Annotated in this window: 87 protein-coding genes, 10 tRNA genes and 1 pseudogene (1 of these 98 running past the window's edge); 57 read left to right on the top strand and 41 right to left on the bottom strand. The window is 41.4% G+C overall.

Features of this window, described 5'->3' with window-relative positions; genetic code table 11:
• The 12 genes from proW to AC2SLT_RS10450 form a co-directional block, all read right to left on the bottom strand.
• Nucleotides 1-533, bottom strand: the 5' end (the start) of a protein-coding gene (gene proW / locus AC2SLT_RS10505; RefSeq protein ID WP_486547603.1) for a glycine betaine/L-proline ABC transporter permease ProW. The gene continues 595 nt to the left of window position 1, outside the view; the window shows 533 of its 1,128 coding nt (coding positions 1-533); its start codon is at nt 531-533; the stop codon falls past the left edge of the window.
• 87 nt (nt 534-620) lie between these two features.
• Nucleotides 621-1,973 (bottom strand): glycine betaine/L-proline ABC transporter ATP-binding protein ProV, encoded by a 1,353-nt coding sequence (proV, locus tag AC2SLT_RS10500; protein WP_486547602.1) that lies wholly within the window; start codon nt 1,971-1,973, stop codon nt 621-623.
• A gap of 346 nt (nt 1,974-2,319) precedes the next feature.
• A complete protein-coding gene (pth, locus tag AC2SLT_RS10495; protein WP_486547601.1) occupies nt 2,320-2,904 on the bottom strand; it encodes an aminoacyl-tRNA hydrolase in 585 nt (194 codons plus the stop codon).
• A gap of 120 nt (nt 2,905-3,024) precedes the next feature.
• Nucleotides 3,025-3,717, bottom strand: a complete 693-nt coding sequence (locus tag AC2SLT_RS10490; protein ID WP_486547600.1) for a 50S ribosomal protein L25/general stress protein Ctc — start codon at nt 3,715-3,717, stop codon at nt 3,025-3,027.
• A gap of 369 nt (nt 3,718-4,086) precedes the next feature.
• A complete protein-coding gene (locus tag AC2SLT_RS10485; protein ID WP_486547599.1) occupies nt 4,087-5,040 on the bottom strand; it encodes a ribose-phosphate pyrophosphokinase in 954 nt (317 codons plus the stop codon).
• Between the two features lie 79 nt (nt 5,041-5,119).
• Nucleotides 5,120-5,195: transfer RNA gene (locus tag AC2SLT_RS10480), tRNA-Gln, on the bottom strand.
• Between the two features lie 232 nt (nt 5,196-5,427).
• Nucleotides 5,428-5,503 (bottom strand) — tRNA-Gln (locus AC2SLT_RS10475).
• A 14-nt stretch (nt 5,504-5,517) separates the two neighbouring features.
• The gene (locus AC2SLT_RS10470) at nt 5,518-5,682 is read right to left on the bottom strand and encodes a hypothetical protein (RefSeq protein ID WP_486547598.1); all 165 of its coding nucleotides are present in this window, start codon (nt 5,680-5,682) and stop codon (nt 5,518-5,520) included.
• Between the two features lie 190 nt (nt 5,683-5,872).
• On the bottom strand, nt 5,873-6,904 hold the full coding sequence (ispE, locus tag AC2SLT_RS10465; RefSeq protein WP_486547597.1) for a 4-(cytidine 5'-diphospho)-2-C-methyl-D-erythritol kinase: 1,032 nt from the start codon (nt 6,902-6,904) through the stop codon (nt 5,873-5,875).
• 45 nt (nt 6,905-6,949) lie between these two features.
• A complete protein-coding gene (gene lolB, locus AC2SLT_RS10460; RefSeq protein WP_486547596.1) occupies nt 6,950-7,618 on the bottom strand; it encodes a lipoprotein insertase outer membrane protein LolB in 669 nt (222 codons plus the stop codon).
• 97 nt (nt 7,619-7,715) lie between these two features.
• Nucleotides 7,716-9,920 (bottom strand): tetratricopeptide repeat protein, encoded by a 2,205-nt coding sequence (locus tag AC2SLT_RS10455; RefSeq protein ID WP_486547595.1) that lies wholly within the window; start codon nt 9,918-9,920, stop codon nt 7,716-7,718.
• A gap of 155 nt (nt 9,921-10,075) precedes the next feature.
• Entirely contained in the window at nt 10,076-11,047 is a 972-nt protein-coding gene (locus AC2SLT_RS10450) for a polyprenyl synthetase family protein (RefSeq protein ID WP_486547594.1), read from the bottom strand.
• A gap of 1,088 nt (nt 11,048-12,135) precedes the next feature.
• On the opposite strand from AC2SLT_RS10450, the gene fadB reads away from it, so the two are divergent.
• The 4 genes from fadB (at nt 12,136) to AC2SLT_RS10430 (ending at nt 17,345) form a co-directional block, all read left to right on the top strand.
• Complete coding sequence (fadB, locus tag AC2SLT_RS10445) at nt 12,136-14,295, top strand: fatty acid oxidation complex subunit alpha FadB (RefSeq protein ID WP_486547593.1); 2,160 nt, start codon at nt 12,136-12,138, stop codon at nt 14,293-14,295.
• A 229-nt stretch (nt 14,296-14,524) separates the two neighbouring features.
• The gene (gene fadA, locus AC2SLT_RS10440; RefSeq protein WP_486547592.1) at nt 14,525-15,697 is read left to right on the top strand and encodes an acetyl-CoA C-acyltransferase FadA; all 1,173 of its coding nucleotides are present in this window, start codon (nt 14,525-14,527) and stop codon (nt 15,695-15,697) included.
• A 401-nt stretch (nt 15,698-16,098) separates the two neighbouring features.
• On the top strand, nt 16,099-16,569 hold the full coding sequence (locus AC2SLT_RS10435; protein WP_486547591.1) for a hypothetical protein: 471 nt from the start codon (nt 16,099-16,101) through the stop codon (nt 16,567-16,569).
• 197 nt (nt 16,570-16,766) lie between these two features.
• Nucleotides 16,767-17,345, top strand: a complete 579-nt coding sequence (locus AC2SLT_RS10430; RefSeq protein WP_486547590.1) for an isochorismatase family protein — start codon at nt 16,767-16,769, stop codon at nt 17,343-17,345.
• Nucleotides 17,346-17,397: 52 nt separating this feature from the next.
• Here AC2SLT_RS10430 and AC2SLT_RS10425 read toward each other — a convergent pair whose 3' ends face one another.
• Nucleotides 17,398-18,765: an MFS transporter gene (locus AC2SLT_RS10425; protein WP_486547589.1), complete on the bottom strand. Its 1,368-nt coding sequence runs from the start codon at nt 18,763-18,765 to the stop codon at nt 17,398-17,400.
• Between the two features lie 150 nt (nt 18,766-18,915).
• Between AC2SLT_RS10425 and AC2SLT_RS10420 the strand changes: the two genes are divergently transcribed.
• Together AC2SLT_RS10420 and AC2SLT_RS10415 are read left to right on the top strand one after the other, a co-directional pair.
• Nucleotides 18,916-19,113 (top strand): hypothetical protein, encoded by a 198-nt coding sequence (locus AC2SLT_RS10420; protein ID WP_486547588.1) that lies wholly within the window; start codon nt 18,916-18,918, stop codon nt 19,111-19,113.
• Between the two features lie 258 nt (nt 19,114-19,371).
• Nucleotides 19,372-19,932, top strand: a complete 561-nt coding sequence (locus AC2SLT_RS10415; RefSeq protein WP_486547641.1) for a DUF1287 domain-containing protein — start codon at nt 19,372-19,374, stop codon at nt 19,930-19,932.
• Between the two features lie 48 nt (nt 19,933-19,980).
• On the opposite strand, the gene AC2SLT_RS10410 is transcribed toward AC2SLT_RS10415, so the two are convergent.
• The 3 genes from AC2SLT_RS10410 to asd all read right to left on the bottom strand — a co-directional run bounded on the left by AC2SLT_RS10410 (nt 19,981) and on the right by asd (nt 21,883).
• Nucleotides 19,981-20,658: a L,D-transpeptidase family protein gene (locus AC2SLT_RS10410; RefSeq protein WP_486547587.1), complete on the bottom strand. Its 678-nt coding sequence runs from the start codon at nt 20,656-20,658 to the stop codon at nt 19,981-19,983.
• Between the two features lie 44 nt (nt 20,659-20,702).
• A complete protein-coding gene (locus AC2SLT_RS10405) occupies nt 20,703-20,849 on the bottom strand; it encodes a hypothetical protein (RefSeq protein ID WP_486547586.1) in 147 nt (48 codons plus the stop codon).
• Between the two features lie 110 nt (nt 20,850-20,959).
• Nucleotides 20,960-21,883, bottom strand: a complete 924-nt coding sequence (asd, locus tag AC2SLT_RS10400) for an archaetidylserine decarboxylase (RefSeq protein ID WP_486547585.1) — start codon at nt 21,881-21,883, stop codon at nt 20,960-20,962.
• Between the two features lie 260 nt (nt 21,884-22,143).
• Here asd and dtd point away from each other — a divergent pair, with 260 nt between their 5' ends.
• The 3 genes from dtd (at nt 22,144) to phoR (ending at nt 25,752) form a co-directional block, all read left to right on the top strand.
• A complete protein-coding gene (dtd, locus tag AC2SLT_RS10395) occupies nt 22,144-22,584 on the top strand; it encodes a D-aminoacyl-tRNA deacylase (RefSeq protein ID WP_486547584.1) in 441 nt (146 codons plus the stop codon).
• 320 nt (nt 22,585-22,904) lie between these two features.
• Entirely contained in the window at nt 22,905-23,606 is a 702-nt protein-coding gene (phoB, locus tag AC2SLT_RS10390) for a phosphate regulon transcriptional regulator PhoB (RefSeq protein WP_486547583.1), read from the top strand.
• A gap of 397 nt (nt 23,607-24,003) precedes the next feature.
• Complete coding sequence (phoR, locus tag AC2SLT_RS10385) at nt 24,004-25,752, top strand: phosphate regulon sensor histidine kinase PhoR (protein WP_486547582.1); 1,749 nt, start codon at nt 24,004-24,006, stop codon at nt 25,750-25,752.
• A 217-nt stretch (nt 25,753-25,969) separates the two neighbouring features.
• Here the strand turns inward: phoR and AC2SLT_RS10380 are convergent, their stop codons facing one another.
• The gene (locus AC2SLT_RS10380) at nt 25,970-26,452 is read right to left on the bottom strand and encodes an FKBP-type peptidyl-prolyl cis-trans isomerase (protein ID WP_486547581.1); all 483 of its coding nucleotides are present in this window, start codon (nt 26,450-26,452) and stop codon (nt 25,970-25,972) included.
• Between the two features lie 524 nt (nt 26,453-26,976).
• Between AC2SLT_RS10380 and AC2SLT_RS10375 the strand changes: the two genes are divergently transcribed.
• Entirely contained in the window at nt 26,977-28,887 is a 1,911-nt protein-coding gene (locus AC2SLT_RS10375) for a M61 family metallopeptidase (protein ID WP_486547580.1), read from the top strand.
• A gap of 103 nt (nt 28,888-28,990) precedes the next feature.
• Here the strand turns inward: AC2SLT_RS10375 and AC2SLT_RS10370 are convergent, their stop codons facing one another.
• Complete coding sequence (locus AC2SLT_RS10370) at nt 28,991-29,590, bottom strand: YdcF family protein (protein WP_486547579.1); 600 nt, start codon at nt 29,588-29,590, stop codon at nt 28,991-28,993.
• 336 nt (nt 29,591-29,926) lie between these two features.
• Here AC2SLT_RS10370 and AC2SLT_RS10365 point away from each other — a divergent pair, with 336 nt between their 5' ends.
• Complete coding sequence (locus AC2SLT_RS10365; RefSeq protein WP_486547578.1) at nt 29,927-30,865, top strand: SH3 domain-containing protein; 939 nt, start codon at nt 29,927-29,929, stop codon at nt 30,863-30,865.
• On the opposite strand, the gene AC2SLT_RS10360 is transcribed toward AC2SLT_RS10365, so the two are convergent.
• The 5 genes from AC2SLT_RS10360 to AC2SLT_RS10340 form a co-directional block, all read right to left on the bottom strand.
• Entirely contained in the window at nt 30,855-31,439 is a 585-nt protein-coding gene (locus AC2SLT_RS10360; protein WP_486547577.1) for a DJ-1/PfpI family protein, read from the bottom strand. The two genes, AC2SLT_RS10365 and AC2SLT_RS10360, sit on opposite strands and share 11 nt — an antisense overlap.
• 103 nt (nt 31,440-31,542) lie before the next feature.
• Nucleotides 31,543-32,154 (bottom strand): pseudouridine synthase, encoded by a 612-nt coding sequence (locus AC2SLT_RS10355; protein WP_486547576.1) that lies wholly within the window; start codon nt 32,152-32,154, stop codon nt 31,543-31,545.
• 50 nt (nt 32,155-32,204) lie between these two features.
• On the bottom strand, nt 32,205-32,732 hold the full coding sequence (locus AC2SLT_RS10350) for an ion channel (protein WP_486547575.1): 528 nt from the start codon (nt 32,730-32,732) through the stop codon (nt 32,205-32,207).
• Nucleotides 32,733-33,024: 292 nt separating this feature from the next.
• The gene (locus AC2SLT_RS10345) at nt 33,025-35,241 is read right to left on the bottom strand and encodes an NADP-dependent isocitrate dehydrogenase (RefSeq protein WP_486547574.1); all 2,217 of its coding nucleotides are present in this window, start codon (nt 35,239-35,241) and stop codon (nt 33,025-33,027) included.
• A gap of 404 nt (nt 35,242-35,645) precedes the next feature.
• On the bottom strand, nt 35,646-37,865 hold the full coding sequence (locus tag AC2SLT_RS10340; RefSeq protein WP_486547573.1) for an NADP-dependent isocitrate dehydrogenase: 2,220 nt from the start codon (nt 37,863-37,865) through the stop codon (nt 35,646-35,648).
• A 1,049-nt stretch (nt 37,866-38,914) separates the two neighbouring features.
• On the opposite strand from AC2SLT_RS10340, the gene AC2SLT_RS10335 reads away from it, so the two are divergent.
• The 3 genes from AC2SLT_RS10335 (at nt 38,915) to glyA (ending at nt 42,212) form a co-directional block, all read left to right on the top strand.
• Nucleotides 38,915-40,180, top strand: coding sequence for a GNAT family N-acetyltransferase (locus AC2SLT_RS10335; protein WP_486547572.1), 1,266 nt, complete (start codon nt 38,915-38,917; stop codon nt 40,178-40,180).
• A gap of 30 nt (nt 40,181-40,210) precedes the next feature.
• Complete coding sequence (locus AC2SLT_RS10330; protein WP_486547571.1) at nt 40,211-40,672, top strand: chorismate--pyruvate lyase family protein; 462 nt, start codon at nt 40,211-40,213, stop codon at nt 40,670-40,672.
• A 283-nt stretch (nt 40,673-40,955) separates the two neighbouring features.
• The gene (gene glyA, locus AC2SLT_RS10325) at nt 40,956-42,212 is read left to right on the top strand and encodes a serine hydroxymethyltransferase (RefSeq protein ID WP_486547570.1); all 1,257 of its coding nucleotides are present in this window, start codon (nt 40,956-40,958) and stop codon (nt 42,210-42,212) included.
• Nucleotides 42,213-42,508: 296 nt separating this feature from the next.
• Here glyA and gltS read toward each other — a convergent pair whose 3' ends face one another.
• The 5 genes from gltS to AC2SLT_RS10300 all read right to left on the bottom strand — a co-directional run bounded on the left by gltS (nt 42,509) and on the right by AC2SLT_RS10300 (nt 49,080).
• A complete protein-coding gene (gene gltS, locus AC2SLT_RS10320; protein WP_486547569.1) occupies nt 42,509-43,783 on the bottom strand; it encodes a sodium/glutamate symporter in 1,275 nt (424 codons plus the stop codon).
• 614 nt (nt 43,784-44,397) lie between these two features.
• Entirely contained in the window at nt 44,398-44,724 is a 327-nt protein-coding gene (locus AC2SLT_RS10315; protein ID WP_486547568.1) for a DUF779 domain-containing protein, read from the bottom strand.
• A 21-nt stretch (nt 44,725-44,745) separates the two neighbouring features.
• Nucleotides 44,746-46,272 carry an acetaldehyde dehydrogenase ExaC gene (exaC, locus tag AC2SLT_RS10310; protein WP_486547567.1) on the bottom strand — a complete coding sequence of 509 codons (1,527 nt, stop codon included), beginning with the start codon at nt 46,270-46,272 and terminating at the stop codon, nt 44,746-44,748.
• A 496-nt stretch (nt 46,273-46,768) separates the two neighbouring features.
• Nucleotides 46,769-47,467 (bottom strand): ZIP family metal transporter, encoded by a 699-nt coding sequence (locus AC2SLT_RS10305; RefSeq protein ID WP_486547566.1) that lies wholly within the window; start codon nt 47,465-47,467, stop codon nt 46,769-46,771.
• 314 nt (nt 47,468-47,781) lie between these two features.
• The gene (locus AC2SLT_RS10300; RefSeq protein WP_486547565.1) at nt 47,782-49,080 is read right to left on the bottom strand and encodes a glutamate-5-semialdehyde dehydrogenase; all 1,299 of its coding nucleotides are present in this window, start codon (nt 49,078-49,080) and stop codon (nt 47,782-47,784) included.
• A gap of 505 nt (nt 49,081-49,585) precedes the next feature.
• Here AC2SLT_RS10300 and AC2SLT_RS10295 point away from each other — a divergent pair.
• The 8 genes from AC2SLT_RS10295 to AC2SLT_RS10260 all read left to right on the top strand — a co-directional run bounded on the left by AC2SLT_RS10295 (nt 49,586) and on the right by AC2SLT_RS10260 (nt 59,300).
• A complete protein-coding gene (locus AC2SLT_RS10295) occupies nt 49,586-49,861 on the top strand; it encodes a hypothetical protein (protein ID WP_486547564.1) in 276 nt (91 codons plus the stop codon).
• 621 nt (nt 49,862-50,482) lie between these two features.
• Nucleotides 50,483-51,289, top strand: a complete 807-nt coding sequence (locus AC2SLT_RS10290; RefSeq protein ID WP_486547563.1) for an ABC transporter ATP-binding protein — start codon at nt 50,483-50,485, stop codon at nt 51,287-51,289.
• 564 nt (nt 51,290-51,853) lie between these two features.
• Nucleotides 51,854-52,687: a transporter substrate-binding domain-containing protein gene (locus AC2SLT_RS10285; protein ID WP_486547562.1), complete on the top strand. Its 834-nt coding sequence runs from the start codon at nt 51,854-51,856 to the stop codon at nt 52,685-52,687.
• Nucleotides 52,688-52,746: 59 nt separating this feature from the next.
• Nucleotides 52,747-53,487: an ABC transporter permease gene (locus tag AC2SLT_RS10280; protein WP_486547561.1), complete on the top strand. Its 741-nt coding sequence runs from the start codon at nt 52,747-52,749 to the stop codon at nt 53,485-53,487.
• 8 nt (nt 53,488-53,495) lie between these two features.
• Nucleotides 53,496-54,221: an ABC transporter permease gene (locus AC2SLT_RS10275; RefSeq protein WP_486547560.1), complete on the top strand. Its 726-nt coding sequence runs from the start codon at nt 53,496-53,498 to the stop codon at nt 54,219-54,221.
• A gap of 169 nt (nt 54,222-54,390) precedes the next feature.
• Nucleotides 54,391-55,047, top strand: coding sequence for a fumarylacetoacetate hydrolase family protein (locus AC2SLT_RS10270; protein WP_486547640.1), 657 nt, complete (start codon nt 54,391-54,393; stop codon nt 55,045-55,047).
• Between the two features lie 596 nt (nt 55,048-55,643).
• On the top strand, nt 55,644-57,554 hold the full coding sequence (locus tag AC2SLT_RS10265) for a PhoX family protein (protein ID WP_486547639.1): 1,911 nt from the start codon (nt 55,644-55,646) through the stop codon (nt 57,552-57,554).
• A 297-nt stretch (nt 57,555-57,851) separates the two neighbouring features.
• A complete protein-coding gene (locus tag AC2SLT_RS10260; protein ID WP_486547559.1) occupies nt 57,852-59,300 on the top strand; it encodes a PGAP1-like alpha/beta domain-containing protein in 1,449 nt (482 codons plus the stop codon).
• Nucleotides 59,301-59,406: 106 nt separating this feature from the next.
• On the opposite strand, the gene hslO is transcribed toward AC2SLT_RS10260, so the two are convergent.
• Nucleotides 59,407-60,336 (bottom strand): Hsp33 family molecular chaperone HslO, encoded by a 930-nt coding sequence (gene hslO / locus AC2SLT_RS10255; protein ID WP_486547558.1) that lies wholly within the window; start codon nt 60,334-60,336, stop codon nt 59,407-59,409.
• An 828-nt stretch (nt 60,337-61,164) separates the two neighbouring features.
• Between hslO and AC2SLT_RS10250 the strand changes: the two genes are divergently transcribed.
• The 7 genes from AC2SLT_RS10250 to AC2SLT_RS10220 all read left to right on the top strand — a co-directional run bounded on the left by AC2SLT_RS10250 (nt 61,165) and on the right by AC2SLT_RS10220 (nt 70,983).
• Nucleotides 61,165-62,865: an AMP-binding protein gene (locus AC2SLT_RS10250; protein WP_486547638.1), complete on the top strand. Its 1,701-nt coding sequence runs from the start codon at nt 61,165-61,167 to the stop codon at nt 62,863-62,865.
• Nucleotides 62,866-63,137: 272 nt separating this feature from the next.
• The gene (locus tag AC2SLT_RS10245) at nt 63,138-64,748 is read left to right on the top strand and encodes a carboxyl transferase domain-containing protein (RefSeq protein ID WP_486547557.1); all 1,611 of its coding nucleotides are present in this window, start codon (nt 63,138-63,140) and stop codon (nt 64,746-64,748) included.
• A gap of 99 nt (nt 64,749-64,847) precedes the next feature.
• A complete protein-coding gene (locus tag AC2SLT_RS10240) occupies nt 64,848-65,672 on the top strand; it encodes an enoyl-CoA hydratase/isomerase family protein (protein WP_486547556.1) in 825 nt (274 codons plus the stop codon).
• Nucleotides 65,673-65,696: 24 nt separating this feature from the next.
• Nucleotides 65,697-66,170 carry a GFA family protein gene (locus AC2SLT_RS10235; protein WP_486547555.1) on the top strand — a complete coding sequence of 158 codons (474 nt, stop codon included), beginning with the start codon at nt 65,697-65,699 and terminating at the stop codon, nt 66,168-66,170.
• Nucleotides 66,171-66,307: 137 nt separating this feature from the next.
• Nucleotides 66,308-68,485, top strand: coding sequence for an acetyl/propionyl/methylcrotonyl-CoA carboxylase subunit alpha (locus AC2SLT_RS10230; protein WP_486547554.1), 2,178 nt, complete (start codon nt 66,308-66,310; stop codon nt 68,483-68,485).
• A gap of 187 nt (nt 68,486-68,672) precedes the next feature.
• On the top strand, nt 68,673-69,584 hold the full coding sequence (locus AC2SLT_RS10225) for a hydroxymethylglutaryl-CoA lyase (RefSeq protein ID WP_486547553.1): 912 nt from the start codon (nt 68,673-68,675) through the stop codon (nt 69,582-69,584).
• 211 nt (nt 69,585-69,795) lie between these two features.
• Nucleotides 69,796-70,983 carry an isovaleryl-CoA dehydrogenase gene (locus AC2SLT_RS10220; RefSeq protein ID WP_486547552.1) on the top strand — a complete coding sequence of 396 codons (1,188 nt, stop codon included), beginning with the start codon at nt 69,796-69,798 and terminating at the stop codon, nt 70,981-70,983.
• A gap of 132 nt (nt 70,984-71,115) precedes the next feature.
• On the opposite strand, the gene AC2SLT_RS10215 is transcribed toward AC2SLT_RS10220, so the two are convergent.
• The 3 genes and pseudogenes from AC2SLT_RS10215 to metX form a co-directional block, all read right to left on the bottom strand.
• Nucleotides 71,116-71,697, bottom strand: coding sequence for a tetratricopeptide repeat protein (locus tag AC2SLT_RS10215; protein WP_486547551.1), 582 nt, complete (start codon nt 71,695-71,697; stop codon nt 71,116-71,118).
• A 517-nt stretch (nt 71,698-72,214) separates the two neighbouring features.
• On the bottom strand, nt 72,215-72,835 hold the full coding sequence (metW, locus tag AC2SLT_RS10210; protein ID WP_486547550.1) for a methionine biosynthesis protein MetW: 621 nt from the start codon (nt 72,833-72,835) through the stop codon (nt 72,215-72,217).
• Nucleotides 72,836-73,005: 170 nt separating this feature from the next.
• Nucleotides 73,006-74,184 (bottom strand): annotated as a pseudogene (gene metX / locus AC2SLT_RS10205) (homoserine O-succinyltransferase MetX); the annotation flags it as partial.
• Between the two features lie 719 nt (nt 74,185-74,903).
• Between metX and hemH the strand changes: the two are divergent.
• Nucleotides 74,904-75,923, top strand: a complete 1,020-nt coding sequence (hemH, locus tag AC2SLT_RS10200) for a ferrochelatase (RefSeq protein ID WP_486547549.1) — start codon at nt 74,904-74,906, stop codon at nt 75,921-75,923.
• 230 nt (nt 75,924-76,153) lie between these two features.
• Here the strand turns inward: hemH and AC2SLT_RS10195 are convergent, their stop codons facing one another.
• From AC2SLT_RS10195 to AC2SLT_RS10175, 5 genes are all read right to left on the bottom strand, one after another.
• On the bottom strand, nt 76,154-76,366 hold the full coding sequence (locus AC2SLT_RS10195) for a hypothetical protein (RefSeq protein ID WP_486547548.1): 213 nt from the start codon (nt 76,364-76,366) through the stop codon (nt 76,154-76,156).
• 84 nt (nt 76,367-76,450) lie between these two features.
• Complete coding sequence (locus AC2SLT_RS10190; RefSeq protein ID WP_486547547.1) at nt 76,451-76,996, bottom strand: ferritin; 546 nt, start codon at nt 76,994-76,996, stop codon at nt 76,451-76,453.
• A 576-nt stretch (nt 76,997-77,572) separates the two neighbouring features.
• Nucleotides 77,573-78,373 (bottom strand): SDR family NAD(P)-dependent oxidoreductase, encoded by an 801-nt coding sequence (locus tag AC2SLT_RS10185; protein ID WP_486547546.1) that lies wholly within the window; start codon nt 78,371-78,373, stop codon nt 77,573-77,575.
• A gap of 383 nt (nt 78,374-78,756) precedes the next feature.
• The gene (locus AC2SLT_RS10180; protein ID WP_486547545.1) at nt 78,757-79,200 is read right to left on the bottom strand and encodes a hypothetical protein; all 444 of its coding nucleotides are present in this window, start codon (nt 79,198-79,200) and stop codon (nt 78,757-78,759) included.
• A 669-nt stretch (nt 79,201-79,869) separates the two neighbouring features.
• Entirely contained in the window at nt 79,870-81,024 is a 1,155-nt protein-coding gene (locus tag AC2SLT_RS10175; RefSeq protein WP_486547544.1) for a catalase family protein, read from the bottom strand.
• 827 nt (nt 81,025-81,851) lie between these two features.
• Here AC2SLT_RS10175 and AC2SLT_RS10170 point away from each other — a divergent pair.
• The 3 genes from AC2SLT_RS10170 (at nt 81,852) to nadS (ending at nt 83,179) form a co-directional block, all read left to right on the top strand.
• A complete protein-coding gene (locus AC2SLT_RS10170) occupies nt 81,852-82,382 on the top strand; it encodes a redoxin family protein (protein ID WP_486547543.1) in 531 nt (176 codons plus the stop codon).
• 190 nt (nt 82,383-82,572) lie between these two features.
• The gene (locus AC2SLT_RS10165) at nt 82,573-82,908 is read left to right on the top strand and encodes a type II toxin-antitoxin system RelE/ParE family toxin (RefSeq protein WP_486547542.1); all 336 of its coding nucleotides are present in this window, start codon (nt 82,573-82,575) and stop codon (nt 82,906-82,908) included.
• On the top strand, nt 82,898-83,179 hold the full coding sequence (gene nadS / locus AC2SLT_RS10160) for a NadS family protein (protein ID WP_486547541.1): 282 nt from the start codon (nt 82,898-82,900) through the stop codon (nt 83,177-83,179). The genes AC2SLT_RS10165 and nadS overlap by 11 nt, the downstream gene beginning before the upstream one ends.
• A gap of 73 nt (nt 83,180-83,252) precedes the next feature.
• Here nadS and AC2SLT_RS10155 read toward each other — a convergent pair whose 3' ends face one another.
• The 3 genes from AC2SLT_RS10155 to AC2SLT_RS10145 all read right to left on the bottom strand — a co-directional run bounded on the left by AC2SLT_RS10155 (nt 83,253) and on the right by AC2SLT_RS10145 (nt 88,487).
• A complete protein-coding gene (locus tag AC2SLT_RS10155; protein WP_486547540.1) occupies nt 83,253-84,233 on the bottom strand; it encodes an RES domain-containing protein in 981 nt (326 codons plus the stop codon).
• A gap of 390 nt (nt 84,234-84,623) precedes the next feature.
• On the bottom strand, nt 84,624-87,587 hold the full coding sequence (gene polA / locus AC2SLT_RS10150; RefSeq protein ID WP_486547637.1) for a DNA polymerase I: 2,964 nt from the start codon (nt 87,585-87,587) through the stop codon (nt 84,624-84,626).
• A gap of 489 nt (nt 87,588-88,076) precedes the next feature.
• Complete coding sequence (locus AC2SLT_RS10145; RefSeq protein ID WP_486547539.1) at nt 88,077-88,487, bottom strand: Ohr family peroxiredoxin; 411 nt, start codon at nt 88,485-88,487, stop codon at nt 88,077-88,079.
• A 609-nt stretch (nt 88,488-89,096) separates the two neighbouring features.
• On the opposite strand from AC2SLT_RS10145, the gene AC2SLT_RS10140 reads away from it, so the two are divergent.
• From AC2SLT_RS10140 to AC2SLT_RS10050, 19 genes are all read left to right on the top strand, one after another.
• The gene (locus AC2SLT_RS10140; RefSeq protein WP_486547538.1) at nt 89,097-89,255 is read left to right on the top strand and encodes a hypothetical protein; all 159 of its coding nucleotides are present in this window, start codon (nt 89,097-89,099) and stop codon (nt 89,253-89,255) included.
• Between the two features lie 172 nt (nt 89,256-89,427).
• Nucleotides 89,428-91,023 carry a peptide chain release factor 3 gene (locus tag AC2SLT_RS10135; protein ID WP_486547537.1) on the top strand — a complete coding sequence of 532 codons (1,596 nt, stop codon included), beginning with the start codon at nt 89,428-89,430 and terminating at the stop codon, nt 91,021-91,023.
• Nucleotides 91,024-91,488: 465 nt separating this feature from the next.
• A complete protein-coding gene (locus tag AC2SLT_RS10130; protein WP_486547536.1) occupies nt 91,489-92,436 on the top strand; it encodes an FHA domain-containing protein in 948 nt (315 codons plus the stop codon).
• A 102-nt stretch (nt 92,437-92,538) separates the two neighbouring features.
• A tRNA-Thr gene (locus tag AC2SLT_RS10125) sits at nt 92,539-92,614 on the top strand.
• Between the two features lie 96 nt (nt 92,615-92,710).
• Nucleotides 92,711-92,794, top strand: a tRNA-Tyr gene (locus AC2SLT_RS10120).
• 117 nt (nt 92,795-92,911) lie between these two features.
• A tRNA-Gly gene (locus tag AC2SLT_RS10115) sits at nt 92,912-92,985 on the top strand.
• Nucleotides 92,986-93,017: 32 nt separating this feature from the next.
• Nucleotides 93,018-93,092, top strand: a tRNA-Thr gene (locus tag AC2SLT_RS10110).
• Nucleotides 93,093-93,527: 435 nt separating this feature from the next.
• On the top strand, nt 93,528-94,718 hold the full coding sequence (tuf, locus tag AC2SLT_RS10105; protein ID WP_486546896.1) for an elongation factor Tu: 1,191 nt from the start codon (nt 93,528-93,530) through the stop codon (nt 94,716-94,718).
• 296 nt (nt 94,719-95,014) lie between these two features.
• A tRNA-Trp gene (locus AC2SLT_RS10100) sits at nt 95,015-95,090 on the top strand.
• A 97-nt stretch (nt 95,091-95,187) separates the two neighbouring features.
• Nucleotides 95,188-95,667 carry a preprotein translocase subunit SecE gene (secE, locus tag AC2SLT_RS10095; protein ID WP_486547535.1) on the top strand — a complete coding sequence of 160 codons (480 nt, stop codon included), beginning with the start codon at nt 95,188-95,190 and terminating at the stop codon, nt 95,665-95,667.
• A gap of 121 nt (nt 95,668-95,788) precedes the next feature.
• Complete coding sequence (nusG, locus tag AC2SLT_RS10090) at nt 95,789-96,319, top strand: transcription termination/antitermination protein NusG (RefSeq protein ID WP_486547534.1); 531 nt, start codon at nt 95,789-95,791, stop codon at nt 96,317-96,319.
• 135 nt (nt 96,320-96,454) lie between these two features.
• A complete protein-coding gene (rplK, locus tag AC2SLT_RS10085) occupies nt 96,455-96,886 on the top strand; it encodes a 50S ribosomal protein L11 (RefSeq protein WP_486547533.1) in 432 nt (143 codons plus the stop codon).
• Nucleotides 96,887-97,588 carry a 50S ribosomal protein L1 gene (gene rplA / locus AC2SLT_RS10080; RefSeq protein ID WP_486547532.1) on the top strand — a complete coding sequence of 234 codons (702 nt, stop codon included), beginning with the start codon at nt 96,887-96,889 and terminating at the stop codon, nt 97,586-97,588.
• Nucleotides 97,589-98,050: 462 nt separating this feature from the next.
• Nucleotides 98,051-98,578: a 50S ribosomal protein L10 gene (gene rplJ, locus AC2SLT_RS10075; protein ID WP_486547531.1), complete on the top strand. Its 528-nt coding sequence runs from the start codon at nt 98,051-98,053 to the stop codon at nt 98,576-98,578.
• Nucleotides 98,579-98,691: 113 nt separating this feature from the next.
• Nucleotides 98,692-99,069: a 50S ribosomal protein L7/L12 gene (gene rplL / locus AC2SLT_RS10070; protein WP_486547530.1), complete on the top strand. Its 378-nt coding sequence runs from the start codon at nt 98,692-98,694 to the stop codon at nt 99,067-99,069.
• Nucleotides 99,070-99,723: 654 nt separating this feature from the next.
• Complete coding sequence (gene rpoB / locus AC2SLT_RS10065; protein ID WP_486547529.1) at nt 99,724-103,842, top strand: DNA-directed RNA polymerase subunit beta; 4,119 nt, start codon at nt 99,724-99,726, stop codon at nt 103,840-103,842.
• A gap of 225 nt (nt 103,843-104,067) precedes the next feature.
• Nucleotides 104,068-108,297 (top strand): DNA-directed RNA polymerase subunit beta', encoded by a 4,230-nt coding sequence (gene rpoC, locus AC2SLT_RS10060; RefSeq protein WP_486547528.1) that lies wholly within the window; start codon nt 104,068-104,070, stop codon nt 108,295-108,297.
• A 468-nt stretch (nt 108,298-108,765) separates the two neighbouring features.
• Complete coding sequence (locus AC2SLT_RS10055) at nt 108,766-109,632, top strand: hypothetical protein (RefSeq protein WP_486547527.1); 867 nt, start codon at nt 108,766-108,768, stop codon at nt 109,630-109,632.
• Between the two features lie 77 nt (nt 109,633-109,709).
• A complete protein-coding gene (locus tag AC2SLT_RS10050) occupies nt 109,710-110,219 on the top strand; it encodes a DUF6586 family protein (RefSeq protein WP_486547526.1) in 510 nt (169 codons plus the stop codon).
• Nucleotides 110,220-110,273: 54 nt separating this feature from the next.
• On the opposite strand, the gene AC2SLT_RS10045 is transcribed toward AC2SLT_RS10050, so the two are convergent.
• A complete protein-coding gene (locus tag AC2SLT_RS10045) occupies nt 110,274-110,957 on the bottom strand; it encodes a DUF4442 domain-containing protein (protein WP_486547525.1) in 684 nt (227 codons plus the stop codon).
• Nucleotides 110,958-111,250: 293 nt separating this feature from the next.
• Here AC2SLT_RS10045 and AC2SLT_RS10040 point away from each other — a divergent pair, with 293 nt between their 5' ends.
• From AC2SLT_RS10040 to AC2SLT_RS10020, 5 genes are all read left to right on the top strand, one after another.
• Entirely contained in the window at nt 111,251-112,702 is a 1,452-nt protein-coding gene (locus tag AC2SLT_RS10040; protein ID WP_486547524.1) for an McrB family protein, read from the top strand.
• Nucleotides 112,703-112,986: 284 nt separating this feature from the next.
• Nucleotides 112,987-114,663 (top strand): 5-methylcytosine restriction system specificity protein McrC, encoded by a 1,677-nt coding sequence (locus AC2SLT_RS10035; RefSeq protein ID WP_486547523.1) that lies wholly within the window; start codon nt 112,987-112,989, stop codon nt 114,661-114,663.
• A gap of 229 nt (nt 114,664-114,892) precedes the next feature.
• A tRNA-Pro gene (locus AC2SLT_RS10030) sits at nt 114,893-114,969 on the top strand.
• A gap of 94 nt (nt 114,970-115,063) precedes the next feature.
• Nucleotides 115,064-115,140: transfer RNA gene (locus AC2SLT_RS10025), tRNA-Arg, on the top strand.
• 75 nt (nt 115,141-115,215) lie between these two features.
• Nucleotides 115,216-115,291 (top strand) — tRNA-His (locus tag AC2SLT_RS10020).
• Nucleotides 115,292-115,343 lie beyond the last annotated feature (52 nt).

Raw genomic sequence — 115,343 nt, 5'->3', positions numbered from 1 at the left:
AATAGTACAGCCGTTAGCACCAAGGACAAGGTGGTAATGGACTCTTCCCATATGCCTATCAAGCCTAGTATTAGCATGCCAATGAGGGTTCCCAATGCCATACGTTTACCAGCCATTTGCCAAGCTATCAAACTAAATATAACGATAAACAACAGCGCTGGAATACTGGATAAGCCTGCTTCTATAGCATTTAAGGTCCAATCAATCGGGGTCTTTATCGCAATAAAGAAAGGACGAAACTGGGTGACTATCCAGCCAATAGCACTATCTACCCAAGTATCTAAGGGGATCCATGTTTGCGCAAAAGGGTCTAACCACGAGAAGTCTGGCTGTACCATATCTCCAGCGGATAGGCTGCTAGTCGTATCAGCTGCACTTAAGCCACTTTCAACACCAGTCGCAGCATCACTCGTTGCAGGACTTGGATTGTCCCAAGCACTTGCTGTACTGGCAGCAGCATCAATTTCATTGCTATCTGTTACTATAGAGGGATCTTCGTTAGCTGAAGTTGCCCAAGGGTTGGTGTCTGTCATAAGTTTTCAAATTTTTTATAAGGTGAGTTAATGCTAAGGCGCGCTTAGTAGCGATAGACCCTAAACAAACAAAACCAGAACTCCTCGTTAATCTCTACTAAGGGTTTCTAGTAAATTCACATAGCTAACACTACCAATGTATTTCCCAGCCTCATCGACAATAGGTAGTGGACAGGGTGAACGCGCGATATCCGTATATATATCGCCAATATTGGTATCAGCAGGGACGGCCTTAATGTCATTTAATATGGCATTACGGAGCGTTAAGGCGTCACTATTGTCTTTTTGTTTTTTAAGGACATCTTCGAGTGTTCGTGAGGATACGACCCCTAAAAACTCTTTTTGTGAGGATAAAACATACCCATACTCTCGGTCATTTTCACTCATACGCTTTAAAGCGGAGCGAATACCTTGAGTAGGTGAGGTATCGTTTTTCATGATGAAGGTTAACTGATTTTTATGCGCAATATCTTTGACTGTAAATACTTGACTGACATCCACTTCTTTAAAGAATGAACTGACGTAATCATTTGCAGGGTTGCTTAATATTTCATCGGGTGAGCCAACTTGGACGACGATGCCATCTTGCATAATGGCAATTCGATCACCGATACGCATCGCCTCATCAAGATCATGGGAGATAAACACAATAGTACGTCTATCGTTTTGTTGCAGCTTTAATAGCTCATCCTGCATCTCGGCTCGTATTAAAGGGTCAAGTGCTGAGAAGGCCTCATCCATCAATAGAATATCAGGATCATTTGCCAGTGCGCGAGCGAGTCCTACACGTTGCTGCATACCTCCAGAAAGCTCATCGGGATAGCTTTCTGAATTGGCTTCAAGTCCAACCTGTTGCAACGCAATCATCGCTCGATTGTTACGTTCCTCTTCTGGCATACCTGCCAACTCAAGACCAAAGGCTGCATTTTGTATGGTATTTAAATGCGGCATCAAAGCGAATGACTGAAAGACCATACTAAGTTTTTCACGACGGGTTTGACGCAGGGTTTTTTCGTCCATTTGTACCACGTCTTCGCCATCAATATAGACATGGCCTGTTGTGGGCTCAATCAGACGATTTAATAAGCGAATAAGGGTGGATTTGCCGGAGCCAGATAACCCCATTACCACAAAAATCTCACCTTCATAAATTGAAAGACTGACATCTTTGACGGCAATAGTGTTGCCAGTTTTAGCGAAAATCTCATCTTTACTGAGATTTTGTTTGACAAGCTCTAACGCTTTTTTTGGATGATCGCCAAAAATTTTATATAAATTTTTGACTTCAAGCTTTGGTTGTTTGACATCAAGCGTTGATTGAGAGGTACTGGTTTGCGTAGGGGGACTATTAGCTTTGACAACTGTCGTCTCAGCTTGCGTCATTGTATTACTAGAATTGGGATGTTGAGCAGTTCCATTCCTTGGGCTTTCTATTGGCATAACTTAACCGTAAATAAGATAATGGTCTATCACTGTAACATAATGTTAAGGAGATACCAAATTGAAAACTGACGGTATCTCTATATTTTATCTTTAAAATGGTTTAGAGAATATTGACAATTTACCATTAACAGTAATGCGAATATGTCTTAAAAAGATGACTATAGGATAATGTGAGTTCGCAGCAGGTCATGAAGCGCAGAGGATGAGGAAGCACAGAGGATGAGGAAGCACAGAGGATGAGGAGGGAGAGAGTAGACAATCAGAAGAGGCGTAAACTTTGAAGCTAGAATACATTCAAAGATACGATAAGCTTGCGAGGTTAAATAGCGCTCAAACGAATGAACTATTGGGGAAGCTTAAAACCATTAATATGGTTGCGAGCCTTTTCGATATCACCGGAGACCATTAACTCCAATGATGCAATGGCCGCATCAATGGTCGCTTCAATGGCTATTTGCTCATCTTGCGAAGGTTTTGATAACACATGTCCGCTGACTTGTGACTTATGGCCAGGATGTCCAATACCGATACGTAAACGGTGAAAGTCATTACCCAAGTGAGGCGTGATATCACGTAGACCATTATGACCGCCATGACCGCCGCCTGTTTTTAACTTAATGCAACCCGCCGGTATATCAAGTTCATCATGAGCAATAAGCATCTCATCAGGTTTGATACCATAATAGTTTACCATCGGCACTACAGATTGGCCCGACTTATTCATAAAGGTCGTAGGCAATAGAAGACGAACATCAGTATCATAGATACGTCCACGGCCTGTTAATCCGTGAAACTTTTTGTCGGCAACAAAGTCAATATTAAACTTATCAGCAATCTGGGCCACAAACCAAAAGCCAGCATTATGTCTGGTTTCGACATACTGCTGACCTGGGTTGCCAAGCCCAACAATGAGCTTAAGTTGGGACATAGCGTTCTCTCTATGTATACAGCTGTAAAAATGAGTTTCACGGTTAAGTCCAACAACTTATTGAGCTTATTTTATTAAACCTAACTTATTGAGCTCAACCGTGGGTGGCAAGTAATAAAACTACTCGTCGCCTTCGCCTTGTTCAGTATCGCCTTCGTCACCTTGTTCAGTAGCAGGGACATCAGCAGCATCAACATCGTCTTCAGTCTCTTCATCGACTTCTTCAACAGTTGGTGGCTGCATGTTAACGATAGTACGGTCAGTGCCATCTTCAAGCTCAAGCTCATGGATAACAACACCTTCTGGCAATTTGATATCAGATAGATGTAAAGAATCACCGATTTCCATACCTGATACGTCAACATCTAGGTATTCTGGAAGATTCATTGGTAAACAGATGATTTCGATATCTGAAACAAGCGTAGATAATACACCACCAGACTTAGTACCTGGCGCTTCTTCACGACCTGTGAAGTGAACAGGTACATTCATATGGATCTTCTGACCTTTAACAATACGCTGGAAGTCAGCATGCATTGCAAAGCCTTTGGCTGGGTGACGTTGAAGATCTTTAATAACGGCTAAGTGCTCTTCGCCTTCAAGATTGATAGTCAAAATATTTGAGAAGAAAGCTTCGTTTTCAAGAAGTTTCCATAGCTCATTTTTTTTGATAGCGATCGCAGTAGGCTCCTCACCACCACCATAGATAATGGCAGGTACTAAGTTTTGCTTACGCAGGCGGCGGCTCGCACCTTTGCCCTGCTGATCTTCGGTACGGGTAATACCGTTTACCGTATATAGTACATTACTCATAAGAGTATCCTTTATTAAATAATTTGGTTTTGTGATGCGTTCTAGCGGCGTTTGCGACCAACGCAGCCAAACATACATCGAAAGTCCATACCTATTATCCTGTCCTAACCATAAGCCAGTTTATAAACGGTTATCGATCAGATTAAACTGTCAACAATGCTATCAGCCGTCAATGTAACGCCTTATAGGCTGTATGACCGCATATATTTATATAACAAGATCGTTTTTGTAATAGGGGATATATAGATACAGAGGGCGTATTATACGGATTAATAACCAATAAATCCAGTACAAAAAAACCGCCATCGGAGGGATGGCGGTTATAATGTTGACATTTGGATAATTCTAATAGAAACGTTAAGGTATTTATTAGTCAACAGACTCAAACATTGCACTAATAGATTCTTCGTTGTTAATACGACGTAAACTTTCAGCCAATAAAGGTGCAATAGTAACCTGACGTATCTTGGTACAAGCTTTGGCTTCATCGCTGAGTGGAATCGTGTCAGTGACAACCAACTCATCAAGCACAGAATTACTGATATTCTCAATAGCGTTACCTGATAATACAGGATGGGTAATATAGCCTAACACATTGCGAGCGCCATTGTCTTTAAGGGCTTGAGCAGCTTTGCACAGTGTACCAGCCGTATCAACCATGTCATCGACAATGACACAATCGCGGTCGTGGACATCACCGATAATGTGCATGACTTGTGATTCATTAGCACGTGCACGACGTTTATCAATAATGGCAAGCTCGGTATCACCAAGCTCTTTTGCCATGGCACGGGCACGAACCACACCACCGACGTCAGGTGACACCACCATAAGATCTTCGTAGCCTTGCTTTTGCAGGTCTTTTAGCAAAACAGGAGTACCGTAGATATTGTCTACTGGAATGTCAAAGAACCCCTGAATTTGGTCAGAATGTAGGTCAACTGTCATGACCCGATCTATGCTAACAATATTGAGCATATCAGCAACTACCTTGGCTGAAATAGGCACACGAGCGGAGCGAGGGCGACGGTCTTGACGCGCATAACCAAAGTAGGGCATCACAGCCGTAATACGACCCGCACTAGAACGACGCAGTGCATCAGCCATAACCATGATTTCCATCAGGTTATCGTTAGTTGGGGCACAGGTAGGTTGTAGGATGAAGACGTCTTTACCACGTACGTGCTCTTTGATCTCAACGGCGATTTCGCCATCAGAGAAGCGCGTAACATCAGCACGTCCTAGAGGAATATGTAAATGATTAGCAACTGTTTTTGCCAGCTCAGGGTGGGCATTACCCGTAAAAATCGCCAGATATGGCATGGTTCAAGTCCTATTTATTTGACTTAAAAGAGGAGCAGTAGACACTGCACAAATAAAGGAAATATTGAACGTTAGAAAATGGCAGGGGTAGCTGGACTCGAACCAACGGATGTCAGGATCAAAACCTGATGCCTTACCAACTTGGCTATACCCCTGTAACAGACAAACTGTATCAAGATGTCTAATACCGTTAACTTAGCATATCACTTGATAACTTACTATTAAAATATTAATAATTTGAGCGTTAACATTGTAATAGTATTTTGTGTTGTTTTCTTGGTTTCGTTCGAGGCGAACTATACCGAAAACTGACTAGATATGTCAATAAACTCAGCGGTTTAATTTAAATAATAGCAGCTTAAATAAGCGCTGAGTCTATGACGAATATGGCAGGGGTAGCTGGACTCGAACCAACGGATGTCAGGATCAAAACCTGATGCCTTACCAACTTGGCTATACCCCTTTATGGGCGAGTTATTATACACAAGAAAAAGCTGATTGCAACTGTTTTTTATTGATAGCCAAACACACTGTTTCATATACAGAATGTGTAGCATGCGGTATAGCAAGGCGAAACTCTCGGCTTAAGCGTTGGTTATATATCATAAAAGTACCCCAATCAGTAGCGACTGACGTGGTCATAAAGAGCGGTTTAGCCCCGATTGTAGCGGATATCCTGCCGGGCTAGGTGGGTTGCTGTGGTAAGCTGAGTGGTGTCAACGCGAAGCAAGGGACACCACTTAGCTTAACCACTGCCACACCTAGCGGGGCAGATAGTAGCGAAAGCGGGATTGGCTCCTATTAATCTTCTAATAACCTTCTATTAACTAAGCTAAGCTTGAGGAGGATCTAGTAGTGGCTTGGATTGAGTCAATATGGCAGGGCAAGGGGGAGATTCTATATGCGTGATATGGTGTTGTATAAGCTCAATATGCTGCGGTGCTATCGGTAGAAAAACACTACTACCAGTCCCTGTCATACGCGCGGTTGTATTTGTTATCTTTTGTAACCCCGTTAAATAGGTTAAGGCTTGAGCAACTTCAGGAACAACTTGAGTCACCACTGGTTCAAACACATTCGTAAAAGGCGGTAGTAAAGTATCAAGGTAATAATCTTTGTCCTGCATAATTTGGCTCAAACTTAGTGCCTGAGTATCACGCTTTAAATCAGAGTGCTGGAATAACGCTTGGGTGGCAGCGTGCGCATTAGGCGTCAGTAGTAAGTAATGTTGGTGAGGCAGCTCAATAGGGGTCAACTGCTCTCCGATACCTTCTGCAATCGCATCTTGGCCTAGGATAAATATAGGCACATCGGCACCGACTGTTGCGCCTATAGCGATCAATATTTGTGGGTCAAGGTCAACCCCCCAAAGTTGGTTTAGAGCAAGCAGTGTGGTTGCGGCATTCGAGGAACCACCACCGAGACCGGCACCGGTCGGCAATACCTTGTTTAGAGCAATATCAATGATGGGTAGACGCTCAGGTAGGCTACTACCTATTGAGCCACTTCTATGATCTATCGCTTTGAGCAGGGCAATAGCAGCTTTGGTAATCAGGTTGTCTGCTAGAGTGTCTGTGACAGATATAGTGCTATTTAAGGTGATGGGTAGCGCCAAATCATGAGAGCTATCAGAGTCATCAGTGTCATCAAAGCACTGAATCTCTGAGCGGGTTGCTAAATGCTCTATTAGCAGATGGGGATTGAAGGTATGGGTGCTGGGGCGGAAGTCTAATGTGTCGCCCCAGTCTAAGAGCCGAAAAACGGTTTGCAAATTATGATAGCCGTCCTCGCGCTTCCCTGTAATATGCAAAAATAGGTTAATTTTGGCAGGGGAGAATAGGGTGAGGGCAGAGGTCACGGTCATAGTGGCTATCGTATCCAATAAGCAGTTAAGTATGAAACAGTGTGGTTAAGAATTTTGACTATGATTGATGGTCATAATGACGCGGTGTCCATCATCACGAACCACTTTAATCTTACTTGGGGTTTGGATTTGCGCAGAGTCATCTTTATAGCTAAAGGTTGCTATCCAGCCGGCATTTTCACTCGATATAAGGCGTCCTTGTGCATCAAGTTGACTGTTATCATCCGATGGAGCAGGACGACCAGAGATCCAGTAACGTAGCTGAGAGATGGGCGCTTGCCAGCCTGTTGCCTGTTGTAATAGCTCTTCTGGTGAGTTTGCGCTAAGCTCACCGACACTCTGATTGACCAAGGTGGCGGTAGCGCCATTATATTCAATGACCGTATGACCAATACCCATGGCACCGGTGAGGTCTATGGCAAAGCGGTCGTCTTCTTGTGCCCAGACATAAAAAGCACTGCCTGATTGGGCGTTGCTGGTCTCAGTCTGAGGCGTGGTAATGCCAATTTTTCCACGTATATTAAAGCTTTTTAGAAGCTCTGGATACTGAGGTTGACCGTTTGTCACCACACCCGAAGTAGGTGATGGTGTAACTTGCGGCGTGGTTTGGCAGGCTGTCATGGCAAGCGTACACCCCCCCACAAGTAAACTAAGTAGTACATTCTTCATTTGGGTAGGGTGTGATACGACAACTTTAGAGGTTGATTCAATCATAAATGTCCTTAGTTTATATCTTTATTTCAGTAAGTATAGTTATATGTTTTTAAGCAGTGTTAGTCATAGTAAATAGTAATCAGTCATTGTCATTGGTCTAGTAGGACTGAAGTCGACTACTGATATCATATTCATTAACAGAAAACCGATTTTGGATGTCATCAAACAGACGAACTACCTTGTCGTCTTGATTTAATCCTTGATAGGCACGCAATAAAAGAATGCCACTATCCAAAGTGGGGGATATGTCATAGGGACCTGCAAGGTAATTAATGACATCCTGATAACGCTCTTCAGACAACGCATCAGCGGCCAGTATATTCAGCGCTGATAAATAGTTGTGTTGACTAAATAAAGGCGAATCAAAAGGAATGTCTAAAATGGAATTAGCCAGCGAGAGTGCTTGATCAATATCTTTGCTATGGGTCGATTCAAACAATAAAAGCGCAAGCGCCAGAGTGTAGTCAGGGTTTTCCGGATTAATCAAAACCAATCGATCAAGAAGCTGCCTTTTTAAAACTGTATCTTCTTGGTTGTCTAACAGCTGCGCCCGTGCAAATAACAATTTGGTATCATCGGGAAAGCGGCGGTTGGCTTCTGACAGGATGTAGCGCGCTTCCACCATCTTATTTTGTTGTCGTAGTATATCGGCTTGCATAATAGCGCTTTCTGGGGCATAGACCTCAAACTGCTCACTAAATTTAGCCAACGTTGCCAAAGCATCATCGGGTTTATTTTGTAGTAGCTGTATAGACACTAACTTTTGACGGGCTTTTAAAACCAAGCTTTCTTGCATTACCTTTGATAAAAAACGCTCAGCTCTATCATAATTATGCTGGCGTTCTGCACTAATACCTAAGTAGTAATAGGCTTGGTCGATGTAAGCTGGCGAAGATGCCAATCCTGATAACAGCTCATCCGCCGTCGTATAGGCCTCTATATCTATACTGACTAAGGCAGCAAGCAAGGTAACCTCTTCATCATGAAACAGGTCATGAGCTTCTAATAACAACTGCCACGCTTCCTGAGTTTGTCCAAGCTCTAAGCGTAAACGTATTTCATATAAGTATAAGGCTTTACTGTTCTTTAATCTTTTGCGCTCACCACTGATATATTTTAGGACCTCCCTATCGGGCTTAAGCTGCTTTAATATATCACTCTTAAGCACAATAAAGGCCGCTTTATCAGGCTGTTTTCTAAGCGCTCTATTGACACTGACTAAGCCGATATCTGGCTGACCTAATTGGGACATCAGCCCCGCTTGCATGACCAACAAAGACGGGTTGTTATGTTTGGGTAATGCCAATAACGTCTCTAATAATAACCGTTGGTCTTGCTGAGTCGTGGGATAAATACCGATTAAGATTTCACTTAAATCGGCTTGGGGGTCATAATCCAAAATTTGAGTTAAAGCATTACCCGCTAGGTCATATTCATTTGCTTTAAGGGCTAAATGAGCGACATAGAACAACGCGGGAATATGTTCAGGATTCTGTTGCTGCCAAGTAACGGCAAAATTTAATGACTCAACAGGGGTCTCATACAGTAATGACAGCTCTAAGGCGCGTTCAAAGACACTGGTCGACTCTTGTTTAAAGGACTCTTGCTTATACAGCTTAAGCGCCTGAGCAATATCACCTCGGTCAATTAAAAACTCTGCCTGCATGACATTTAATAAGCTTGGGCGGTCCTCGGTCAGTGATAATCGACCATTGCCAATCTCGACAGGATGACCCTTTATGGAGGGATCCAGACTTCCTTGCTCTGACATTGACGCATCAGGAGTTGCCTGATCATCTGCATCCTCCGCTTCTGTTGAATTAGTCTCCGTTTTAGTATCAGTATCACCCAAAAAAGGAGAGATGACTCGGCGTATTGGGTCTAATATTGCGGCATGACTGGTAATAGAGTGCGTCGCGACACTGGCGATACTGATGATAAAAAACAGGCGTAAAATCCGTTGACGGTTTGCGCTCAACGTTTTTTTTGCAGGCTTTCGCTGAAGAGATTTTTTTTGAAAGCTATTATTCAGAAGATTTATGGCGCTTTTTCTATTGAATCCCTTGCGAGTAGAAGGTTTATTTGATTTTAGTAGAAGACGAAACGATTCTTTTAAAATGAGTTTTTGTTCTTCTAAATTGTCTTTTTGGGTAGTTCGGGCTATTGTCGCTTTTTGGGCTTTTCCAGTTTTTAGGCGTTTAGGCTTTCGCTGCACAAGCATAAGCCTTTGAGCAAAAGGCAAACGAGGCTCAATTTTTTTTGCTAATGCTTTAGGCTGATTAAGAGAACGCAAAAAAAGCATAAGTTTCCAATTACTATGATAAATTGATGATGAGTTTAAAATCGACTATCGCTTTTGAACTCAAATCAGTCAGTGATGTCTTGCTAAAAATTAACTCTTTACAGACCCTAGTATTTACAGTCAATATAAATTACTTAACGGCTATTTAACAGATGCTATTTTTTTCTGTCCCACAACCAGTCGGCAATAGTATGGATGGTGGTGGAGTTAGAAAAGCTCTTAGTAATGGTGTCGGTTGCGTCAGTGAACAATGACTTGGCATACTCAGTTGCTGCCTCAACACCCATTAATTTAACATAGGTGGATTTATTAAGTCCCTCATCACTGCCTGTCGGTTTGCCTAATGTGTCGGTGTTTGATACCACATCCAAGATATCATCTTGTACTTGGAAAGCAAGACCTATGCGACTGGCAAACTGAGATAAGGCCGCAAGCTGCATATCAGATGCGCCCGCGCATACCCCGCCCATTAACACCGCAGCTTCGATAAGGGCGCCTGTTTTATCCCTATGTATAGATTCAAGCTCAGTTTGAGATACTTGTTTATTTTCAGCATTTAAGTCTAGCATTTGACCTGCCACCATGCGTCTTGCTCTGGGTGCAAAAATCTTGCTGAGCTGGGTTGATTGTTCAACTGAAATAGGGGCAAAACCCTCAATATCTGCATTGATAATCTCAAATGCTAACGTTTGTAATACGTCACCAGCCAGTAAGGCAGTGGCTTCGCCAAACTTAATATGACAGGTTGGACGGCCGCGCCGCAACTCATCATCATCCATACTAGGTAGGTCATCATGAATGAGCGAATAGGTGTGCAAAAACTCGACCGCTAACATAGCTCGTCGACAGTTATCATCAAACCATAATGGCTCAGAATTTGTCTGGTCATTATCATGTTTAGAGTGTTTATGATCATTTAAGCTTTGCATTACCGTTTGATAAGCACTCACCACTAATAAAGGACGCACACGTTTGCCAGCACCCATCATGGCATAGGTACAGGCATCACTTAAAGGGGCTGGGAGGGTAGCAAAGTCTAATAGGCGCTCTATATCGGTCTGCAATGTGCTCATGACTTGTTGGCTTAAAGCATCAAAGCTGGGGGGTATAGTGATGATAGTAGTCATATAGATGCGGCTCAATATAGATAAGTATGAATATAGATCGTCGTGATATAAGGGTATAAGAAATGCTCATTTATCCTTCAAATTATAAAGACATTCGCAGCTTAAAGGAATTAAATTTCATTACAGGCTTTTGTAGCGTATTGCAGGTAAAGTTATCAATAACTATAAGTAGCAAAAGTCAAGAATGCGCTTAGTTTACTCTACTATTTAGTTTACTCTATTATCACGAGGACTGTATTTAATGAATGGGTTATCAATTTGAAACCTTATGTAGTGCAATATATAGTGCAATCTTCTGACAGACTAGAGATCAGGCATTCAATCATTTACTGAATAAAGCTTTAGACGTTTAAATTAGCACCTCGTTCTCAACTTATTAAAACGCATTGTAGGCTGGAGCTTTTAGCCAAGCAAATCAAAACCTTTAATCAAAAATGCTGGGCTAAAGCCACAGCCTACGTTAAGAGTTGAGAATGGGGTAATAGCATAATTTTGTATGACCTAAGAGTCAGGTAATGTACTGTGACAGTAAGGGGTCAAATCCCCTACACTATCGGGCACTATCCGGCGTTGATTAGCTAACCTGCGTCATTTGTATGGGGTAATGCTTAAGCTGCTTGAAAGTAAGTACAGAGCTTTGATAGAAATAGGGCCTAAAGATAAGCATAGTCATGCAGGTAATAATACTGTAACTGGTATAAAAACTGAAATCGATACTTACAGAGTCAAAGCAGAGTAAAAGGTTTGTAGGTTATATAATACTGGCGTCACATGCTTGCTGTACTTTGTTTACTGTGCTTTGTTTAATAAATTATTATAAATTTGAATGACTTTATTTGACTTAAGGAGCCAGTGAAAGGTAATGCGTATCGTTATGTTTCCTGCTAACCTGTTGTACGTCATGCTAGCAGAATATAATAAAATCATAGGTTAGTGTCGGTAAGGCGTGTCCTATTATTCAACAAAAAACATTAAGCAAAGTTCTTGTTTTTTGGCATTTGCAAAAACACCTTTCGTTTGACAACTGATGTGATGTTGCACTCAGCATGATCAAACAAAGCTTATTTAACAATAACTAGGAGAAATACATGATTTATCAAGGTAACCGCATTACGGTGTCGACGTTAGAAGACGGCATCGTCAATATGCAATTTAATGCAGAAAATGAAAGCGTTAATAAGTTTGATGCTGATACCAATAAACAATTTGATGAAGCAGTCACTGCGTTAGAACAAGCAAAAGATATCAAAGGTTTGATTGTCACCTCAACCAAAGGCGTGTTTATCGCGGGTGCAGATATTACTGAATTCGTCGGTCACTTCAACAAAGAAGCGGCTGACATTGAAAAGTGGATTGTTGAAATTAACGGGGTGTTTAACCGCTTTGAAGACCTTCCTTTCCCGAAAGTTGCGGCGATTAATGGCGCGGCATTAGGTGGCGGCTGTGAGATGACGCTAGTCTGTGAATACCGTGTGATGGGCGAAAAAGCTCAAATTGGTCTACCAGAAACTCAATTAGGTATTTTCCCAGGCTTTGGCGGTAGTGTGCGAACCCCACGGGTTATTGGTATTGATAATGCGTTAGAAATGATCGCTACCGGTAAAGCGAAAAAGCCAGAGGAAGCTTTAAAACTAGGCTTAGTTGATGCGGTTGTGGCTCAAGATGACTTACAAGCTGCTGCTGTCGATTTGGTCAAGAAATGTATCGCAGGTGAGCTTGATTGGCAAGCGAAGCGTGAAGAGAAACTAAAACCTGTCAAATTAAATCAGCTTGAGCAAGCTATGGCATTTAACAGTGCCAAAGGGGCTATCTTTGCCAAGGCTAATCCAAAGCAGTATCCAGCCGTTGCTATCGCTGTTGAAACCATCGAAAAACACGTTAACCTACCTCGTGATGAAGCGCTTAAGATTGAAGCCTCTGGTTTTGCTAAAGCGGCAAAAACCCCGCAAGCGGAAAGCTTAGTTGGTCTGTTCTTAAATGATCAAGCGGTTAAGAAATTAGCCAAGAAACACAGTAAGCAATCACATGATATTAATGAAGCGGCTGTACTGGGTGCGGGCATCATGGGCGGCGGTATTGCCTATCAAGCGGCGTCAAAAGGTCTGCCTATTATCATGAAAGACATTAAGTCTGAGCAATTAGATTTAGGTATGGGTGAGGCGAGCAAGCTACTGGGCAAAATGGTTGAGCGCAAGAAAATGACCCCAGCACAAATGGGTGAAACGCTAAGCCGTATTCGCCCAACGCTAAACTATGGCGACTTTGGTGAAACAGATATCGTTATTGAAGCGGTTGTTGAAAATCCAAAAGTGAAACATGCCGTATTAAAAGAAGTCGAAGGCCTTGTTAAAGAAAACGCTATCTTAGCTTCAAATACGTCGACGATTTCTATTACTTATCTAGCAACTGTGCTTGAGCGCCCAGAGAACTTCGTCGGTATGCACTTCTTTAATCCGGTGCACCGTATGCCATTAGTCGAAGTCATTCGTGGCGAGAAGTCATCTGAAGAAGCCATTGCTACTACGGTTGCCTTAGCTCAGCGTATGGGTAAAGTACCTGTTGTGGTCAATGACTGCCCAGGCTTCTTAGTGAACCGTGTATTGTTCCCATACTTCGGTGCCTTCGACTTGCTATTGAAGCAAGGGGCAGACTTCGTCCATGTAGATAAAGTTATGGAGAAATTCGGTTGGCCAATGGGTCCTGCTTATCTAATTGACGTGGTTGGTTTAGATACTGGCGTACATGGCGCGGAAGTGATGGCTGAAGGCTTCCCAGATCGTATGAAGCCTGACTATAAAGGCGCTATTAAACACTTATTTGAAAACCAACGTCTTGGTCAGAAAAACGGTGTTGGCTTCTACAAATACGAAAAAGACAAACGCGGTAAGCCTAAGAAAACAGCAGATGACGCCACTTATGAGCTGTTAAAAGATACCACAGATAGCCAAGCTCAAGAGTTTTACGATCAAACCATCATTGATCGTATGATGCTAGCCTTCTGTAACGAGACGGTTCGCTGCCTAGAAGACAATATTGTCGCAACCCCTGCTGAGGCTGATATGGCGATGATTATGGGTGTTGGCTTCCCACCATTCCGCGGTGGTCCATGCCGCTATATCGATCAAGTCGGTCTTGATAACTATTTAGCACTGTGTGAGAAGTATGCTCACTTAGGTAAAGCTTATGAAGCGCCGCAGAAGATCCGTGATATGGCAGCAGCTGGCGAGACTTTTTACCCAAAAGCATAACGATTGTTGGCTCAATATGACTCGTTGATTAGTAACGAGTCAATTAAAACCCAACGGTTAATAAGTATTTAAACCATAAATAATTCAGTGATCTGCTTAACCCGTTTTGATAATAACGTTAAAACTATGAATCTTTAATACGTGTCCATTTAATAGTGATTTAAATGTTTTTTAAATAATAGCGTATGACTGGCTTAAGCAGATACTTAAAAAATTCAAGGAGTATTAAATGACGACTTTAAGTCCTAAAGACGTGGTCATCGTAGATGGCGTACGTTCTGCAATGGGTAAATCGAAAAATGGTATGTTCCGCCATGTGCGGGCAGATGATCTGTCAGCTGAGCTTATGCGAGCCTTAGTTAAGCGTAATGACTTTGATCCAAATGATATCGAAGATGTGATTTGGGGCTGTGTACAGCAGACACTAGAGCAGGCGTATAACATCGGTCGCAACAGTGCCTTAATGGCAGATATCCCAAAAACAACGGGTGGTCAAACGGTTAACCGTCTGTGTGGCTCTTCTATGCAAGCACTTCATACTGCTGCGGCGCAAATCATGACCAACCAAGGTGATATCTTCATCGTTGGTGGTGTCGAGCATATGGGTCACGTTGGCATGATGCACGGGGTGGATATTAACCCTGCTGCGTCTAAGCACTTTGCCAAAGCGTCATTCATGATGGGCCTAACGGCAGAAATGCTAGGTCGTATGAATAATGTCTCACGTGAAGAGCAAGATGCCTTCGCTCTTGAGTCACATCGCCGTGCTTGGGAAGCGACTACCGAAGGTCGTTTTGACAATGAAATCGTGGGTATCGAAGGCCATGATGCAGAAGGACGTTTGCAGCTGTGTACCGTTGACGAAGTCATCCGTCCAGATACGACGATGGAGTCACTAGCGAAGTTACGCCCTGTGTTTGATCCTGCCCATGGTACAGTGACTGCTGCCACGTCTTCTGCATTGTCAGATGGCGCTTCTGCCATGCTGGTTATGAGTGCTCAAAAAGCGAAAGACCTAGGCTTGAAGCCACGTGCTCGTATCCGCAGTATGGCAATTGCTGGTTGTGATGCTGCTATTATGGGTTATGGTCCAGTACCCGCAACTCAAAAAGCACTTAAACGTGCTGGCATGAGTCTTGATGATATGCAAACCATTGAGCTGAACGAAGCCTTTGCTGCTCAAAGCTTGTCTGTGTTAAAAGCGCTGAACTTGACGGATAAACAAGACATCATTAACGTTAATGGTGGCGCGATTGCTCTAGGTCACCCATTGGGCTGTTCTGGTGCTCGTATCGTTGTTACCTTGCTCAATGCTATGGAACAAAAAGACACTGAAATCGGTCTGGCTACGATGTGTATCGGTCTTGGTCAAGGTATCTCAACGGTTATTGAACGTATTTAACGACAACTTGGAGATCAGGTTTAGCGTTTAACTAATATACTGTCTAAGCCTTAACCCAATTCACTTTTTGTTTAGTATATCCAGCACCTTTAACATCTTGTTAGAGGTGCTTTTTTAATGTCAAGTCTATCCCGGTATTGCTATAGCAATCATAGCTAAACCATTTTGCTTTAAGAGTTTATAAAAGAGTACTTAATAGGGTTTATAATAGAATTGATTAAAGAGTTCATTAAAGTACAGAGCTAAGGTAAGATAGTGATATCACTTCTAAAAAATAACCTATCTTTGTTAGGCTCACTGAACCTACAATTTGTAACGTTCGACTTTTAGCGTTTGAGCCTTCCTCAATAGGTTGATTTCTAGATTTGGTATAAAACATTGATTGCTTAAAGAGAATAAAAATGGACACTAAAACGCAACCCTCCCAATCTCCTAAACATACCCAGTCCTCTAACTCGACTCTAAACAATAGTGCTATACGTAAAGGTAGACTAGCGAAGTTAATCGTGTTGTCAGTAATTGGAGTAGGTATTAGCTTAGCCAGCAACAGTAAAAGTTTGGCTGAATTTATTGCGAATAAAAGTGGTCAAGACAGTCTAGCGCCAATAGAGTTAGTCGGCAGTGTCAACAAAACCTTAGAGCAGTTTAGTTTCACTAGTGATCAAGGCGTGAGTTATCATGTGAACGATCCCAATAAATTGTTAGATGAGTTGGCAAAGAAGCGAGGTATTCATAGTAATTTGTATCAGATGAATAGAGTGCGTCTGCAAGCAATAGTGAGTAAAGCGGGTAATTATGGTCATATGGGCTTCTATGAACGTCAAATTACCATTGTTTCTACAGAGCCAAAACCGGTTGACCCTCATCATTAAATATGACTTAATTAGAGTCTACTAAGCCTTTATCACAGACGTTAATGGTGCGGATGTGAGGTTAATTTCTCAAAATTTTAAGTTGAGTGGCTCTAGAAAGGCGGCTACCAAAACGGCTAACAGAATTAGGTTTTATAATATTAAATCCAAATAAATAAAGAGATGAAGCAAAAATTAACCGACACAAGGAGTGTGTTATGTCATCGACAATTACCACAGATAAAACCTATCGAATCATGCGCGATAACTGTCAGGCGTTACTCATTGACGTCCAGCAAAAACTAACTCCTCATATTTATCGCAATCAAAAAATCACCAGTAAAATTGTAACCCTTCTCAAAGGGCTACAAGTGCTTGAGGTACCGATATTAGTCAATGAGCAGTACAAAAAAGGATTGGGTGAGACCTTACCCGAGATAGTGGAAGCGCTTGAGGGTGCTGACTATAAGACTATTGAAAAGGTCACTTTCAGTGCTTGCGATAATGATGAGACTTGGAATTATCTGGCGCAGCAAAACCGCATATCGGTCTTGGTGTTTGGGGTAGAAACCCATGTGTGCGTGATGCAAACGGTATTGGATTTATTAGATAATGGCATGCAGCCTGTTGTTATCGCTGATGCTACCGGCTCACGGTATGCTTATGATCGGCGTCAAGCCATTCGCAGGATGCGCCGAGCGGGTGCAGTCATTACCACGGTAGAGGCAATCTTATTTGAATTGTGTCGCTCCAGCAAAGATCCTGCGTTTAAGGCAATTAGCGAGTTGGTTAAATAAATGCGCCAAATAAGCTTGATAAACGGCTCATTAAATTTGTCCTTTCAAGAGCTTAGTTAAGGGTATCCGTTGTCACCACAGGTTTATCGCGTATTTGGATGACAATCATACTTGCTAATACAGTAGCGATAATAAGCACCCAACCTGTGGGAGTCCAACTACCTGTAAGTCCTTTAACACCTTGCATTAACAACACCATAACGACACCTCCTAAATTGCCCATCATCATCAACATAGCCACTGCTTTAGCGGATTGAGAGGGATGAACACTGTCTTCCGCGGCTGCAATTAGAAGCGGGTAACCTGCTAATAAAAAGAAGCCTAGAAAGAAACTAACTGCTAGAGCCATAGTACCCGTCGTAGAATATAACAAAGGGTAGGTAGCCCCTGCACCAACAAGGGTGGCTAATATCAAAAATACCCGTCGTTTGTTTAAATAATCCGATAATAAGGGAATACTTAACGCACCTAATATGCCCCCAATAATGAGCATGGCGGTTAAAATACCTGCCGTGACTTCAGGAATTCCTCTTGGTGCAAGAATGGGCGCAATCCAATTGCTTAAGCCATTAAAATAGCCCATGGCAATAAATACCGATAGCGAAATAAGCCACAAGCGTTTATTTTTAATTAGAGACCCGATTTCATGCAGGGAGATGGCGACCTCATGCTGTCTGGGCTTCTCTTTTACCACCACTAAAAACACCAAGACGGCAGCCGCGGTTATCACTACATTAAACAGGAGCATGCCTGAAAAACCGTAGGCTTCAATCAATGGTGCAGGAGCAAAGGCACCCAATGCGGTCGCTAAGAACATGCCACCCATAATCACACCGGTTACCGTGGCTATTTGTGACTTATCAAACCAGTCTGTGGTGACCTGATTGATCGCATTGGTAATATAAGGTTGAGCGATGGCAATGAGCAATTGCCCGCCAAACGCGATCCAATAGCTGTCTACCCCTAACCAACGTATAATTGCCCCTATTAACATTAACACAGAGGCATAACTGACGACCTTCTTATAGCCCACATTATCTAATATCTTACCGGAATGAATGGCTAAAACCACGAATACAATGGGGAACATCAAAGTTAATAGGTTCGCTAAGAATTCACTGACCCCAAAGTGAGATTGGGTACTGATGATAATAGTAGCAAAGGTTAACCATAAAAACTGATTGACGCCTAGTAGAAGAGAAAATCCAGCGATAATGAGCCATTTATTATGCGGTTTTTTATTAGCATTAATATTGCTAGGATCAGGCTTATTAGAATTATTAGAATTATTAGGTTGTAGGGGATCAGACGGTTTGTTTTGAGTAGAGTGGGGTGTGGTATCGGTATTTAGACTGATAGTATTATTTATACTGGTGCTGGTGCTGTTATTGATACTAGTAGTACCGTTAGGCGGTTGCATGAACGCTCCTTGTCTAAAACAATAACGATATCGATATCGATAAATTTATTATGACCCTTAAATGTATAATTAACAACGACAATCTATTTTATGACATCGCTAAGATTAGACCCTAAATAGTGTTATAGACGAATAAAGAGATAATTAAAAATGGCGATTCATAGTACAACGGCTAACCATACCTTCATAGATATCGATAAAGTGACACAGTTTTTGTTAGAGTTGGAAGCGCTTAAAAGGGTTAATCGGCGCAGTTATGTGACCCATACGACCCGTCTTGAGTTTGCGACAGAGCAGGGATGGTTGATTGATGATAACCAGAAGCATAGCCAAATGAATAAACAGTAGAATAAATAAAGTATCTCATTGCTGAGATCTGCAAATGGGTTCAGCAAGTTTTTAGGTGTTTTGACTTATTAAAATTCAAAATATTCACTATTTTTCCATGTAAAACTGCTTCATTTTGTTTATAGTTATTAAACATTAAACATTAAACATTAAACATTAAACATTAAACATTAAACATTAAACATTAAACAGGGAAGATAATGAGTGATAAAACATAATGAACGTAGCCGTAGCCTAAAGTCCATCGCATTCACCAGTCTGCTGCTGGCGACAATAGGGTTCGCTCAGATCGCGGTTGCCCAAACGACCAGCCATGGTGAAAAACTGGCGAGGGATGCCAAAAAGCAAATCGGGGTGACAGTCAGCTATGACCCAACCTATCGTAGCTTAGACTTTCCACGGGGTGATGTCGATCCGTCGACCGGGGTGTGTACCGATGTGGTAATACGTGCGTATCGTTTGCAAAATATAGATTTGCAGCAGTTGGTCAATGTAGACATGCGGCGTCATTTTTCAGCCTATCCCAATAATTGGGGATTAAAGTCAACGGATAAAAATATTGACCATCGCCGAGTGCCTAATCTAGAGACATTTTTTGCGCGTCATGGTCAATCTTTATCAACCACTGATAAGGCTAGCTTTAAGGCGGGAGATATTGTGAGTTGGCGTCTACCCGGTAATAACTTACCCCATATTGGTATCGTCTCCGATAAGGTGGCCACAGACGGTACACCACTGATTATTCATAACATTGGGCAAGGAACCAGAGAGGAGAATGTACTGTTTCGCTTCCCTATCAAAGGCCATTATCGCTATTAGGTGTACGTTTGAGCCAAACTAAGCTATTAAATAGTGTTTAGTTAACGGCTACCACACGATTTCTATCGGAGTGCCCACTTTTACGGCGCTCATAATTTCATCCATCTCCTGATTAGTGACCGCAATGCAGCCATCAGTCCAGTTACGCTGCTGATTGAGCGTGGTAAATTGTTCATAGCCATTCATTTGTCCATGTATCATGATAGCGCCACCAGGACTGACGCCCCGCGCTTTGGCATTGGCAATATCTGTCTCATTGGGATAGCTGATATGAATCGAGCGGTAGGCAATAGAGTTTTCATTTTTCCAATCAAGGGTGTAAAGTCCTTCTGGTGTCCGTTCATCCCCTTCCTTTTGTTTATGTCCTTTGGGGGCATCACCCAGCGCAATGTGGTAGCTTTTCACAGCCTTGTCATCTTGCAATAGATACATTTTTTGTGATGATTTGTCCACATACACCTTATTTATCGTCGCCTCTGACAAGCTATATGGCGAGGGATCAAAGTGTCTGTCATGGTGAGTCGGTGACTGTGTCGCTTTTATTGAATTTTGTTCAGGTGTCTCTATCGGCGCCAACTCATCTTCTGTGTTTGCAGACAGATTAATAACACCAAAGCCAGTTAGCAAGGTATAAGCTGCCAATAACAACACCGCCATCAATAGGATACCTTTTATATAAAATGACCTAACTTTGTCAGGCTTATTGAGCTTACTGTTTGCAGTCACCTTCTTGCTCCTAAATAGGTTGATTTATAGATTTGGGATGATGTTTATGGATTGAGGCGATTTTTTTTGCGTTGTTTAGCTGTAGTGACAGCGTCATTAGGATGGGTATTTGTTGATGTGGTTAAGGGTTTTAGGGGCGGTTTAGATGAGGGTCTAGAAGGCGGTTTAGAAGGCGTTTTAGAGAGCGGCATGGGTTAACTCCTATAAAAAAGCGGCTAAAAAAGCAAACGACTTTTTATTATGGTGATAACCCATGAAAGTTATCGGGACAATGAATGGATTTTAGATGAAAAAACAGCGCCTAGTGCTGAGCCACACCTAACAGTTGCCCCATAGCAACCGCTGAACCATGTTCTATATCTTGCTTCCAGCTAACGCCAGCTGATTTTGGCAGTAACACAATGGCCGTGGATCCTAGATAAAAACGGCCTAATTCGTCGCCTTTTTTTAGCGATATATTATGCGTCAGTGTTTGGATGTCTTTACTGCGATCTATCTTACCTGTTGCCACCGTCTCGATACCAGCGACTATCATCGCACCGACCAATACCACAACCGCATGACCATACTCAGTCTCAAACACACACACCAAACGCTCATTACGGGCGAATAAGTCTGGCACATTCTCTGCGGTGACGTTATTGACAGAAAATAGCGTACCAGGCACATAACGGGTCTCGATCAAGGTGCCATCAAAAGGCATATGTACGCGGTGATAATTGCTGGGTGCTAGATAGACGGTGGCAAAGCAGCCTCCATCGTAATAATGTTTGTCCTGATTTTCCAAATCAGCAAGTAGATGACCGACATCATAATGACGCCCTTTGGCTTGCAGCAATTGGTTTTGTTCAATATATCCAATTTGGGATACCATGCCATCTGCTGGTGAGACAATACCATTTACGGTACTATCAATCGGACGTGCCTGCTCGTCTAACTCACGGGTAAAAAAGTCATTGAAGCTTTTGAAGTCAGCCAGATTCTTTCGTGCATAATCATCCAAAGTAATACCGTAGGCCTTGGCAAAAGTATGAACAAAAACCTTTTTAACGATAGGGTTTTGACTGGCCGCAAGTCGCCCCGCCGTTTCGCTGAGTTTTTGCTGAGGCACTACCTGCTGTAGGGTAGTAAATAGTCCATCGCGCGTCAGAAGATGCTGAGTTTGTTTTTTTAAAGAGGATTTAGCAATATTTTTTATAGTAGTAATAGTTTTCAAAGTTTTCATAGTTGTCCTATGGTTTTAGTCTGTTCAATTCAGTTAAAAGGTTAAGTTAGTTTAGCTTTTTATACCACCATGAACAGAATATCAAAATTAATCAATGGCACTGTCTATAGCGTTCAGGCCATTTGGGATGACACGTTAGCATGCGCTTAGTTTATCATGTTTGTTTCGATTATTTGGCACCTTAGTCAGGCGGTGTTTTATGTCTATAACCTATTTACAAGAATCAGCTTACAAGAATCAGCTTAAAGTGGAGAATAATAATGAAAGCATTAATACAGCGTGTTTTAAAGGCCAGTGTTACTGTTGACGGTATGGTCGTTGGAGACATAGAGCAAGGGGTATTGGCCTATATTGGTATTGGTCATGAAGATACGCCAGAGACTGCCCAAAAAATGGTGGATAAGATCCTGACATACCGTATTTTTGAAAATGATGCTGGCAAGCTTGATAAAAACGTCCAGCAAGTTGCGGGCGGTGTTTTATTGGTGTCGCAGTTTACGTTAATGGCAAAAACTGACAAGGGTCGTCGACCTGATTTTGGTGGAGCAATGCCTCCCGATAGGGCCAAGCAACTGTTTGAGACATTCGTAGAGTATGCCAGATCTCAGTATGCGCCTATTGCATCTGGAGAGTTTGGGGCAAATATGCTGGTTCAAGCGGACAATGATGGGCCACTCAATTTCATATTAGAAGTCAATTAATCTCATAAATTGGCATAACTGTCTTTTGATAACTTATCATTAAGGGTTGATTTATTTATATTAATAAATCATTAAAGGAGAATAACTCCATTTTCAACATCGATTGTCATCTATTTGTCATAATTGTCAGGTGTAATATAACGGTCATATTTAGACTGTCATTTTTTTGAAATACGGTTATTAAGATAAATGATTTTTGTTTATTTTGGAAATACGTAAGTCCAAATATTACGAGGCGTAAGCTTTGAAGATATAGGCCGAAAACCAAAGCTTGTTTGATAAATATACAATTAGTAGGTCAATTATAGGAAATTACTGACATGAACTCCGAAAAGATATTAGTAGTAGAAGACGAACCGGCCATACGTGAGATGATAGTCACTACTCTGGAAATGGCAGGTTTTGAGTGCATGCAAGCCGAAGATGTGAATGAGGCTCATAATAAGGTGGTAGATCATAGACCTGCTTTAATTTTGTTAGACTGGATGTTACCCGGCAATCAATCGGGCATTGATTTGTGTCGCCGCTTAAAAAAAGATGACCTTTTGTCTGAAACACCCATTATTATGTTAACGGCTAGAGGCGAGGAAGATAACAAGGTTCAGGGACTTGATGCCGGCGCAGATGATTATATTACCAAGCCCTTCTCAACGCGTGAATTGATATCAAGAATTAAAGCAGTACTGCGTCGCAGCAGTGCCTTATCTGGCGATAAGCCCATCGAAGCCGAAGGCTTAAGTTTAGATCCCGTCAGCCAACGTCTGTCTGCCGATGGTATGCCTATCGAGATTGGTCCGACAGAATATCGTCTGCTCGCCTTCTTTATGAGTCACCCAGAACGGGCTTATACGCGCACGCAGCTGTTAGACCAAGTATGGGGCGGTAATGTCTATGTTGAAGATCGAACCATTGATGTGCATATTCGCCGTTTGCGCAAAGTGCTTGAGCCTTATAACTACGCTGGGTTTATTCAGACGGTACGCGGAACGGGTTATCGTTTCTCAACGCAAGTGAATGGTTAGTTGACCTTAGGCGTGAAATCATAGCGTAAATGGGGTCACGCCCTATATAGAGTGGCTTAAGGTGTCACTCATATCTAACTTAGCGTGGCTGTGCTACGTGCTATTTGAGCCATCACTTTCAGGTTATATTAGCCTTTCTAAAAATAATCTATCCTAACCTTGTTAGATTCGTTCAGGCTCACTGAATCGACTATTTGTAACGTTTGACCTATCCTTCTTTGAGAGGTCGATTTTTAGATTTGCTATAATGTGAATTGACCAACTATATTTTATGAATCATAATTTTTAGTGTCCAATTTTGCTTAATGGCACAATTTTACCTAGTGCCACACCTCCTCAGCATAACCTGATCCCTCTATACTAGATAGGATATCGCTCGCCCAACATTGAGAAAGTCATGAGTCAATCGCCAGAACATAAACCAAATGCAAAAACGAGCGTTGAGCAAGACACTAAGATCAAGCAAGCCTCTAATTTGAAAGTTCGAAACAAAGATAATAGGGATATGCACGAAAAACCCTTTGCTTCTGTCTTATTATCTAATGACGATACAGAGGATATGGCAGACGGCTTAACGACTAAATCGCCCAATAAGTCTACCAATAAGACGACCAATAACTCGCCTAATAAGCTGTCCAATACTGTACCTAATAAAACCGTGCAAGACAGCGTTAATGACTCTGCTAAGGGTAGCACTCAAAATCCTAAAAAAACAACAAGTACCACGTCGAAGTTTACCAACAAGTTCACCTTGCCAAACCATATTGGTCAAGCCCCAAGCCTACTTCCCAGCCAGTTAACCCCTCAAACTCAAGCGCAACGTGCTGAAACTGAAAAGCATGGATCGGTCATATTTTGGTCAGACTTTAAATGGTTGATCGTTATGATTATCGCTGGCGCTGGTCTTGGGTGGTATATTGACTCGGTCGCTTGGGGGATTATTATCGGGCTGTTGGTTTATTATATTTGGCGATTGTATGCGATACAGCAGTTTTATAATTGGATGAATCAGTCCTTGACGCTACCCCCTCCTGACTTTTCAGGAAGTATGACGTTTATGGCAAGCCAGCTATATGAAAGTAAAAAGCAGGAGCAACTGACCAATCAGAAAATGATGGGGCTCATAAAAAAGATTCGTAGCTCATTGCTGGCGCTGCAAGATGCCGTTATTTTACTTGATGGTAATGACAGCTTGGAGTGGTGGAACCAAGCGGCTGAAAACCTGTTGGCATTACGATCTGAAGATCAAGGCAGAAGTATCTTAGATCTCATCGATGTACCCGAATTTGAACAGTATTACACCACAGCGACGTCTCCAAATGAAGGTCTACGTCTTCGATCATGGCGAGATTATGAGCGGTTTTTACAATGTGAAGTGACTCACTTTGGTAATGAAAAGCTACTGATCATCTATGATGTCACGCGTTTACAGCACTTAGAGCAGATGCGTAAAGACTTCGTTGGTAATGTCTCACATGAGCTACGTACGCCGCTAACCGTACTGATGGGATATATTGAGACCTTCTCTGATCAACCTGATTTAGACCCAAAATGGCAACGCGGTTTTAATTTGATGACTCAGCAGACTGAGCGTATGAATCGTATCATTAATGACTTGCTGTTGCTGTCACGATTAGAGAATGAAGAGTCCATTCAGTTTGGTCGTGTTGATATGCCAAAGCTATTAACCAGCATTTTTGATGATGCACAAATATATAATAAACAATATGGTCACTTTATAGATCTGCATATCGATTCACAAAAAAACGTCTATGGCTCTGAAGTGTATTTAAATAGTGCTTTGTTAAATCTGGTGACCAATGCCATTAAATATACCCCTCATGGTGGAGAGATTGGCATAACTTGGCAAGAAGTGAAGGGCGGGTGTTTATTTTCTGTGACTGATAATGGACTGGGTATAGCCAGTGAGCATATTGACCGATTAACTGAGCGTTTTTATCGAGTGGATAGTGGACGTAGCCGTGCGACGGGGGGTACTGGACTAGGCTTGGCAATTGTAAAACACGTGGCTTATCAACATGACGCGAAGCTGACTATTGAGTCCATTGAGGGTAAAGGGTCTACCTTTAATATTTTCTTTCCTGAGAAGAGAATCTACCGAGAAGACGATGTAGAATCGCTATAAATAACTCATTGTTAACAGTTAAGGTAGGCTATGGCTTTAGCCCAGCACTTTGATTAAAGGTCTTGACTTGCTGGGCTAAAAGCACCGTCTAACAGGCAATTTTAATAAGTTGAGAACGGGTATCAATAGTAAATAAATAAAAAAGAGTCGTTCAATAAAGAACGACTCTTTTATGTGTCTTAACGAGTAGACTTAAGCTAAAACGTAAGCTCAGCGATTAGTGCTGAACGCCGCCTGCGCCATGGACATGGCCATGGTTCAATTCGTCTTCAGTCGCCGCGCGTACTTCAACGATTTCAACATCGAAGCTTAATTTCTTACCCGCTAATGGATGGTTAGCATCAACCGTCACTGTGTCATCATTAACATCAGTTACGGTCACTAGCATCACTTGACCTTCCGCCTCTGACTGAAACTGCATACCAGGCTGGATATCCTCAACACCTTGGAAGTTAGCACGGGGTACTTTTTGAACCGCTTGTTCTTGGTATTCGCCATACGCATCAGCAGGTTCAATAACGGCAGTTAGTGAATCGCCTGCAGACTTGCCTTCTAACTCTTTTTCAAGACCTGGGATAATGTTGTTGTGGCCATGAAGGTAGGCTAAAGGCTCACCTTGAGACTGGTCAATAACGTTACCATTCTCGTCTTTTAGAATGTAGTTAAAGCGTACGGCAGTATCTTTTGCGATAGTTGTCATAAATATTCCTAAAATATAAGGGGTCAGTAAATTTAAAAGTACACAATAAAGAAGGATGTTTATAAAGCATAGTTATCATTTATGCCACACCTCTACTAATTGCCTTGTCTATTAGATTGCGATGATAGACAAAAGTTTCAAGCCTATACTCTCAAATAAATTGAGAAATTGCGAAGTTTTTTTACAAATTTTAAAAATATAAAATTTAATTTGGTGATTTAGGTCAAAAATTGAGCAAAAATATTTTATGGTCAATTAAAGGGTTATTATTATAGGGTTTATATATTAGGACATATATTTTTAGGCGTTTAAGTTCTAAACGTTTAAAGCACGACCTCAGCAAAATAACGTGTTGCTTGAAGTTTATTCGTAAGCCCCTTATCTTACTGATAATACCCACTTTAAAATAATCGCATTTTAAGATAACTGAACTGGTATAACATAAACCGAGACTAAAAGTTAACTCTTTTAAATGTTAAAAATAAATGTAAAAACGAATAATTAAAATGGACATTGGTAATATTATGACAACGACAGCCACTCAAAACACCGCATCACAAACCATCAAATCCACCTTAGACTTTAGCCGATTTAATCAGCACTTGGTCGATGTCACCTTAACGTTTGTCGCTCATCAAGATGCACCAACCTTATGGTTACCTGCTTGGATACCGGGTAGTTACTTAATGCGCGAGTTTGCACGCAACATCACTGCGGTTCATTATCAAACTTATGAGGACGATAAAGGTCAAAGTGGCAAGACTTTACGTAGCAATAGGTTACGCGCGAACAAGCTAAGCAAAAACGAATGGCAGTTAACCGATCTGAAATTTGGAGAGGCCGTCGAGGTCACCTATGAAGTGTATTGTTATGATTTATCGGTGCGTACCGCTTATGTCGATCAGACACGCTTATATGGTAATTTTACCTCGCTAGTACTGGCCGTAGAGGGTCAAGAAAACGCAGCGGTTGAGGTCACTTTAAGCGTGCCACAAGCGTTTTATGACGGCAACAACACCTCTGATAAAACACAAAAACCCATCAAAATTGCCTGTGGTCTAAAACATACTCATATCCATAACGACGCCCAACATTATTACCATCTTGAGGCCGATAATTACCACGAATTAATCGATTATCCGTTTGAAATTGCCCCACAAGACGAGTTTGACTTTATCATCCATGATGTACATCATCAATCACTACCGCATCGCTTTTACCTCTCTGGCAAGCATACCGCCAATATCGGTAGGTTACAGAAAGATATTACCCACATCTGCCAAACCTATCTAAACTGGTTAGGTGATGCCCCTTATAGCCTTGATGGATCAGGCCACTATTCCTTTATGACCTATGCCAGTGGCAACGACTATGGAGGGCTTGAGCATATTAACTCAACCAGCCTCGTCACCCCACGTAGTGACTTACCTACAGCGCAAGAGTCGGACGAACCCAGCGAAGCGTATCAGCGCTTTTTAGGCTTATGTAGTCATGAATATTTTCATTCATGGTGGGTGAAAACCGTTCGTCCCGATGTTATGCTTGACGTAGACTTACGCCGTGAGGCATATACGCCACTACTTTGGGTATTTGAAGGCTTTACGTCATACATTGACGACTTTATGCTACAAGCCTCAGGCGTGGTCAGTAAAGACAGCTATCTTAAATTGTTGGGGGCACAGATTAACCGCTACACCCAAACTCATGGCCGTACCTTGCAAAGCGTTGCAGAATCGAGTTTTGACGCTTGGATTAAGTTATATCGGGCCGATGAAAACACCGGTAACGCAGGCATTAGCTACTACAATAAAGGGGCGCTAGTGGCCTTATGTTTAGACCTCACGTTGATGGAGTATAGCGATGGCAAATACCGTATTTTCGATGTGGTCAAAGCCTTTTATGCCAAAGCTAAAGCTGAAAACAGCAAACGCATTGGCATGGATAATGACAATCTTGAAGCGGTTATCAGTCAATTTATCGACACACAAGTATGGCTAGACTTCAAAGCCCGTTATGTTGACGGCGTAGAAGAGTTACCAATCAAGCAGCTACTTGAGGCCAATGGCGTTAGTCTTAGCGTTGACGATAAAGACAATACCTTAGCGTGGGGCATTGCGGTTAGCGAAACCTCAGAGGGGTTAAACGTCAACAAAGTATTGCGTGATAGCGTGGCCAGTGAGGCAGGGTTATCAGCGAAAGACATCATAGTTGCGATTGACGGCGTTAAAGCGACCAAAAAACAACTACAAAGCGTTGCAGAGTCAAATCTTGACGCTATTGAGTGTCATGCGTTCCGTCGTGATGAGCTAATGCTCTTTACTGTTGCCAATAAAACTCAATCGGGCATTACCGCCAATCCTAGTTTAGAAAAAGTGAGTTTGAGTTTAAACGACTCAGGGTATGAGCAATGGTTGACGCCTAGCTTTGTAAAGTAGTTTTTTGAAGTAGCTTTGTAAAGTGGTATGGTAAAGTATCTGTTGAGGTAAGGATTATTGAGCATCTAAGACTACAACGTCTAAAAAGAGTCGAATGAATCCTTTAATTCTTACCCACCAATATTCCCATAGAATAATAGAACGTCTCATAAACTAAAGATTTCAACTTTGGTATTAGCGAACGATACATAGATGTCTGCGTTGGTGAAGGCTGGCAGGTCATATCATGGTGTACCGCCAATGCTAGGGCTCGTTTCATATGCAAGGGGTCTGACACGATTAAACAGGTTTTATAGTCCAGACTATCCATTATTTGCTTAGCTTCAATAAGATTCTCAATGGTATATTTCGACTCTTCCTCAATTAAAATAGCTACTTCTGGCACACCTTGGTTAATCAAATAACGTTTGGCGATTTCGCTATCTGATACGCTAGACCCTATGCCAAATCCCCCTGTCAAAATGATTCTTTCTACCTTATCTTGGTCATATAAATACTTAGCATGATTAATTCTTTCTCTAAATACGGGAGAGGGCAAACCTTTAGCAGTGCCTGCACCTAACACAATAGCAACGTCAGATTTCGCATCGGAATAGACTTTCGAAAATTGATATATTTGGGTGCTATTAAACAAGAGAAAGCCTAAGCCAGCGGTCAATAAGATAAGCACAATACGTTTAATATATTTAAGAGTCGTTATCATTTATTCATCATTATTTATTAAAAAAGTATCAAAAAGATATATATTTTAAATTATTTTGAAGGAAACTAGATGAATAAACCGAGTTGTTTATGTGGCATTTAAGCATCTCAATATTCGATTAAGTTGGGCATTAGGTTTTTCATTCGCGCTGCATTTGCCAATTTGGGGTTAATGCTTATCGATAATTCAATCAATGGAGAGTTGATGGAAAAGGTGTTAAAGCGTTTCACTTTGAATAGTATTGTATTAGTATTATGAGTGTAAGAGCACCTGTTATGCTTACCCCCTCTAATTTAACGGGTTTATGACTTATCTATATCATCCATTGAGAAATTTATGAAACCTAAGATGCCATCCTTGCCTCTTCTTACGCTCTTATTTATGGCATTTTTATCGCCTACAGCCTATGCGCTTGAATCCAGCGATGACTATGAAATTATAGATATCTTTGAAGATGAGTCGTTTGCGAACTATATAGAGGAAGATGAACCTTACGCTCAATATATATTTGAAGTTGAAAAGGGTAGCACCCAGAAGGTTTTTACTAACCACAGTAACGTGCGCCGTCAGCCTAATTTATCATCCGAAGTAATAGATCAGTTAGCAGTAGGACAAGAGGTTGTTATTATCCAACCAGCATCGGTATTAGAGTTAGGACTACGCTCAGCACATTGGTATAAGGTCCAATATAAGAAGGATAATAAAACCCATACCGGCTATATATGGGGTGCTAACTTAAGTATCGGTTATCGACACTTAGAGGGTTATGATTTTTTATTAGGTGTTAATCAAGCATCAGACGCTAATAATAATACCGATGTCGATATGGGTGTCAAAGTAATTAAGGACAATAAACTAAAGCAAAGCGTGGTATTTAGCGCCTATTACGAAAGTTTGACCAGCGTTGACTTTAAATGGGGGAGAAATACAGGACTTAAGGGTGTATCAGGGCTTTTAACCGCTAGTGTATCTGGTGAGGCGTGTGGCATTCCTACCAGCTCTAAGCATATGTTATGGGATGGAAACAGACTTATCGAACTGCCCACATTAACCAGTGTTGCAGATGCAGATATTTATTATCATGGAGAGGACTATATTTTTCCGAACGATAAAGGCGGTAAAGCGGGGCATATCATTATGCATATGGAAGAATCCGCCGATGAAGAGGTATTTGAGAATGATGTGCTACAACCGAGTAATAAAGTAATTAAGCAAACCATGTACCGATGGTTAGTGGACAGAGATGGCAGAAATGGTAGGTTTATTAAACTTTAATCGGCTTATCAGATGCCCAGCGATATTCTGTTTCTTTAGCCACTTGCTGAGCAACCTCAATACCATGCCTATCTGCAATAAAGCCCAATGCCATATCCATGCCAGCACTCACGCCAGCAGAAGTGTAGTATTTGCCATCGACCACCCAGCGGGCGTGTTTAATCCAGTTGACGCTATCAGATTGTGATGTTGCCCATTCCCATGCTATCTTATTAGATGTCGCTTGCTTATCATCGAGTAAGCCTGCTTTCGCTAACAAAGCACTGCCCGTACAAACGGACAATACCCACTCAGCGGTATCAGCAAGTTGACGTAAGTTTTCTAAGAATTGAGTATGATTAACTAGCTGTCGAGTGCCAAGTCCACCGACGACCAATAAAATATCGGTAGGGTTCGGTAAATTGGTAACAGAGTGAGTCGGCACGGATACACCGTGGGCATTATGAATTAACCCGCCGTTTTGGGAACAAAACTGAACAGTATAACGGTCATTGAGTCTGCCAAACATCTCAACAGGGCCGAAGAGGTCTAAGGTTTCGAAGTCATCGAATATCAAAGCGCTAATCGTTTGCATATTATTTATCCTCAGTATGTATGAGCAGTATTAAGATCAGGATTTATTTATTTCGTTTATACCTACTCTCTCATTTATGACTACTAACTAACTGTCTATCAGTTTATCTAATTCCTAATTCCTTCAACCGCTCTTTACTCAAATGCACCCGCACAAACTCGCCAACCCCTAAATTACCCAATTCAAATCCAGCCACTGACCAGCGGATAAGTCGCAAGCAAGGTAGGCCAACATGCGCGGTCATCCGTCTAACCTGTCGGTTTTTACCCTCATAAATGGTCATCATCAACCAAGAGTCGGGCACACTTTTACGTTCGCGTATCGGCGGGTCACGTTGCCAAAGTCGCATGGGTAGCTCGTCTTCGCTTAGGTGTTTGACTTTAGCAGGTAGCGTTTTACCATCTTTTAAAACCACACCGTCTCGTAACTGCTTAAGTTGCTCCTCGGTTGGTATGCCCTCGACTTGCACCAGATACGTTTTGCCTTGTTTGCGACCTTGGTTAGCTTTGGGGGGATGGGTAATGGCTTTATTGACTTGACCGTCTGAGGTCAAGATAAGCAGTCCTTCACTGGTGGCGTCTAATCGACCTGCCACCCGCAACGTTTTATCAGTAAAGAACTGTGATAACGGGGCAAATTTATTATTAGCATCATCACTAAATTGGCTTTGCACGCCGTAGGGTTTGTTAAAGAGGATAACGCTTGAGGTTGCCATAAACGAGAGGTTCCAAATACATCAATAAATATTAGAGAAAATAGCTTAGATTACACTTCTTCAATGCCTCGGTTAACACCGCTACCCTCAGCTCGCCATTGAATAACCGACAGACTGGTTGACGCCATAAGACCAAGTACTATATAACCCACTAGAGCATGTAAGCTTGCTAGCACACGTCCAATACCTTGGGGCTGAAAATCCCCATAACCGGTTGACGTAAAGGTAATAATCGAATAATAGCAGCACAGCCAAAAGTCATAAGTAATAGGACTGCCATCACGTGTGGTATCAATAATACCGATTTGAGTATAAATACTTGATAAGGTTAATAAGAATAAAAATACGTTAAATAAAGAGAGACCAAGCTCTTTCCATAAATGACCACTGTCGCCATAAATGCGTTTTAATGTACTACATAGCGACCATAAAAACACACCACAAAATACGAAACCAAAGCCAATAATTAGCATGTCACGCCAATGACTATCCGGCAGAAAACGAGCCAGAATATACCAAAGGCCAGCAACAATAATGAACAAAATAAGGGTACGTCTACCTGTATTTAAATTTAGCATAATAAAGTGCCTAATATAAAATACCTCAATAGTCTAAACTACTGAGGTATTAAGAACCTGTATTCACAAGCTATAATTGGCTCTTTTTGCCTAAAACAAGCCACTACTTTGTTAAAATTCGGCTCGAATAGAATGACTATTCAACCCAATTTTGCCTCGTATTGTCTCATTTTATTCTAAAAATACCATAACTGTAGCTTATGAATACAGGTTCTAAGATAAAATTAAATAGCCAGATTACGAAGATGTTGGAGCAGCAAAGCATCACACATCTTTGCCAAACCAAATGAGCTTATAGTGAGTCTAATGCCTCGTTGAATGTTTTGCTCGGGCGCATGACCTGTGTTACGGTATCCTCATCGGGTAGATAATACCCTTGTAAGTCAACGGGCTTGCCTTGTACGTCATTAAGCTCTTTGACAATCTTCTCTTCATTATCAGCAAGCGTCTGAGCAACTGATTTAAAAGTCCCTTGCAGCTCGCTGTCTTTATCTTGCTTGGCAAGTTCCTGAGCCCAGTACAGCGCTAGATAAAAATGACTACCACGATTGTCAAGCTCACCCACTTTACGAGATGGCGACTTGTTATTGAGCAGTAGGGTTTCGGTCGCATCGTTTAAGGTATCGGCGAGTATTTGCGCTTTGGCATTGTCATTATGCTCAGCTTCATGCTCAAGCGACACCGCCAACGCCAAAAACTCACCAAGCGAATCCCAACGCAGATGGTTTTCTTCTAACACCTGCTGAACATGCTTTGGTGCAGAACCGCCAGCGCCCGTTTCGAACAATCCGCCACCGTTCATAAGTGGGACGATAGATAGCATCTTCGCACTGGTACCTAGCTCTAAAATTGGGAATAAATCGGTCAGATAATCCCGTAACACGTTACCAGTCACAGATATAGTATCTTGCCCCGCTTTTAGGCGCTCAAGAGTATAGCGGGTAGCTTCTCGAATAGACATGATGTGGATATCGAGACCCTCGGTGTCATGATCTTTAAGATAGTGTTCTACTTTTTTAATCAAAGCGGCATGGTGAGGACGGTCTTTATCTAACCAAAACACGGCTGGCATGCCACTGGCCCGTGCACGAGTCACCGCAAGTTTCACCCAGTCTTCAACGGGGGCGTCTTTCACACGGTTCATACGCCAGATGTCATCTTTTTTGACCGTATGTTCGGTCAAAACATGACCTGATTCATCGATCACCTGTACCTTGCCTGCACCTTTGGCTTGAAAAGTTGTATTGTGAGAGCCGTATTCTTCCGCTTTTTTCGCCATGAGTCCAACGTTGGGTACTGTGCCCATGGTTGTTGGATCAAAAGCGCCATTCTCTTTGCAGAATTTAATGGTCTCGTCATATAGCGCAGCATAACTGCTATCAGGAATAACCGCTTTGGTATCATGAAGTTTGCCATCCGGCCCCCACATTTGACCGCCATTACGAATCATCGCTGGCATGGAAGCATCAACAATCACATCGCTTGGCACATGTAGGTTGGTGATACCCTTATCGGAATTAACCATTGCCAGTGGCGGATTTTGGTCGTAGATCTTTTGAATGTCCGCTTCAATCTCAGCACGTTTGTCTTCGGGTAGTTCTTGAATCTTAGAGAGCAACTGAGCAAACCCATTATTGACATTAACCCCAATCTCATCAAAAAGATCACCGTATTTATCAAATAAATCCTTGAAGTAAACCCTAACCGCTTCCCCAAATATAATAGGGTCTGACACCTTCATCATGGTGGCTTTTAGATGTAGTGAGAATAAAACCCCTTGATGTTTAGCATCCTGTACTTGATTTTCAAAAAACCGAGTTAATACGTCAAAGCAGAGTATAGAGGTATCAATAAGCTCTCCCTCAAGCAGGGGAGATGCAGATTTAAGCTCAGTAACCTCGCCATTTTCGTCGGTAAAAACGACACGATACTGCGTTGGTTTATCAATATTGAGGGTTTTTTCATCATCTGCGAAATCACACGACGCCATCGTCGCCACATGGGTCTTGGAGTCAGGGCTCCACGGCTTCATAGAATGAGGGTGGGCACGCGCATAGGCCTTTACTGCTTTGGGTGCTCGTCTATCAGAGTTGCCTTCGCGTAGTACAGGATTTACTGCACTGCCTTTGATTTTATCGTAACGTGCTCGAATATCGTTTTCTTCGTCGGTTTGCGGATTATCAGGGAAGTCGGGTAGGGCATAGCCTTTATCTTGTAGCTCTTTGATAGCGGCTTTTAACTGTGACACTGAAGCACTAATGTTGGGTAATTTGATAATATTGGCTTCGGGTTTTAAAACCAGCTCGCCAAGCTCTGCAAGGGCATCAGGAACACGCTGATCCTCAGTAAGATAGTCAGGGAAAACGGCTAAAATGCGATGCGCTAATGAGATATCACTAACCCCAATATCTATACCTGCTGTCTTGGTAAAGGCTTGCACAATAGGTAGTAAAGAGTGGGTTGCTAGCGCAGGAGCTTCATCTGTTTTGGTATAGATAATCTTTGACATGGTTGTTATGTATCCTTTTTTTGTTGTTATGATGAGATATTAAAAATAGAAAATTAAGAAAATAGTATTAGTATGTATGGCTTAACTGAGCCTAATCTAATAATAAGCTCGGTCTAATATTATTTAAGCATACTAAATTGTTGGTCTGGACGTCAGTTTACAAATCGTATCTAAAATTAAGCGAATCTGTCTTTTAAACTTAGAATATAAGCCTAACCTAGAATATAAGCCAAGAGTATAGAGGTACTGACAATAAAAATACCCCAAGAGTCTAAGACCCTTGAGGTAGTTCGTTACAAAGTTTGCTAAGCGGTGATAGCCATTTGGTTCATATTAAATACAGTTGTATGTATTTAATATAATGGCTATCGTTTTGACAAATTCTTTGCGCAGTTATATAACCATTATAACGAAGCAATGGCCTCGTTAAAGGTTTGACTAGGACGCATGACGCTCTCAGCGATTGAGTCGTCTGCTAAATAATAGCCATGAAGATCTACCGCATGACCTTGAACCTCATTAAGCTCTTTTAAGATGGTTGATTCTTCACTGGCAAGTTTGTCAGCCAGCGGCGCAAACTGTGCTTTTAAATCAGCATCGTCGTCTTGATTGGCAAGCTCTTGTGACCAATAAAGCGCTAGGTAGAAGTGGCTACCCCGGTTATCAATCTCTCCCGTTTTACGAGAAGGCGACTTATTATTGATCAAGAGTTTTTCAATCGCTTCTTCAAGCGTACTTGCCAACACTTTCGCTTTATTATTATCTTTGCTTCTTGATAGATGGGCTAAAGACTCTGCTAATGCCATAAATTCACCGAGTGAGTCCCAACGTAAATGGTTTTCCTCAAGCAACTGCTGAACGTGCTTAGGTGCAGAACCGCCAGCACCAGTCTCAAACAACCCGCCGCCTTTCATCAATGGGACAACGGACAACATCTTAGCACTGGTACCTAGCTCAAGAATTGGGAATAAGTCAGTGAGATAGTCCCGTAAGATATTACCCGTAACAGAGATGGTATCAAGACCACGTGATACACGTTCTAAGGTGTAACGCATCGCACGTACTTGCGACATAATCTCAATACGAAGACCTTCTGTATCATGATCTTTTAAATAAGTTCTTACCTTTTTGGTAAGCTCATTTTCATGGGGTCTGTATGGATCTAACCAGAACACGGCTGGCGTATCTGATTCGCGCGCTCGATTGACGGCAAGCTTGACCCAATCTTGAATCGGCTCATCTTTAACCTGACACATACGCCAGATATCGCCTTTTTCAACGCGCTGTTCCATCAATACTTCATCGGTATCGTTATCAACAATACGCGCAACGCCACCATCAATTGACTCAAAAGTCTTATCATGTGAGCCGTATTCTTCCGCTTTTTTAGCCATCAAACCAACGTTTGGTACCGTACCCATCGTAGTAGGGTCAAAGTTACCATGCCACTTGCAGAAATTGATCATTTCTTGATAAATGCGCGCAAAGGTAGACTCTGGCATCACGGCTTTACAATCATAAAGTTTGCCATCTGCGCCCCACATCTTACCGCCATTACGAATCATAGCAGGCATTGAGGCATCGACAATCACATCGCTTGGTGAGTGAAAGTTGGTAATACCTTTTGAAGAGTCTACCATTGCCAAACGAGGACGATGCTCTTGGCAGGCATGTAAGTCATATTCGATTTCTTCACGTTTTGAGGCAGGTAATTGTTTAATCTTATCGTATAAGTCGGCCATACCGTTATTAACATTAATACCGAGCTCATCAAACGTTTTACCATGCTTCTCAAACGCATCTTTATAGTAAATACGAACAGCGTGACCAAACACAATGGGGTGTGACACTTTCATCATAGTGGCTTTAACGTGTAATGAGAATAAAATACCTGCTTCACGGCAGTCTTCCATTTCACGCTCGTAGAAATCGAGAAGGGCTTTTTTGCTCATAAACATCAGATCGATGATTTCTTTATCTTCTAAAGCGATCTCTGGCTTGAGCACTTTTGCCGTACCATCGTCAAGCAAAAGCTCCATACGCACGTTACGCGCTTTATCTAAGGTAATCGACTGTTCGCCATGATAGAAGTCGCCTGCATGCATGTGAGAAACATGCGTGCTTGACCATTGCTTCCATTCACCCATAGAATGTGGATGTTTGCGCGCATAGTTTTTAACCGCTTTTGGAGCACGGCGGTCTGAGTTACCTTCACGTAAAACAGGGTTAACGGCACTACCTAGTGCTTTACCATAACGCTTGCGAATCTCATTTTCTTCGTCTGTTTGTGGGTCTTCTGGAAAATCTGGGATGGCATAGCCTTTACCTTGTAACTCTTTAATCGCGGCTTTAAGCTGCTGAACAGAGGCGCTAATATTGGGCAGTTTGATAATATTAGTATCAGGATCTTGAGTTAATTTACCCAGCTCAGCAAGGTTGTTAGGAACGCGCTGCTCTTCGGTTAAGTAGTCAGGAAATTCTGCTAGAATTCGGGCGGCCACTGAGATGTCACTGGTCTCTACCGCGATATCTGCCGTTTTGGCAAAGGCTTGGACAATAGGTAGGAATGATAGGGTTGCTAGCGCAGGGGCTTCATCGGTTTTCGTATAAATAATTTTTGGCATTGTAGTTATGTCTTCCTCTCGTTAGTGGTTAAGGATTAAACGTCGATCAAATAAAGGATAAGAATTAAAATATGCAATCAAATTAAAAGTCTAACAAAGGTTTTAAAAGGGGTAATCAACAAAATTAGTGTATCTACTTAGGGCGTGTGGAACATTCGCAAATTAGCACTGCTGATAGCTAAAATCGTTCCAGACTAGGCGCAAACTGACGCTAATGTTTAGACCTTGGCTAGTTTTGTAACAACGTCTGTAGCGATTTTAGCATCAGCCCGAAGGGGCGGGACTCATTTTTGCCAATATATGGCGAAATTTTCTAACTTAGAATGACTAAGCGTCAAAAATTTCACTGCATATTGACTAAAAAATAGTCTCCGCCAGTGCCATGGTCGAATGTTCCACACGCCCTAATCATTTTCAAAAATTCTTTAAATAGGCTATCACTCTTAGAATAGCTAAATATAATAGAGTGAACTAATTATACTATTAATGGTTATAGGCTATGTATAGGAAATATATTAGCCCTATTTTACCAGTCTTCTATGCTGATATCATCCCTCACACTACAATTGTAAACTATTTTAGCCAATCCGTTGATGAGACGGCATTATAGTGAACATGACGATAACAATAAATGAAGGTTTTACGATACTTTGGTTAGGTTTTATGATATTACTGTCATACACAACCATGACGTCAACTAACGCAACTTATATCTCTGACCCCGTTCTCAACTTACTAAACTCACTGATGCTTTTAACCCAGTAAATCAAGACCTTTAATCAAAAATGCTCGGCTAAAGCCACAGCCTTAAGAGTTGAGAATAAGATATTCGTTATATCTTATGCGTATGAGATTGAGATATTTGCAAAATTTGACCGTAACCCCATTAAGAGTTGAGGCGGGCATTGTAAATTAAAATAAGCCATAAAATGCTATTATCAAAAACACTAAAAACAACCCCATAAAAAGTGACATTAATTAATAGTCATAGATTTAATATTAATGCCAATAAGAACCTAAATCTTAAATTAAGAACAAAGAAAAATAAAATGACCTATTCCTATTCGATAACCCAAGATTTAGATTGGCAACAGGCAGTACAGTGGCAGACGCCTGATACGCCTTTTATGTCGTTTGCTTACTGGCAAGCGCTGACCAATACAGGGGCGATCGGTGCAGAGTCCGGCTGGGTTCCCCTATATATACTTATTTATAAAAGTCAGGAAGCGTCGTCACTTGACGACACAGAGGGTAAGTCGCTAGAAGAGGGTAAGTCGCTTAGTGCTGTGTTTCCATTATTTATTAAAGGGCATCATCAAGGTGAGTATGTGTTTGACCATGCTTGGGCTGAGGCTTATGCCCGTTATGGGGCAGATTACTATCCTCGGCTAGTGACCAGTGTCCCTTATACCCCAGTGAGCGGCCAACGGTTTTGGTTAGCAGAAGGGGTAACGATGGATAGCGCTATTTGGCTAGCTGCTATTAATGCTATAGACGATGTCGCTAAGCAAACAGGCGCCTCAAGTTGGCATGGGCTATTTATTGATCCTGAACAAGTTGAATGTAGCCAGCAGCTTGATGGCGCTATATTTGAACACCAGTTACTTGAGCGTCAGGGCTGTCAATTTTTGTGGGAAAATAAAAATCTAACTAATAACGGCAAACCCTTTACCAGCTTTGATGATTTTATCAATACTCTAACCGCCAAGAAACGCAAAAACATACGGGCTGAGCGCAAAAAAATAGCCAAGCAGAATCTGTCTTGCCAGCTTAAAGTTGCAAAAGAAATAACAGACGATGATTGGGAAGTTTTTTATCAGTGCTATGCCATGACCTATGCCATTCGCGGACGTCATCCTTATTTAACCCCTGAGTTTTTTGAACAAATAGCCGATACCATGCCTGAGCATCTGATGTTAGCTCAAGGACTCACTGAAAGCGGAGAGGTGATTGCCAGCAGTTTGTTCTTTTATGATGATCCGGCGCAGCCCAATGCAACCTTATATGGACGGTATTGGGGCTCGCTTGAAGAGTATGACAGTTTGCACTTTGAGCTATGCTATTATCAGGGCATAGAGTTTGCCATTGCTCAAGGCTTAGCCTTTTTTGACCCCGGCACCCAAGGCGAGCATAAGCTTATTCGCGGATTTGTACCGACTAAGACGCACTCTTTGCACCGTATTTATGATGCCCGCTTTGAGTCCGCTATCGCCAATTTTTGTCAGCAAGACCGCGAATATATGCGTCTATATCGTCAACAAGCACACGAATCACTGCCATTTAATATTGATAATATGCCCGCCTTTAAAGGGTAGGGCACAAAGAATAGGGATCACCAGTTCACGATGTCAATATCAAAAGAGGCCGATTATTGGCTTACCTCCGACGGGTCTTTGACCGCTTTACTAGAAGATAAAGCCGGTCAACCTTTAAAAGTCGAGCGCACCTTTGAAGGTTATCGCCCGTTAACGTTACCTCAAAAAAAAAAGTTGGGTTATCGAGGTCAGCAACTCAATCGTCCTATGCTCGCATGGGTGCGTGAGGTATTACTTTATGGTAATGCTGCTATGCCGTGGGTGGCAGCACAAAGTATATTTCCGCTGACAAGTTTAGTAGGAGAGGCTAGACGTCTTAAATATTTGCAGGGTACACCTATTGGCTATGTGATGTTCAAACGTCAGTCGACATTGCCGAGTCAAAGAGTGATACAGTTGACACCACAAGGTTGGCGACGAAGTACGCTCTATCTATGGCACCATAGACCAATTTTAATCAGTGAAACCTTTTTACCAGAATTTCTTAGCTAAAAAACTGAGAGGGTTGTAGATAGCTTCGTTTGATATTTTTAACAAATAGCGATACCTTGAAAACGTCATCTTCGAGTGGTGTTTTTGTCTTTTTTAAGCCTAATTTCATGTTACACTTATTGCCTAATGTGCGACGATGCCACCCCCTTATAATATCTCCTTAAGTGATGCTGAATACATACTTAGACTGGACTTAAAGGTTGTAATATTAAGAATAGACGGTCGGTTGATTCAGCGCTTGTATTTTTTTATGTCAGCGATGACTTATTTATAGGAAAATAATATGTTTAAAGATATCAGTATTAAAGATTATGACCCAGATTTATATCAAGCCATGGTATCAGAAACTGAGCGTCAAGAGAGCCATATCGAGCTTATCGCCTCAGAAAACTATTGCTCACCAGCAGTCATGGAAGCGCAAGGGTCAGATTTGACCAACAAATACGCAGAAGGCTATCCGGGCAAACGTTACTATGGCGGCTGTGAGTATGTTGACGTGGTTGAGCAATTAGCGATTGACCGTGCCAAAGAGCTATTCGGTGCTGAATATGCAAACGTACAGCCACACGCTGGTAGCCAAGCAAACTCAGCGGTATTCTTAGCGCTATTAGATGCGGGCGATACTGTATTAGGTATGAGCCTTGACGCTGGTGGTCACTTAACACACGGCGCACATGTAAACTTCTCAGGCATTAACTACAATGCAGTTCAGTATGGTCTGGTTGAAGAAACTGGCCTAATCGATTACGACGAAGTTGAACGCTTAGCTAAAGAGCACAAACCAAAAATGATCATCGCTGGTTTCTCAGCATATTCACAAGTGGTTGATTGGCAGCGTTTCCGCGATATCGCGGACAAAGTTGGCGCTTACTTCTTTGTGGATATGGCACATGTAGCAGGTCTAGTGGCAGCAGGCGTCTACCCAAGCCCAGTACCGTTTGCAGATGTGGTCACCACCACCACACACAAAACCTTACGTGGCCCTCGTTCAGGTTTAATCTTGTCTCGTGATGAGAAATTGGCAAAAAAACTAAACTCAGCGGTCTTCCCGGGCAACCAAGGTGGCCCATTGATGCACGCCATTGCTGCAAAAGCAGTTTGCTTTAAAGAAGCCTTACAAAATGACTTCAAAACGTACCAACAGCAAGTGGTGAAAAACGCCAAGGCAATGGCCAAAGTCATCCAAGAGCGCGGTTATGACATTATCTCTGGCGGTACTGAAAATCACTTAATGCTGATCAGCCTTGTTAAGCAAGAAATGACGGGTAAAGAAGCCGATAAATGGCTAGGCGATGCTGGTATTACGGTCAATAAAAATGCGGTACCAAATGACCCTAAATCACCGTTTGTCACTTCGGGTATCCGTATCGGGACACCGGCTATTACTACTCGTGGCTTTAATGAAGCGCAATCTAGCGAGTTAGCAGGCTGGATTTGTGATGTACTAGATAGCCGAGGTGATGAGCAAGTGATCGCTGATACCCGTAAAAAAGTACAGACTATTTGCAAAGAACTGCCTGTTTATGAAAGCAATCAATAGTTGTCACCAGTAGCTATCAATAGTTGCTGAGCTAACATCATAATGGTTTGCTTAAAACCGCTTAGATAATTATCTAAGCGGTTTTTTTGTTTTAAATAACTATGTTAATAAAAATATAGTCACAGAAGTCTAAAATGGTTACAAGGCAACCGAGTGCAAGTAGCCAGTAGCCAGTAATACGGGTATAGGCTTAACGCAGTTAACGCCGTAACCGTTTAGTAGTTCGTTGACTATAGAGACATCTTATGCAACTTAGAATACACTCTTTTTACCCTGTTAAGGAGCCACTAATCTCTTTACATAAACGGTAAATTAACAAAGATTTGAAGTATGGTGGCGTTGACAATATCGACAAAGAACGCACCAACCATTGGCACAATTAAGAACGCTTTTGGAGACGCTAAATAGCGATCTGTGACGGCTTGCATATTAGCAATCGCTGTTGGCGTGGCTCCCATACCAAAACCGCAATGACCTGCTGATAAAACAGCCGCATCGTAGTCTTTACCCATGATTTTAAAGGTAATTAAGTATACAAATGCGATCATCGCTAATGTTTGAACCAGTAGGATAATAAGAACAGGACCAGCCAAATCGGTTAGTTGCCATAGTTTTAGAGATAACAAAGCCATGGCTAAAAATAAACTTAACGATGCGTTACCAATCACATCGATGGCCCGATCAAACATATGAAAATCAAATACGATCGTCAGTACGTTACGGATGATAACGCCCCCTGCCAGTGCCCAAACAAAGGTAGGCAGGTCAAACCAAGTGCCTTCTCCGACAGCGGTCATAATCTCAGCAAAAGCCAAAGCGCCTGCAAACAGTGCTAATGATTCGATGGTAGAGGATGCCGTGATGAGGCGTATGTTGTCCGGCTTCTCAAAAATCTCTTTATTTCTATAAGCCTCTTTTTCACTGTGTTTAGTACTATACAGTGACTGCTTGCCGGCAAGTTTTTCAGTTTCGCTAGGATTGGGATTGACAGGCGTAGGTTTTACACCTAAACGATTGATTAATCGGCGGGCAACAGGACCACCGATCACGCCGCCTGCAACAAGACCATAGGTTGCGACCGCAATGCCTAACGTGGTTGCCCCAACCACCCCATATTGATTCTCTAACGTGATTCCCCAAGCACCAGCAGTGCCATGACCACCTGTCAAGGCGATAGAGCCTGTAACCAGTCCCAGTAAAGGGTCTAGCCCTAATAAGCTCGCCATTGACACTCCGACAATATCTTGAACGATGATAAAGCTTGATACCACGCCAGTAAATATAAGTAACGGTGTCCCTCCTGCTTTTAAGCGCCCAAAGTCAGCACTTAATCCAATAGAGGCAAAGAACATTAGCATACAAGCAGTTTGAAGCTCTTGCTGAAAGTTGAAGCTATAGCCCCAGATCATATTTAACATAAAAACGATGATCGCCGCTACTAATCCCCCTGCTACCGGTTCTGGGATATTAAAATCTTCTAAGAACTTAATCCTTTTAACTAACACTCGGCCTAGTAGTAACACTAAGGTGGCTAAGATTAACGTATAGTAGCCATTTAAAGTCACTTCCATTAGTTGCTCCTTTAATTTTAAGCATCATTAAGCATCTGTAAACGTCATTCAGACTCATTGGTAACAACCGACGCTTTTATGACAATAAATAACCTTAATTTGATAGGAGGCTAACTCCTGTCAAATTAAGGTTAATAGCGTCACTTTATCGTTTGATTCTTATTGTTTATTTCGATTTTAGGTTATTAGGTTAGAGGTTGCGTCAGGTATCCCGTCAAAGGGATTGCCAAAAATTCTGAACAAAAGCGCCAAACTGTCCGTTTAACAAAGCGCTGTCACAAGACATTTAAAAACACTTTCATAGTACGTTTTTAATAGAGGGTGATGAAGCACTTCAGTACTTTAGTCATCTATATGATTTAGCAGGCATTATTTTACATGAAAACAGTTACCACTATCAAAGAAAATAGGGGTCGCTATAACAGACTTCCTTAGCAAATGCCTCAGTGTTAATGACCTCAGCAGCTAAAATCCAAGCAACTAAAACCTAAGCAACTAAAACCTAAGCAACAATGACCCTAATATCAAAGACCCAAGTAACAAAAAACGCCAGCATTGGCTGACGTTTATGTTGATGTTTAAGCTCTCTATTTAAAGGCGTTAATAACATTTATTTAAGTTTGACACAGCTCAGAGCGAACGATAAAGCGTTTACCTTCTGGTATCTCAAGTGAAAAACTAGAACCCCGTCCGTCAACCACATCGATAGTTAAATCCGTGTGTTGCCAGAGAGAATACTGAGCTTTACCGATATAAAACGGACAGCCAGCAAGGCTACCAATGAGTACATCCTGTCCGCCCACTTTAAACTCATCTAAGGGGTAGCACATTGGAGAGCTACCATCACAGCACCCACCCGACAAATGAAACATCAGATCGCCATGTTTCGATTTCAAAAGGGTAATAAGCGCTTCAGTTGCCGGCGTGGCTGTGACTTCCATATCATGAATCCTTTCAAGATCTTAGAAGAAGCCCATCGCTTTGGGACTGTAGGACACCAATAGGTTCTTCGTTTGTTGATAATGACTGAGCATCATTAAATGGTTTTCACGACCAATGCCAGACTGCTTATAGCCCCCAAACGCTGCATGGGCAGGGTAGAGGTGATAGCAGTTGGTCCAGATTCGACCCGCTTTAATGCCGCGTCCGAAGCGATACGCTTTATGGATATTTCGAGTCCAGACACCCGCACCCAAGCCATATAAGGTGTCATTTGCAATACTCATGGCTTCCTCATCATCTTTAAAGGTCGTCACCGATAATACAGGACCAAAAATCTCTTCTTGAAAGATACGCATGTCATTAGTGCCTTTAAACATGGTAGGCTGCACATAATAACCGCCCCCTAACTCGTCATCACGCTTGATTTTTTCGCCGCCAACTAAGACTTCTGCGCCTTCTTTTTTGCCAATATCAAGATAAGATAATATCTTTTCTAACTGATCTGAGCTGGCTTGAGCGCCGACCATGGTGTCGGTATCTAGCGGATTGCCTAGCTTAATGGCTTTAACCCGGTCAATACAACGCTCGATAAATTTATCGTAAATACTTTCATGAATGATAGCGCGAGAAGGGCACGTACATACCTCGCCTTGGTTTAACGCGAACATCACCAAACCTTCTATCGCCTTATCCAAAAAGTCATCATCTTCATCCATCACATCCGCGAAGAAAATGTTAGGACTCTTACCCCCAAGCTCAAGAGTGACAGGAATGATATTTTCACTAGCATATTGCATGATTAAGCGGCCTGTGGTGGTTTCGCCAGTGAATGCCACTTTATGAATCCGCGGATTGGTGGCCAATGGTTTACCCGCCTCAGCCCCAAACCCGTTAACAATATTCAGCACGCCTTTGGGCAGCATGTCCATAATACCCGTCACTTCTAGTAAGTATAAAATGGAAGTTGGGGTTTGTTCAGCAGGTTTAAGAATGATGCAGTTTCCTGCCGCTAATGCAGGCGCAATTTTCCAAAATGCCATTAAAATAGGGAAGTTCCAAGGAATAATCTGCCCGACAACACCTAGAGGCTCATGGAAATGATAGGCCACTGTGTCATCATCAAGCTGGCTCAAGCTACCTTCTTGAGCACGGATAGCACTGGCAAAATAGCGGAGATGATCGACCGCTAAAGGGATATCAGCAGCGAGTGTTTCGCGCACCGGCTTACCATTTTCATAACATTCAGCAATGGCAATATTTTCTAAATTGGCTTCTATGGCGTCTGCCATTTTATTGAGTAGTAGCGCGCGCTCCGCAACACTGGTTTTACCCCAAGCGTCTTTAGCAGCATGAGCAGCATCAAGTGCTTTTTCAATATCTTCTGACGTAGAGCGGGCGACTTTACTGATAACCTTGCCATTTATTGGACTAGGGTTATCAAAATACTCACCTTTAACAGGGGGCGTCCATTCACCACCGATAAAGTTGTCGTATTTATCCCGAAATTTGACAGGGCTGTCCGCTGTATTTGGAAAACTGTATAACATGTCACACTCCTTGTAGCATAGTTATTCCTTCTCTAAAAAATGACCTATCTTCGTCAAGCTCAAGCTCACTAAAGCTACTATTAGTAGCGTTTGCAATCACTTTCAGTGATAAGTTAATGTCTAGATTTGGTAGTAGGTTTAAAATAAAAGGCGGATGCCTTTATAGTTTACTTGTAGATAAAGATTTGCTTGTAGATAATGATGATACTAATGCTCTAGCTATGTTTATTTAGATCTATCTACCACGCTTTAGTTGTTTAAACTAAAATGTTTAACCATCCTTGTTTAATACATTTTAGAATTTGACGTTATTTATACGTCTTTCGCAATGACTTGATTATAAAATCTGCCTCCCTTGTTAAAATCGCTTTGAGTCGTTCAGTGTCTATCTGTTCACTATAATAGACGTGTTGCGCTCCAGATAATAGTACTATTTATTAATATATGGAATAATTTTGAAAACTTAAAGTTATAAGAAGTATATGCCTGAAGTCTTCTAACCGCCTAACTGATTTAATCCTAGCGCTAATACTAAGCCAATGGCAGCACTGATACCTGACCAGTGGTTACTTTTCTTAAACGCCTCAGGGAATAGCTCTGTTGCCAATGACGCAATCACAGCACCTGCGGCAAAACAGTCTATTAAGCTTAATGTCGATTTTGGCACATCGCGTAGTAGTAAGTTTCCTGCCAGTGCGGCTATAGATAACAAAACAGCGGCACCAATCCAAGTGAGCATAATTCTCTTAGTACTACTGCCTTGATCCTTCATCTGTTTAGCGCCGCCAGCTGCCTCTGGTAAGTTAGACAGCAAAATAGAACCTGCTAACGCCGCAACTTGCATAACATTACCCGAAATTAAGGATACCCCAAGTGCTAAGTTTTCTGGAACCCCGTCCAACGTGACAGCCGCTAGCAATCCCATGCCTCCTTGGTCTTTTAATCGGGTATCAATCCAGTAATCAACACTGGTAAACACCACCGCTCCAAGCATCGTAAAAACGGCGACTAACCAAAGTCCTGACTCTCCAACGGCAGGCTGCAGCATCTCAAGTGCGACCGATAGCATCAAAGCGCCGCCGGCCAACGCTAATAGATTACCTTGAACCCAATCAGGGAATTTCCCTTTAGCACCCCATAGCGCCCCGACAATTAAGGCGCCTGACACGACCAATATTACTAAGAAAACCATCATTAGTGGGTAAGTCCTTATCGTTAAAGTAAAGGTTCAGTCCTTATTAAATTAGATAGTATTTTAGCGTTTTATACTGAATCACTTTAAGTTAGATTGTGTAAAGAGATTCAAAAATTTAGATTATTTAAAGAGGCGGAAAAACGAAATCAATATACTTTAGAACATAAAAAAACGCCAGCGACGGCTGACGTTATAAGCGAATATCAATAAGAAGATCAATAAGAAGATCAATAAGAAGATCAATAAGAAGATCAATAAACGGTTAAAACTAACATTTAAAATCAGAGCAGTGTTCTTGTTAATATGGGAATGCTTTAACCTCGAACTTCGCCATGACCATATACAATCCACTTTTGAGAAGTAAGACCATTGAGTCCTACAGGGCCACGGGCATGAATCTTGTCGGTTGAAATACCAATTTCTGCACCTAATCCATATTCAAAACCATCTGCAAAGCGACTAGAGGCGTTGATCATGACACTGGCTGAGTCTACTTCGCGGATAAAGCGCTGAGACTTGTTGTAATTGTTGGTAATAATGACATCGGTATGATGACTGCCGTGCGTATTAATATGAGCGATAGCTTCATCTAAGCCGTCAATCACTTTCACCGCTAATATAGGTGCCAAATACTCAGTATCCCAGTCCTCATCATTGGCATCACTCAAGTGGCCTGCAAGCTTAGCGTTGTCATGTAATATGGCTTTAGCGGCAGTGTCTAAACGAAGCTGCATGGCATCATCCGCCTCAACAATCGCTTCGGCAATCTTAGGAAGTAGCTCATTGGCCACCGATTGATCAACCAATAAGGTTTCCATGGTATTGCAAGTTCCATAGCGGTGGGTTTTAGCATTCACGCTCACTTTAATGGCAATTTCGGGATCAGCATCACTGTCAATAAAGGTATGGCAATTACCATCAAGATGCTTAATGACCGGCACTTTTGCGTCTTCACTAATACGCTTAATAAGACCTTTACCGCCACGTGGGACGATGACATCGACAAAGTCAGTCATCGTAATCAGCTCACCCACCGCAGCACGGTCAGTGGTTTGTAGCACTTGTACACCGTATTCAGGAAGGCCTGCTTCTTTTAATCCCTCTAATATACATTTTGCAATGGCTTGATTTGACTCAAAAGCTTCTGAGCCACCCCGTAAGATTATCGCATTGCCTGACTTTAGCGCCAATGAAGCGGCTTCCAAAGTAACGTTGGGGCGTGATTCGTAAATCATACCCACCACACCTAAAGGCACCCGCATTTTACCTAGTTGGATACCTGAGGGACGAAAGGTCATATCCGTCACTTCACCAATGGGATCTGGCAAGGTCGCAACATCTTTAAGACCTTGTAACATCCCATCGAAACGCGCATCATTTAATTCTAAACGGTCAAGCAGAGCGGCATCTAAATTATTTTTATGACCGTTATCCATATCAATTTTATTGGCAGCTAGAATATCTGCTTTTGACTGTTCAAGCTTGTCATGGATGGTCAATAAAGCATTGTTTTTGACCCCTGTATTAGCGGCCGCCAAAAATCTAGACGCCTCTCTAGCCTGTTTGCCAACTTGTTGCATATACGCTTTAACGTCTTTAATTTCCTGCGTCATCTGGTATCTCCTAATGTGTATTTAGTCTGTCGATTTAATAAGTCAAATCAATCAATCAATTTAAAGAATAAGCTGATATTAAAGTAGGTTATACAGCCCCTAATAATTTGTTAATAACATAAAGCAGATGACGCCAATAGTAAAGCCGAATACGTGTCAGACTATGTAATGATATAAGATGATAAGGCGAAGAGATGACAAGTTATTAGGTTAAGATATCAATGAGGGAGATAAAGGATCTTTTACGTTACTCACAAATGCTCACAAAGCACTACGAAACTTAGATATTGTACAGTGCCATCAGACAGTAAAGTGTCATTAACAAAAGTGACATTAACAATTTTGATAGCTGATAATTTTGAAAGCGGCTTGTGAGCAAGTTTTGATTAGTTAGTGAGTTTTATTGTGTATAGCTATGTATACTTTGCTAGCAAAGCGTTCGAAATAAACTTATGACTGTAAAACTTTAAATATCTAGTGTCGAGGTACTGTTATGAAAACAATTATGAAATCATTATTAACGCCATTGTTTGCCGTCAGTTTATTAGGTATGGGACTAACTGCTTGTGATAACTCAAAGCAGGAACCTACAGCGGTTGACGAACCGACAGAGTCTGCAACCGTAGAAACTGAAACCAACGAAGCTAAGAGCATAGATACTGATATAACAGATGCTAATTCTGTTGATACAAGTCAATCGGATACTAACGATGCAAGTACGATAGGGGATGATCAAGTACTTGATGGGACTGAAAAAGAAGAGCACGTTTCTACTTACTGATCTACTTACTTGTTCTGTTAATGTATCAAGCTGACATATTTAGTGGACTTACGCAAATAAATGACTACCAGTCGCCATACGTTTTACAGATGCTGAAGTACGAATAGGGTAAGCGCTAATAAGCTTTTATTAGCCCCTCTAAAATTAAGTAAGCCTCCAATTTAGGGCATGTTTTATAGCATAGTTTAGAATATAGTTTAGAGCATAGTTTAGAGAATAGTTTTCTTGAATTGGAGCTTTAATAGTTAAACTGTATTAGCCTTATGTGTCGTCAATTGTTTTATAATGACGATAGATAAGGCTTTTTTTTATTCATCAAAATAACGGTATAATCCCTCCTTACAGATAAAGTACTTATAAAAGTACTTATAGAAGATTAAACGATGCGACTTACTTAGCATTTTGAATATTTTATCAATTAGAAGTCTCGTGAAAAACAAACGGTTTGAGATTAAAATTTGCTAATAGGGCAGGTTTTAAGCGACAATATATCTTGTTGGATCTTCTATTAAAAAACTAGCTATCTTAATATTGAACCCAACGGTTAACCCAACTTCTAACCTAGATTAAAACCCTACCCTTAAACTTGACGCTAACTCATTTCGGATGCACGCCACGCTTATGCCACACACTACTTCAGATCGACCTATTGCCCTTGATTTGCAAAATATTCATAAAAGTTACGGCTCGCTAGAAGTGTTAAAAGGAGTGTCATTGACTGCTTATGATGGCGATGTGATATCCATTTTGGGGTCATCCGGCTCCGGTAAATCGACCTTACTGCGCTGTATTAATTTACTTGAAAAGCCAAACCAAGGCACGATTACTTTAGGCGGTGAATCTTTAAAGCTAGTGCCTAGCAAGTCTGGGGAGTTACAAGCGGCTAATAGGGCTCAGTTAGAAAGTTTTCGCGCCCGTGTAGGCTTTGTTTTTCAAAATTTTAACTTATGGCCACACAAAACCATTTTAGAAAATATCATTGAAGGACCCACTCAAGTATTAAAATTGAGTAAAGATCAGGCCATTAGTGACGCTGAAGCCTTGCTTGAAAAAGTAGGGTTGTTTGATAAAAGAGAAGCCTATCCTGCTAATTTGTCGGGTGGTCAACGTCAGCGTGTGGCCATTGCACGTGCACTGGCTATGAACCCTCAAGTCTTATTGTTTGATGAGCCGACTTCTGCCCTCGATCCAGAGCTGGTCAATGAGGTGCTGTCAGTTATGCGGGACTTGGCAGCGGAAGGTCGCACTATGCTGATAGTGACTCACGAAATGCGATTTGCACGGGATGTATCTTCACAAGTGGTGTTTTTACATCAAGGTCGTATTGAAGAGGCCGGCACCCCTGACCAGATCTTTAATAATCCGACGTCGCCACGCGTTCGCGAATTTATGGCATCGCATCATGCAGATGCTAATAATAAACAGTAAATGGCTTAATAAAGGGTTTAGTTAATAAAGCTTTTAAGAATTAATTTAGTATTTTCAATTAAAATTTAGGCTATTTATCAGTACATCATAGTATAAAGGCAAAATCTCAAATAGTTTTATTTGTTTTTAAATAGTATTTGAGGTATTATTTTTTGTATCAATTTGCAAACTACTGTAACGCTATATGCCTATCCAATTTAAATATTGGACTTTAAAATTTTTAGTTTAGCTACTAAAAAATTGACACTTAATTTAAACTGATTTTGTATTTATATTTTCAAATAAAATATTAGTTATATCAATCATTAATGTTAATTATTAAGTCAGTACGGTATGCAAACTTTGATTTACGTTATTTCCTACACCCTTATATAAGTCATTTAAAGGCATAAATTTATTTTTAAGCTTAATTTTTTGAGCCCATTAGCTAAATTCGATAGCAAAGCTTATTTCGATAGCAAAGCTTATGATGAAAGTTTGATTTGGATTTGAAAGTTTTATTTTGATGTATATGACTTATATTTATACTTCCACTGCTTCTTATTTATTTTGAGAGATCGTTAAATGAACACTTCAAATACTGCATCTAAATCAACCTTAAGCAAGTTAGTAAGACCTATTGCTGCGGCAACCATGGCGCTTTCAATGACATTAATCATTGGCTGTAATGATAATAGCAAAACGGGTGAGTCAGATGCAGTGACTTCTGATTCAACACAATCTATAAAAATTGCCACTGAAGGCGCATACCCTCCATTTAATGCTGTTGATAATGAGGGTAATTTAATCGGTTTTGATGTGGACTTAGTCAATGCCCTTTGTGATGAGATGAAAGCTAAATGTGAAGTTGTTGCTCAGGATTGGGATGGTATAATTCCAGGGTTAAAGGCTGGCAAATATGACGCTATTATAGCAGGTATGTCGATTACTGAAGATCGGGCTGAACAAGTCGATTTTACCGATCCTTATTTTGAAAACTCTTTGGTATTTATCACGAAAAAAGACAGCAACATCAATCCAGATGATAGAAGTTCTCTTGAAGGCTTAACCATAGCGACACAGCGTACTACAGTTGCTGCAGATTGGCTGAAAGAAAATGTACCGAACGCAGAAGCTGCGTTACATGAAACAATGACCAATGCCTTTTTAGACTTAGAAGCGGGTCGAGTCGATGCTATTTTATCAGATAAAGCACCCGCAGTTGACTGGCTGAGTAAGGGTAATACCGATTATACCCTTACAGGTACTGAAATCGATATTAATGATAATATAGGTATAGCAGTGCGTAAAGGTGATGATGACTTAAAAGGTAAATTCAATACTGCTCTCTCTACTTTAAAGGGAAATGGGACATATGACAACATTGTAGAAAAACACTTTGTCATTGAAGATAAATAATTATAAGACTGCGTTTGATTTAACGCATTTGATAGTTTTAATATGGGATACCAAACAACGTGTTGGATTTACAAGGTTTTGGTCATCTGTTAATTGGTGGTTCACTCGTTACCATTAAACTTGCTGTTTATAGTCTGTTAATTGGTTTAATACTTGGACTCCTTGGGGCAACTGCCAAATTATCAAAGGTATGGATTTTTCGTAAATTAGCTACAATTTATACGGCTACTATGCGAGGTATCCCAGAGCTACTATTAGTATTATTTATATACTATGGTGGCTCCTTAATCATAATGGCTATACTTAAACAGTTTGGCTATAACGACTATGTCGAGGTTAGCCCCTTTTTAGCTGGTGTTCTTGCCTTATCAATAGCTTTTGGCGCTTATGCGACAGAAGTTTTTCGTATGGCAATTTTAGAAATTCCTGAAGGACAACGTGAGGCTGCCGAAGCCTTAGGTATGCGGCCCCTGCAAGTCTATTTTAGAATTATCATGCCTCAGGTTTGGACAGTTGCCCTTCCAGGGTTAGGCAATCTATTTTTAGTATTGTTGAAAGATACTGCCTTAGTTTCAGTAGTGGGTTTAAAAGATATTATGTATCAAGCCACCCGTGGTCAACAAGCGACTCAACAGCCTTTCACTTTTTATATGGCTGCTGCCATCATTTATTTAGGGCTGACGATACTTATAACAGGTATCGTGATGTGGTTAGAATGGCGGGCTAATCCAGCTGCACGCTATTCCAAAAAGCTGAATAAACAGTCTTCTTCCTTTCCTATTAATTTAACGAAACAGTAGGAGGCGAAATGGAGTGGAGCTGGAAGGTCATCTATGAGTACTTTCCCGAATTATTGGCTGGCGTTATTCCAACGACTGAACTAGTAGTACTGTCTGGTTTTATTGGTCTGCTCTTAGGTTTGGGTATGGCATTAATGCGATTATCCAATAATATATTCTTGAAAGGGTTAGCATTTACCTATATTTTCTTCTTCCGTGGTACTCCCTTATTGGTACAGATTTTTCTGATTTACTTTGGATTATCGCAGTTTGAATTTTTTAGAAATTCATTCTTATGGGACCCTGTTTTTAGTAGTAAATTTTGGTGCGCCATTATTGCTTTCACTCTAAACACAAGTGCTTATATTGCAGAGATTATTCGCGGTGCAATTCAGTCGATACCGGAGGGCGAGCTTGAAGCAGCTGATGCTATTGGCATGTCAAAATTACAAAAATTGAAACGTATAACCTTGCCCCGAGCTTTTTCGATTATGCTTCCTGCTTATAGCAATGAAGTTATCTTTATGCTTAAAGGTAGTGCCTTAGCAATGACGATCGGAGTTGTCGAGATTATGAATGTTGCTAAAACGGTTGGTTCTCGGACCTATGCTACTATTGAAATGTTATTTGCCGCTGGAGTAATTTATTTAGTATTGACTTGGATTATATTACTTATATTCCGTTTGGTTGAAAAACGTATGAATCGACATACTAATTATGTGCCCCCTGATGTGGTGACTACGACGGTACCTTAATATTGAAACAGCCAGCATTTAATATATGCTGGCTGTTTTGTTTTTTATAGTCGTATTAAAATCATCACCCTAATTGTTGTCATTGAATGTGAGCGAAACTATGAGCCTAAATTATGAACACCCTATCAATGAAACGAAACTGAATGATGCCAGTGGCGGTGACATTAACATGGCAAAAAATATAGCCAGTGGCAAAGTAGTGTGCGTTGGGCGTAATTATGCGGCCCATGCTGCCGAGCTTGGTAATGCTATACCTGAACGGCCCATTCTATTTATCAAGCCTGCCTCTAGCATTATTCGCACTGATAGCCCTATTGCAAGTCACGTTCAAGATATTCCACGTGATAACGCATATGAAGTGCATTATGAGGCAGAGCTGTGCCTACGCTTAGGAGCTGATATCAAAGCAGCTTCTGTTGAACAAGTCAAAAATACAGTGGGACTTGTTAAAGAGGTAACAGTAGGACTGGACTTAACCCTACGTGATTTACAAACTGAGCTCAAACAAAAAGGCTATCCTTGGGAGCGTGCTAAGTGCTTCGACGGTGCTTGTGTATTAGGCGACTGGGTCAGTGCTGAGTTCTGTGGTGACTTTAGCAGTGTGCAGTATCAGTTATGGATTAATGAGACGTTGGCTCAAGATGGCGATACGGCGCTCATGCTATTTCCAGTGTATGAGCTGCTCAGTGAGATCAGTTATGCCTTTAGCTTACAAGCGGGGGATATTATCATGACGGGTACGCCTAGCGGTGTCGGTGTGTTACATGCTGGAGATAAGTTGGTATTAAAGTTAGGCGAGCATCAGTGGCAAGCTTCTGTGATCTAAGCCGTCAATCCATGCTTCTAATCTAAGCTGTCAATCCAGTCCTTTAACCCAAGCTATTAAACCAAGCTATTAAACCAAGCTATTAAACCAAGCTATTAAACCAAGCTATTAAACCAAGCTATTAAATCAAGACTTAGATCTCTAAAACGGTTATAAGTAATCCAAGCCGCCCCTCATTGATAATGAGCGGTGGCGTTTTTATGACCATTGTCACATTTATGTCATAAAATCTTAAGCGGGTTGTCATCTAAAGTAAGTAGTCTATGACATTATTCTAAAAAAGTATCTATTGTAAAAATTTATTAAATATTGATAAGTTGTGTTTCTAAAAATGACTTATAAATGGTTTGGATCATAATTTTTACTCATTTAATACGATATTTAAGAGTATTTATTTAGTACGCAGAGTTGTGTAAATAACACAAAATATGCACCTTTCAAATTTTGAAACACTAAATTTAGCCATCTACTGTTAGCTTTTTTATCCCCCTAAGGAGTGACTTATGACATCTGTAGTAGCCAACAATAACAATAACGACAAGACTGATGAAGGTTTATTAAAGACCAAAGCCACCCGTCGAAGTGTTCTCACCTTTATGGCAGGTGTTCCCATGCTGCCACTAGCAGGCTGCTCAACAACGTCTACTAAGATGAATCAAGTTGGCAGTGCGCAGTCTATGACCCCTTTGACAAAAGCGGTCAAGAACGTCAAATTTATTGGTATGGAAGCGCCATCACTAGCAAATCCAGAGCAGATGGCAACGGTATATGTCAACTCAAAAATGCAGGCCACCTTTAATGATGGTAGTCAGCAACTATTCGATCTAGAGTACACCCCATTTTTTATTACAGGTGACATGGTGCCAGATGGCAAAGGCGGTACAACTCGTGCCGGTCAGCTTTATAATATCAATAACCAACCTTTGTATGATGCTTCAGCCGGTCAGCCTGTTCCATTTTACTCAAACTGCCCTGATGGCTCGTCGTTAATTACGGTTAAAGGTGCGAAAGTACCAGGTGTCCAAGGCAACCCAGTATTTGCAGTAGTACAGTTTGAATACGCCAGCATGGACCGATCTGGCAAAGACACTTGGGGCCGTCTGCCTTCACCCATTGCCGTATTAACTTTAGATCAAAATCCAAGTACTGGTGAGCTTAAACTGGTTAAGTATCATAATGTTGATACCTCGCCCGTACATGGCTTATGGATTACTTGTGGCGCCTCTTTATCACCTTGGGGCACGCATTTATCGTCAGAAGAATATGAGCCAGATGCGCATAATCTAGCCAAAGAAGATGACGGTAAGTTCTTAGACTTTAGTAAAGCCTTGTTTGGTGATCAAAACAAAGCCAATCCATATCACTATGGTCACCTGCCAGAAGTATTTGTTAATCCAGATGGTACTGGTTTCGTCAAAAAACATTATAACTTAGGTCGTATTTCTCATGAATTAATCCAGATGATGCCAGATGAGCGTACGGCATTAATGGGTGATGATACGACTAATGGCGGTTTATTTATGTTTGTTGCGGATAAGCCACGTGACTTATCTGCCGGTAATTTGTATGTCGCTAAGATCAATCAAACTTCACCAAAAGGGGTGGGTACAGGTGAGTTCACCACGCAGTGGATTCATTTAGGTCATGCCACCAGCGCTGAGATTGAAGCGATGGCGAATACCTTCAAGCCTAACGACATCATGACGGTGAAATATGAAGATCCCAATGACGCCAGCTTCACCAAGATTTTCTACAATGGTAAGCCAAACTGGGTGAAACTCAATCAAAATAATCAACATGTTGAAAAAGCAGCAGCATTCTTAGAAACCCATCGTTATGCCGCCCTTAAAGGCGCCTCTATGGCGTTCACTAAGATGGAAGGAACGACCGTAAATACTAAAGACAAAGTCGCCTATTCTGCGATGTCGCGTATCGAGAAGTCGATGGTAGATCCTGCTAAGTATGGCGATTATGGTGTGCATGTGGCACAAAATAAATCAGGGGCGGTCTATGCGCATCAATTAAGAGGCGGTCAAAAGGCCATCAATACTAACAGCATGATTAATTCTGAGTGGGTCCCTGTTAGTATGTCAGTACCTATGAATTTGGCAGGCGAAGATATTGCTGAAGATGCGCTGGGTAATAAGTCGCATCCAGACAAAATCTCATGCCCAGATAACATCAAGTATTCGGAAAAAATGCGTACATTGTTCATTGGTGAAGACTCTGGTACTCATGTGAATAACTTCTTATGGGCCTACAACGTAGACACCCATGAGCTAAGCCGTATTCTATCGACGCCAGCTGGTGCCGAGTCAACTGGTCTTCATGCTATTGATGAAATCAATGGCTATAACTACATCATGAGTAACTTCCAGCATCCCGGTGATGACTTGGAAAAGAATACTAAGGTTGCTCCCTATGTTATGCCACTGGTTAAACGTAATTACAAAGACAGGTACGGTGCTGCCGTTGGCTATTTAGGCTTACGTGTTGATAACGCTTAATAAGTTTGGTTATCTTTAACCAAATAGTATCAACAATCAAATAGTATATTTCAGTTAAAAGGAACCTCAAATGAACATTTGGGGTTCCTTTTTTATGAGTGTTATATGCGAGTTTTAAATTTACTTTATGCGAGTGTATGTCTGAAAAGATAATATGAGTAACATAAAGATACTATGAATAATAAGTTTATAATTTAAAAAGATAGTATATTCAATGATTAAAATATAATATAAATACTGTGTCTTAAAGACAACTCATAAAATACTAAATAAAATAAAACTATGACCAATCAATCTATGTCTCAATCAATCTCCCCGCATGACTATCGATTATATGAAAAATGCGATCTTATTACCCCAAGTAGCCCTGTTTATCTCGATGAGCTAACTGAAAAGCTTGATAATTTAGATAAGCTCGATATTAGTGAAATCACGAAACTGGCATCTACTCACTGTTTTTCAACGATTGAGCAAGAGCCGTTATCCTTAAGTGATTTCTTTGAAGGTTTAGCGCAGCTGACCACAACGGGTGTCGTTGAAATAACTGAGATTGTGGAGGCCATTCATGCCGAGATAATTCTTAGACCTTTAGGTTTGTTTAATGAATTTCATCTCAACCGCTGGCAGCAAGGCTTTATCAGGCAGATGTACAATATGGTTCGCTTTAGTATGAACCATGTTGGACAGGGGATCACTCAGACCAGCGTTAACTTTTATCGTAATAACTTATCCCCGCGTGGTAAAAGACCGTTACCTGATAAGCTAAAGCAGTTGGCAAATGTCATGAATGGTATGATGGGCGATCATTTGGTGAGCCGGCATAACCCTTTAGCGGTTCCGATGATTTTGTATGATAGATATGGGCAACCTCAGCGTAACGAAGTATTTGGGCGGGTGGTCATCCTTTGTCATGGTTTGTGTCTGAGCTATCTGAGTTGGAATCCTTGTGAAGAGGACTGCTTAGGTGAGGCAATAGCGCTGGAGTCTACCAAGCTGACGGTTTTGTATTTAGATTATAATACGGGCAGACGCATCTCTCAAAATGGGCAGTGTTTTGCACAACTGCTACAAGATCTGGTCGATAAAAATCCTGACATCACTCAGATTGACCTAGTTGGCTATAGTATGGGAGGGTTGGTCTCGCGTAGCGCATTATTTTATGGTGAGAATCAGGGGTTAAGTTGGGTAGATCGAGTGGGTAATTTGCTGACACTAGGGACACCGCATCAGGGTGCTGGACTTGAACGTATTAGCTACCATGTGTTAGATATTATCGGAGATGTGCCCTTTGCAGGTTCTCTATCCAAAATGGGAGATGTCCGTAGTGCCGGTATTATCGACCTGCGTCACGGCAGCACGCGGGAGGAGGACTGGAAATACTTGGAAAACCGCGATGTATTGCCAGAAGAGTTTCGTCATCCTGCTAAGCTACCTAGCCACATCAATACTTTTTGTATAGCAGCATCAATCGCCGAAGGGATATATGACTCAAAAGCCAGTAACATAGTAGGGGATGGGTTAGTGACAATCGAATCTGCACTAGGAGAAAAAGCAGGAGAACATAACCTACAAGTACCTGAAGGTCATAAAGCAGTATTTTATGGGGTGAATCACTTTAATTTACAGTATGACAAACGCGTTCATGAACAGATTGTATACTGGTTAATGGATAATGGTAAAACTGATTTGTCATTGGCGCTGCGTACCCAGTCATTTCCTGATAACGATTTGGAAGTGGTGGTTTAAAACAATAGCAGTCTAATATAATTAAGAAACGGGGTGTCGTTAAGACACCCCGTTTCTATTAGTAAACTGATAGTAATGGGTTAATTAATCAAAAATCATTGAATAGTTATTTGAATATTTGTTCAATATCGGCTTTATTAAACGTATAAACCGAGCCACAAAATCCACAGTCCATATCAAATGTTCCACCTTGCTCATCAATAATGTCTAAGGCTTCTGTTTCACCAATTTGGCCGATAGCGGCCTCACATTTTTCACGAGAACAGGTACACCCAAACTCAAGAGTGACGGGATCTGGAGCGACTACTCTTTCTTCATTATATAAGCGGTAAATAATTTCATTGGCGTCAAGGGTAGTCAGCTCATCAAACTTAACCGTACGCGTTAATAGTGTTAAACGGGTCCATAAATCATCATCAATACCCGCACTTTCATTTTGCTCAATCTCATAACTTTCCTGAGCAGTACGGGGTAGCATTTGCACTAAAATACCGCCTGCTTGCAAGCCATCACACGCCAAATTTATCAAAGTCGGTATCTGAGCAGACTGTAATTGATAATGTGCCAAACACTCTGCTAGATTATCGTGGCTACGTTCGACAATACCTTGATACGCCTCACCATTATGGGGCTGAATATTAATAAACATCACCCCTTTTCCCACGGCGCCAAGTTCTGCGAAAGCGTCATTGGCGGTGGTTTTATTTGCCCAACGTTGTTGCTGCTCAGCTGTGTCATTTTTCCAGCTAGCAAGGGCACGGATAATACCTGACTGGTCACACTCAGCCATCGCCCAATTTAAAAGACTGGTCTCATCTGAGGACTGCAACTGAATAGATAAAGTCCCCTCAATTTTAAGGGTACCAATTAATAAGCTTGCGGCGGTAAGCATCTCGCCTAGCAAGCGTTTGATAGATTCTGGATAGTCCTTTTGGGAAGTAATCATGGCATAGGTTTGCTTTAAGCGCACCACATCACCACGAACAGGTGAGTCTTGGATAAAGAAACGTTGGCGTAAGTCTGTCAGTTCGGTCATAGCGTGTCTCAATAGGTTATTTGGCACTGTCGTTTCCTCATTCGTTATGCTTAAAAGCTCATTATTTTTGAATAATAACTAAGTATTGCTAATAACAAACAAAGTTTTGTGTACAACGACCAAATATGAAGGGTTAGCGGGTCAAGCGATCAGTGCTAAATAGGTGAGTTTGAAGTGTATTTTATAATGGGGATGATTGTCAGTTTATCAATATTAAAAAGGCGAGGGAAGGTTAGAATAAGGCAAGAGAAAGAAAGTTTTAAGCTTAATCTTACTAGCGTTTTTTTTAATAATTTTGAATATAATGATAAATTTAGGGTTCATTGTTAGGTCTGTCTAGTGAAAACTCATAGGATATGTGTCATTGGTTGACAGTGCTTAGGATAACGTTTTACTATTACTACAGTAAACAACTGTATTCTCAAGGATTAAGTGTATGTTTTCGAGATAACCTTTTGTTTTAAAATAATTTATTTTCAAAGCTATGTTTTTTGATAAATTTAAATTAGTACTTATGAAAATAACCGTATTTAAACGCTTTTTATTTTCAACAGACTCTATTAAAAACTAGTGATATTACAAGCGATTTATTTAATATATTTCTACAGGGATTTAGGTAATATAGAGTAGCTTAATTTGATTAGTCTTAAGGCTGTTTAATTTAGGACTAGTAAATAAACAAAAGCTGCCTATTTCATATCATCAACACAACACACAACAACGAAAGGATTCGTTATGGGTCGTTCTACCAGCTCTTCAAACAGTGTTTCACCCCACGCTTCATTGTCTTCCAGAAATATTGATATTAATGCGATTCAAGGCGTTAGTATGGGTGATAAATCGGCCAATGCGCCACTCAAGTCCAGCTATGATTATGGTCCAAAGGTACCATTAATCGAGGCAACCATCGGTGACTTTTTTGATGCCGTAGTCGAAAAATATCCAGATAAGGAAGCCTTAGTGGTGTGTCATCAAGGCATCCGCTGGACTTATCGAGAGCTGCAGCAAAAAGTAAATCAATTGGCCAGCGCCATGATTGAGATGGGGCTTGAGGTCGGTGATCGTGTGGGCATTTGGTCGCATAACAATGCAGAATGGCTATTGATGCAGTTGGCCACGGCTAAGGTTGGGGTTATTTTGGTGAATATTAACCCGGCCTATCGTAGTTTTGAGCTTCAATATGCTTTGAATAAATTAGGCTGTTCTGCTTTAGTATTGATGCGCGTCTTTAAGACCAGTGATTATGCCAATATTGTTCGCGAATTATGCCCAGAGATTTACCATAAGACCTATACTCAGCTTGATCTGGTCGAGATTCCTACCGTAGAGCGTATTATCTGGATTGATGAGCCTGACACCGATGAAACGTTCAGCTTTATGCAGAAGTTTTCAGAGTGGATGGCAGAAGGCGATGCCAATGATCCTAGAATCGCTGAGCGCCAGTCACAACTAAAAAAAACAGACCCTATCAATGTTCAGTTCACTAGTGGCACGACTGGGACGCCAAAAGGCGCCACCTTGACCCATCGAAATATTCTAAATAACGGTTATTTTATCGGTGAGGCAATGGACCTAAGTGCTGAGGATCGATTATGTATCCCAGTGCCACTGTACCATTGCTTTGGTATGGTGCTTGGTAATCTAGCGATACTCACTCATGGCGGCTGTATTGTTTATCCAAATGATGGGTTTGAGCCATTGAGCGTGTTGCAAGCCGTTCAGGATGAAAAGTGTACCGCCTTGCATGGTGTTCCAACCATGTTTATTGCTGAATTAGATCATCCTGATTTTAATACATTCGATTTGTCTACCCTACGTACTGGTATTATGGCAGGCTCAAGCTGTCCTATTGAGGTAATGCGCCGTGTGATAGATGAGATGCACATGGATGAGGTTACTATAGCCTACGGGATGACCGAGACCAGCCCAGTATCTTGTCAGACTAACAAACATACGCCTTTAGATAAGCAGGTCTCAACTGTAGGATTGGTACAACCCAATATAGAGGTAAAGATCGTTGATACCCAAACAGGTGAAGTAGTGCCTATTGGAGAAACGGGGGAGCTATTAACTCGAGGTTATTCAGTCATGAAAGGCTATTGGGGCAGTCGCTTTAAAACCCGTGAAGCTATTCAGGATGGGTGGATGCATACGGGTGATTTAGCAACCATGGACGAAGAAGGTTATATTAAGATCGTCGGCCGCAGTAAAGATATGGTCATTCGTGGTGGTGAAAATATCTATCCGGTTGAGATTGAAAACTATCTGTATCGTCATCCAAAAATCAGTGATGTTCAGATCGTTGGGGTACCTGATAAGAAGTACGGTGAGGTCTTAGCGGCTTGGATTATACCTAAGAAAAACGTTGAGCTTACCGAAGAGGAGGTTAGACAGTTCTGTAAAGACCATATCGCTCATTATAAAATTCCTCAGTATTACCGCTTCGTAGAAGAGTATCCTATGACTATTACTGGCAAAATTCAGAAGTATAAAATTGCTGAGATGATGGTTGAAGAGTTGGGCTTGTAACTCAGCCGCCAATAATTCTAATTAAAGGGTTAATTTATTTGGTATTATTAGGGTCTGTTGAACATTCAAGAGTTAAGATAGATTGGCATGTGTCATAGACTTTAATAAATGCCGATTACAAAACCGACGACTTAAATCAATTATTAACAGTTTAGGTTAAAACTTTGAATTTAAGTCACAAAATAACCGCAATACCGAATACCTAAAACTTAGAATATAAAAATGCAGAATATCAAAACCGCAGAATATCAAAACCGCAGATAAGGGATGTCATGAGTGTCACAATTACCAGTAAGCTGAGCCCAAACTCAAAAGAGTTTGCCGACAATACCGCCGCCATGCAGGCTGTCGTAGATGATTTACACGCTCACCTTCAGAAGATTGCCCAAGGTGGTCCAGAGCGTTCAAGAGCCAAGCATTTGGCTCGTGGCAAGCTGCTGCCACGCGAGCGTGTTGAGCGCTTATTGGATCCCGGCACGGCCTTTTTAGAAATTGCCCCAATGGCCGCGTTTGATATGTACGATGATGACATTCCAGCAGCAGGGGTTATTGCAGGTATTGGTCGTATTAACGGGATTGAGTGCATGATTGTATGCAACGATGCCACCGTCAAAGGCGGCACATACTACCCGATGACCGTCAAAAAACATTTGCGGGCGCAAGAGATTGCCAAAGAAAACAACCTACCTTGCGTCTATTTAGTGGACTCAGGAGGCGCTAATCTGCCCAATCAAGATGAAGTATTTCCCGACAAGGAGCACTTTGGTCGTATTTTCTTTAATCAAGCCAATATGAGTGCCGCGGGTATTCCTCAGATTGCAGTGGTGATGGGTAGCTGTACCGCAGGCGGTGCATATGTGCCAGCCATGAGTGATGAGTCTATTATTGTGAAAGATCAAGGGACTATCTTTTTAGGGGGTCCACCACTGGTAAAAGCGGCGACGGGTGAAGTGGTCAGCGCTGAAGATCTTGGTGGCGGTGATGTGCATACTAGACTCTCTGGTGTCGTGGATTATCTTGCTCAAAATGACTTACATGCTCTGTCAATCGCGCGCGATATCGTGGGTAATCTAAATCGTCCCCCAAAATATATCCCTAATCAGATCACCCCAAGACCACCAAATTATGATGCCAAAGAGCTATACGGTGTCATTCCCACCGATACCCGCAAGCCCTTTGATATTCGTGAAATTATTGCTCGGATTGTTGACGCCAGTGAATTTGATGAATTTAAAGCACGTTTTGCGACTACTATCGTGTGTGGTTTTGCCTATATCGAAGGTATGAAAGTTGGCATTATTGCCAATAATGGCATCTTATTTAGTGAGTCGGCGCAAAAAGCGACTCACTTTATTGAGCTGTGCTGCTCACGCAAAATTCCGTTGGTATTTTTGCAAAATATCACCGGCTTTATGGTAGGGCGTAAATATGAAAATGAGGGTATTGCTCGCCATGGCGCTAAGATGGTTATGGCGGTAGCCAATGCCAATGTGCCAAAATTTACAGTAATAGTTGGCGGCTCATTTGGGGCGGGGAACTACGGTATGTGCGGAAGAGCTTACAGTCCTAGATTTTTATGGATGTGGCCGAATGCCCGTATTTCAGTAATGGGTGGAGAACAGGCTGCCTCGGTTCTCGCCACAGTAAAACGCGATAATATCGAGCGTAAAGGGGACACTTGGAGTTCTGAGGATGAAGAGGCATTCAAAGCGCCTTATAGAGAGATGTACGAGAAGCAAGGTCACCCTTACTATGCCAGTGCAAGGATGTGGGATGATGGCGTCATTGACCCTGTGGATACGCGTAAGGTATTAGCACTTGGCTTAAGCGCCGCTTATAACGCACCGATTGAAGCGACCAAATTTGGTGTGTTTAGGATGTAGACCTTATCTTGTGTTGAGTCAAATACATTAGTCAGTGTTATAAGATGAATGTTATTAGTAATACGATGGAAGTAATAAAAAGTAACTAACGAGAAATTTATGACCGACAGTTTGCCCTATCAATTAAAACCCTTAGCGAAGCTTAAAACCTTAACGTTAAAAAAAGACAACCATATCGCTACGGTGACGCTAAGTCGCCCAGACAAACGTAATGCGTTTAATGATGAAGTGATTGCTGAATTGCATGATGCCTTTATTTTATTAGGGAAAGATGATCAGGTGCGAGCTATTGTGCTAGCCGCTGAGGGTAAAGCCTTTTGTGCTGGAGCGGATCTAAACTGGATGCGTGCGATGGCAGATTATAGCCGTGAAGAAAATCTTGCCGATGCGGATAAGTTAGCGCAGATGTTAAAGATTATTTACGAATGTCCTAAGCCAACCATTGCGGCGATACAAGGTGATGTCTATGCGGGCGGAATTGGACTTATCTGCGTTTGTGATATTGCGATCGCTGTGGAAACGGCTAACTTTTGCTTAAGTGAAGTGCGTATAGGGTTAGCCCCGGCCACCATCAGCCCTTATGTGATAAGAGCGATGGGTGCCAGAGCCGCGCACCGTTATTTCCTAAGCGCAGAAGTATTTGATGCTCAAGAGGCACATCGTATCGGCATGATTCATGAGTGTGTGCCTGCTGATGAATTGGATAGCACCGTTGCAACGATTGCCAAAAAGCTAAGCAACAATAGCCCTAATGCCGTTAGGGTGTGCAAACAGCTGTTGCAAAGTGTGGCAGGTGAGACAATCGATGATGCGCTTATTGAGCATACTGTCGAGGGTATTGCCGATATTAGAGCCTCTATTGAGGGCAAAGAGGGCGTGCAGTCCTTCTTACAAAAGCGTAAGCCAAATTGGCTGGCAACTTAAACATTAGACACTAAAGAGCATACTATGATTCATGGTAAATGTTTGTGCGGCGATACGGAATTTGCATGCGATATTAAGACCAACCCGTTGAAAATTTATCAATGCCATTGTTCGTTATGTAAAAAGCAAACAGGTTCCAGCTCTAATTCGGCAACTATCATTCCAATGGCTGATTTTAAATGGGTGAAAAAGGGACACATAAAAGCATGGCTGAAAGAGACAGGGTTTAGCGCACACTTTTGTGGCAACTGTGGCTGTCCTGTGCCTAATATATTCGCCAATCAGTACTACTGGATACCTGTTGGCCTACTTGAGTTAGATAATCAGCAAACCTCTGTAGAAGTGGTTGCTCACTTATGCTTAAGCAACAAGTCGAGTTGGCATCAGATTGATCTAGCATCAGAATCAGAGTCGAAGTCAAATTCAGAGTCGAAGACAAAGCCTGAAAAATTTGAAGCATTACCTGACTTGAAATATGTACTAAAGATTCTCTTTTAAGTGATATAACTCTAGGTTTATGCAAAGAAGATATAGGCAAAAACCAAACCATTCAACAGACCCTATTATTAACATCAGTATCAGCATAAGAATAATACTAATTTTGCATTTATATAGATTAAACGATAAGGAAAGTCATGTTCTCAAAAATACTAATCGCAAACCGTGGAGAAATCGCTTGCCGTGTGGCAGCCACCGCCAAAAAAATGGGTATCCGCACGGTAGCGGTATATTCTGACGCGGATCGCTTTGCAAAGCACGTCAGCGTCTGTGACGAGGCTGTATATTTAGGAGGTTCGTCACCGAAAGATAGCTATCTCAAAGGCGATGCACTAATCCAAATTGCAAAGGATACTGGGGCACAAGCGATTCATCCAGGCTATGGGTTTTTGAGTGAAAATGCTGCTTTTGCGCAAGCGTGTCAGGATGCAGGTATTGTATTTATAGGCCCTTCTGCCGAGGCGATTACGGCAATGGGGCTGAAGTCTGAGTCAAAGCAATTAATGGAGACTGCAGGCGTTCCCTTAATCCCAGGCTATCATGGCAACAACCAAGATCCCGAGTTTTTACTTAAGGAAGCGGATCGCATTGGCTATCCGTTATTGATTAAAGCTAGCTCTGGCGGCGGCGGTAAAGGTATGCGATTGGTTGAGCGTCGAGAAGACTTTATCAGTTTACTCGATTCCTGCCGACGAGAGGCAACCACCAGCTTTGGTAACGATGCGGTATTGATCGAAAAGTATGCGCTAAATCCCCGCCATATTGAGATTCAAGTATTTGGCGATAGTCATGGCAATTATGTGCACTTATTTGAGCGTGATTGTTCCGTACAGCGACGACATCAAAAAGTATTGGAAGAAGCGCCCGCACCAAATGTTGATGAGGCAATGCGCGAGGCGATGGGTACCGCAGCAATTAACGCAGCACGTGCGGTAAACTATGTCGGAGCAGGTACGGTTGAGTTTATTGTAGAGCAGCGTCCTTCTGATAACGGCGACGTTGAGATGAATTTCTACTTTATGGAGATGAATACCCGTTTACAGGTGGAGCACCCAGTAACAGAAGCCATTACAGGGATGGATTTGGTCGAGTGGCAACTAGTAGTAGCGGCAGGAGGTGAGCTGCCTGTGCGTCAACAAGATTTGCTCATAAACGGTCATGCCATTGAGGCGCGTATTTGTGCTGAGAACCCTGACAATGACTTTTTACCCGCGACCGGTAGCTTATTGACCTATCGTAAGCCTACACATACAAAGTTTAGTGTAGGTACAGTGCGGGTAGATGATGGGGTAGAAGAGGGCGATGTGATCAGTCCTTTTTATGACTCAATGATCGCCAAGCTCATCGTCCATGCACCAACCCGTGAGCAGGCTTTGGCAAAGTTAGACCAAGCCTTAGCACAAACGCGTATTGTTGGGCTACCTAATAATGTGGCCTTTTTGCGTCATGTGTTAGCCACGGATTCTTTTAGTCAGGCTAAGCTTGATACTGCCTTAATTGAGCGTGAAAAAGAGGTGTTGTTTCATCAGCAGCCTCTGTCCCTTGAGATGTTAGTTGCGACTGCGATTATTAATAAATTAACAGAAGAGCAAGCGTCAGTGCGCGCTATGACGCATCAAAGCCACGCTCCTTGCCACGACCCTTTTACCAAACTTAGTGGCTGGCGAGGATTTAGTGAATATCAGAGACAGTTTAATTTAGTGCTGAATCAAGGGGAGGATGCTCAGGGCTATGTGGCCGTAATCAGTGGCTGTGATAATGGCCATAATCAAGCGGATGATCTAGCCAAAGAGGCAAACAGTGACTGCTTTGAACTGCGTATCCGAAAATTAGCCTCGGATGAAGACGTTAATCAACCGCAGCCTATAGAGTCACAGCTTGGGAGTGATCATACCCCGCGTAGCGACTTGCTATATAGCGGTAGTGTCTTGTACACCGTGACCGATGACAATACCTATGTGCTATGGCTTAATGGTCAAAGAATCAAGGCGCAAAGCTGGGTAGAAGGCGAAAAAGTGTACGTATTTTGTCACGAGGGCAGTGGTAGCATTACCTTAATCGATGCCATGGCGCATGTTGACAGTGATACTCAGGCAGTGGGTAGTTTAAAATCACCCATGCCAGGTCAGGTTGTGGCATTTAGAGTGGCAGAAGGTGATCGTGTCAAGCAAGGTCAGGCATTGGCGGTGATCGAGGCCATGAAAATTGAGCACACGATTAATGCGCCAGCGGATGGCGTGGTCGCTGAGTTATTATTTTCTCCAGGTGATTTAGTAGCGGATGGCGATGAGTTACTGCGATTAGATACTGAATAATCTAATACCTTTTCTACAAAATAACCTATCTTGGTTAGATTCGGTCAGGCTCACTGTACCTACTATGTGTAGCGTTTACACTCGCCTTCCTCGAAAGTTTGCTTTATAGGTTTGGTATAACAGTAAATTGTCAATTAATAGACCCTTTATACTTACAATTTGAGCTTTTAAAATAAGAGTGACACAGATGAATTACCCCGATAAAGTAAAGATTGTGGATGTCAGTCCTCGAGATGGGCTACAAAATGAAAAACAAACCGTGCCCACTAATATTAAATACGAGCTGATTGAAGGCTTGATAGACGCGGGTGTTAAAAAGCTGGAAGCCACTAGCTTTGTGTCTCCTAAGTGGGTACCCCAAATGGGGGATAATAGTGAGCTGATGCAACTGATTAATGAGGCTAATGCCCGTCATAAAGATGTCATTTACTCAGTGTTAACCCCAAACATGCGTGGCTTTGAAAATGCGCTGACGTTTGCTCCCGATGAAGTGGTCATCTTTGGCTCTGCCAGCGAAACCTTTAGTCAAAAAAATATAAACTGTAGTATCGATGAAAGCATTGACCGTTTTGCCCCAGTGGCGGCGGCGGCAAAAGAGGCCGGTATAAAAGTACGGGGTGTTATTTCATGTACTGTCGGCTGTCCTTATGAAGGTGACATTGCGCCGAGTCAAGTGGCTTATGTCACCAAAAAAATGGTTGAGATCGGGGCAGAGCATATTGGCGTGGCAGATACCATCGGTGTGGGTACGCCCATTAAGGTGCAAAATGCCTTGAAAGCTGCGATGCAATATATCGATGTAAAGGATATATCGGGTCATTTCCATGATACCTATGGACAAGCATTGGCCAATATTCTGACTTCACTAGAGCTGGGTGTTGCTCAGTATGATACCTCTGTCGCAGGCTTAGGCGGCTGTCCATACGCCAAAGGCGCAACCGGTAATGTGGCCACAGAAGATGTGGTCTATATGCTTCAAGGTTTGGGTATCGAGACAGGTATTGATTTAGATAAACTAAGCGTAGTGGGTCAACGTATTAGTGACTTTTTGGGTCGTAAAAACGGCTCAAAGGTCGCCACTGCGCTGCTCAGTCGATGATACTAAGTCAATGATGCTCAGTTGTTAATTTGTCAAGACGCTAGACAGTGAGACCTTACTATTTAATAAGTACATTTTAATAAGTTCATGTATATAAGTACATTTTAATAATTTTATTTTAACAAGTACGTTTTTATACAGTTAATTTTTATACCGTGTCTTTTTATAAAGTTCATTTTAAACCGTTTATTTTAATTAAAAAAGGATAGTTATGAGTTTACTAGGATTAGATTTTCAATTGGGCGAAGACATTCAAGCACTTCGTGATTCAGTCAGAAGCTTCGCTGAAAAAGAAATTATGCCACGTGCTTCTGAGATTGATAGCAACGATGCGTTTCCGATGGACTTATGGCAGAAGATGGGTGAGCTTGGCCTGCATGGCATTACCGTCCCTGAACAATACGGCGGAGCTGATATGGGGTATGTTGCACATATGGTGGCGATGGAAGAGATTAGCAGAGCGTCTGCCTCTGTGGGTCTAAGCTATGGCGCCCACTCAAACTTGTGTATTAACCAAATTAAGCGTAATGGTAATGACGATCAAAAGCAGACGTTTTTACCAAAATTAATCTCAGGCGAGTTTGTGGGTGCGCTGGCTATGAGCGAGCCGGGTGCAGGCTCTGATGTCACCAGCATGAAGCTACGTGCTGAAGCCAAAGACGGTGGTTATGTCTTAAACGGTACTAAGATGTGGATTACTAATGGTCCAGATGCCGATGTGATGGTGGTCTATGCCAAAACCAATCCTGATCTTGGTGCAAAAGGGATCACCGCTTTCTTAGTTGAAAAAGGTATGGAAGGCTTTGGTACTGCTCAGAAATTAGACAAACTGGGTATGCGTGGTAGCCATACTGGTGAGATGATCTTTAAAAATGTATTTGTCCCAGAAGAAAATATCTTAGGCGGTCTTAATAACGGTGTTAAAGTGTTGATGAGTGGTCTTGATTATGAGCGTGCGGTATTGGCAGCAGGACCAATTGGCATCATGCAAGCGGTAATGGATAATGTCATTCCTTATATCCATGATCGTCAGCAGTTTGGACAACCTATCGGTGAGTTTCAGCTTATCCAAGGTAAAGTGGCTGATATGTATACTGTTTTACAAGCGGGACGTAGTTTCCTTTATACCGTTGGTAAAAACTTAGACTTACTAGATAGTCGCGGTGAAGGACACAGCCGTGAGATTCGTAAAGATTGTGCTAGCGTCATCTTATGGTGTGCTGAAAAAGCCACATGGATGGCAGGAGAAGGCATCCAAATCTTTGGCGGTAATGGCTATACCAATGAATATCCATTGGGGCGTTTATGGCGGGATGCCAAGCTGTACGAAATTGGCGCTGGCACCAGTGAAATACGCCGTATGCTGATTGGACGTGAGTTATTTAACGAGACTAAGTAAGCGTTTAATTAAATCGTCTCGTTTTTAGTCTTAGTTCTATGAAAGAATTAGGTTTACATACAGTATATTTATGACACAAAAAACCCAGCTTATTTGCTGGGTTTTTTTTATACCTATAAGGGTTTTTAAGGCTTACTCACTTTGGAACCAACTATCTGCTTGATTTCGGGCAGAAGCCACATCAGAGCTAGATAAGTTTAGCGCTAATTGTCCGATTTTACCACGCGCTTTAGTACGAACTTCATCATTTAACATGCCATCACGCGCCGATAGCTCATACCATTTGTAGGCATCAACAAGCTTATGCTGCTTTTCATCAATTAGGGCAAGCGTATAGCTGGCACGGTTATCGCCGCGTTTTGCCGCTCGCTCTAGCCAATAACGAGCTTGTTGCTCATTGACTGCAACGCCTTCACCACGGGCATACATGATGCCAAGGTTTAATTGGGCGGGGGTCACATTTTGGTTAGCGGCACGGGTATACCATTCGATTGCTTTTAATGGGTTCTTAGCAACGCCCATTCCTTTTTGATAACGCTTCGCTAAGTAAAACTGAGCATGGTCACTGCCCTGAGTGGCACGAGTCGTTAACTCATTGATGTCCATCATCTCAAAGCGAGACACGTCTAAAGGAACGTTTGCTGTCAATTCAGCTTGGGCAATACCGGTAGTGGCTAATAAGGCAGTAAAAAGAGTGGCTTTAATTAATTTCATAGGGTGTATCCAAAAATTGACTGGGGTTAAACAAACTTTAATTAAACGAATGAACATTAAATAAGCGTAGTTTGAACAAGCATTATTTAGTTAAAGTATTAATAATAAATGAAATTATACAGTATTACGATTAATTAGGATTACTAAAACTTCACAGTTAAGCTATATAATTGATATCGCCGATCACATATATCCGACAAGATTTACATAGCTTAACACCCGAAATCACGAATTTCAAACCCCTAAAGCACACAATTAGCTTAGAAAAATGTTTCTATCGCTAAATTACCGCATTCAGTTGTAACAAAGTAATACCAGCAATTTTTGAGCAACAAAGTCTTTCTTTTTTATTAAAGTGTTGGAATAGATGCTTACGATATTGTCTTAAATAGTTAACAGATAGGAATAGATGTTTGAACCATTTAAAAGAGAGCTAAACGTTAGTGTTGTTAAAGCCAAATGTTAATACAATCCCATATATCCTTGTCTATGGATTTAAGTGGACCCTATATTAAGTTTACCTATTTTTAGTGACTCGGTAGATTGCCACATCTGCCAAGAGATTCGGCGCTTTTCGAATAATAGAGGTCACAAAGGGTAGGTTGTTTCTAGAGGCAAAGCCTGAGTCAGTGACCGCGAAGCGATTGATAATATGGATATCATTCTCCGCACACAGCTTTTCAAAGTCTTTAAACGTACACAGATGGATATTAGGGGTATTGTACCAGTCATAAGGGAGGGCTTCCGACACAGGCATCAAGCCCTTTAGACCTAAGTGTAGACGGTTTTGCCAATGAGCAAAGTTAGGGAAGGTAATGACAGCTTCACGTCCCACACGAAGCATATCCAATAATAGAGTATCTGGTGCTTTAACCGCTTGCAGCGCCCGTGCCATCACCACTGTATCAAAGCTATTATCCGCGAATCGAGCCAATCCATCATTGAGGTCTTGCTCGATGATATTTAATCCTTTGGCAATCCCTTCATTGATTTTATCTTCATCAAGTTCAAGTCCATAGCCTGTGACGCCTAAGCTGTGTTGCATATGTTCAAGTAATGATCCATCCCCACACCCCAAGTCAAGGACACGGGAGTGCGGGGTAATCCACTGTTTGGCTAATTCATGATCTATTCTCATGATAGTCGCTCCTTAACGGTCTTTTCAGCGTGAAGGGTTTGCTTAACAGGTGTTTTTATAATCTCTTCAGAGGTGCTATTAAGATCATTGTTATAGGATGGTTTAGGGTTTGAATTATCGATATTTATCGAGCTACTACTTGACGAATCACTACCTAGAAAAGGAGAATTTAAAAATCCTTTGACCGCTGTCATATAACGAGGAATATCGAATAAGAAAGAATCATGACCATGCGGGGCGTCAATGTTGACATAGCTGACTGGTTTATCATTGGCCATCAAAGCGTCTACTATTTCTTGAGAGCGGGCAGGCGCAAAACGCCAGTCTGTCGTAAAAGAGATCACCAAAAACTGACACTGGGTATGTGCTAAAGTAATTTTTAAAGCATCTAAATCAGAGATATCCTCATCATCAACATAGCCACGAGTCGGATCAAAATAATCCAACGCTTTGGTCATCAGAAGATAAGTATTGGCATCGAAGTTTTTGCTAAAGCGCTCACCTTGATAGCGCAAATAGCTTTCAACCTGAAACTCAACGTCATAGCCATACATAAATTTACCAGACTTCAAGTCACGCCCAAATTTAGACTTCATCGCCTCGTCTGTTAAGTAGGTGATGTGCCCAACCATACGTGCCAAAATTAAACCACGGCGAGGATAGGTACCTGCTTCTAAGTAGCGTCCTTTATTAAACTCAGGGTCGGATAATATCGATTGACGAGCTACTTCATTAAAGGCAATGTTTTGGGCAGATAGCTTCGGAGTGCTGGCAATAATGACACTGCGTCTTAATCGTTCAGGATAATCTACTGACCATTGTAGGGCTTGCATACCACCCATCGATCCCCCAACTACGGCATGCCAAACATCAATACCTAAGCGATCAGAGAGCATTGCTTGGGTCTTTACCCAGTCTTTTATGGTAATTAACGGGAAATCTGGACCATACGGGGTGCCAGGCTTACCATCTTCACTTGATTTAGGTACCGGTGTGGTTGGTCCCGTTGAGCCGTGACAACTGCCGATGTTATTAAGACACACCACATAATAGCGGTTGGTATCTATTGCTTTACCGGGACCAATCATATTGTCCCACCATCCAGGCTTATTGTCCTCTTCACTGTACCAACCTGCTGCGTGATGGCTCCCTGATAACGCATGACAAATCAGTACCGCATTAGATTTGTCGGCGTTTAACGTGCCATAGGTTTCATAAACTAAATCAAACTCAGGCAGGGTACGATTGCACTCTAAAGTTAATGGCGTATCAAAATGCATTCTTTGCGGGATAACGATACCCACAGAATTGGCAAACTTGGGATCTGTCGCTGTTGAATGGATGCTCAAAATTACCTCAATAAAGATGTTTAAAAGTCGATTCTCGCTTGAGAGGGTTGACGGTTTTTAGCCAAAAGGTGTCATCACACCATATATATTATTGTTACCGTCTATATTAGGGTTATTGTAGGGGTAACTCAGATGAAGTACAACTTATACCTAGGCTGAAAAAGGACCTTTCTTTGACTAACCCACCTAGCCTGCATTGGGTTATACAGTCTCATATTTTACATGATAGGTTCATTTTCAAAAAAGTTACTACTTATTGCCCTACAATAACCTGCTAGACAATAGTAGCTTTTGAGTTAGACTATGGGTTTATAGTACCTGTAGCCTTAGTAATGTGCCCTTAAAAAATGCTACACTAGGCGCTGTTTTTTAAAATGAAACGCTTAGGGTGTCTATAAAATGATAGCCTTTATTACTAAGCGCTAAAACGTTCAAATAATACTGAAGTTTGAAAATAAGTCTGAAGCGTGCAAGCCAATTCAATAAATAAGCTTAATAAGTAAGTTCAATAAATAAGCTCACCTAGCTATGGTAGCATTATAGCGTGAAGTTTATGATTTAAATTATTTGGCTTTCGTTCAAAAACCCTTATTAAAACGTCGCAAAAATTATCGATAATGCCTTTATGACAGCCACTAATTAAAAAACCAATAAGAAAGCCTCTAGGTCAGTTGATAAGATAAGTCAATAAGTAAGCCATCAAGGATATACCCTTCGTTATGAAACCAACTAAGCCCCCCCGTATTGCTGTATTACTGGTCAATCTTGGTACACCCGATGAACCAACCGCACCAGCCGTTCGTCGTTACCTAAAGCAGTTTTTGTCTGATCCTAGAGTGATTGAAATACCGCAATTTTTATGGGCCATTATCCTAAATTTGTTCGTGCTGCCATCCCGTCCTAAGCGCGTGGCAAAAGCCTATGCAAGTGTTTGGGATGGTGACTCTCCAATCCGAAAAATACTTAACCTACAGGTAGACAAACTAAAAGCACGGTTAACGGGTAGCATGGCACCGTTTGAGGTTAGCGTACACCCTGCGATGACTTATGGGAATCCTGGACTGCCAGATGTGATGGATAAGCTGCGTAGTGAAGGTGTTGATCATTTCGTTATCCTGCCACTCTTTCCACAATACTCAGCCACTTCTGGTGGCGCTGTATATGATGCGGTGAGCAAGTGGTCGCTAAAACAGCGAAACCTACCAAGCTATACTATTGTCAAAGACTACTTTGCTCACCCGCTTTATATTAAGGCTTTGGTAGAGTCCATTGAGCGTTTTCAAGCGGTACATGGTAAGCCTGATAAGCTCATGTTTAGCTTCCATGGCATTCCACAGCCCTACGCCGATAAAGGCGATCCTTATCCTAAACGCTGTAAGTGTACAGCGGCACAGGTGGCTCATGAGCTTGGGCTGAATGACGATGAGTGGATTATCAGTTTCCAGTCACGTTTTGGAAAACAAGAATGGGTTAAGCCTTATACAGATGTGACGCTTGAAGAGTGGGGCAAAGCTGGCGTGCGCTCTGTACAAGTGGTGAGTCCCGCATTTTCTGCAGACTGTCTAGAGACTCTTGAAGAGCTTGCGATGGAAAATCGTGATAATTTTATCAATGCGGGCGGTCAAGAATATCATTATATACCTGCTTTAAATGATGATGAGGCTCATATTGACTTGATTGAGGCATTAGCGAAGCCCCTAGTAGAAGGGTGGGTAGCGACTCTAAAAGGATGGGTTTAAAGCAACCTTCTCAAGTTAATAGGTCTTAACCCATCGGTTTAATGGCTTATTTCAGGCTATTATTAATTCAAACTGCGGTCGTTTCAAACTTACAGGTATTAAGAAAAGAGCACTTCTATCAAATGGTAGAAGTGCTCTTTTTGCGTTAATTTAGCGGCATGCACACTTAACGAGAACTGGATTTAATGATAGCTGTTTTTAATGATAACTGAACCTAATAATAACGAGGTTTACTCGTCATCAAAGCTTCGGGTAACCGCATCATCATCGGCAATATCACGAATATCTGGATAATCCGTATCTTCTAAAGCATCATCAACTAATACTTCATCTACACGAGACTCATCAATATTCTGACGATGCATTGGCGTTAATCCTTGCTGTGAATTAGTGTTAGCATCGTCAGAGTCAATATCAACGGCATTATCTAAAGGGTCTTTCATAACTCATTCCTTGTTTGGATTAATCATCTGTATTAACACTATGTAAAAGCTATCTGTGATAGCTTAAAGTACCTTATATTACATTTACAGACTTTGATCGCGAGGTAACTCAGCTTCTTGTGATGCATTAGCCATATCACGGTCTAATGAATAGAAGTTAGCATTATTATCTTTGCTTTCAGAAGCTAGAGCAAACTTATCACGTAGCTCATCAATCAGTGCCTCTTCTTCGATTTGCTCTTTCACAAACCACTGTAAGAAGTTAAAGGTAGGCCAGTCGCGTTCTTCAAATGCTTTATCGACAAGATCGTAAATCTTTTGTGAATTTTGAAGTTCATGTTGCCAGACATCTTCAATGCAGGATTCTAAATCGACAGGATTATCTCTTGGGGCAGGTATAGAACCAATCTTAGCCTCTCCGCCCCGGGTCTGGATATATTCTAAAAACTTAAACATATGCTGACGTTCTTCTTCTGAGTGCTTATAAAAGAACTCAGCAATCCCAGCATAATTGTTAGAATCTGCCCATATACCTAGCGCTAAATATGCTTGAGCTTGGGCTGCTTCGTTATTCATCTGATCGTTAAGAGCCTGCTCCATACTGTCTGAAAGTCGTTTGTCATTCATCATTCACTCCTTAAAATTAAAAAAATTAACTTTATAACTAAAACAAAATAACTAAAAACACTTAAATAATAAGCTTATCAAGATTAATGTTTATTAACAGAAAGGATTATTAAAAGAATAGTGTAAGACAATTGAAAGAGTCATCAAAACCTACCATAAGAATCACTACTTTTTATTTAAAACCTTAAAGCATTTTGTTTAAAACATTATTTTTTAAAACATTAAAGACTCACAGATTAGAAAAAGTTTCTTATACAATTATATTCAAATTGTCGCATATTAAGGGTTAAGCTCAGTTATGAGTTGTGCATATTATGTGAGTGACGTTAACAGATGTAACATTTGATTGGAGCAGGCACGGAAGGTAAGAATTTGCATATCGTTCATTTAAAAGGCTAGTGGTAAAAATCTACAATACAGACTCAAGTCAAACTTAGAAAGGTTAAACTTAATCAGGTGAGCTTAATCAGTTGAATAGAAAAAGCTGGCGCAAGGCCAGCTTTTTCTATTCAGTATTTAAATTTTTATTCTGGAACTTGAAAAAGAGTTCAAACCTAAAAATAGCTGAGTATTGACAGATTATGCGCCAACTATTTTATTAACCAAGCGATTAAGTGACACACTTGGCGATAACTGAGCTAATGAGTTCAGGACTTTCGCTGGCATGCCCACAGGGTAGTGCGTTTTATTCAGCTTTCCATTGGGTGATATTGCCAATTTATAAAGGACTTTTGCCACATCTTTTGGCGTTAAATTAAGTCCCAACCGATCAATACTGGTCACCTTCACCCCTTTGGTCATATCAGTCTGCACCCATAATGGCATGACATCGACAACTTTGATGCCTTGAGGCTCATATTCAATATTCAAAGCTTCAGTTAAACCACGAACAAAGAACTTACTGGCAGAGTAGGGAGCAATTTCTGGTTGTCCATAAATGGCAGAAGCGGAAGATAGATTAATAATTTTTTCATGCTGCCTACCTGTCATTTGCGAGGCAACTTTATGACAACCAATTAATACCCCTTTGCAGTTAATATCAACCAACTTTAGCTGTGCATTTAGGTCAGTATCGCCCAAGTTACCAGACACCAAAATACCTGCATTATTAATCAGTACATCAATGCTACCGAACTTATCATTCATTTCTGCTATGGCGCTGTCCCAATCTTCTGGATTGGTCACATCTAAATTGCCATGAGCAATAGCGTTAGAGCTAATAGCCTTTTTAAAAGCTCTGTCTTTTAGGGCAGATTCTAGTTCAGAAACATCAATGTCAAAGAGTCCAACATTATGGCCTTTAGAAGCCAGTTTCTTCGCTGTGGTAAGACCGATACCGCGAGAGGCACCAGTAATTAATATCGTTAATTTTGTCATCATGAGTGTCCTTACAAATTATAGGTGAAGATAGTCATTGTAGGCGGATTTTACTTACCTAAGACTTTAAAGCGATTTATAGCTCTTCAAAATCAACGCAACATAACAGTACGTAAGTCTTATTATATACACCTATAATGCACAAAATTTAAAATGATATCAAAGTATACAATGTAGTTTTTATCGTAGGGTCTGTATCATTATTCACTACGTAGTCATAGCAATGATTTTATAGTCAAAGAAGTCTAAAATGGTTACACGGCAACCGAGTGCAAGTACTACTAAAGTAGGCTTAACGAGGTTAACACTGTAACCGTTTAGTAGTTCGCTGACTATATTTCTAAAGGATTTCAGCTCACCTCATATGACTTATACTGCCTCGAAAATTAGCTGATATTTAAATCTGACGCTAACTGTTTATCAAATTCCTTTAGTGGAAAACGCCATAAGTATACCAAGGCAATCAGATAAATTATCCCCTCAGCGACTTCCTCTACCACACTGCCGATACTATGACTAAAGCCAATAGAATGCTCCGCTAGATATTGAATAATCACCAATGTGCCAACGATGATATACAGAGGTTTAGACACTCCTTTTAAAACAGCCCACAAATAGCGCCAACCATAGATCAGGGCCGCTAATGCAACCAGTATGATGATAAGAAGAACACTGTCTTCCCACCAATCATAGTTATGATTGAAAAAAATAAAACCATCAGGGATAAATAACTCAGGCAAAAAGCTTAACTCTCTGCGAATGGCGGAAAAGAAAATCAGCACTGAAGCAAGCCAAAAACGTCGGCCTATTGTAAGCTGACTTTTCGACATATAACGGGCACAAGGTATTAAACATACTAATAAGATAAAAGCTTCAAGGAACTCAAGAGCGCTATATTCTGTAATAGTAACCTCCTTTTATTCAGAAAATAAGGTTATCAATTAATAACTAAAACTAAAAATTTAAATAGACAATTCTTAGTAATTGTTAATATTTTCTCATATTATAACAACTTTTGTTTAGTTATAGTTATTTATACAATCTTATCAGCATCATTTTTAGGTATAACAAGTGGTAGAGCGCTTGAGATATTAGTCTTTTATTATCAATGATGTACTGCAAAGATTTTTGTTTCTCAGCCTTTTATTTATATACATATAGATTTCTGAGAATAGTCTTTGTCATGAAAGTCATAGACGACTATATTATTTAAGAGTCGTGATATTTATGTAAGATGTGTGGGTTTTAGATAGGTAGCTTTTGATAGGTTGATAGGGTATTGCAAGATTTGCTATATAGGAAAGGAGTCGTCAGGTGTGTAGAAAAACACACTGCTTGATGTTGTACTCAAGCAGTGTTTGCTATGATATTGATCTTATTATTATGGCCCAAGATTAAGCCGTGGGTTTTGCTTCGCTACACCGCATGCTACATATTTTGCATACTAAAATAGACGTTTGATAATATCTTTAAAAGCTTTTAAGCCGTTAAAGCGAACTCTAATAATACGACCCGTCAAACACCTCATCCAAACTAACAGGCTCCCGACGTTTTACCGCATTGCCTTTATGACGCTCCATCGATGACGCTTGATAGGCTTGCAGGCGAGACTGCTGAATACGACCAATGGGGCGATTCTCCTCCAAGCAACGAAACGGCGTAAATGACAAATGCTCCATAACGTCAAAGTTACCGTCATCGGGTACATCCTGACGCAGCACGGTTAAGCGAGCCACTGTGACAAAAGGTGCCTCTGACTCCTTCCACTCCTTAGTCAAGTCCTCAATCGGTTGCTTGTTAAGATTACGGCATAACTGAATTTGCACCTCGAACTCAAGGTCATGCTCGCTAATCTCTGTAATCAACGCTTTACGAATAGTTTCCTCTTCACTTAGCAGATGAATGTCGTGATGGTTGATTTTTGCAATAGACTCTTTGGTCGGTTTAACCCTTATTTTACCCATATAGTCGCCATGACGTACCGCGCCCATTGAGAAATACTCATAAAGCCACGGGTTTTTAGGCTTAACCGTTGCCAGCTTGCGAAATGCCTTTAGTGTTTTAACAGCCTCAAAGTCTGGAATCTCCTTGCCATATTTTGTCAACCAATCAAAGCCAAACTTAGCCTTACCTACCAATCCATTGGCTAAATAGCCATTGAACGCAAAGGCTAACTTTGATAAATACGCATAATCTTTTAATTGACTGGTGAAAAACACAGGGGCATTCACCAACGCAAAATCCATCGTTGTTGCCTTTGGTTCATCAGGGGCTAATTTTAGACCGTCAACATCAAACACTTTAAACGCCAGCCCAATAGCCAAACCCAACCGTCTATCCGGGGCAACGGTTGCAGCAGCGTTCGAAAAGCGTATCACCGCGTCATGAGTGCTTGGCTTTGCATACAACCCCTGTGCATATTCGGCAGGCAGATCATCCAAAATCTCAAACCTCGCCTTTAGCGCACAATAGCCTTTGGTGTGCACCGCACGACCATGATAGTCGAGTTTATTTTTGCCTTTACTACTTTGAACTTCCTTACGTATATCGGCACTAATCACATCTATTAATGACGATTCTTCTGCGGTTAAAGTGGTGTATCTGTCATCAAACTTGACGTATTTTGGCTTCGATTTTAATAATTTTTTTAGCATAGTGGGCTACCTTAGAGAATGAAAATTTGGGTTGCCCGTTTATTTTAGAGTGATTTTGAATTTGAGTTTGCAACGAAATGCAATTAAAGCGTAACCTGCCAAGTAGCATAAAGACGTGAGCGTCATTGATAGTATAGTCAAACGCCCATTAGACTATGCAGAATATGTAGCGTGCGGTGTAGTGAAGCGAAACCCACGGCTTAAGTTTTGACTATTATAATGACGATAGGGGTGTTTTTTTAAAAGTTTAGGGATAGCTGTAGCCACTCTCGCCATCCGCTTGTATCTGCTGAGTCTGGGCAAGGCAGTGTCACGAATTGACGGATTGCTGTTGCCTCGACACTCCCTCAATGTCTAGACACTGCAACTTGCCCAAACCAGCAGGATACCGCTACTGTCAAGGCTAGCGGTCACATCGTATTCTTACGGGTATTTATCGTGGTATAGGTTTAAGAGTAGGGTTTAAAGGTTACTTCTACTTCCATAATAACAAAGCGTTCGTCATTAACCCAAACGTTTTTTAACAAGTTGGGTTATCCTTGCTTTGAGTGGTTTGATTCTTAATTTTGGGAGTAGATTATTAAGATCAAAGCAATTATGAATATTAGGTAGATAAAATGCTCTAATCTCATAAACAACTGATTTAAAAATTTTAGAATTTCATTCAAGTTTTAGTGGTAATATAAAATGCAGTATTAAAGACCACTTCGAAATTTGAATAATAACAAGCAAGCATAATACTACTGCTCAACGTCTATCCTCTTTTTGATATCTTAATTTTTACAATCTTACTAATGCGCCTTAATAACACCTAAAATCGGAGAAAAATGATGATTAAATATGTCCCAGATGTTACCTTTAAAACCCGTGTGCGTGATGAGTCTATCGGCGGCGACAATCCCTTTAAGTGGTATGACCTAACCACAGATGAGTTATTTGCCAATAAAAAAGTGGTGGTGTTTTCATTACCTGGCGCTTTTACGCCAACGTGTTCGACCAGTCATCTGCCTCGCTATGAAGAACTTTACGATGAGTTTAAAGCGCTCGGTATCGATGAAGTGGTTTGTATTTCTGTCAACGATGCTTTTGTGATGTACCAATGGGGCTTGAAGCAGAACCGTGAAAACGTCTTTTTGCTACCTGATGGCAATGGCGAATTCACCCGTAAAATGGGTATGCTGGTGGATAAAAGCAACCTTGGCTTTGGTATGCGCTCGTGGCGTTATTCGATGTATGTCGATAATAAAGAAATCAAAAAAGCGTTTGTTGAGCCTGATTATGGCGATAATTGCCCCATCGACCCGTTCGAAGTATCTGATGCCGATACCATGCTTAAGTATTTAAAAGAGAATGTTTAAGCGCATTTGCTTTAATAGCTACTCAATTTGCATAGGGTGGATTAGTTTTAGCAAGCCTTGATAAGGGTTTGATAGAACTAACCCATCTTTTTATATTCTAATAACGCTATACCGAACTATAATAACAATAAAAATTACTTTACTATACGTCAATGACGTATATAATTAAGGCTAAAACCAAGGATTATAGGTGTTACATTTTATAGAGACTCCGTTATTTACTAAACAAGTCATAAAGTTGTTAGACGATGATAGTTATAAAGAGCTGCAAGCAGATTTAATTGCGAATCCAGAACAAGGGAGTCTAATTCAGGGTACAGGTGGTATCAGAAAGACAAGATGGGCGTTAAATCAAGGTAAGAGTGGTGGTGTGCGTATCATTTACTATTTTGTAAATAGTCAGGGCATATTTTTTATGCTACTTGCCTATCCAAAAAATAAGAAAGTCAGTTTAACAACTCAAGATAAGTCCAGCTTGCATAAGTTAACCCAACAAATCAAAGAGGTGTACAACCATGACGAATGAATTTTACGATGATTTATCGCAATCATTAAGCCAAGCTTTAGAGATTGCTAAAGGTGAGGTTGAACCGAGCCGACAGTTTAGCCATGATGTTCCTGATATTAAGATGGTTCGAGCTAAGACTGGCTTGAGTCAACAGCAGTTTTCTGAAAAGCTAAATATTAGCCCGCGGACATTGCAAAACTGGGAGCAGGGTACGAGAAATCCAACTGGGGCGACAGTAACATTGATGCGATTGCTTGATAAAAAGCCTGAATTGATTATGGATGCTTAAGTGGTTTTTAAGAAGGTTGGTTTTAGCAACTCTCTTCTTAATGGTGCGCGGGGCGCACCCTATGGGACTGGCTTTACGGCCTTGGCACTCTTTTAAGTATTTTTCTGGTCTCTATATCGCTTTCAGATTGATTATAGAAATAATTATGTCCAAGAGTTAATGGAGTCTCATAAGTTTCAAAGATAAAGTGTCCTTCTTTATTAATATCAGTAGCCATCTTAAAGACTTCACATACATATAAACCGTACTTCAATATTTTAGTTACTTTAGCAACAGAGCTACTGGTATTCTCCAATAGAGAGTCATAAACTTCTGCTTTGATAGCGATGTTATAAGCACCCTCATCCTTTATACTTGGATAAGCTAGAGCGTCTGAATTATTCCTTTGCATGAGCATTTTCGACAACACTCTTGTATGTATATAATTACCTCTACTAGCATCTTTATCCGCAAGCACAGTGGCAAAAAACTGATCTACATAGACTAATTTCAAGGCATCTTCTGGTGAAAGTTCTTTGTTTAATATTTCTAAAACCCTGTGTTGGGGGTCGTGTGCTTCTAATGGCATACCTCCATTCTTGCTAACTCTCCAATACATTCCTACAACTGCCATTTTCAACTCTGATTCATCACGTATACTAAAACCAGCAAATTGAACAGAATCACCTTCTTTAACATCAATTTCAGCTAGGGCTGTCTCTTTACGTGTAGCTACATATAGTACTGGTTTTTTTGAGTCATTTATTCTTCCTGCACCTGTAAACTTTTTAGGCGGACAGGTAAGCTCGGAGATATTTGTGAATAGCTCTCTATCTTCTAGCTTTCTTGCCCTCCAGAAAGTCTTTCTGTCACCTATACTCAAAGCTGAAAATCTATGGTATTTAAACAAGACTTTTAACCTTTTTTCTATTTCTTTAGGCTTATTCGTTTCTAAAACACGCATACATAGGATTTCTATATCATCCATTTCTATATTAATACTCATGGTATTTCGCATATCCATTAATTTATTAAAATCTTTTATCAATGAGTTTTTATGCTTTGCAACCAGCATAGGCTTTTAGCCCAGCAAAGTTACTTTTTTTAAATCACGATATTGGGCTATAAGCCTAACCAACAGACTATGATAACTTTAATTTTGACACTAACGTTTCATCGAAGGAGCGGTTTAGCCCCGATTTGAGAAGCGTTAAAAAATTGGATTGCAATTTTAGCTTCGCAAGAGAAAATTCCTTAAATGGGATTTTCTGGAAAGGATATCCTTGTTTGACCACTAGATTGCGGTGACTAAACTAGAAGCGTTATCGCTTTGCAGGAACGATTCTAGTTTGTAGTCACCGCTCTAAAAAAAACATAGATTTTCTCTTGCGTCAGGGTGAAGCAATGCTCCACTTTATCCCTTCTCAGGGCAAGCAAGATAGGAACGAAAAGCGGGAAATAGCTACTAATGCGCCTCATCCCAATTCTCGCCCACGCCTGTTTCGACCAATAATGGCACGGCAAAATCAATATCCCAGCCCATCTGTTTAGCGGTATCGCTCAGTACATTTTGCATGGCACTTTTAATAAGCTCACCAATCTCATCGACCTTATCAGCATCAACTTCAAAAACCAATTCATCATGCACTTGCAATAGCATCGTGGCATTATCTTTGGGTAATACCTTGTCCACGGCTATCATCGCCAGCTTAATGATATCAGCGGCGCTGCCTTGTAGCGGGGCGTTAATGGCGGCACGTTCAGCACCGCGGCGTACCATTTGATTGCTATGATTGATATCAGGTGTGTAGAGCTTACGACCTAGGATAGTCTCGATATAGCCTTTATCAACCGCACTGTTTCGAGTATCTTGCATATACTGCTTAACACCTGGGTAACGCTCAAAGTATTGATTGATATAGTCTTGCGCCTCGGAGCGACTCATCTGCAACTGTTTCGCCAAACCAAACGCACTCATGCCATATAGCAGTCCAAAGTTGATCGCCTTAGCGTTACGACGCTCAGTCGGGGTGACCTCATCAACCGTTTTGCCCAATACTTCAGCGGCAGTGGCGGTGTGAATGTCCAGCCCCTCTTTAAAAGCACGAGTGAGGTTTTTATCGCCAGAGAAGTGCGCCATTAGACGTAGCTCAATCTGTGAGTAATCCGCTGCTAATAGCACACGACCTTTAGGCGCGATAAAGGCTTGACGAATGAGGCGACCCGTTTTGGTGCGAATCGGGATATTTTGCAAGTTAGGATCAGTCGAAGACAAACGCCCTGTACTGGTTAATGCCTGATGATAGCTAGTGTGCACACGGTCGGTATCTTTGTCAGCTACGGCATCAAGCGCATCGGTATAGGTGTTTTTCAGCTTGGCAAGACTGCGATATTCCAGCGCAATCTCAGCCAATGGGTGGTCTATCTTTGATAACACTGCTTCGCCCGTTGAGTATTGCCCAGACTTGGTCTTTTTACCACCAACCACGCCTAATTTATCGAACAACACTTCGCCCAATTGCTTGGGTGAGCCAAGATTAAACTCTTCACCCGCCTCATTGTAAGCTTGCGTCTCTAACTCAACAATCTCTTCATCGAAGCGCTCGGATAGCTCATTTAGGAATGAGCGTTTAATCATAATGCCTGACGCTTCCATTTGGCACAGTATCTGCGCCACAGGGATTTCCAGCTCATGTAATAGACGCTGGTTAACGGTATCGTCTTTTAGCTTATCAGAGAACAGCTCAAACAGTTGATAGGTGATATCGGCATCTTCGCACGCATAGTCACTGGCAATGTCAATCGCTACTTTATCAAAGGTGACTTGCTTAGCGCCTTTACCAGCAACGTCTTCAAAGCTGATGGTTTGAGTGTGTAGATAGTGGCGGGCTAGGTCGTCCATACTATGTCGGGTAGCGGCAGCGTTTAGAACGTAGCTTGCTAGCATAGTATCGACTAACCAGTTTTTAGGTGTGGTATTGATATTGATGCCATATTTCGAGAGTACATGAGCATCGTATTTCAGATGTTGACCAATTTTGCCGATTTCTGGGTTTTCTAAAATAGGTTTGAGTTTGGCAAGCACCGTATCTCGATCTAGCTGTTTGGCTATTAATGGATCAACTTCGGCATCTGCTATTAGAGCAGCTTGTTCCGCTTCTTCCTTCTTGTTTTTCGCCTTTTTCATGGGCTCATTATAATCGACATGCGCTAGCGGCAAATAATAAGCCTCATGTGCCTGCAATGAAAAGGATAGTCCAACAATCTCCGCTTCTCGCAAATCAATACTGGTGGTTTCGGTATCGACCGCAAAGTAGGGAGCGCTTTGTAACTTGTGGAATAAAGTATCTAGGGTGTTTTCATCGAGCACAGTGTGCCATTTTTTGTCATGGGCTTTACTGTTTTTGATATGCTCAATGATTGACGCCTGCTTTTGAGTTTGCAGGGTTTTCGCCATCTGCGCTTGTGATTCCGCATTGGCCTTACTATCAGACACACTGTCACTGCTTGAATTAGCAGGGTGATTGGGATGATCCAGCGAGGCTAATTCATTTTTGAATTCAAGCTCGCTATATAAGTCGCGCAATTCGTCAACAAATGCACTTGGATCGGTATTGATACGCAGGTCTTCCCAATCTTGACCGATTTTTAAGTTAGTAATGATGGTTGCAAGCTGTCTATCCCGAGGGATATTATCGGCAAACTCGACTAGTTTTTCCCCGACTTTACCTTTAATGTCGCTGGCATGAGCGAGGATGTTATCGACCGTGTCGTATTTTTGCAGCCATTTAACGGCTGTTTTTTCCCCAACACTTGGAATACCTTTGATACCGTCAGAGGCGTCGCCCATCAGCGTTAATAGGTCAATCATTTGATTGGGCTTAATGCCGTATTTATCTTCCACACCTTGCACATCGGTAATTTTACCTGAGAAGCTATCTTCTAATAACACACAGTCATTAATCAGCTGCATCATGTCTTTATCACCACTAGATATCACCACGTGGTGGCCTTCTTGCACCGCACGATGAGTCAGTGTACCGATAATGTCATCCGCTTCCGCCCCTTCAATGCGTAATAAAGGAATGCCAAGCGCCCGTACCAAACGATGGATATAGGGAATCTGTTCTGCCAATTCGGCATCCATCTTAGGACGATTTGCCTTGTAATCTTCTGACATGGCATGACGAAACGTCGGCGATTTGGTATCAAAACACACTGCCATATGGGTTGGGTGATAGCGGCGCATCAGTTTTAGTAGTGCATTGAGCGTACCACGGATGGCATTGGTCATAAGACCTTGGGTGTTCATCATGGTTTTGGGCAGCGCATGATAGGTGCGAAATAAATAATAAGAACCATCAACTAAGATAAACGGTGGTTCGTCTTTATTGATATGACGAGTATCCATCATTGCCACATTTGGCATATCATCAAATGTTGGCAATACATTGGGGTCAATCGCATCATGCGAAGTGTCAGTGGTTGTATCTGGCGTTTCAGTCTTGGTAGGGTTATTTTCAGAAGTATTATCGGTCATAAAATGTCACTTAATTAGTTTTTATATGTCGTGTTGAGAGGGGTCGTTTAGAAGAGGTTATGGGGTTAATAATGTTTCATTATAACGAAAAAAACAACTATAGTCGTCGGTAAACTAAAGAGCGACAGCGTTAACCTCACTAAGCCTACTCCCGTATCATATTGCTACTTGCACTCGGTTGCCTTGTATCTCATTTAGTTGCTTATGACTATATCGATAGGGTGATTATAGAATAGTCCTGCAAACAAAAAACCCAAATCACACTAATGGGATTTGGGTTTCGATATTTTAAAATCAATAAGCCACGTTAAAAAGCTTATTCCCTCAATAAATGAATGACTTAACTTACTGGGTTAACTGTTATTTTACTTCAGACGTCTATTTTACTTCTGACGTCACTTCGACATCGATATTACCGCGAGTGGCTTTAGAATAAGGGCAAACTTCGTGTGCTTTTTCGACTGCCTTTTGCACATCATCAGCACTAAGGTCAGTATTGCTGGCGATAACATGAATTTTGGCAGCTAAGCTGTATTGATGGTTTTCGCTTTGGAGTAAGTCGACTTCCACTTCTGTGGTCGAATCAAACTCAACACCTTGCATTCTTTTAACCACGCCCAATGCGCTGTCAAAACAAGCGCCATAACCCATTGCAAAAAGCTGTTCAGGGTTGTTACCATCGCCTGTGCCTGGCGGTGTCATATTAATGACTAAGTCACTGTCACTAACCTTGGCTGAACCCATACGTCCGCCAGAGACTGAAGATTTAGTTGAATATAAAGTTTTCATCATTATTCCTTTTGGTTTGTGATATAAAATGATTTTTGTTTTTTCTAGCCGCACTAGATTAACAACTACATTAACAAAAATGACTGCTATGAATGGTTGTCGGTTGTAAGTGTTTGCTAGCAGTTTGTAAATTGATCTTAAGATGAAATTGCAAAATTATAAATTGTGGTATCAGACATATGTATATTTATGAAAGATACACCACTCTCAACTTAATAGCTGGCAATATTGATAACTGAATTATCATAGTACTTTTATTTCATCTATTGATAAATACTGAAAAGGATAGCAAGTCCCCCTTTTTCAAAGGGGGACTTAGGGGGATTTTTACCGAAAATCCATCCCCAACCCTTCCTTTTAAAAAGGAGAGGAGCTAAACCTTGCAAAAGCTATAGTCAAAGAAGTCTAATGTGGTTACAAGGCAACCGAGTGTAAGTAGCAATTAATATGGGAGTAGGCTTAACGAGGTTAACACTGTAACCATTTAGTAAACCACTGATTAATCGTTGTAAAATACTTGTCCTACCGTTTTGGTGGGTTACGCTTTGCTAACGCCACCTTACTCATCTTACGAGTTTTAACCACGATAAATATTTGTAAGAACACGATGTGACCGCTAGCCCTGATAGAAGCGGATATCCTGTACGGATGAGTGAGTTGCGAGGACTAAGGTTTGGCGTGGCGCGCGAAGCAAGCGACACGCCAAACCATAGCCCTTCGCCTCACGCAAACGTGCAGATAGTAGCGGATAGCAGGAAGTGCTACTAAAACATTGATATCCGCATTGATTGCTGATTGATTAACGGTTATTTAAGGCCTTGGTTAATTGCTAAAGCGTTTTTGACTATTCTATCTGCATCATTCCCTAAAATCCGCTACAATACGCTCAATAATTTATTATCACTATTACTATCACAATATTGTAAGCTGAAACCCCATTATGAGCGTAGATCCAAAGACATTAGCCAAAGAAGTTACCCAGCGTCGTACCTTTGCTATTATTTCTCACCCCGATGCGGGTAAAACCACCATGACTGAAAAATTACTGTTATGGGGTAAAGCCATTCAGGTGACAGGCGAAATTAAAGGTCGTAAGTCCGATCGCCATGCCACCTCTGATTGGATGAGCATGGAGCAGGAGCGGGGGATTTCGATCACTACATCAGTGATGCAGTTTCCCTATAAAGATCATATCGTAAACCTACTCGATACCCCAGGTCACGCTGACTTTAGTGAGGACACTTACCGTACGCTAACAGCGGTGGATAGTGCGTTAATGATGGTCGATGGGGCGAAAGGTGTCGAGGAACGGACTATCAAGCTGATGGAGGTGTGCCGAATGCGCGATACACCGATCATCTCATTTGTGAATAAACTAGATCGTCAGGTACGAGACCCGCTTGAGTTGTTAGATGAAATTGAAACGGTGTTAAAAATCAAATGTGTGCCAGTAACTTGGCCCATCGGTATGGGACAAGACTTCGTTGGCGTGTATCACTTAACTGAAGATAAGACTTATCTCTATAAAAAGGGTCATGGTGGTGAAATTACCGAGATTGAGACTCGTGATGGCTATGATTACCCCGATATTCGTGAGCGACTAGGGGAGCTTGCGTTTGCTGCCTTTGAAGAGTCATTAGAGCTGGTGCAAATGGCACTTGAAGACTTCGATGTTGAGGCGTTTTTAAAGGGCGATATGACCCCTGTATTATTTGGTACGGCTTTAGGTAACTTTGGGGTGAATATGGTTCTTGATACGCTAATTGAGTACGCACCGCCACCCAAAAGTCATCCGGCCAATGAGCGTGTGGTTGATGCTGACGAGCCGATCTTTAGTGGATTTGTGTTTAAAATTCAGGCCAATATGGACCCGCGTCATCGTGACCGTATAGCCTTCTTGCGGGTGTGCTCAGGTAAGTATGAGAAGGGCATGAAGATGAATCATGTCCGCTTGGGTAAAGAGGTACGCATCTCAGACGCACTGACCTTCTTAGCAGGCGATCGCGAGGCTCTAGAAGAGGCTTATCCAGGTGATATTATTGGTCTGCATAATCATGGCACGATCAGTATTGGTGACAGCTTTACAGAAGGTGAAGAATTGAATTTCACCGGTATTCCTCACTTTGCGCCTGAGTTATTTCGCCGTGTGGTCCTAAAAGATCCGTTAAAATCTAAAGCCTTACAAAAAGGTCTGCAACAGCTCTCAGAAGAGGGCGCCACTCAAGTATTTATGCCACAGATTAATAACGATTTGATACTAGGCGCAGTCGGTGTGCTTCAGTTTGAAGTGGTCGCACATCGCTTAAAAGAAGAGTACAAAGTTCAATGTACCTTTGAGCCTGTATCGATTGCTACCGTCCGCTGGATCCACTGTGATGATGAAGCCGTACTGGCGAAGTTTAAGAAAAAAGCACACGATCAATTGTCGCTAGATGGTGGTGGTCATCTGACCTATCTTGCGCCCAGTCGCGTTAATTTACAATTAATGCAAGACCGCTATCCAGAGATTACCTTTAGCAGTACTCGCGAGCATTAGTCGTATATTAAGTCTTAGTTATCATTACACTGGGTCTATCTAATCGCCTTTAGCATTACTATTAAACGCCTTTACCTGTTGAAAGTAAGGGCGTTTTTTTAAACAGTGTCTTGTCAATCATGAGCGCTTGTATATTAGAGAGGTTAGAAATTGGGTCTACCTCCAGATAAGCGTACCACGTTTAATTAAAGACGTCATTAAACGAGAGATTATGGTGATAAAGGTGATTATCCACACGCCCTATCTAAATAGGGTCTATTTATTGAAACTCTAAGACCATCCTCTTTTTCCATCACTTGAAAACAATATGACCACGACATAACCACGACTTAGCCGATGATTTTAAGTACAAATCTTGAAAAGACAGTAAGTGAAGTCTATCAGAATGTTGTAAGATATAAAAAAACAGGTAACATCTAGTATTAATTTACATATTAAATGAACACATTGATAGGGAGGTCTTTAATGACTATACCAGAAAATAACAGTGACAATTACAACCACAGTGACAATAGACAATGGCAACTCACCGCCTTAACTGAGGCCTTAGGTGATCTGAAGCTCACCATTGAAGATAAACTAAGTGTGGGGCGTGGTAAAGACAATGACGTGGTGCTAGGTAGCAAACAGGTGTCTCGTCAACATGCTCAATTAAGTGTGCGTGATAACGATCTTCTCATTCAAGATCTAGGCTCATCTAATGGAACCTTGGTCAATGATGTGAAGCTTGTACCGAATCAAGCAACCACATTAAAATTAAACGACGTAGTCACTTTTGCTGCATTTAGCTTTCAAGTGGGTCAAACCGAATTAGTACAGTCTGCGTTAGGATCATCACAACCTGTCGATACCGATCCTAAATTTGACCTAGCTGATAAGCCTGACTCTTTAGAAACTGCTGATGCGCGGAAGCACGCAAAAGAAAACCAAGAAGCAGTCGATAAAGTAGGGCTAGAGGACATGAGTAACGCTGAGCTTGAAGAGAAGCTTGAAGCAGAGTTGGAAGAGCCAATTCCATATGGAGATCCTACGGAAAATCAATTACATACCGATAGCACTGAACACTTTGAAGAGCTTGCTGCTGAGGCGGATCCAGAAGTTCATAAAGCCAAGCAAGCCGCAGCATCTCAATTATCTGCCACCACAAATATTCGCGAAGATGTGCAGAAAGTATCAACGGATTCCTCAAAACCTGTTAACTCCAAACCTGTTAAAGAGCGTCAAGCGACTGAAAAACCAACCCAGTCTTTTAATACAGTCGGGGAGCAAAAAGATCATAAAGTTGCTCACATAACAAATACGCAACAGCCTGCAAAAAATGTAAATGCTGGAAAAGGAAAGGGATTTTTGTGGTTAATCTTGATTTTAGTGGCTTTAGCTATCGCATTATGGCTTTATAACGGAGGTATGTAAGCACTAATATTCAAAAATATTGAATTATTTTAAAAAAAAGTAGTTTTAGGGGTTGTGTTTTATAAAATATTTGCTAGAATACTCCCCACTTTGAAGGAACAAGCCGACTTAGCTCAGTTGGTAGAGCAACTGACTTGTAATCAGTAGGTCGCCAGTTCGATCCCGGCAGTCGGCACCATTCTTCAGAGTATTATGTTTTAAGCTATCATGCTTTAAACAGATTTGCTTAGTCGCAAATCAGTAAAACTATTGTCTATATTAGTTTTACGCCTTAGGTGGGGTTGGGGAGCGGTCAAACCCAACAGACTGTAAATCTGTCGCGAAAGCTTCGAAGGTTCGAATCCTTCCCCCACCACCATTTTCTAGTTGTATTTTCAAAACTTGTTCAAGCAACACATTGTTCAGTAACAATCTACCAATAACAGCATGCACTGCCAGTACCTATTGATAGGGTAGCTAAAATAGCTGTGACATTGCGGGTGTGGTTTAATGGTAGAACCTCAGCCTTCCAAGCTGATGGCGCGGGTTCGATTCCCGCCACCCGCTCCAATATATAATTTAATCATTAAATAGCTCGTAATGCTCATATAGCTCAGCGGTAGAGCACTCCCTTGGTAAGGGAGAGGTCTCGAGTTCAATTCTCGATATGAGCTCCACTATTTATATAACTAATAATATAAGCATAAGAATAGTCAATTTGACTAACAAGGTTCACACTGAATACCCATTATAGATTTAAGAGCAATAATTAGCTAAGCAAGCATAGCATCGTAACTGTTAAAGCTTGTTATAGATAAGCTTTTAAATAGGTTTAAGTATTTACAAGGGCAACCAATGACCTTGCACCAATTAGATTACGCAGTTAGATAATTATTTGATAGGCAGCACTTAGTGTTGCCTTTTAGTGTTGTAAATGACTAAATAATAATCTAAATAAAGTTTTATAATAAGACATTATCACCTGTTATAACTTGCAAGCACTACTTATCGAGTACTTTTTTATTGTGAAAGTTCTTATTGTAAGTATGAATAAAACTTAATGATAACCCTAAAATAACCTGTAACTTAACAAAACTTAAGAGGATACACTCATGGCAAAGGCCAAGTTTGAAAGAAACAAGCCACACGTCAACGTCGGAACAATCGGTCACGTTGACCACGGTAAAACCACCCTAACTGCCGCTATCGCAACCGTAGCAGCAAAAACGTCAGGCGGCGAAGCCAAAGACTACGCGTCTATTGACTCAGCACCAGAAGAAAAAGCACGTGGTATCACCATCAACACCTCACACATCGAATATGACACAGAAGCTCGTCACTACGCACACGTAGACTGCCCAGGTCACGCTGACTATGTTAAAAACATGATCACCGGTGCTGCACAGATGGACGGCGCTATCCTAGTTGTATCAGCAACTGACGGCCCAATGCCACAAACACGTGAGCACATCTTGTTATCACGTCAGGTAGGCGTACCATACATCATCGTATTCATGAACAAATGTGACATGGTAGATGACGAAGAGCTACTAGAACTTGTCGAAATGGAAGTACGTGAATTACTATCAGACTACGACTTCCCAGGCGATGACACCCCAATCATCAAAGGTTCTGCTTTAGAAGCCCTAAACGGTAACGACGGCAAATATGGTGAGCCTGCAGTAATTGAACTCCTTGAAACCCTAGACACCTACATCCCAGAGCCTGAGCGTGACGTTGACAAGCCATTCCTAATGCCTATCGAAGACGTATTCTCAATCTCAGGTCGTGGTACCGTAGTAACAGGTCGTGTAGAATCAGGTATCATCAAAGTAGGTGACGAGATTGAAATCGTTGGTATCCGTGACACTCAAAAAACCACCTGTACCGGTATCGAGATGTTCCGTAAGCTACTAGACGAAGGTCGTGCTGGTGAGAACTGTGGTGTACTATTACGTGGTACAAAACGTGAAGACGTACAACGTGGTCAAGTACTTGCTGCACCTGGTTCAATCACACCGCATACCAAGTTTGACGCCGAAGTATACGTACTATCAAAAGAAGAAGGTGGTCGTCACACGCCATTCCTAAATGGTTATCGTCCACAGTTCTACTTCCGTACCACTGACGTCACAGGTGCAATCACCTTACAAGACGGTACAGAAATGGTTATGCCAGGGGATAACGTTGAGATGAGCGTAGAGCTAATCCACCCAATCGCTATGGACAAAGGCTTACGCTTCGCGATTCGTGAAGGTGGCCGTACGGTAGGCGCTGGTGTTGTTGCTACTGTAAAAGACTAGTTGTTGTTATAAAACGAGTTATTTGTTAATAACTCGCTAAGCAATACCTTGCTAATCAATACTAAGAAAGCCCCTCTCAATTGAGAGGGGCTTTTAGTTTGAGTTTTATATAGAAAAGCATTTTATTATGTATTTAGGATAAAAAAGTTTCCTGTAACGTCTTATACAACCACTTCTATTTGGATAACAAGTGTTTGAAAGCGAGATACAGGGTATGTCTTTAATAATCCCTATTTGCATCAATAACAACGCTTGCATTCCCAAAAAAAGATTGTATAATAGTCAACCTTAACTAAAGGCGATTGGCTCAATTGGTAGAGCATCGGTTTCCAAAACCGAGGGTTGGGGGTTCGAGTCCCTCATCGCCTGCCACTTAATTAACTGTCTAAGCTTACTAGAAAGCACTCTTCTTTTACCATACAGATAGGCGGTTTTAATACTATCGTCTAAGTCGTAAGGCAATTCAATTATGAGCAATCAACAAGATAACCAAGATAACACGTTATCTGACGCGAAGCAGAGCGCTCATAAAACGCTGGGTAAAGTTATTCCTAGTAAAAGTAAAAGTGCTGTGGAAGTTGCTAAAACTCGCTCACCAAAAGATATGGTGTTATGGTTTTTAGCTTTTGTTGCTTTAATAAGTGCCACTTTAGTAAATTATAAATTACCGGGTATTTGGCAGCCTGCTAATGATATCTGGGTACGCATTGGAATAATTGCTTCATTGGTGGTTTTCGCTATAATTTGTTTGGCATTAACCAATCAAGGTCGTAGCTTTAAGATATTGCTAAAAGATGCCAGTATTGAGCTACGAAGAGTAACCTGGCCAAGCAAAAACGAAACCATTCAGTATACATGGCAAACATTATTAGTCATCGGTATTGTGGCCGTTATTGTATGGCTATTAGATAATTTATTTAATAGACTAGTCGGTATATTTATCGGTTAAGTCTATCAGTATAAGTTTAAATTATTCGGGCTGTGCTTATATTAATAGATAAGCATAACAGCCTGTTTTTTTAATCAGTATTTTTTTTAGTAATCGTTTGATTGACGTCATGGAGAAATATATGCGCTGGTATATCGTGCAAGCATTTTCAGGATATGAAAAGCAAGTCCAACGCTACTTGACGGATCGTATCAATCGCAGCGACTTCGCAGATAAATTCGGTGAAGTATTAGTTCCTACCGAAGAAGTCGTTGAAATGAAAGACGGCAAAAAACGCAAGAGTGAGCGTAAGTTCTTTCCAGGATATGTATTAATTGAAATGGAAATGAATGATGATACTTGGCATATCGTGAATGATTGTCCACGTATTACTGGATTTATTGGTGGTACTCCTGAAAATCCAGCACCCATTACCCAAGTCGAAGCAGACCGTATATTAAACCGTTTAAAACAAACTGAAGAAGCACCACGTCCTAAAACATTATTTGAGCCAGGTGAAGAAGTTTTGGTTATTGATGGACCCTTTACCGACTTTAAAGGACTGGTTGAAAAAGTTGATTACGAAAAATCAAAATTACAGTTAACCGTTAATGTGTTTAACAGACCGACTCAGGTCGAACTAGAGTTTAGCAAAGTTGAAAAACTAAGCTAAATATTGACTACCCCCGGGGAGCAGACGGCGGGTTGTTTTTACAGTAACTGTTCAAGGCATGCCGTTAGATTGGCAACGCTAAGAAGGTTATAAACAACTAGCAACAAGCGCTATTACCCGTAAAGGAGAAAACTCATGGCTAAAAAGATTGATGGCTACATCAAACTGCAAGTGCCTGCTGGCAAAGCAAACCCTTCACCACCAATTGGTCCTGCATTGGGTCAAAAAGGTGTGAACATTATGGCATTCTGTAAAGAGTTCAATGCAGCGACTGCTAGCATGGAACCAGGTCTGCCTATTCCTACTGAAATCACAGTATATGCTGATAAATCATTTACATTTATCATGAAGTCACCGCCTGCTGCATTCTTACTGCGTAAAGCAGCTGGTATTGCAAAAGGTTCTGGTGTACCTAATGTGACTAAAGTAGGTAAAGTTACTCGTGCACAGCTTGAAGAAATCGTTCAAACCAAACAAGCTGATTTAACTGCTGCCGATATGGATGCTGCTGTACGTACCATCGCTGGTACTGCGCGTTCAATGGGTATCGAAGTGGAGGGTGTTTAAATGAGTAAACTTACTAAACGTCAAAAGTTGATCGCTGAGCGTGTAGAAAATGAAAAACTATACACTCTAGAAGAAGCTGTCAATATTATTAACGATCTTCCTCCTCTAAAGTTTAAAGAGTCTGTTGATATCGCTATCAATCTTGGTGTCGATCCCCGTAAATCTGATCAAGTAGTTCGCGGTGCGACTAACTTACCTGCGGGTACTGGTAAAACTAAGCGTGTCGCTGTATTCGCCCAAGGCGCTGCTGCTGATGCTGCTAAAGAAGCGGGTGCTGATGTCGTCGGTATGGATGATCTAGCTGAACAAGTAAAAGCTGGCAACCTAGACTTTGATGTCGTTATCGCTGCACCTGATGCGATGCGTGTTGTGGGTCAGTTAGGTACTATTCTAGGTCCACGTGGTTTAATGCCTAACCCTAAAGTGGGTACGGTTACCCCCAATGTCGCTGAAGCTGTTGCAAATGCTAAAGCTGGTCAGGCGACTTACCGTGTTGATAAAGCGGGTATTATTCATACAACGATTGGACAGGTTGGTTTCACAGTGGATCAGCTCGAACAAAACGTAAATGCGTTACTAGGCGATATCAAACGCGCAAAGCCTGCTACCTCTAAAGGTATTTACATCAAAAAAATTACGCTATCAACCACTATGGGTCCTGGTATCACACTAGATCCAATACCTTACCGTGTTGCTAAGTAGTTTTTTATAAGTAAGATAAGTAACTCTTTAATAATTTTTTAAACAAGTTGCTTACTTAACTAAATATTTTATAAAAATTAATATAGTTTTAAGTTTTAGAAATTAGGTCAGCTTAGCCAAAGCTATGCTGTCTAAGACCGTAGGTAGGTGCTAAGTCTATATACTACGCCTTGTGGGTAGTGTTAGACCCTCAGTACTGTTAATTGATGTTGATGTTAATCATCCCTTTTAATAGATGTGTTTTAACCTCGATGTTGGCCTACGCAGACGGTGACCAATAAAGTTTGATATTAGAAATTATGTACTTTTTAATTTCTCTTCATTCTGATAAAGGTGCCGTATTCAGCGTTATTAAAGTAGACAGTTTGATTCGATTATTTTAAATCTTATTTGTCTCTTTAGTAATAGAAACGTCAATTCAGCATTACTTAGGTAATGCTGATGAGATCAAGGAGTCAACTCATGGCATTAACGCTAGAACAGAAACAAAAAGTTGTGGCTGAAGTGTCTGAAGTTGCTGCAAATGCTTATTCAGCAGTTGCTGCTGATTATCATGGTCTTGAAGTAGCACAGTTAACTGCGTTACGTAACCAAGCCCGTGAGAAAGGTGTTGTACTTAAAGTCGTTAAAAACACGCTAGCTAAGCGTGCTTTTGAAGGTACTAACTTTGAGTGCATGTCAGATAAGATGGTCGGCCCATTGTTACTTGCTTTTTCTACTGAAGATTTAGGTTCAGCTGCTCGAGTTATTTTTGAGTTCAGTAAAGAACATAAAGCTTTAGAACCAAAGCTTGTTTCAGTTGGTGGTGAGTTGTTTGGTCCTGAGGAGCTAGAGCGCGTAGCTAAGCTTCCAACACGCGACGAAGCACTATCTATCTTGATGGCAACAATGAAAGCACCTGTAACAAAGCTTGCTCAAACTTTAAACGAAGTTCCAAGCAAATTTGTACGGGTAGTTGCAGCAGTAAAAGACGCGAAAGAAGCTGCTTAATCACACTAAGCTGTTTTCGGTTGATACGGTTGAATATGCGCTTAGTTGCTTAAAGTTTGACAGTATTGACCTTAACTAATCACTTTAAATTTATCAGAAAATGGAGAAATCCCATGGCACTATCTAGAGAAGATGTGTTAAACGCAATCGCTGAAATGTCAGTAATGGACATCGTTGAACTAATCAGCGAAATGGAAGAAAAATTCGGCGTAACTGCTGCTGCCGCTGTTGCTGCTGCACCTGCTGCCGCTGCTGGTGGCGCTGCTGCTGCTGAAGAAAAAGACGAGTTTGACGTTATCTTAGCAAGCTTCGGCGAGAAGAAAGTTGCTGTTATTAAAGCCGTTCGTGAAGCGACTGGTCTTGGTCTGAAAGAAGCTAAAGATCTTGTTGAAGGCGCTCCAGCTCCAATTAAAGAAGGCGCTAACAAAGCAGAAGCTGAAGAGCTTAAGAAAAAGCTTGAAGAAGCTGGTGCTACTGTAGAACTTAAGTAATAGATTTTATATCTAATACTTGATAGGTTTTATAAGCAGTTGTTTTGATAGCTGTCTTATAATGCTAAAAGCCAACAATGGTAAGTTCATTGTTGGCTTTTTTAATGGTAGCGTTTCTGACTTGATATTTGGTCCAACGTATTGTATAATTCCGCACTTGACCTTTTGTATTAGCCTAAATGGTTGGCAAGCGTCACGTTAATATCTTACCAACATCAGCTCAACGAACGTTTAGCGATTAATACAGACCAAGGGACAGACAATTTGCATGTTTAAAACATCGTTAGCTTCTATCCTTTTTATTTAACCTAGGTACGCCCGTACTTGGGGTTTTTTTGCATCTGTCATTTGGTACTTTTTTAACCTAATTCAACAGCTTTTTTTGTAATATAACATTTAATTTAATATCACTTTTATAACCATTAGCTATTAACGTTTATGATGGGTTTGGCAGCGTTGACACTCTAATATTTAGTCAAAATAATATTGAGTCAAGAACGTATGATAGGTATGTTTAACAAGCATTTATCAAAGGTCATTCTCACTGTTTCAATCTGATGATTCTTCTTTAAAATTGAAGTCATAAAGTCAATGACTGTTATTTAATTTAAGAACGAATCATTTTTATTTTACTGTCTACTGTAAGGACTCTCGATGGCATATTCCTATACTGAAAAAAAACGTATTCGCAAAAGTTTTGCCGAGTTGCCACATGTAATGGATATTCCCTATCTGTTGGCAATTCAAGTGGATTCCTATGAGCAATTTTTGCAGGAAAATAAAAAGCCTAAAGCTCGTGAGAATACTGGCCTTCAAGCTGCATTTTCATCTATTTTCCCAATCGAAAGTAATTCAAACAACGCTGAACTTCAATTTGTTGAGTACTATTTAGGTGCACCAGAGTTCGATGAACGCGAGTGTATTTCTCGTGGTTCAACGTTTGCAGCACCCTTACGCGTAAAAATTCGCTTAGTTATTAAAGACAAAGATAGCAAAGATAAAAATAGTAAAGCGGCTATTAAAGATATTCGTGAGCAAAATGTTTACATGGGTGAAATCCCATTAATGACTAATAACGGTACTTTTATTATTAATGGTACTGAGCGTGTTATTGTTTCTCAGTTACACCGATCGCCTGGTGTATTCTTTGACCATGATAAAGGTAAATCTCACTCAAGTGGTAAGGTCCTTTATAACGCGCGTATCATTCCTTACCGTGGTTCTTGGTTAGACTTTGAATTTGATGCCAAAGATTTAGTCTTTGCTCGTATCGACCGTCGTCGTAAACTGCTTGGTACGATCATTCTTCGTGCACTCGGTATGGAAACAAGTGAAATACTTGAGACTTTCTTCGAAAAAGTGACGGTATATAAAGGCGAAGAGCAATTCGAAATTGATCTAGTCCCTGATCGCCTGCGTGGCGAGATGGCTCAGTTTGATATCGTATCACCAGACGGTGAGGTATTGGTTGAGCAAGGTAAGCGCATCAATGCTCGTCGAATTCGTCAAATCGAACAATCAGGTATGAAGAAACTTGCGGTACCTGATGAATATCTTTATGAGCGTATATTAGCTGAAGACATCATAGTTAATGATGAAGTGGTTGCCCGTGCAAATACCCTAATTGATCATGAGTTATTGGTTAAGCTAAGTGCGTTTGAGGCGAGTGAGTCGATCAAAGAGTTTAAGATTTTATTTACCAATGATATTGATCATGGCACTTACATTGCAGATACCTTACGTGCCGATAGCACAGGTAGCCGTGAAGAAGCCCTGATCGAAATTTATAAAGTTATGCGTCCAGGTGAGCCACCAACGGTTGACACGGCTGAAAAATTATTTGAGAGCATGTTCTTTAACCCAGATCGTTATGACTTATCGAATGTCGGTCGTATGAAGTTTAACCGACGTCTTGGTCGCACCTTTGAAAATACGGATGATCCTGAGATCAAACGTGAGCAAAGTGTATTAACCATACAAGATATTATTGATGTACTAAAAGAGCTTATCAATATCCGTAATGGTCTTGGTGAAGTGGATGATATTGATCACTTAGGTAACCGTCGTATTCGTTCAGTCGGCGAGATGGCTGAAAACCAGTTCCGTGTCGGTCTAGTACGTGTTGAGCGTGCGGTTAAAGAGCGTTTGAGCTCTGCTGAATCTGACAATCTATCGCCACAAGATTTGATTAACTCAAAGCCTGTTGCGGCTGCGGTTAAAGAATTCTTCGGCTCAAGTCAGTTGTCACAGTTTATGGATCAGAACAATCCATTGTCTGAGATTACTCATAAACGTCGTATTTCAGCCTTAGGTCCAGGCGGTTTGACTCGTGAGCGGGCAGGCTTTGAAGTCCGTGACGTTCATAACACTCACTATGGTCGTGTTTGTCCTATTGAGACACCTGAAGGTCCAAACATTGGTTTGATTAACTCATTAGCGACATTTGCTAAGACCAACGAATTCGGCTTCCTTGAAACCCCATACCGTAAAGTTGTTGATGGTAAAGTTACCGATGATATCGAATATCTGTCAGCTATTGAGGAGGCCGGTACCGTTATCGCTCAGGCTGACTCAGAGTTAGATGAAAACGGTGCGCTAGCTGAAGAAATGGTTATGGTGCGTAGTGGCGGTGAATCAGTACGTATGCCAAGCGAAAAAGTAACGCATATGGACGTCTCGCCAAGTCAGGTTGTGTCTGTCGCTGCAAGTTTGATTCCATTCTTAGAGCATGACGATGCTAACCGTGCTTTGATGGGATCTAACATGCAACGTCAGGCGGTTCCGACCTTGCGTGCGGATAAGCCATTAGTTGGTACGGGTATGGAGCGCCATGTTGCCCGTGACTCTGGTGTGTGTGTGATCGCCAAACGTGGTGGTGTTATTGAAGACGTGGACGCGTCTCGTATCGTAGTACGAGTCAATGAAGATGAAATGGGTGCCGGTGAAGCGGGTATCGATATTTATAACTTGATTAAGTACACCCGTTCTAACCAGAACACTTGTATTAACCAGCGTATTATCGTCAACCAAGGCGATAAAATTGCTAGCGGAGATATCTTGGCGGACGGCCCATCAACTGACTTGGGCGAATTGGCTCTAGGCCAGAACATGCGTGTGGCATTCATGCCATGGAACGGTTATAACTTTGAGGATTCAATTTTATTATCTGAGCGTGTTGTAAAAGAAGACCGTTTCACAACCATTCATATTCAAGAATTAACCTGTGTGGCGCGTGATACGAAACTTGGTACTGAAGAGATCACTGCAGATATTCCAAACGTTGGTGAAGCAGCGCTATCAAGCCTTGATGAATCTGGTATTGTCTATATCGGTGCTGAAGTAGATGCAGGCGATATCCTAGTCGGTAAAGTGACACCTAAAGGTGAGACACAATTAACGCCAGAAGAAAAACTACTCAGAGCCATCTTTGGTGAGAAAGCGGCAGACGTTAAAGATACTTCTTTACGGGTGCCTACTTCTACCAAAGGAACGGTCATCGATGTACAAGTATTTACCCGTGATGGCGTAGATAAAGATGAGCGTGCGAAAGCAATTGAGAAGTCACAGCTTGATAACTATCGTAAAGATTTAAAAGAAGAGCTGCGTATTTTTGAAGAAGCCGCTCGTAGCCGTATTAGTCATTTACTTGATGGTCAAGCCATTAGTGGTGGTGCAGGACTTAAATCAGGTAGTGTTTTAACAGAGACTGAACTATTAGAAATGTCACTCGAAACCTTGCTTGATATTCAGCCTGTTGAAGAAGACATCGCTGAGCGCATGACGCAAATTCAAGAGTACTTGGTTGAGAAGCAAAAAGACATTGATACTAAGTTTGCTGATAAAAAACGCAAGCTAACGGCGGGTGATGATCTGCAACATGGCGTACAAAAAATTGTTAAGGTGTATTTAGCCGTAAAACGCCGTATACAACCGGGTGATAAGATGGCCGGTCGTCATGGTAACAAAGGGGTCGTGTCACGTATTATGCCAGTCGAAGACATGCCTTATGATGAAAACGGTAACCCAGTTGATATCGTATTGAACCCATTAGGTGTTCCTTCACGTATGAACATCGGTCAGATTCTAGAGACGCATCTAGGGATGGCGGCTAAAGGCTTAGGTGATAAGATTAATGGTATGCTAAAAGCACAGGCGGCTGTCACTGAACTACGTGAGTTCTTAGATAAGATCTATAACAAAGTGGGCGGCGAGCAAGTTGATCTTGAAAGCTTAAGCGATGATGACATCATGGCACTGGCACAAAATTTACGTGATGGTGTACCGATGGGTACTGCGGTATTTGATGGTGCACGTGAGGTTCAAATCGACGAGTTACTAGAGCTTGCAGGCTATCAAAAATCAGGTCAGCAAACCTTATATGATGGCCGTACTGGGGTTAAATTTGATCGACCTGTTACGGTAGGCTATATGTATATGCTGAAATTGAACCACTTGGTTGATGACAAAATGCATGCGCGCTCAACAGGGTCATACTCACTCGTTACCCAGCAGCCTTTAGGCGGTAAAGCGCAGTTCGGTGGACAGCGCTTTGGTGAGATGGAAGTATGGGCACTGGAAGCTTATGGTGCGACGTATACGCTACAAGAAATGCTGACAGTTAAGTCAGATGATGTTGAAGGTCGTACGCGTATGTATAAAAACATTGTTGACGGCGAACAGTACATGGATCCAGGTATGCCTGAGTCATTTAATGTACTGACCAAAGAGATTAAATCTCTGGGTATTAATATTGAGCTAAAAGAGAGTAACTAGCCTAAATGGTAGATACGATACGTAGTGTCAGGGTAGGTTTAAGCACAAGATCTTAGTTTAAACCCTATTTCTACCAAGCTAGTCTGGATAAAGGTTTAATATTGACAGCCTTTATCCTCCCTTTAACTCAGCCTAATTCATTGCCTTCAAACGGTAGCTTAGCATTATCAGTCAAACTGGTAAAACCGACCTAAATGCCGTGAACACATATAACGGAGAAGCAACTTGAAAGATTTACTCGATATTATGAAAAGCCCTGCCGACAATGGCAAACGTGAATTTGACAGTATTCAAATTACATTGGCGGCACCTGAAACCATCAAATCGTGGTCACATGGTGAAGTAAAAAAACCTGAAACAATTAACTACCGTACTTTTAAGCCTGAGCGTGATGGTCTATTTTGTGCCAAAATTTTTGGCCCAGTAAAAGACTTTGAGTGTCTATGTGGTAAGTACAAGCGTCGCAAATTCCAAGGTGTCATTTGTGAAAAATGTGGTGTTGAAGTCACTACCGCCAAAGTTCGCCGTGATCGTATGGGTCATATTGACCTTGCCAGTCCAGTGGCTCATATTTGGTTTTTAAAATCATTACCAAGCCGCATTGGTTTATTATTAGATATGACGCTACGTGATATTGAGCGTGTCTTATATTTTGAAAGCTATGTCGTCACTGATCCTGGTATGACGTCTTTAGAGAAGTATCAGCTATTAGATGATGAAGACTACTATAAAGCACTAGAAGAGTTTGGTGATGAGTTTATCGCTAAAATGGGTGCTGAAGCGGTTCAAGACTTATTAAAAGACATCGATATTGATTTAGAAATTGATGAGATACGTGAAGAGATTCCAAACACAGGCTCTGAAACGAAGCTTAAAAAGCTGTCTAAACGTCTTAAATTATTAGAAGCCTTCCGTGATTCTAATAACAAACCTGAGTGGATGGTAATGACTATATTACCTGTTTTACCACCAGATTTGCGTCCGTTAGTCCCTTTGGAAGGTGGCCGTTTTGCGACGTCAGATCTTAATGACCTATATCGTCGTGTGATTAACCGTAATAACCGTTTGAAACGTCTACTCGAATTAAATGCACCCGATATTATCGTACGTAACGAAAAACGTATGCTTCAAGAGTCCGTTGATGCGTTATTGGATAATGGTCGTCGTGGTCGTGCCATCACGGGTAGTAACAAGCGTCCGCTTAAGTCACTTGCCGATATGATTAAAGGTAAGCAAGGTCGTTTCCGTCAAAACTTATTGGGTAAACGTGTTGACTATTCAGGACGTTCAGTCATCGTAGTTGGTCCGACCCTACGTCTACATCAGTGTGGTTTGCCGAAGAAAATGGCGCTTGAGTTGTTTAAGCCATTTACCTATTCAAAACTGTTGTCACATGGCATGGCGACGACCATTAAGCAAGCTAAAAAGATGGTAGAGCGTGAAGAGCCACAAGTATGGGATATGCTGGCCATGGTTATCCGTGAGCATCCCGTATTATTAAACCGTGCACCGACGCTTCACAGACTTGGACTACAAGCATTTGAGCCTGTATTAATCGAAGGTAAAGCAATTCAGCTGCATCCCTTGGTATGTACTGCCTTTAACGCCGACTTCGATGGTGACCAAATGGCGGTACACGTACCGTTAACGTTGGAAGCTCAGCTTGAAGCACGTACGTTGATGATGTCTACCAATAATATCTTGTCTCCTGCAAACGGTGATCCGATTATCGTACCGTCACAAGACGTTGTATTGGGTTTATATTACATCAGTCGCTCATCGATTAATGCCAAAGGCGAGGGCATGATCTTTGCCACTGTAAACGAAGCCTTACGTGCGATTGGCTCTAACGACTTACATGTGAACGCTAAGATTAAAGTTCGTGTGACAGAGACTGAGATCGATGAAGAAGGTAACGAAACCAAAAGCACGTCTTTAAAAGAGACGGTTGCGGGTCGTTTACTTATCTGGAATATCATGCCAAAAGGTATGAAGTTTGAAGAGTGTAACGTAGAGATGACCAAAAAGAACATCTCTAAGTTAATGAACTCTTGCTACCGTACCCGTGGTGTGAAGGACAGTGTTATTTTTGCGGACCAATTAATGTATTTAGGGTTTGCTCAAGCGACGCTATCAGGGGTTTCAATTGGTATTGAGGATATGGTTATCCCACCAGTGAAAAAAGAATTACTTGATGCAGCAGACGCTGAAGTTCGTGAAATTGAACAACAGTTTGAGCAAGGCTTCGTTACTGCTGGTGAGCGTTATAACAAAGTAGTTGATATTTGGTCACGTACCAACGATAAAGTCGCAAAAGCGATGATGGACAACTTATCAACAGATATCGTTATAAATGCCAAAGGTGAAAAAGAAGAGCAAAAGTCGTTTAACTCAATCTTTATCATGTCAGACTCTGGTGCTCGTGGTAGTGCGGCTCAGATTCGACAGTTGGCAGGTATGCGTGGTTTGATGGCTAAGCCAGATGGCTCAATCATTGAAACCCCTATTAAAGCCAACTTCCGCGAAGGTTTGTCAGTACTTCAGTACTTCATCTCAACTCACGGTGCGCGTAAAGGTCTGGCAGATACCGCTCTTAAAACAGCGAACTCGGGTTATCTAACGCGTCGTTTGGTCGATGTCGCTCAAGATTTAGTCATCACTGAAGATGATTGTGGTACCGATAAAGGTGTGCACATGACACCGCATATCCAAGGTGGTGAAATCATTGAGAAACTCGGTGATCGTGTCCTTGGTCGTGTGGTTGCTCGCGATGTGATTAGCCGTGATGACGAAGTGTTATTACCTGCCGGTACGTTGATTGATGAGCATGGTGTTACGGTTATCGATGACAATGGTATCGATGAAGTTTGGGTGCGTTCGGTTATTACCTGTGATGTCCCACACGGGGTGTGTGCTCAGTGTTATGGACGTGACTTAGCCCGTGGTCACAAAGTAAATATTGGTGAGTCTGTTGGTGTTATGGCAGCTCAATCCATTGGTGAGCCAGGTACTCAGTTAACGATGCGTACCTTCCACGTTGGTGGTGCGGCAAGCTCGACGTCAGTAGACAATAGTATCTCTGCGCGTAATAAAGGTTTCATCCGTTTCCATAATATGAAAACAGTGGAACATGTCGATGGTCATTTAGTGATTGTGTCACGTTCTGCTGAGATCGGTATTGCCGATGATGTGGGCCGTGAACGTGAGCGTTATAAAGTCCCTTATGGCTCTAGTGTACTTGTAAAAGATGGCGACGAAGTTGAAAGTGGGCAAGCCGTTGCAAAATGGGATCCACACACTCACCCTATCATCACTGAATTCGCGGGTAAAGCACGCTTTAGTGATATCATTGATGGCTCTACTGCCACTATGAAGATTGATGACGCGACTGGTATGAGCTCGTTTGAGATCCTAGGTCCAAAAGATCGCCCATCTAATGCTAAAGATTTACGTCCGGCCATCATTCTTGATACGACTGGCGGTAAAGAGGTCGTTTACTTTTTACCTGCAGAAACTATCATTCGTGTTTCTGACGGTGAAGACGTTACAGCAGGTTCGGTATTAGGCCGTGTACCACAAGCGACTTCTGGTACGAAAGATATCACCGGTGGTCTGCCACGTGTTGCTGACTTATTTGAAGCGCGTCGTCCAAAAGATCACGCTATTATGGCAGAGATGTCGGGTGTGGTTAGCTTTGGTACCGCGACGAAAGGTAAGAACCGCTTCATTATTACCAATGAAGAGGGTGAGACGCATGAAGAGCTAATTCCAAAATGGCGTCAAATTAACGTCTTTGAAAACGAAACCGTTGCCCGTGGTGAAGTGGTTGCAGATGGTCCTTTAAATCCTCATGATATTTTACGTCTGCAAGGTGAAACGGCGTTGGCAAACTATATTGTTGACGAAGTACAAGATGTTTACCGTTTGCAAGGTGTGAAAATTAATGATAAACACATTGAAGTCATTATTCGTCAGATGCTACGTAAAGTAGAAATTACTGAGCCTGGTGATTCAAATTACTTCAAAGGCGATCAGGCTGAGTATGCTGATGTCATTGCAATCAATGAGAAGCTAATTGCTGAAGATAAGTTCCCAGTGAAGTTTGAACGTCAATTATTGGGTATTACTAAAGCAAGCTTAGCCACAGAAAGCTTTATCTCCGCGGCGTCTTTCCAAGAAACCACTCGCGTCTTAACAGCGGCTGCAGTTGAGGGTAAAGTCGATGAGCTACGCGGTCTTAAAGAAAACGTTGTGGTTGGACGTTTGATTCCAGCGGGTACTGGTCTTGCTTATCATGCGGCGCGTAAGAAAGCGAAAGAGGGTACTCAAAACTATGATGTTGAAAGCGCGTTAGATGCAGCCTTCGATATGGAAGCTAATAGTTCTGCTCAAGACTTTAGAAGCTTTGATGAAGCCTTTGCTCAAGAGCTTAGTCAAGATAAACCGGGTCAGTAGGATGACGTTAAGTCTCCATTAGCATTAGTAAAGAGAAAAGATAAAAAGCCGGCATAATTGCCGGCTTTTTTGTTTTTTTAAGAATTTAATTTTGTAACAAAAAGAATGATTATATTAATTTGTCTGTAGTGTTTGATGTCTATCATAAATTCAATTTAATCTGTTCATAGTAAATACTATTCATCGTAATAATATCAAATTAAGAAGTTAGCCTATCAAGTAAGGCAAGTCTAGACGCAACAGACCCAACACAAATAATCCAACCCAAAATAATAACGAGGTTTAATGTAGCTGACCAAGATGGATTATTCTATATAGTCGGCGAACTTATAAAAAGCCACGGCGTTAACCTCATTAAGCCTACTCCAATAGTACTTGCACTCGGTTGCCTTGTGACTACTTTAAAGTTCTTTGACTATAGATAAAGCTATACCCTATTCCATAAACAAACTATTAAAATAAACCACTATGAAAAATTCAATCAAAAATAAACCTATCATGCAGAAGATTGTATTGTCATCTTTGCTTGTGATAATGCCATTTAGTATGAGTGCTTATGCCGCATCAACCAGTGTCGATAAAAGTACGGTGTCTAGTAAAGGGGTAGCTAAAAGCGCTGAGTCAAACGGCGCTCAATCAGAACAAGCGACCCAAAACAAAACGGTTCTGAGTAAATCCACTAGCCCAGATTGCGATAGCTTAAATATTATGCTGATGTCCTTGAAAAATCAGTTAGCGATCAATGCAAACTGGCAATCCAATGATGCTACCTCTAACACCAAAAAAACAATAAGTATGGGAGATTTGACCTCAAGTGGCAGCCCTGACTTTGCGATAACCTGTCCCAACTTTACCGCGAAGTACGATGGTAACGCCTTGAAAATTAAGGCGGATAGTTATCAAGATGTCTTGAATCATTTACATAAGCAGCTAAATCGTGGCGTAGATCTATATAACTATAGATGGTATAAGAATCCGAAAGTAAAAACTGAATTCCAAGTCGACAAATACAGTATTGATTTAGGCAAAATAATGGTAACGGATGGCTATTCTAAATTGGCAGAAGGCAGAAAGCTGAGTTTAAAACAATCTTTTATACCAAGTGCTGCGACCATTAGCTATAAAGTTGACGATAGTGATCTGAAGCCCTTATTACGTCAAAAAACGATTAGTAATTATAGTGCCGACTTTAAAGCAGCTAATAAAATTGATATTTTTCATAAAAATCCGGACATTGGTAGTAGAGGGTTTGGGATAGAAAGAATATTCATTGATAAAAAAAATGGAATATTAGAAATCTATAAAAATTATGACTTTCCCCAACAATCCTCTTAATATAGAGCCTAACCTTATCACTAAGTTGCCTTTTTGTGCTACATTAGGAATTTAACGATAAAATAGGTTAAGCATCTATGGCAGACAAAGGTAGAGTGGCACGCTATCAAGCAGATCGTACCAATCAAAAGTTTTATTTTTGTAGAATTGCTTGTAAGCAAGCGGGTGAAACGGCCGATAAACAACTTTATCAAGCACACTGTGAGACGGCAATTTTTCATTTACAAGGTGCGTTCTGGGCACTGTTACAAGAGCTTGCTCACTTTTATAATCTTGACACGACCGCACCAACTATCGAGTATATAGAGAGTCAGTTGGCCCAAAAGACCTTGATATCACCTGAGTTGCAACGATTAAAGATTTCCCTAGAGTCTGGTGTATTGGCACATATTCAAATGGCCTATCAGCGCTGTCAGTATGCTCCAGCACCAGACAGCGCAACCATAACTCCTTCCGATCATGACTTAATTGTCAACGTCGTTACCTTATCTAATCAATGGCTGCCAGATGAGCAAACCATCCGAGAGTGGCGCCAAGAGTTTATGACTTTGGTAGATGAGATGCGGGGTGGGATGGTTGAATACTAAGGCTTATCCTTATTTAAAAAGACGGTGAATAAAAAATGAGGACGCTAATAATTCTTATGATGTGATTTTCCCTTCTCGGCGCCCTTTAAGTTCAGACTTTGGAATCCACGCCCAAGTCATCTCTACTGTAATGGGGTCACGGTCACTATTTGAATTGCGATCCTCTATAATACAAGGGATGACCATGTCGCCTTTTGGATTATCTAAAATATACTGACGTTGCTCATCGCTCAATGTAGCGACTGCGGCTATCTGACCTTTTTGAAGTGGACGATAGAAGTTGACTTGATATGATTTGACCAATAAGATTCGATCTGATGGCAGATTGATACCTAGTATAAACCCTGTCGCGGTTTCTGCTAATAAAGTGACGGCAACCGCGTGAATAGAACCAATATGATTTTGAACCCCTTTTTTATTATTGAGACTCACCACCAGCTTATTGGGCGCAACCTGTTCATAGACTATGCCGGTTGTGCCCACATAAGGCACAATCTTACTAAAGGTTTTGGTTAGCACAAAGGATTGGGTTGATTTGGGTAGCAATTGAGCGGCTTTTAAGATTTTGGTAAAGGCATTGTTTACCGTTAAAGTGTTGTCTTTTTCCTTTTGATTTAGGGTTTTATTGCTAGAGGCTTTTAATTTAGACGCATCACTTAGGACGGCTTTAGTCTGAGTGGTTACTTTTTTAACTATTCTTTTAAGCGGTGTTTTCATTAAGCTTTGAAGTTGGGTCATGGGGCATCCTTTGAGTTAGAATCTAAAGTATTCTAAAGGCAGAGTAAAGCAAAGTAAATCCAATTTAAAGGGAAAATACGGCGACCGAATTCAATTGTTCTGATTGTCCTATACTGAATGATTGTTTGTCGAATATCAATGCAATTACCAATTTTATGAGACAACCTTGCTTTGGCAGGCTCACTGACCTTACTAGATGTCGCGTTTGATTAGTTGCGTTAGCACACGCATTCCTCAATAGATTAACTTGTAGATTTGGTATAAATGAATATTAAGATAAGTGAAGAGATATTTTGGATAATGATTTAATACATTTACCGACAACACCGACCAACATTATCTTTACCGGAGTGGCAGGGACTGGCAAAACCCACCGTCTGCTTGACATTCAAAAGCGGTATGATGAGTCTATCGATACCTCATGGCAGGCGTGGCGAATTAAGCAAATAAGCCATTATGGGTGGTGTGATGTGGTGTGCGCCGTATTGTTGTTAGAAGATAGAATGATGACTGTGCCAGAGATTACGCAACACCAATTGATTAAAGACAAAGCGGCTGCCAATAAGCGCAATGAAAATATCAGTCAAACCTTATGGGTGCAGTTAAATAAACATGCGCATCCAGAATCAACCACTGTCAATACAAGTCTACGCTCGGCCAATTATTATTTTGATAAGACCGAATCGAGCCAATGGTTCTTATTAGATGAAGTTAAGCTAACTCTGTCACAAACGCTCTCCGATTTGCTGTCTTTTTATGATGAGCGCGCTGAACAACAGTACGCCAATAGTCATACCGTGAGACGTAGCTGTTTGGTGAGCTTTCATCAATCTTACGGGTATGATGAGTTTGTGGAGGGAATTCGGCCTCGGATCAATCCACAAACTGGTCAGATGCAGTATGAGATCCAGCAAGGCGCTTTTTTAGAGCTGTGTGCTAAAGCCAGTCATGATCCTGAGCACCGTTATGCGATGTTGATCGATGAGATTAACCGTGCTAATACCGCACAAGTATTTGGCGAGCTTATGAGTGTGATTGAGCCAACTAAGCGGGCAGGTGGGACAAGTCCTATGAGTGTACGCCTAGCCTATTCGGGGCGTCAGTTTATGGTGCCGAGTAATGTCGATATTTATGCGACAATGAATACTCAGGATCATTCTCTAGCTGCGCTTGATATGGCCTTTAGACGTCGATTTGATTTTGTGACCTGCTATCCAGATAGTACGTTGGTGCCACACATCACTGATATAGAAGGCAGTAAGATTGATGTGGGACAACTGATGCAGGTTATCAATCATCGTTTGCAGTCACTTCTAGGAGAAGAGGCACAATTAGGTCATGCCTATTTTATGCAAATAAAGGATGTAGCAGATCTAGCAAAGCGTCTTCATCGACAAATTATTCCGCAGATAATAGAGTACATTAAGCTATCAGCGATGCCAGCTCAGGTAACAGATATACTCATACAAGTGCTGTATGGGCATTCTACTGATAAGATATTGGGCAGAGTAGAGGCATGTCTGTTTCAAGTGCTTCACTCAGCTAGGGAGCCTGACACTGAACAGGGTATAGCGCCTAGAATTGATTATACTCCTGCGTTTATAGCCGTTGCTAATGGCCAGCTTGATCAATTAGACACTCAAATCTTAGCTGAGGCAGAATTGGATGGTCTACAACAAAGGTCTGCTCAATACCTTGTTGCTAAGCCTTATCAGCAGCTGTATGCATTAACCTTAGTTGAATAATATCATTAAGAATAAATTGTGATTGTTTTTAATAGTGATAGTCTTATAGAGTGATAGTATTGACAGTATCTAGAGAATTAACGTCTCTTTAAGAACGCCTTGTTTTAGATAATATCGTTAAGCAGTCTCCAACGTGTTATAAGGCAACCGAGTGTTAGTCGTGAGTGTCAGTAGAGCAGTTTTAGGCTTAGTGAGCTGAACGCTGCCACACATTAAAGAGTGATTCGGTGACAACTTTTTTAGAAGGCTACTATTTTAAAAGGCTACTATTTTAGAAGGCTGCTATGCCCGCTTCCAATAATTCAGTCCATAACTCCATACCAAGCCAACTTAATCAACATCGACATCAGCATCGACAGGTCATGAGTTGTCTTGAACATCAAAGACTATACCGAGAGGACTTTGGTGATCCACAAGATTTTGACTACTTAATCAACAAAGAATTACCGTGCTTTAAAATTGAGGTTAAGCGAGGGCAGATAAACCTCTATGTCAGCCATTATTTAGCCAGTATTGTGTTGCCAAGTGGTGTTACGTTGGAAATACTACCCAAAATAGCTCTGGCAGACCATCAATTAACCCATGCTAAGCAGATTGAAACAGCTCGGCAGTGGGTAGCACAAATGCTCGCCGATATTGCAGAGGATGGCTTACACAAGCCCATACCCGCTATAACTATGGGAACTGCACCCACAAGCCCTTTACTATCGCAGCAGATAAAAGAGGTGGCCTTTCCTCAATATTACCCATCCATTCTACCTCGAATAAAACCTCGCCCTATTCAGTATGGCTCTACGCAAAACACGCACCCTAGTCTGACTCAACAAAATACATACGATAGCAGCACAGGCTCACCTTGGTACGAAGGGATACTAAAGATTGCCAAACAGAAGATAGAACAAGCTACTGTCTTATTGCCAAATAACTATCAAACACAAATGCACAATCAACCTAGGGCTCAGGGTAAACTCAAGCTAAGTTCACAGTTAAAAAATAACTGGCATCGTCCACATTATCTGTATAGTGAGCAGTCAATATTTCGCATAGACCAAACGCTGGCAAGATTTATCGTGACGGGTTTGCAGCAATTACAAAAGCTATTGCAAGACAATAGTATGAGGCTGCCTCATGGCTTACAATCTATTAAACCTTTGCCATTAAGGGATTGGCAGACAACGTATCGAGATATTCTTAACAACAAAAAGCACTGGTATGCTCAGTATACTGTCTCTCAGCGTGACGTCTTAATAGAGGCACTACAGTGGTGCTGGTGGCTACTGACGCATAGCCTAGATAACCAAGAGACTTTCAAAACAGACGGCAATGCAAAGGACCAAAAACAAGCCAGCATTCAAAACGATAAGAGCCCTCAAAATAGTGCTATGACAACACCGGTACCGGCACTAATGATAAATATGAACCATGCATTCGAGCGCTGGGTGCTCGGTAAGCTTATCCGGTGGGTGTCTAACACACTGCCTAATAGTCAGTTGATTATTCAGCCGACCATGGACTGGTTGGTTAACAGCCCAATGTCTAATAATAACGTCAATGATCACCCTCTAAAAGATAAAGTAACACCGACACATGTCATTCAAAAGATCATTCCCGACGCATGTATCTGTGATAACGAGGGAGTTATTACCCATGTTATTGATATCAAATATAAGGCAATAGAGAGTGTGCATCATATCAATGGCGCTGACTGGCAGCAGTTATTTGTGTATCAACAACATTTGAACTGTTCGGAGTCTTGGCTGATTTATCCGAAGACAGCAAATTTCAAACAACGACTTGACGTGTTGCCTAAATTAGATGAAAATAGGCAGCCTAATCAGTATGATGCTCAGTATTTAAATTCCAAGCATTTAATTTCTCAGAATCTAAGTTCTCAGTATCAGGGTGCAACGTATCTAAGCGCTATTCCGTTTGATATTGAGACAGGAGATGTACTGATTTGAAGAAAATATATTAGGTTTCAATATTTTACCGCGATTCTTTTTTAAATAAATAAAAAAAGTGTTGACAAGGTTCGGTTTTAATCCTATTATATGCACCTCGATAGCGATGACGCTTCAAGTAATTAATATTTGATTGCACTTATCAAAGTTAAATTATTAAAAAAGTTGGTTTATTAAATTAGCTTTTTTAACGAGCAAGTATCATCAAAACCGTAAAGAAGTAAAACATCGGAGTGTGGCGCAGTTTGGTAGCGCATCTGGTTTGGGACCAGAGGGTCGTAGGTTCGAATCCTATCACTCCGACCATTTTTTAAATCGGAGCCTTACAGGCTTTTTTTTATGCTTTAAATAAGACATTTGTTGCTTATTATGTTTAAATAAGTCATTGTCAGCACTATGAGCGCCTGTAGCTCAGTTGGATAGAGCATCTGCCTTCTAAGCAGGTGGTCGCAGGTTCGAATCCTGCCAGGCGCACCACTTTCGCCTGTCGTAATACTTGACTCATCATAAGTCAAGACGCTGTACTCTTTTGACATGTTCATGTTGATTATGGCGGCTGTAGCTCAGTTGGTAGAGCCCCGGGTTGTGATCTCGGTTGTCGTGGGTTCAAGTCCCATCAGTCGCCCCATTTTTTCCTTTTTATAAAATATCTGTAATCTTTATCTTTTTGCTAATTTTGA

The sequence above is a fragment of the Psychrobacter sp. CX18 genome, assembly GCF_057396215.1.
Note: the sequence above shows the minus strand (reverse complement) of the source record. Positions and strands in the feature narration are given on the sequence as shown.

What these genes read in the sequence shown, in the direction of transcription:
- ispE (WP_486547597.1), bottom strand. Translation starts at nt 6,904, where the DNA reads ATGACCGTGACCTCTGCCCTCACCCTATTCTCCCCTGCCAAAATTAAC.
- asd (WP_486547585.1), bottom strand. Translation starts at nt 21,883, where the DNA reads ATGAAAACTTTGAAAACTATTACTACTATAAAAAATATTGCTAAATCC.
- AC2SLT_RS10035 (WP_486547523.1), top strand. Translation starts at nt 112,987, where the DNA reads ATGCCCGCTTCCAATAATTCAGTCCATAACTCCATACCAAGCCAACTT.
- proV (WP_486547602.1), bottom strand. Translation starts at nt 1,973, where the DNA reads ATGCCAATAGAAAGCCCAAGGAATGGAACTGCTCAACATCCCAATTCT.
- AC2SLT_RS10450 (WP_486547594.1), bottom strand. Translation starts at nt 11,047, where the DNA reads ATGACTACTATCATCACTATACCCCCCAGCTTTGATGCTTTAAGCCAA.
- AC2SLT_RS10425 (WP_486547589.1), bottom strand. Translation starts at nt 18,765, where the DNA reads ATGCAACCGCCTAACGGTACTACTAGTATCAATAACAGCACCAGCACC.
- hslO (WP_486547558.1), bottom strand. Translation starts at nt 60,336, where the DNA reads ATGACCGAACTGACAGACTTACGCCAACGTTTCTTTATCCAAGACTCA.
- phoB (WP_486547583.1), top strand. Translation starts at nt 22,905, where the DNA reads ATGAACTCCGAAAAGATATTAGTAGTAGAAGACGAACCGGCCATACGT.
- AC2SLT_RS10245 (WP_486547557.1), top strand. Translation starts at nt 63,138, where the DNA reads ATGAGTGTCACAATTACCAGTAAGCTGAGCCCAAACTCAAAAGAGTTT.
- rplA (WP_486547532.1), top strand. Translation starts at nt 96,887, where the DNA reads ATGAGTAAACTTACTAAACGTCAAAAGTTGATCGCTGAGCGTGTAGAA.
- AC2SLT_RS10220 (WP_486547552.1), top strand. Translation starts at nt 69,796, where the DNA reads ATGAGTTTACTAGGATTAGATTTTCAATTGGGCGAAGACATTCAAGCA.
- AC2SLT_RS10405 (WP_486547586.1), bottom strand. Translation starts at nt 20,849, where the DNA reads ATGCCGCTCTCTAAAACGCCTTCTAAACCGCCTTCTAGACCCTCATCT.
- AC2SLT_RS10315 (WP_486547568.1), bottom strand. Translation starts at nt 44,724, where the DNA reads ATGGAAGTCACAGCCACGCCGGCAACTGAAGCGCTTATTACCCTTTTG.
- AC2SLT_RS10145 (WP_486547539.1), bottom strand. Translation starts at nt 88,487, where the DNA reads ATGAAAACTTTATATTCAACTAAATCTTCAGTCTCTGGCGGACGTATG.
- AC2SLT_RS10380 (WP_486547581.1), bottom strand. Translation starts at nt 26,452, where the DNA reads ATGACAACTATCGCAAAAGATACTGCCGTACGCTTTAACTACATTCTA.
- AC2SLT_RS10225 (WP_486547553.1), top strand. Translation starts at nt 68,673, where the DNA reads ATGAATTACCCCGATAAAGTAAAGATTGTGGATGTCAGTCCTCGAGAT.
- AC2SLT_RS10470 (WP_486547598.1), bottom strand. Translation starts at nt 5,682, where the DNA reads ATGACCACGTCAGTCGCTACTGATTGGGGTACTTTTATGATATATAAC.
- AC2SLT_RS10455 (WP_486547595.1), bottom strand. Translation starts at nt 9,920, where the DNA reads ATGCTTTTTTTGCGTTCTCTTAATCAGCCTAAAGCATTAGCAAAAAAA.
- AC2SLT_RS10365 (WP_486547578.1), top strand. Translation starts at nt 29,927, where the DNA reads ATGAAACCTAAGATGCCATCCTTGCCTCTTCTTACGCTCTTATTTATG.
- secE (WP_486547535.1), top strand. Translation starts at nt 95,188, where the DNA reads ATGAGCAATCAACAAGATAACCAAGATAACACGTTATCTGACGCGAAG.
- AC2SLT_RS10250 (WP_486547638.1), top strand. Translation starts at nt 61,165, where the DNA reads ATGGGTGATAAATCGGCCAATGCGCCACTCAAGTCCAGCTATGATTAT.
- rplL (WP_486547530.1), top strand. Translation starts at nt 98,692, where the DNA reads ATGGCACTATCTAGAGAAGATGTGTTAAACGCAATCGCTGAAATGTCA.
- AC2SLT_RS10370 (WP_486547579.1), bottom strand. Translation starts at nt 29,590, where the DNA reads ATGATAACGACTCTTAAATATATTAAACGTATTGTGCTTATCTTATTG.
- AC2SLT_RS10290 (WP_486547563.1), top strand. Translation starts at nt 50,483, where the DNA reads ATGCCACACACTACTTCAGATCGACCTATTGCCCTTGATTTGCAAAAT.
- AC2SLT_RS10350 (WP_486547575.1), bottom strand. Translation starts at nt 32,732, where the DNA reads ATGCTAAATTTAAATACAGGTAGACGTACCCTTATTTTGTTCATTATT.
- AC2SLT_RS10345 (WP_486547574.1), bottom strand. Translation starts at nt 35,241, where the DNA reads ATGTCAAAGATTATCTATACCAAAACAGATGAAGCTCCTGCGCTAGCA.
- gltS (WP_486547569.1), bottom strand. Translation starts at nt 43,783, where the DNA reads ATGGAAGTGACTTTAAATGGCTACTATACGTTAATCTTAGCCACCTTA.
- rplK (WP_486547533.1), top strand. Translation starts at nt 96,455, where the DNA reads ATGGCTAAAAAGATTGATGGCTACATCAAACTGCAAGTGCCTGCTGGC.
- AC2SLT_RS10295 (WP_486547564.1), top strand. Translation starts at nt 49,586, where the DNA reads ATGAAATCATTATTAACGCCATTGTTTGCCGTCAGTTTATTAGGTATG.
- exaC (WP_486547567.1), bottom strand. Translation starts at nt 46,272, where the DNA reads ATGTTATACAGTTTTCCAAATACAGCGGACAGCCCTGTCAAATTTCGG.
- AC2SLT_RS10170 (WP_486547543.1), top strand. Translation starts at nt 81,852, where the DNA reads ATGATGATTAAATATGTCCCAGATGTTACCTTTAAAACCCGTGTGCGT.
- AC2SLT_RS10235 (WP_486547555.1), top strand. Translation starts at nt 65,697, where the DNA reads ATGATTCATGGTAAATGTTTGTGCGGCGATACGGAATTTGCATGCGAT.
- AC2SLT_RS10490 (WP_486547600.1), bottom strand. Translation starts at nt 3,717, where the DNA reads ATGAGTAATGTACTATATACGGTAAACGGTATTACCCGTACCGAAGAT.
- rplJ (WP_486547531.1), top strand. Translation starts at nt 98,051, where the DNA reads ATGGCATTAACGCTAGAACAGAAACAAAAAGTTGTGGCTGAAGTGTCT.
- glyA (WP_486547570.1), top strand. Translation starts at nt 40,956, where the DNA reads ATGTTTAAAGATATCAGTATTAAAGATTATGACCCAGATTTATATCAA.
- pth (WP_486547601.1), bottom strand. Translation starts at nt 2,904, where the DNA reads ATGTCCCAACTTAAGCTCATTGTTGGGCTTGGCAACCCAGGTCAGCAG.
- AC2SLT_RS10265 (WP_486547639.1), top strand. Translation starts at nt 55,644, where the DNA reads ATGGCAGGTGTTCCCATGCTGCCACTAGCAGGCTGCTCAACAACGTCT.
- AC2SLT_RS10240 (WP_486547556.1), top strand. Translation starts at nt 64,848, where the DNA reads ATGACCGACAGTTTGCCCTATCAATTAAAACCCTTAGCGAAGCTTAAA.
- AC2SLT_RS10360 (WP_486547577.1), bottom strand. Translation starts at nt 31,439, where the DNA reads ATGCAAACGATTAGCGCTTTGATATTCGATGACTTCGAAACCTTAGAC.
- AC2SLT_RS10305 (WP_486547566.1), bottom strand. Translation starts at nt 47,467, where the DNA reads ATGATGGTTTTCTTAGTAATATTGGTCGTGTCAGGCGCCTTAATTGTC.
- AC2SLT_RS10335 (WP_486547572.1), top strand. Translation starts at nt 38,915, where the DNA reads ATGACCTATTCCTATTCGATAACCCAAGATTTAGATTGGCAACAGGCA.
- AC2SLT_RS10185 (WP_486547546.1), bottom strand. Translation starts at nt 78,373, where the DNA reads ATGATGACAAAATTAACGATATTAATTACTGGTGCCTCTCGCGGTATC.
- AC2SLT_RS10135 (WP_486547537.1), top strand. Translation starts at nt 89,428, where the DNA reads ATGAGCGTAGATCCAAAGACATTAGCCAAAGAAGTTACCCAGCGTCGT.
- AC2SLT_RS10340 (WP_486547573.1), bottom strand. Translation starts at nt 37,865, where the DNA reads ATGCCAAAAATTATTTATACGAAAACCGATGAAGCCCCTGCGCTAGCA.
- tuf (WP_486546896.1), top strand. Translation starts at nt 93,528, where the DNA reads ATGGCAAAGGCCAAGTTTGAAAGAAACAAGCCACACGTCAACGTCGGA.
- AC2SLT_RS10430 (WP_486547590.1), top strand. Translation starts at nt 16,767, where the DNA reads ATGTCATCGACAATTACCACAGATAAAACCTATCGAATCATGCGCGAT.
- phoR (WP_486547582.1), top strand. Translation starts at nt 24,004, where the DNA reads ATGAGTCAATCGCCAGAACATAAACCAAATGCAAAAACGAGCGTTGAG.
- AC2SLT_RS10050 (WP_486547526.1), top strand. Translation starts at nt 109,710, where the DNA reads ATGGCAGACAAAGGTAGAGTGGCACGCTATCAAGCAGATCGTACCAAT.
- fadB (WP_486547593.1), top strand. Translation starts at nt 12,136, where the DNA reads ATGATTTATCAAGGTAACCGCATTACGGTGTCGACGTTAGAAGACGGC.
- AC2SLT_RS10330 (WP_486547571.1), top strand. Translation starts at nt 40,211, where the DNA reads ATGTCAATATCAAAAGAGGCCGATTATTGGCTTACCTCCGACGGGTCT.
- nadS (WP_486547541.1), top strand. Translation starts at nt 82,898, where the DNA reads ATGACGAATGAATTTTACGATGATTTATCGCAATCATTAAGCCAAGCT.
- AC2SLT_RS10435 (WP_486547591.1), top strand. Translation starts at nt 16,099, where the DNA reads ATGGACACTAAAACGCAACCCTCCCAATCTCCTAAACATACCCAGTCC.
- AC2SLT_RS10420 (WP_486547588.1), top strand. Translation starts at nt 18,916, where the DNA reads ATGGCGATTCATAGTACAACGGCTAACCATACCTTCATAGATATCGAT.
- lolB (WP_486547596.1), bottom strand. Translation starts at nt 7,618, where the DNA reads ATGATTGAATCAACCTCTAAAGTTGTCGTATCACACCCTACCCAAATG.
- AC2SLT_RS10155 (WP_486547540.1), bottom strand. Translation starts at nt 84,233, where the DNA reads ATGCTGGTTGCAAAGCATAAAAACTCATTGATAAAAGATTTTAATAAA.
- AC2SLT_RS10270 (WP_486547640.1), top strand. Translation starts at nt 54,391, where the DNA reads ATGGCAAAAAATATAGCCAGTGGCAAAGTAGTGTGCGTTGGGCGTAAT.
- hemH (WP_486547549.1), top strand. Translation starts at nt 74,904, where the DNA reads ATGAAACCAACTAAGCCCCCCCGTATTGCTGTATTACTGGTCAATCTT.
- AC2SLT_RS10260 (WP_486547559.1), top strand. Translation starts at nt 57,852, where the DNA reads ATGTCTCAATCAATCTCCCCGCATGACTATCGATTATATGAAAAATGC.
- AC2SLT_RS10180 (WP_486547545.1), bottom strand. Translation starts at nt 79,200, where the DNA reads ATGTCGAAAAGTCAGCTTACAATAGGCCGACGTTTTTGGCTTGCTTCA.
- nusG (WP_486547534.1), top strand. Translation starts at nt 95,789, where the DNA reads ATGCGCTGGTATATCGTGCAAGCATTTTCAGGATATGAAAAGCAAGTC.
- AC2SLT_RS10300 (WP_486547565.1), bottom strand. Translation starts at nt 49,080, where the DNA reads ATGACGCAGGAAATTAAAGACGTTAAAGCGTATATGCAACAAGTTGGC.
- metW (WP_486547550.1), bottom strand. Translation starts at nt 72,835, where the DNA reads ATGAGAATAGATCATGAATTAGCCAAACAGTGGATTACCCCGCACTCC.
- polA (WP_486547637.1), bottom strand. Translation starts at nt 87,587, where the DNA reads ATGCCAAATGTGGCAATGATGGATACTCGTCATATCAATAAAGACGAA.
- AC2SLT_RS10275 (WP_486547560.1), top strand. Translation starts at nt 53,496, where the DNA reads ATGGAGTGGAGCTGGAAGGTCATCTATGAGTACTTTCCCGAATTATTG.
- fadA (WP_486547592.1), top strand. Translation starts at nt 14,525, where the DNA reads ATGACGACTTTAAGTCCTAAAGACGTGGTCATCGTAGATGGCGTACGT.
- AC2SLT_RS10175 (WP_486547544.1), bottom strand. Translation starts at nt 81,024, where the DNA reads ATGCTAAAAAAATTATTAAAATCGAAGCCAAAATACGTCAAGTTTGAT.
- AC2SLT_RS10190 (WP_486547547.1), bottom strand. Translation starts at nt 76,996, where the DNA reads ATGATGAATGACAAACGACTTTCAGACAGTATGGAGCAGGCTCTTAAC.
- AC2SLT_RS10045 (WP_486547525.1), bottom strand. Translation starts at nt 110,957, where the DNA reads ATGACCCAACTTCAAAGCTTAATGAAAACACCGCTTAAAAGAATAGTT.
- dtd (WP_486547584.1), top strand. Translation starts at nt 22,144, where the DNA reads ATGAAAGCATTAATACAGCGTGTTTTAAAGGCCAGTGTTACTGTTGAC.
- AC2SLT_RS10375 (WP_486547580.1), top strand. Translation starts at nt 26,977, where the DNA reads ATGACAACGACAGCCACTCAAAACACCGCATCACAAACCATCAAATCC.
- AC2SLT_RS10195 (WP_486547548.1), bottom strand. Translation starts at nt 76,366, where the DNA reads ATGAAAGACCCTTTAGATAATGCCGTTGATATTGACTCTGACGATGCT.
- AC2SLT_RS10215 (WP_486547551.1), bottom strand. Translation starts at nt 71,697, where the DNA reads ATGAAATTAATTAAAGCCACTCTTTTTACTGCCTTATTAGCCACTACC.
- rpoB (WP_486547529.1), top strand. Translation starts at nt 99,724, where the DNA reads ATGGCATATTCCTATACTGAAAAAAAACGTATTCGCAAAAGTTTTGCC.
- AC2SLT_RS10355 (WP_486547576.1), bottom strand. Translation starts at nt 32,154, where the DNA reads ATGGCAACCTCAAGCGTTATCCTCTTTAACAAACCCTACGGCGTGCAA.
- AC2SLT_RS10055 (WP_486547527.1), top strand. Translation starts at nt 108,766, where the DNA reads ATGAAAAATTCAATCAAAAATAAACCTATCATGCAGAAGATTGTATTG.
- AC2SLT_RS10285 (WP_486547562.1), top strand. Translation starts at nt 51,854, where the DNA reads ATGAACACTTCAAATACTGCATCTAAATCAACCTTAAGCAAGTTAGTA.
- AC2SLT_RS10130 (WP_486547536.1), top strand. Translation starts at nt 91,489, where the DNA reads ATGACTATACCAGAAAATAACAGTGACAATTACAACCACAGTGACAAT.
- AC2SLT_RS10485 (WP_486547599.1), bottom strand. Translation starts at nt 5,040, where the DNA reads ATGCCATATCTGGCGATTTTTACGGGTAATGCCCACCCTGAGCTGGCA.
- AC2SLT_RS10230 (WP_486547554.1), top strand. Translation starts at nt 66,308, where the DNA reads ATGTTCTCAAAAATACTAATCGCAAACCGTGGAGAAATCGCTTGCCGT.